The following is an 85,942-nucleotide window of genomic DNA, read 5'->3' as shown; positions in this document are numbered from 1 at the left end:
GTGGGCCGTTGTTATTTGCAGTGCCGGTGTGGATCAGCGGCTGGCAGCGCGGGCGCTCAGCTCGGCTTTCTCGCTATCACTCAGGAAGGCCAAGGTCAGGCCATTCTGCTGGGCGGTGCGGATTTCGCTCGTGGTCATGCCCGTGGCCGGGGCGGCCACTTCATATTCGTGGGGCAGGTCGATGCCTTCCACCGCCGGATCGTCGGTGTTGAGGCAGGCCAGCACACCGGCGGCCAGGAACTGGCGGATCGGGTGTTCGGTCAGGCTCGCCACTGTGGTGGTCTGGAGGTTGGAGGTGAGGCAGGATTCGATGCCGATGCGGTGCTCGGCCAGATAGGCCATCAGGGCCGGATCCTGAATCGCTTTGACGCCGTGACCGATACGTTCGGCGCCCAGCTCGCGAATGGCCTGCCACATGCTCTCGGGGCCAGCGGCTTCACCGGCGTGTACGGTGACGCGCATGCCTGCATCGCGCACCTTGCGGAAGTGGTCGGTAAAGAGGGTGCCCGGGAAGCCCAGTTCGTCACCGGCCAGATCGATGGCGACCAGCTTGTTGCGGTGGGCCAGACAGGCGGCCAGCTCCTGATTGCACTGCTCGGTGCCGAAGGTGCGGCTCATGATGCCGATCAGGTTGGTCTTGATGCCGAAGTCGCGGCTGCCAGCGGCCACGCCGTCGATGATGGCCTCCACCACGCCCTGCGGGTGCAGCTTGTGGGCCATCGCCATGTAGGCCGGGCTGAAACGCAGTTCGGCATAGTCGATACCGGCGCGCAGCAGATCTTCGACGTTCTCGTAGGCGACCCGGCGGCAGGCGTCATAGTCGGCCAGCACGGCTACCCCCCAGTCCAGTTTCTTCAGGAAGGCGACCAGGCTCGGCTCGTTCTCTACGATCTGTACATGGGGGCGCAGCGCTTCCAGCTCGAAGGCGGGCAGCCGGATATTGTGTTGGCGACCCAGCTCGAGGATGGTTTGCGGGCGGATGTTGCCGTCCAGATGGCGGTGCAGGTCGGTCAGGGGGAGAGATCTGTCAATCATGGTGGCGCCTTCTTCGAGTCGGGTTGGAAAGCCTGCCATTCTAGGCAGGGCTTTCAAAAAAGATACCCCGTTTATAGTTAAGCGGGGGCTCTGGCAGGCGGTGATTTGTCAGGGCGTGATGGGAATCGTTTTTCCCGGGAACTCAGCAGAGATCGAGTTCCTTCAGCTTGCGGGTCAGGGTGTTGCGACCCCAGCCAAGCAGACGGGCCGCCTCCTGCTTGTGGCCGTGGGTGTGCTCCAGAGCCGTCTCCAGCATGATTCGCTCGAACTGGGGCAGGGCGTCGGCCAGGATATCGATCTCTCCCAACGCCAGCTTGGCGGCAACCCACTCCTGCAACTGCTGCTGCCAGCAGCCGGGCAGGGCCGGCTGGCCGGGTTCGGCATTGTGGGTGATGGGGGTGAGCAGTTCGGCAGGCAGGTCTCCGACCAGCACCTCCTGTCCGGATGCCATCACAGTGAGCCAGCGGCAGGCATTCTCCAGCTGGCGCACGTTGCCCGGCCAGGGCAGTCGGCTGATATAGGCCTGGGTGTCGGGGTGCAGGCTCTTGGCCTCCACATTCAGCTCCTTGGCGGCGCGTAGCAGGAAGTGGCGGGCCAGCTGGGGGATATCCTCACGACGCTCCTTGAGAGCGGGAATGTGGATGCGGATGACGTTGAGGCGGTGGAACAGATCCTCGCGAAACTCGCCATCGGCGACCCGTTTCTCCAGATTCTGGTGGGTGGCGGCGATGATCCGCACATCCACCTGCACCGGCTGGTGGCCACCGACCCGATAGAACTGACCATCGGCCAGCACCCGCAGCAGCCGAGTCTGCACGTCGAGCGGCATGTCGCCGATCTCGTCGAGAAACAGGGTGCCGCCGTCGGCCTGTTCGAAACGGCCGTGACGGATGTTGTTGGCGCCGGTGAAGGCCCCCTTCTCATGACCGAACAGCTCCGACTCGATGAGGTCTTTCGGGATGGCTGCCATGTTGAGGGCGATGAAGTTTTTGTGGGCGCGCGGGCTGTGTTTGTGCAGCGCGTGGGCGACCAGCTCCTTGCCGGTACCACTCTGGCCGTTGATCAGCACCGAGATGCTGGAGCGCGACAGGCGACCGATGGCGCGGAACACCTCCTGCATCGCCGGTGCCTCACCGATGATCTCCGGAGTGGCGGTGGCCTCTTGCTGGCGAGACTTGCGCTTGGTGCGCTGCTCCTTGAGATGGTTCTCGGCGCGCCGTACCAGGGTCACCGCTTCGTCGATATCGAACGGCTTGGGCAGGTACTCGAAGGCGCCACGCTGGTAGGCGTTGACTGCGCTGTCGAGATCCGAATGGGCGGTCATGATGATGACGGGCAGATCGGCCTGACGGCGATGGATCTGTTCGAGCAGGCTCAGGCCATCGATGCCGGGCATCCGGATATCGGAGAGGATCACATCGGGCGAGCGCAGCTCCAGGGCGTGCAGCAGCGCTTCGCCATCGGCAAAGCTCTCGCAGTTAAAGCCTTCGCTGCCGAGCGTGCGTTCCAGCACCCAGCGGATAGAACTGTCGTCATCGACGATCCACACTTTGGCGGTCATGGGGTTCCCTTACTTGCGAAGCGGTAGAAAGATGGTGAATTCGGTGTGACCCGGCCAGCTAATACAGTCGATCTTCCCCTTGTGCTGGTCGATCAGGTTCTGGGCGATGGAGAGGCCGAGCCCGGTGCCCCCCTCCTTGCCGGTAATCATCGGGTAGAAGAGAGTGTCGCGGATGGCATCGGGAATGCCGGGGCCGTTGTCGATGATCTTGATTTCCGCCGCCAGCCGATAGCGCTGGCCATGGATGGTGATCTGGAACGCGGTGCGGGTCTTGATGCGGATAAGACCGGTCTGGTCGCCGAGCGCTTCGGCGGCGTTGCCCACTATGTTGAGAAACGCCTGCTGTAGCTGATCCGGCTCCATTTCGAATTCGGGAATGCTGGGGTCGTAATCCCGCTCGATGCGAACAGAAGGTGGCAGCTCCAGCTCCACCAGACGGCGCACTTGCTCCAGTACCGAATGGACGTTGTGCATCTGGTGGCGGCCGGGCCGCTGGGGGCCGAGCAGGCGATCGACCAGCACCCGGAGCCGGTCGGCCTGCTCGATGATGATGCCGGTGTATTCGCACAGGGCCGGATCCGGCAGCTCTTTTTGCAGCAGCTGGGCTGCGCCGCGCAGGCCGCCGAGGGGATTTTTGATCTCGTGGGCGAGGCCGCGCACCAGCTCCTTGGCCGCCAGCTGTTGGGCATGCTGCTGCTGCTCCTGGCTTATCTTTTTCTGCTGGTCGATCTTGCGCAGCTCCACCACCAGCAGACGCTTTTCGTGATCCGCCATGGGGGTGGCGCTCAGTTCGACCAGGCGGGGTTCTCCCTCTACCACCAGAGTCACTTCGCTGTCGGTAAACCCCTGCCCCGAAACGAGGCACTGCTTGAGCCGCTGCAAATCGAGGGAGATATGCTCCAGCAGATGGGGCAGTTCGATACCGATCAGCCGTCGTTCACTGAGGGAGAGCAGCTGTTCGGCCGCCGGGTTGACGAACTGGATGCAAAGCCGTTCATCCATCAGGATCACGGCGGTCAGCAAATTATCCAAGAGTGTTTTGGCGTTGTCCGAGCGGGTTGGCACAGGTTTCTCCCTAAAACGGTGCTAGACACCTGTCACGCACCGATATGGTGCATAGAGTTTACCCGCATCGGTGCGCTATATCACCCCTGGTCGGCCCTGGGGGTGGGTTTGGGAGCCGGCGTCACGCTCGCTCTATGCAGGTAAAAGGTGACTACGCTGGATTTAGCAAGGATCGTACCGTCTTTGGCGAGCAGTTCGAGCTGGGCCTCGTGAGCACCGCGATCGACGTTTTCGACGCGGATAGAGAGGCTGTTGCTGACGATGGGGGCAGCCTTGCCATCCAGGGTCAGGCGCACATCATACTGGGTCGGAGGTTTGGGGCTGATCGCGCCCTGAAAGACGATGTTACCGGTGTTGTCGCGTAAGGTGCTGCCCTGTTCCGGGGAGAGCAGCTCGATGACCAGCTTGGCCGCTTCTTTTTCCTTCTTGGCGTCGGCGCCGGTCAGGCTGTTGAAGTTATCCACCTGCACCGAGCGTGGCGCACTACTGCCAATCAGTGGAGCGATTCGCAGATCGAGCTCCTTGGCACTCTTGCCGGGTGGTGGTGCATCCGAGTAGTGGGTGATGCCATTGCCATCGACCCAGGAGTAGACCTTGGCCGCATCTGCTCCGAACGGGGTCAGCAACATGAGGGCGAGCACCCCTATGCCATGCTTGTTGTTCATCCATCTCTCCTTGACGGTATTTTGCTTAATCCTATCAGAGAAAAAACCCGCCAGATGGCGGGTTTTGTCACGATTAGGCAAGCTGACCGGATTTAAACGGACAGTCTGCTGCGACTTAGACGGAGTAGTACAGTTCGAACTCCAGCGGGTGCGGGGTCATGCGCACACGGTCAACATCCTGCTGTTTCAGTTCCAGATAGGAGTTGATGAAGTCGTCGCTGAACACGCCACCACGGGTCAGGAACTCGCGATCTGCATCCAGTGCGGACAGGGCTTCGTCCAGAGAACCGGCAACGGTCGGCACTTCTGCGGCTTCTTCCGGCGGCAGGTCATACAAGTTCTTGTCCATGGCATCGCCCGGATGGATCTTGTTGATGATACCGTCCAGACCGGCCATCAGCTGGGCTGCGAAGGCCAGGTACGGGTTGGCAGCAGGATCCGGGAAGCGCACTTCGATACGGCGGGCTTTCGGGCTCGGCACTACCGGAATGCGGATGGAGGCAGAGCGGTTGCGGGCAGAGTAGGCCAGCATGACCGGTGCTTCATAACCCGGAACCAGACGCTTGTAAGAGTTGGTGGTCGGGTTGGCGAAGGCGTTGATGGCCTTGGCGTGCTTGATGATACCGCCGATGTAGTGCAGTGCCATCTCGGACAGGCCGCCGTACAGGTCGCCGGCGAACAGGTTGACGCCGTTCTTGGCCAGAGACTGGTGGCAGTGCATGCCGGAGCCGTTGTCGCCGAACATGGGTTTCGGCATGAAGGTGACGGTCTTGTTGTAGGCGTGGGCCACGTTGTGGATCACGTACTTCAGTACCTGCACTTCGTCTGCCTTCAGCGTCAGCGTGTTGAAGCGGGTGGCGATCTCGTTTTGACCGGCAGTGGCCACTTCGTGGTGGTGAGCTTCAACGACCTGGCCCATCTCTTCCAGCACCAGACACATGGCGGCGCGGATATCCTGGGAGGAGTCGACCGGTGCAACCGGGAAGTAACCGCCTTTCACAAACGGACGGTGACCCTTGTTGCCATGCTCATAGGCAGTGCCGGAGTTCCATGCGGCTTCTTCAGATTCGATTTTGACGAAGCTGTGGCCCATGGTGTTGGAGAAGGTGATGTTGTCGAACATGAAGAATTCCGGCTCCGGCCCGAACAGCACGGTGTCAGCGATGCCGCTGGACTTCAGGAAATCTTCTGCGCGCTTGGCGATGGAGCGCGGATCGCGGTCGTAGCCCTGCATGGTGGCAGGCTCCAGCACGTCACACACGATGTTCAGGGTGGTCTCTTCGGTGAACGGGTCCAGCTTGGCGGAGGCTGCGTCCGGCATCAGTACCATGTCGGATTCGTTGATGCCTTTCCAGCCGCCGATGGAGGAACCATCGAACATCTTGCCGTCTTCGAAGAAATCTTCATCAACCTGGTGAGCAGGGATGGATACATGCTGCTCTTTACCCTTGGTGTCGGTAAAGCGCAGATCAACAAACTTGACTTCGTGTTCCTGGATCAGGGCCAAAACGTTCTGGGCTGACATGCTAAGTAACCTCCGGTGTTAAAACTCTCTGGGTGAATGCGTCGTCGTATTCACATAAGCCAGTATCGTGCCAAGTTTGTGACAGCTTGATTTCAGGGCAATCTCGCTGAAGAGGCTCCCCAAAATCAGGCGATCTCGACTCGCGTTGCATCAATTTAGTGCGATGGTGGATCGTTTTGGTGCGCTGTAATGGTGCGCGAAATACGGTCACCGCCCATCTAAGCAGGGTTTGTCAGAGAGGTCTATGATCCAGATCCGTTGTTATGCGCGAATGTACTGCAATTCTGCTAGGCAGATCACAAAGGCAAGAGTACAATTAGCGCCCAATTTTACCCGGTGATTGAGGCGAGAATGTTAGAGAATTTACGCAATATTGCGATTATTGCGCACGTTGACCACGGCAAAACGACTCTGGTTGATAAGCTGCTGCAGCAGTCCGGCACCCTGGACCGCTCCACGGAAGGCCAGGAACGGATCATGGACTCCAATGATCTGGAACGGGAACGTGGCATCACCATTCTCGCCAAGAACACTGCGATCCGCTGGAATGACTACCGCATCAACATCGTTGATACTCCGGGTCACGCCGACTTCGGTGGTGAAGTTGAGCGCGTACTGTCCATGGTTGACTCCGTGCTGTTGCTGGTTGACGCCGTAGATGGCCCGATGCCGCAAACCCGTTTCGTGACCCAGAAAGCCTTCGCTCAGGGTCTGAAGCCGATTGTGGTCATCAACAAGGTCGACCGTCCGGGCGCTCGTCCTGACTGGGTAATGGATCAGGTGTTTGACCTGTTCGACAACCTGGGCGCGACCGACGAACAGCTGGATTTCAAAGTTGTTTACGCCTCTGCACTGAACGGTTGGGCCACCATGGATCAGGACGTCGAGTCCGAGAACATGGAGCCGCTGTTCCAGGCTATCGTTGACAACGTTGAAGCACCCAAGGCCGATGCCGACGGTGGTTTCCAGATGCAGATCTCCCAGCTGGACTACAACTCCTACGTAGGTGTTATCGGTATCGGCCGTATCACCCGTGGTCGCGTCAAGACCAACCAGCAGGTCACCATCGTCGGTGCCAACGGCAAGAACCGTACCGGCAAAGTCGGTCAGGTGCTGGGTTATCTTGGCCTGTCCCGTACTGAAGTTACCGACGCGCAAGCGGGTGACATCATTGCCATCACCGGTCTGGGCGAGCTGAAAATCTCCGACACCATCTGTGACAACAATGCTGTTGAAGCCCTGCCGCCGCTCTCCGTTGACGAGCCGACCGTGAACATGACCTTCCAGGTCAACACCTCACCGTTCGCCGGTAAAGAGGGCAAGTTCGTGACCTCCCGCAACATTCTGGAGCGTCTGAACCAGGAGCTGGTCCACAACGTGGCCCTGCGTGTGGAAGAGACTGAAGATCCGGACAAGTTCCGCGTATCCGGTCGTGGTGAACTGCACCTCTCCATCCTGATCGAAAACATGCGTCGTGAAGGCTACGAACTGGCGGTATCCCGTCCGGAAGTCATTCTGCGTACCGTGGATGGCGAACTGCAAGAACCGTTTGAAACCGTTACTGTCGACGTTGAAGAAGTGCATCAGGGTTCCGTGATGGAGCAACTCGGCCTGCGTAAGGGCGAGATGACCAACATGACGCCGGATGGCAAGGGTCGTGTCCGTCTTGACTTCATGATCCCGAGCCGTGGCCTGATCGGTTTCCAGACCGAGTTCCTGACCATGACTTCAGGTACCGGTCTGCTGTACCACACCTTTGACCACTACGGTCCGCACAAGGGTGGCAGCATCGGTGAGCGTCAGAACGGCGTGCTGATCTCCAACGCAACCGGTAAGGCGCTGACCTTCGCCCTGTTCGGTCTGCAAGACCGTGGTCGTCTGTTTATCGGTCACGCGACCGAAGTTTACGAAGGCCAGGTGATCGGTATCCACTCCCGTTCCAACGACCTGACCGTTAACTGCCTGAAGGGCAAGCAGCTGACCAACATGCGCGCCTCCGGTACCGACGAAGCTCAAGTGCTGACTCCGCCGATCCGCATGACTCTGGAACAGGCTCTCGAATTCATCGACAACGATGAGCTGGTCGAGATCACTCCCAAGGCCATCCGCATTCGTAAGAAGCTGCTGACCGAGATGGATCGCAAGCGCGCCGGCCGTGGTTAATGCCATGTGCTGATCCGTGTGGTTGCCCACCCGGGTTGCTGACGGAACATTGATAATCGGGCCCAAACCTCTGGTTTGGGCCCGTTTTTTATGTCAGTGATTCACTCTGATCATCCTGATGGGGTTGTTCAGGCCATCCGACAATGGGAATGAATGGGCTGATGCACGCTGCGGCTTTTTGCTGGCGTGCAGTGAAGAGTTACTGGCGCCAGAAGGAGGGGAAGAAGATCACCGCGACCGTCAGGATCTCGAGACGGCCGAGCAGCATGCCGAACGACATCAACCACTTGGCCGAATCGGGCAGGCTGGCGAAGTTGGTGCTGGGACCGACAACAGGTCCCATCCCCGGGCCCACGTTGGCGACGGCCGTGATGGAACTGGAGATGGCCGTCAGGGGGTCAAGCCCGATGGCGCCCAGCAGCGCGGCGATCACCAGAATGATGGCAAAGTAGGCCAGCACGAAGGAGATCATGGAGCGGATGATGGCGTCATTGACGGTACGGCCGTTGTATTTTTGTGGAAACACGGCGGAGGGATGCATCAGCTGGCGCATCTGCTTCTTGAACAGGGCGAAGGCAACTTGAATACGGAATATCTTCAGCCCCCCCGCCGTTGAGCCGGAACAGGCCCCCAGCGCCAGCAGCACCATGAAGAGAATGGTGGTGAGCGGCCCCCAGGTGCCGAAATCGCCGAGACCGTAACCCGTGGTGGTGAGCACCGAGATAATATTGAAGCAGCTGATGCGCAGGGCGTCCCAGAACTCGAATACGTCCCGTTGCCACAGGTAGAAGGTCATGATGAGGGTGATCCAGACCACCAGCCAGAAGAAGCCTCGCACCTGGGCATCCTTGAACAGGCTGTAGTCCCTGTGATTGAGGCTCTGTACATAGAGCAGGAAGGGCAGGCCGCCGAGAAACATGAAGACGGTTCCGATCCAGTGGGCTGAGTGGGAGAAGTGGGACATGGACTGGTCGGAGGTGGAGTAGCCGCCGGTGCTGAGGGTGGTCATGGCGTGGTTGATCGCCTCGAACATGGTCATGCCGCTGGCCCAGTAGGCCATGAAGCAGAGCATGGAGAGCACCAGATAGACCACGACGATATTGTTGGCCACCGTCTTGGCACGTGGAGCGCTTTTGTCGGACCAATCCGAGCTCTCGGTCTGGAACAGCTTCATGCCACCGACGTTGAGGTAGGGCAGTACCGCCACCGCCATCACGATAAAGCCGACCCCGCCCAGCCACTGCAGGATGGAGCGCCACAGCAGGATGCTGTGGGCCATGTTGTCGAGCCCGGAGAGTACGGTGGAGCCCGTGGTGGTCACCCCCGACATGGTCTCGAAATAGGCGTCGGTGAAGGCGATGTGGTTGATGAAGACGAATGGCAGGGCGCCGAAGACGCAGGCCACCACCCACACCGAGGTGGTGAGCAAAAACATCTCCCGCACCCCCAGATGAAATTCCGCCTTGCGGCCGTAGTGAAGGCAGAGCAGGGCGGCGCCGTGGGTGATCAGCACCGACTTGAGGAACTCGACAAAGCCCTCTGACCCGGTGAGCAGTGCCAGCAAGGTGGGCAGCCACATGAAGATCGCCAGCTTGGAGAGCACCAGCCCGAGGGTGAAGATAATGGGACGCAGCTTGATCATGTTCGATAACCTGGTCGTTGATTAACAAAAGACCCGGACCATCCCCTTGGGGGAGCTGAGCCGGGTCTGGTTTGACAGCCTGTGCGCATGAAGACGTTACAGAAAGAAGGGGCTTGGCTGGAACAGCCGCTCCACTTCCGGGATGTACTTCTTGTCCACCAGGAACATGACCACGTGGTCATCCTGCTGGATCCTGGTGCGATCGTGGGCGATTAGCACCTCATCCCCGCGCACCACGGCACCTATGGTGGTGCCCGGTGGCAGCCTGAGTTCGCCCACCGTCTTGCCGACCACCTTGGAGGTGTTCTCGTCGCCGTGGGCAATCGCCTCGATCGCCTCGGCCGCGCCGCGGCGCAGACTGTAGACGTTGGCGATATCGGCCCGGCGCACGTGGGTCAGCAGGGCCGAGATGGTGGCCTGCTGCGGCGAGATGGCGATATCGATGGATCCCCCCTGTACCAGATCGACGTAGGCACCGCGCTGGATCAGCACCATGGTCTTCTTGGCGCCCATCTTCTTGGCGAGCAGGGCCGACATGATGTTGGCCTCGTCCTCGTTGGTCACGGCGATGAATACATCGATCTGATCGATATGCTCTTCGGCCAGCAGCTCCTGATCTGCCGCATCGCCGCAGAAGACGATGGTGTTCTCCAGCAGCTCGGAGAGCTGCTCCGCCCGCTTCTGGTTGCGTTCGATCAGCTTGACGCTGTAACGCTTCTCCAGCTGACGGGCGAGACCGGCGCCGATGTTGCCGCCACCGACGATCATGATGCGGCGATATGGGCTCTCGAGCCGTTGCAGCTCCGACATCACGGCGCGGATATGGCCCGCAGCGGCGACGAAGAAGACCTCGTCATCCGCTTCGATGATGGTGGTGCCTTGCGGACGGATCGGGCGGCCCTGACGGAAGATGGCCGCTACCCGGGTCTCGATGTTGGGCATGTGCTCGCGCAGGGTGGAGAGCGCATTGCCCACCAGTGGGCCACCGTAGTAGGCCTTGACCGCCACCAGACCGACACGACCGCCAGCAAAATCAACCACTTGCAGGGCGCCCGGATATTCGATCAGGCGACGCACATAGTTGGTCACCAGCTGCTCCGGCGCGATCAGGTGATCCACCGGCACCGATTCCGGCAGGAACAGGCGATCCCGCTCGGTCAGATAGGCAGGCGAACGGATCCGCGCCACCTTGTTCGGGGTGTTGAACAGGGAGTAGGCCACCTGACAGGCAATCATGTTGGTCTCGTCACTGTTGGTGACGGCGACCAGCATGTCGGCATCCTGAGCCCCCGCTTCGCGCAGTACCCTGGGGTGGGCGCCGTGACCGTTGACAACCCGCAGGTCGAACTTGTCCTGTAGCTCGCGCAGGCGTTCGCTGTCGGTATCGACGATGGTGATGTCGTTGTTCTCCCCGGCCAGGTTCTCGGCCAGGGTGCCGCCGACCTGGCCGGCTCCCAAAATGATGATTTTCATAGGGAACGTCTACTCACGTTGAGGCTGTAAAGGGAAGTGCCAGAATGGAGCTGGCGGATCTCCCGAATGAGGTTTGTCATACCCGGCTCAGAGCTTGACCAGTTTGGCGTAGTAGAAGCCATCCATCTCGGCTTCACCCGGCAGGAACTGGCGACCCGGGCACTCCGGGGTGTCCTGTTCGTGCAATGGCACCAATTTGGCATCTTTGGTCGCGGCAAGGAAGGCGCGGATCTGTTCGCGGTTCTCTTCCGGCAGGACGGAGCAGGTGGCGTAGAGCAGGGTGCCGCCGCTCTTCAGCTTGCCCCAGAGGGCATTGAGAATGCGGCGTTGCAACTCGGCCAGCTCGCGAATGTCCTGGTCCCGGCGCAGCCACTTGATGTCGGGATGGCGGCGGATGACGCCGGTGGCTGAGCAGGGGGCATCCAGCAGGATGCGATCGAACTGACCCTCCGGCCACCACTGTTCCGGTGCTGCGGCATCGCCGTGGATCACCTTGGCGGTCAGGCCGATGCGATCCAGGTTCTCCTGCACCCGCTTGAGGCGGTTCTCGTCAGCATCGACGGCGACCACGCCAGCGAGCTTGGGTTGACGCTCCAGCAGGTGGGCGGTCTTGCCACCGGGGGCCGCGCAGGCGTCCAGCACCCATTCGCCCGGTTGCGGGTCGAGCAGGGCCGCAGCTTGTTGCGCGGCGCCGTCCTGTACCGAGCAGTCACCGGCTGCGAAGCCGGGCAGCTTGGTGACGTCGCAGGGGCGCTCCAGCAGGATGCAATCCTCGCCCTCTTCACCGGCCACGGCATTGATACCGACTTCGGCCATGCGCGCCAGCATCTGCTCGCGGCTCTGACGCTGGCTGTTGTTGCGGATCCACATGGGAGGGCGCTGGTTGTTCGCCTCCATGATGAATTCCCACTCATCGTGATAGGCCTGACGCAGGCGCTTGGTGAGCCACTCGGGATGACCGAGGCGAATGCTGGGGACGCGGTCGATACGCAGCAGGATCACTTCGGCACTGCGCTGGAAGTTGCGCAGCACGCCGTTAATGAGGCCACGCAGGGAGGTGCCCTTGAGTAGTTTGACGGCATTGACGGTCTCGGCCACCGCGGCGTGAGCCGGAATGCGGGTGTAGATGAGCTGATAGAGACCGACCAGGATGAGGTAGTGGAAGATGCGGCTCTTGTTCTTGAGCGGCTTGTCCATCATCTCGCCGACTGCCGCATCGAGGCGTGGCAGCCAGCGCAGGGTGCCGTAGCAGAGTTCTTGCAGGAGCGCGCGATCGCGAGGCGCAACTTTCTCCTGGGCAGCAGGCAGAACAGCGGAGAGGGATTGACCCTGATCCAGCACCTGTTGAATAACGAGAGCGGCCTGTGCACGTGTTTTCATAGAGTTACCTTAGATGCGCAAGTCGGGGCCTGGGCCCCGCTTGTGTCAATTCAATCCAGTTCAATTCAATTGCGTGCCGGGTTCAAACCAGTCGCGGCGAGAGTTGAGCAGATCCGAAACGGACATCGCCTTCTTGCCGGGCGGTTGCAGGGTCAGCAGGCGCAGTACCCCTTTGCCGGTAGCGATATCGACCCCCTGCTTGCCGGCCTTGAGCAGGGTGCCGGCGGGTTGGCCGTGGTCACTGTCGATAACGGCGGCCTGCCATACCTTGACAGTCTGGTCAGCCACTTCAAACCAGCTGATTGGCCAGGGGTTGAACGAGCGGATACAGCGTTCGATGGCAACAGCTTCCATCGACCAGTCGATGCGGGCCTCTTCCTTGGAGAGCTTTTCGGCGTAGTTTGCCTGCGCATCATCTTGCGCTTCGGCAGCGGTTTCACCGGCGGCCATGGCATTGATGGTGTCGACCAGTGCCAGCGGGCCCAGCTTGGCCAGCTTGTCATAGAGGCTGGCGGAGGTCTCATTGGCGGCGATGGGGCAGGTCACTTTGCGGATCATGGCGCCGGTATCCAGCCCCACATCCATCTGCATGATGGTGACGCCAGTTTCGCTATCGCCCGCCCAGATGGCGCGCTGGATCGGTGCGGCACCGCGCCAGCGTGGCAGCAGGGAGCCATGGACGTTGATGCAGCCCAGACGCGGGGTATCGAGCACCACCTTGGGCAGGATCAGGCCATAGGCCACGACGACCATCAGGTCGGCGCCAAGGGCGGCCAGTTCGGCTTGCGCCTCTTCCTTGCGCAGGGTGGCGGGTTGGTAAACCGGCAGGTTGTGGGCCATTGCCAGCTCTTTGACCGGGCTGGCAGTGAGCTTCTGGCCACGGCCTGCGGGCTTGTCGGTCTGGGTATAAACGGCAACGACCTCATGGTCGGAAGACAACAACGCCGCCAGGTGACGGGCGGCGAAGTCGGGGGTGCCGGCAAAAATCAGTTTCAGCTTATTCAATGGGGCAGATCCTCAGAGGACTTTGCGATCTTCACGGGCCATCTTTTCCAGCTTCTGGCGAATGCGCTGGCGCTTGAGCGGGGACAGGTAATCCACAAACAACTTGCCCATCAGGTGATCCATCTCGTGCTGGATACAGATGGCGAGCAGGTCGTCCGCTTCCAGTTCAAGCGGTTTGCCGTGGCGATCCAGGGCGCGGATCTTGATCTGCTCGGCGCGCGGTACCAGAGCGCGGCTGCCAGGCACGGAGAGGCAACCCTCTTCAATGCCGGTGCTGCCACACTGGGAGATCACTTCCGGATTGATCAATACCAGAGGATCTTCACGGTTTTCAGAGACATCGATCACTATGATGCGTTGATGAATATCCACCTGCGTTGCGGCCAGGCCAATGCCCTCCTCCGCGTACATGGTTTCGAACATATCATCTACAATTTGTTGTAACTCGGGTGTAAAGGTCTCGACAGGGGCTGCGATAGTACGTAGACGCTCATCGGGAAAACGCAATACATCTAGAATGGCCATAGTTTTTTCTTTAGTTTCGTATAAATGCAGTCAATATTGGCGTAATTCTAGTCATTTACGCCGACAAAAAACAGCAACACTTTGCGTACAGAAGTAACAGGGAGTGTTATGTATCTGAAGCAAACCATCCTCACCGGCCTGCTGATCACCATGAGCCAAGCCGCTCTGGCCGATCAGCTGAGGTTGAAAGCGGGTTATCCCGAAAGCTATGTCGTGCAAAAAGGCGATACACTGTGGGATATCTCCGGCAAATATCTCTCTGAACCCTGGCTGTGGCCACGGCTCTGGAACATCAATCCACAGATTGCCAATCCGCACTGGATCTACCCGGGTGACGTACTGCATCTGAGCTGGGTCAATGGTGAGCCCCAACTCGGCAAAGCGATGCAGGGGGGCAAGCAGGTCATCCGCCTCAGCCCGAAAACCCGCTATGAGAGCAAGGCAAATCCTATCCCCACTCTGCCTTTCAGCGAGATTGGTCCCTTTTTGCAGACCGACCATATTCTGGCCGACAATCAGCAGCAGAAAATGCTGCCCTATCTGTTGGGTTCCGACGAGAAGCACATTGGTATGCTGGAGGGGGACACCCTCTATGTCCAGGGGGCTCTGACACCGGGCGCGATGTATGGCATCTACCATCCCGGGGTGGTCTACAAGGATCGCGAGACCGGTGAGCTCTTGGGTCAGGAGGCCATCTTTGTCGGCGTGGTGCGTGCAGTAGCGCTGCTGGAGGGTGATCGGACCGAAGTGATCCTCACTCACAACCAACGTGAAGTGTTGCAGGGTGACAAGGTCATGGCGTTGCCCCCTCAGGAGAGCATGCCCGCGGTGTTCATGCCCAAGGCAGCTCCGGCGATTACACCGGGTTACATCATCGACTTGCCGAGCAAAGCCAGGGGAGGGGGCAAGTTTGATGTGGTCTTGATCAACAAAGGCGCTCGGGATCAACTCTCCGCGGGCGATGTGCTCGATGTCCGGCGTCCGGGGGCTGCGCTGGTCACCAAGAATGGCGATGTGCAGTACAAGGAGTTATCATCGGTCTACAGCAGGGTGTTTTACAGCAGCAACCAAAAGGCGCCACTCCCTTCCGAAGCGATTGCCAGAGTGATGTTGTTCAAGGTGTATGACAAGCTGAGTTATGGCCTCATCATGCAGAGCAAGGACATGGTGAGCTCGGGTTATCAGGTCACGCACTTCTGACGTGAACTATCCTGACGCGCGTCTGGCGCTCTGGCTAACCCTTGATGCGGTCACCGGTATCGGTCCGGTGACCGCTGCACGTCTGTTGGAGCTGGCCGGTGGAAGTATTGAGGCCCTGTTCCAGAGCGATGAAGCGCAACTGCATGGTATGGGGTTGTCGTCAGAGCAGATCAGGCAACTGCGCTGGCCCTCGCCGGTGGTTGAGCAGAGCCTGGCTTGGGCCGCTTTGCCTGACAATCTCCTTATTCCGCAAGATCACCCGATTTATCCACCCTTGTTGCGGGAGATTCCCGCGGCACCCCTGTTGCTCTACTGTCGTGGCGATCTTGCTGCGCTGTCGCTACCCCAGCTGGCAATGGTGGGTACACGCCATCCTACCTATGCAGGCAAAGATAATGCGTCCCGCCTCTGTAGCGAGTTGGTTGGATGCGGGTTAGCCATCACCTCGGGCCTTGCGCTTGGTATCGATGGTGTCTGCCATCAGCAGGCGCTGGCTGCTGGAGGCTTTACTCTCGCCGTGCTGGGCTCGGGTCTTGACAACCTCTACCCCAAACGCCATCAGGGACTGGCAGGTCAGATTCTGGAGAAAGGGGGTTTGCTTATCTCCGAGCTGGCGCCGGATAAAGGGCCGCTGGCTGAACATTTCCCCCGTCGCAACCGTATTATCAGTGGACTCTCGCTGGGCACTCTGGTGGTGGAGGCGACCGAGCAGAGCGGTTCGCTGATCACTGCTCGCTATGCGCTTGAACAGGGGCGCGAAGTGTTTGCAGTGCCCGGCGCCCCGCAAAACGCCCAAGCGATAGGGTGCAACAGATTAATTCAGCAGGGGGCCAAACTTGTGCTGAGTGCGGCCGATATAGTGGTAGAGCTGCCAGAGTGGGTCGCCAGACGATATCCATCGGCCACCCCCTCTGAGCAACCGTATAATAGCGAATTGCCTTATGCCGATTTGTTGGATAACGTAGATTATGAGACCACGAGCGTGGATACCGTTGCCGAGCGGGCCCAGCTTCCTGTCGAAGTGGTATTGGGCAGGTTGGTAGAGCTTGAGCTGGTCGGTGCTGTGATGGCGGTAGCCGGTGGATACGTCAGAGCGAGGAGGGCGAATCATGTTTGATGTATTGATGTACCTTTTCGAGACCTACATCCACAGCGATGCAGATGTGATGGTCGAGCAGGATGAGCTCACCGATGAGTTGAGCCGGGCCGGTTTCGATAAAGAAGAGATCGACAAGGCGCTCGACTGGTTGGAACGGCTGGCCAATCTGCACGATAGCGAGCGGGAGGTCTATGTCACCGCCAGTGCGCAAGGCTCGATGCGTATCTATGCCCCGCAAGAGCTGGCACGCCTGGGCACCGAGTGCCGCGGCTTCCTGCTCTTTCTGGAACAGGCCCAGGTGCTGAATGCCGAAACCCGCGAGATCTGTATCGAGCGCTTGCTCGAGCTGGACAAGCCGGATATCGAGCTGGATGACCTGAAGTGGGTCGTCATGATGGTGCTGTTCAACGTACCGGGCAGTGAAAATGCCTACCAGCAGATGGAAGAGCTGGTGTTTGATGAGTCAGACGGCGTCATTCACTGACAGTCCGGTGCCGCGCTGGTAGAATTCAGGCCATCTGGATTTCAAGGCGCGGCCCATGTCAAAAATCGATCATCATCTCTTTTCAGCCCACGAACATGCCTTCGAGCGCGAACCGTGCCCGCAGTGCGGGGCCGAGCTGGTGATCCGCCAGGGCAAACATGGCCCCTTTCTCGGCTGTTCTGCCTATCCTGCCTGTGTTTACATCCGTTCTCTGACGCCATCCGGCCGCGACATCGAAAAGGTGCTCGAAGGCTCTGCCTGTCCCGATTGCGGAGAGCCGCTGGCGATCAAGAAGGGGCGTTACGGTCTGTTTGTCGGTTGTACCCAGTATCCGGCCTGCCAGCATATCGAATCTCTGCAGGAGAGCGACAATACCCAGATCCTCTGCCCCGAGTGCGGCAAGGGTCATCTGGTGAGCCGTACCTCCCGCTACGGCAAGCAGTTTTACTCCTGTGATGGCTATCCCCACTGCAAATATGTGGTGAACGACAAACCGATCGCCATGCCTTGTCCCGCGTGTGGCTGGGGCATCATGGTTGAGAAAAAAGTGAGGGGAACTCTGCGTTGGGCCTGTCCGCAAAAGAAATGCGGCCACCAAAGTGAGCAGGTATAATCCCGCCGCTGTAACCGGATTGAAACGTTTTCGGTGAACTTCAACCCCCCCCACTTGGAGTAAGGAAATTCCCACCATGAATAAACCCTTTGTTGCCGTATTGATGGGCTCTGATTCTGATTTCCCCGTGATGCAAACCACCCTTGAGGTGCTCAAGTCATTTGATATCGCAGTGGAAGTCAAAGTCACCTCCGCGCACCGCACGCCGGCTGCGACCCATCAGTATGTGACCGATGCCGAGGCCCGTGGCTGCAAGGTCTTTATCTGTGCTGCCGGTCTGGCGGCGCATCTGGCGGGTGCCGTAGCCGGCATCACGACTCGTCCCGTGATCGGGGTGCCCATCGATGGTGGCCCGCTCAAGGGGCTGGATGCACTGCTCTCCACCGTGCAGATGCCCGGTGGTGTACCGGTAGCGACCGTGGCGATCGGCAAAGCCGGTGCCAAGAACGCAGGTTATCTGGCAGCCCAGATGCTGGCAGTAGCCGATGATGAACTGGCGGCCAAGGTTCGGGCCGAACGCCAGAAGAATGCCGAAGAGGTGATGGCCAAGGATGCCGCCCTGCAGGCTCAACTCAAGTAAGTGAACGGGTGGTGCTCCAGATGTGTCGTATTTTTCCTGTGCAACAGCAAAACGTCACTTTGCCATGGTCGCCGCCATACGGATTCAACTTGCTACTAAGTGACGAGGCGGCAGCCAGGCTGCCGCATTTTTCCTATGCCAAATGAATTTGAACAGGCAGTTGCCGCCCTCCAACAGGAAGGGGTGATTGCTTATGCGACCGAGGCCGTGTTTGGTCTGGGTTGTGATCCCGACTCCGAAGTGGCGGTGCAGCGACTGCTGGCCATCAAACAGCGTCCGGTAGAGAAGGGGTTGATCCTGATTGCTGCCGATTTGGCGCAATTGCAGGATTACATCGATCTGAGCCAACTTAGCGGTGAGCAGCTGGCTCGGGTTGAAGCCAGCTGGCCTGGCCCTTTTACCTGGATCATGCCTGCCCGTGCGACGACGCCGGCCTGGCTGACCGGGCAGTTCGAGACCCTGGCGGTGCGGGTGACGGCCCATCCTCAGGTGCAGGCGCTGTGCCGTGCCTTTGGCAAGCCGCTGGTCTCTACCAGCGCCAACCTGACCGGTGAGGAGCCTGCCCGTCGGGTGGCCGATATCGGTGAGCGGCTGGCAAGCAAGCTGGCCTATATCCTGCCCGGTGAAGTGGGTGGTCAAGCCAACCCCTCCGAGATCAAGGACGCCCGAACCGGCGCCATTATTCGCCCCTCCTGATTCGCCCCTCCTGAGCAGGCGGATACGTCATGATTTGCCATCAATCCGCTGAGCAGTGAGCTCACCGGATTGATTTAACTATAAAAATGGACAGGGCGTTCACGATCCTGCCTGACTGGAGACAAGATGAGCAAACCGGATGTGGCCCAGGTCAAGGCCTTCCTGTTGCAGTTGCAGGACGAGATCTGCCGTGGTCTGGAGCAGGCCGACGGCAGTGGGCACTTTGTGGAAGATGCCTGGAGCCGTGAAGGTGGTGGTGGTGGTCGCACCCGCGTGCTGCGCCACGGCGTGGTGATCGAGCAGGGGGGCGTCAACTTCTCCCATGTCTATGGCGATGCTATGCCTGCCTCTGCTACAGCCCATCGGCCAGAGTTGGCCGGTCGCAAGTTCGAGGCGATGGGCGTGTCGCTGGTGATCCATCCGCACAACCCCTATGTGCCGACCAGCCATGCCAACGTCCGTTTCTTCATCGCCGAGAAAGAGGGTGAAGAGCCCATTTGGTGGTTTGGCGGTGGCTTCGATTTGACGCCCTTCTACCCGTTTGCCGAGGATGTGCAGCACTGGCATCAGGTCTCCCGTGATCTCTGCCTGCCATTTGGTGATGAGATCTACCCCGAGTTAAAATCCTGGTGCGATCGCTATTTCTTCCTCAAGCACCGCAATGAGACGCGAGGGGTGGGCGGTCTCTTCTTCGACGATCTGAATCGCTGGCCTTTTGCCGACAGCTTTGCCTTTATGCAGGCGGTAGGTCGGGGTTATCTCGATGCCTACCTGCCGATCATCGAACGACGCAAGGCACAGCCCTATGGCGAGCGGGAGCGGGAGTTCCAGCTCTATCGTCGCGGTCGTTATGTGGAGTTCAATCTGGTGTATGACCGGGGCACCCTGTTCGGGTTGCAGACTGGTGGACGTACCGAGTCGATCCTGATGTCGATGCCACCGCTGGCGCGTTGGGAGTATGACTGGCAGCCGGAGGCGGGCACACCTGAGGCCTTGCTCTACACCGACTATCTCACGCCGCGAGAGTGGTTGTGACCCGAGGGGCCATGATGGCCCCTTTTTGCTGGCCGATATTCGGCTTGTTCCCGAGTGCGAAAACCCGTTAAATCGGAATATTGCCCTCTGATGGAACTCTTTGATGGATCGTTATCTGGTTTTTGGCCACCCGGTGCGCCACAGCAAGTCCCCCTTCATTCACACCCTGTTTGCCAGACAAACCCAGCAAGAGCTGGAGTATGGGCTGGCTGAACCCGCCGTCGACGAGTTTAGCCAAGTCCTGCGGGCCTTCTTTGCCCAAGGGGGCAAGGGCTGCAATGTTACTGTCCCCTTCAAAGAGCAGGCATTCACTCTGGTCGATCGCTTGAGCCCGAGGGCCAAGCGGGCGGGCGCGGTCAATACCATCAAGCTGACCGATGATGGCGTACTGCTGGGCGACAATACTGATGGTGCCGGGCTGGTTGCTGACCTCAAGTCTCATGGCGTGACGCTGGCCGACAGCCGGATCCTGCTGCTGGGTGCCGGAGGTGCTGCTCGTGGTGCGCTGGCACCGCTGCTGGCCGAGCAGCCGGGCACGCTGGTCATCGCGAATCGGACGCACGGAAAAGCGGAGCAGCTGGCCGCTGAATTCCACGATCTGGGAGCGGTTACAGCTCAGACCTATGAGCAATTGGCCGGACCGTTCGATCTCATCATCAACTCCACTTCTGCCAGCCTGCAGGGGGAGTTGCCACCACTGGCTCCCGCCCTGGTCCATCCTGATATCGCCATCTATGACATGATGTATGGTGCATCCGATACCGCCTTTATCAGTTGGGCCAAACAGCATGGGGCCCGTCAGACCATGGATGGACTGGGCATGCTGGTGGAGCAGGCTGCCGAAGCATTCACCGTGTGGCGTGGAATTCGTCCCGGGACTAAACAGGTATTGAGAGAGTTGAAGCGTAACTTGGGGGTGATATGAACCAGGGTATTCTGTTTCCCGATCTGATGGAGTGGCAAACGGACGAACAGCGTGTGCGTTTTCCTGCCCAACAGATGGGCGCGCTGATCGATTGTTACATCAGTCAGCGGCGACTGGAAAAAATGACCGGTCTGGCACTGACGAGAGAGGATGACATAGTCCGGGCCTTCGAAAGCATGCGTTTTGACATTGAAGATATAGCTGAAAAACTCATTGAAGAACAATCATTTGCCGAAGATGGCGCCATCTATCTCTAATTTTTCAAAGTTTTTTTGTTTTGTAGCGGAACTACTTTGGAATGGCGCTGACTAACTAGATAGTTGAGGAAGTGCTAGCTAGTCACCTTTATAACTCCCCGGTATTCGTACTGGGGATTTTTTTATCTGCATGAAAATAAAAGATTTTTTCTTAATCCGTAAGTTGTGAAACTAAATTACATAAATTACTTTCACTTTCTGCTGCTTTGCTGTACAGTTGTCTGCGTAGGGTACAGAGGTAAGATGTTCTATCTTTCAGACCTTTTATTTCACGTAATTGAATGTGGCTGAATAGCTGCCCCGATGAGGTTCTCGTCGGGGTGTTTTTTTATGCGCATCATTTAGAGTAAATGCTTTAAATTGGCGATGCATTTGATAGAATGAGGCTGCTTCTTGAGGAATACCTGTCGTCTGGTACTCAAGATTCAGCTTCTTCCCAATTTTTTGAACTTATTATTTCAGGCTGGATGGCATCACTGTCGTCCGGCCTCATTTTTATCCCTTTCGGTTAGATCTTGTAATTAAATTTCATTTTTGTCTCTTTTTGTAATTCTGGTTCGTTTTGAAAGAACGAATTTGAAAACGCTATCAACGCCGCCTTAAGTTAATTCTTTGTGTGAATTAACTGCCTATCTATATGAACTGTAAGCAGTATTGGATATAGCAGGGGAGGCAAATGCAGGGTGTTTGTCGTGAGGCAGGTGAAAGCGGCAATCTGAAACCCTTTCAATCAGCGGAGGAGTGCTCCGCCAATTGCAAGGAGAGCGAGGAGTAGATTACTCCTCGGCAGGTTGCTGTTGGTCAGCGTCCAGCAGGTCGGTATCGTCACCACTGACGTACCATTCGGTCAGGGTTTGCGCCAGCTTCTCCACACCGATATTGGTGAGGGAGGAGAATGCTTCAACCTGGATCTGGGAGCCGAGGTTGGCAACGGCCTGGCGCACCTTGATCACCTGGTTGTTGCGCGGACCCGGGCTCAGTTTGTCGGCCTTGGTCAGCAACAACATGACGGGCAACTGACGGTGCGAGCTCCACTCCAGCATGTTCATGTCGGTTTCTTTGAGCGGGTGGCGGATGTCCATCAGGATCACCAGACCTTTCAATGACTCACGGCGCTGCAGATACTCTGCCAGTGACTTTTGCCACTTGAGCTTCATTTCGAGCGGAACTTGCGCATAACCATAACCCGGCAAGTCGACCAGACGCTTGCCCGGCTCCAGCTCAAACAGGTTGATCAGCTGGGTACGGCCGGGTGTCTTACTGGTGCGCGCCAGGTTCTTGTGTTTGGTTAAGGTGTTCAATGCAGATGACTTACCGGCGTTGGAACGGCCGGCAAACGCGATCTCGACACCCCCATCATTTGGCAGGTGACGGATGTCGGGTGCGCTGGTCACAAAATGCACCTTATTGAAATTCAGAGTTTGTGTATCCAACGTAAATTCCCCATGGAGATAGAGGGTTATAGAGTTACTTTTTTGTAAAATGGTGTAAAATAGCGTCGCTTAAACACGTTTATTTTAACATGCCTTCAGCGGCATGGGATCTGGAAGCCTAATAACGAAAAGTTGGAACGCCATGAAGAACCTAGTCATTACTCTTGCTCTGATGGTTGGCGTAACGGGGATGGCACAAGCCAAGGGCGATGCCGCTGCGGGACAAACCAAGGCTGCCGTTTGTGCGGCTTGTCATGGACCGGACGGAAACAGCCTGGTTGATATGTACCCCAAAATTGCTGGTCAGCACGCATCATATATCAAAAAGCAGTTAGTTGAACTGAAGGCTGCCGCTTCTGGTCAAATTGGCCGGGTTGCGCCAGTGATGGGGCCGATGGCGTTACCTTTGTCGGAACAGGACATGGATGACCTGGCGGCTTATTTCTCCAGCCTGAAGGTTACCCCTATCGCTGTCCCTGACGACGTGGTCGAAGCGGGCAAGGCACTCTATATGGGTGGTGATGTGAGTCGCGGTCTGGCAGCCTGTACGGCTTGTCATGGTCCCCGTGGCTCGGGTATCGAACAGGCCAAGTATCCCAACCTGTCTGGCCAGCACCCTGCCTATATCAAGGCTCAGCTCACCGCATTCCGTGCCGGGACGCGTGACAACGATCCGAATGGCATGATGCGGGACGTTGCCAAGAAACTGACTGATCAGGATATCGAAGCCCTCTCCAAATATGTGGCGGGTCTGCACTGATATAGTCGATACGGTCGATTTGAGTTGAAACGGGGAGCCTGGGCTCCCCGTTGTTTTTATGGCTTTCAGATAATTCTCGGTTTAATCCCCCCGTTCTGTAAGAGATCTCCCATTCTCAAGGCAGGCCAAGGCTCATAAAATTGCATGCAATAATAAATAATCATTACTTATCAATTAATTATGTGAATATTGATATTTTTCGGCCGGTTGATAATGTTTTGAGTGGATTGAGCCGCTTTATAGAGTTGATACAGTAGACTCAATGGATTCACCCGCAGGATTGGGTTGCGGTTTCACCACAGGACGTTGTGAGCAGAGGATGGCTGGCGTGGCGGGATGCCATGGGCTCGGATGAGCTGGCAAAGGATTGAAGGATCAGGATGGTGACCATCTCCGGAGCGGGATGGGGTTGCGGGATGCAGACTCCCCGGCACGATGGCAGGATGCGGTCGAGACGGGTCAAACAGGCACGCGCACATTCAGGAACGACCAATATAAGGTCAGGATGACCACACCACGATATGATGCGGCGACACGCTGTCACTGAGCGGACGAAACAGATTGTTTTGACATTCAGGATAGTGCTCCCGTGATCATATCAAGGCAGCTTCGGCTGCCTTTTTTCTTTTGGGTCATTAACCCGATTAGCCATTCTGTGTCAAAATACCAGCAACATGCCCAGAGGATACCGATCCTGCGGTGTTCAGTGGCCTGATTGGGCCGGATTGGTACGGGATCCTGCTCTTGTTCCAGCCTTACTGTTCCTCGCATCGTATCCCACCGGGTGAGATCATCCCGGGTACGGGTCAAACCAGTTATTTTCGGAGTTAGCCATTCATGTCTGCTAAACAACCCACTCGCAAGCCTACTGGCAAGCGCAAAGAATCTGATGTCAGTGCTCAGGAAGGCCGTGAGCGTAAACGGGCTGCCAAGCGCAAGGGCCTGAAGGCTGGTTCTCGTCAGCAAGTTGAACAGTCGAAGAACAAATCTGGCAACAGCCAGTCCAAAGATCCGCGTATCGGTTCCCGCAAGCAGGTAGTACTGGTGGTAGATGACAAACAGAAGAAGCCGGCAGCACCCAAGGCGGTGAAAGAGAAGAAGCTGGTGATGACGCCCGAGCAGGAGCTGGCTTCCATCGAAAACGATGACCGCTTGAATGATCTGCTGGATCGTCTGGATGCCGGTGAAACCCTGGAAGCGACCGAGCAGGCCTGGGTTGATCAGCGCGTCGACCGTTATCAGGAGCTGATGGATGAGCTGGGCATCATCGACAACGATGATGATGAAGATGATGAGCTGCCGTTTGATGATGGCGATGACGCCGAGTTCGACGAGCAAAAACCGGCCTCCGAAGAGGAGTTGTGGGATCGTTTCAACCAGGTCGATTTCAAACCGGAACCAAAGCCTGAGCCGAAGAAAAAGTGATGAGTGGATGGATGCTGGCCACCCTGTTGGGCGGCCTGATTTTGTCAGGGCTGGCCATCTATGCGGGTATGCTGCTGGCGAGACTCAAAAGACAGCACTCAATGCAGTTACAGGCGATTGCGGCCCGCAATGAGCGAATTCTGGATAGTGTGCGGGTCATTGCCCATGCGGTGCAGGAGGGGCAGTGTGATTACTCCGAAGGCGCCATTCGGCTGACCAATCTGCTTGATGCGTTGCAGATCAAGGGGGGGCGAGCGTTCGTTGCCGAGTTCCCGGGTCTGTACGGGCTGTATGAGAAGGTGAAAGATATGCCGACTCATGAGGCCAGACGTGCCCTCAAGCGCAATGAAGTGATGAAGATGGATCTCGAACGCAGCGGCTACGAGGCCGAGCTGGAGGCTCAGATCCTCAAGGATGTGGCCCAGCTGAAGGATTTCCGGCTAGGCTGACGAGCCGTCGATAACAACAAGAGAGGAAGCGAGCGTGCAAGCAGAACAGATAGTGTGGGATCAGGCCCTGATCGAAAAATATAACTACAGCGGCCCAAGATACACCTCTTATCCCACCGCGCTGGAGTTTAACGAGAGCTTCGGCTATCAGGATTTTGTCCGTGCAGCCGGCCAGTACCCTGAGCGCAATCTGTCGCTCTACGTGCACATCCCTTTCTGTCACAAGCTCTGTTATTACTGCGGCTGCAACAAGGTCATTACCCGCCATCAGCACAAGGCTGACGAGTATCTCGACTACCTCGAGCAGGAGATCAAGGCACAGGCTCCGCTCTTCAAGCATCGTCTGGTCACCCAGCTGCACTGGGGGGGCGGTACACCGACCTATCTGGGTGAGGCGCAGACACGTCGTCTGATGGCCATGCTGCGTGAACACTTCCGGTTCGCCGAGGAAGGGGAGTTCAGTATCGAGGTCGATCCACGCGAGATCGCCATCACCATGCTGGATGTATTGCGAGACGTCGGCTTCAACCGTATCAGCCTCGGGGTGCAGGATTTCAACAAGGATGTACAGGTCGCGGTCAACCGCGAGCAGGACAACGACTTTATTAAGGCCATGCTGGAGCGGGCCCGTGAACTTGGCTTCCGCTCGACCAACCTCGACCTGATCTATGGCCTGCCACATCAGGATCGTGCTAGCTTCCACCATACGCTGGAAGAGGTGATCAAGACGGATCCCGCCCGCCTCTCTATCTTTAACTATGCCCATCTGCCGAGTCGCTTCGCTGCCCAGCGCAAGCTGAAAGAGGTCGACATGCCCGCTCCGCAGGAGAAGCTGGCCATGCTGCAGGATACCATCGCCTTCCTCACCGGTCAGGGTTACCAGTTCATCGGCATGGACCATTTTGCCAAACCCGATGACGAGCTGGCGGTGGCGCAGCGCGAGGGCAAGCTGCACCGCAACTTCCAGGGCTATACCACCCAGGGAGATTGCGATCTGCTGGGACTGGGGGTCTCCTCCATCAGCATGATCGGTGATGCCTACTCCCAGAATCAGAAAGAGCTCAAGGCGTATTACGCTCAGGTTGGCGAGCTGGGTCATGCCCAGTGGAAAGGCTGCTCGCTCAATCAGGATGACCTGATCCGCCGCGAGGTGATCAAGCGGCTTATCTGTGATTTCCGTCTGAACTTTGCCGTTGTCGAACAGGCGCACGGGCTCAATTTCAGAGAATATTTTGCCGACGATCTCAAGCTGCTGCAGACCTTCATCAACGATGGATTGGTGCGTATGACGGAGGATGGTCTGGAGGTCTCCTCCACGGGGCAGCTGCTGATCCGCAATATCTGCATGTGTTTCGACGTGTACTTGCGCAACAAGGCGCGCCAGCAGCAGTTCTCTCGCGTGATATAAGCTTGTTTGCCGATCAGAAAACAGAGAAGGGCGCCATCGTGGCGCCCTTTTCATATCTATTTTTGCTTAAGCAGAGGGTCGGGAAGATTATGGCAAGAAGGCCGTGGGCTGAGGCAAGCAATGGGGCGGTGAAAAGCAGATAAAAAGATGGGGGCGACTTGCGTCGCCCCCGGTAGTCGTATCGCTCAGATCCTTGAACGAAGTTGCTCCCTGCAATCCCTGACTGTTTACCTCTTCCTTTAGGTTTCCCCTTCCCAATCCTTTGGGGTGTCCTTTAGCCATCTTGGCCTGACGAGTCATCCTGTCTCGTCGCACTTTCTCCATCCTGGGAGGTGTCCTTTACCACATCCTGTGGTGAGTCCATTTGCCCAACCCTGGCAGCCAATCTTCCTGACCGACTTCATTGCGTCCGTGCATGAGTAACTATAAGGATTTTCTAACCGGCTACAACGTCAGATTGGAAAACGTTTTTGTCATTAGCCATTTCGAAAGTAGTGCGTTTCGATTTATTAATTTATAAACAGCTAGTTAAGTTGATCTTCTTCATATTTTAAGATCTTATCTTCCGATTATCTCGGGGATCTTTTCGGCTGTTGGCTTACATATGTAATGGCAGATCTCTTACACGGCGTTTTGGTTGCTTCAGAAACAGATTTTGCAGTCTGATGATGGTCATTCGGGGTGAGTAGGCGAGGCACATAAAGAGTAGCTGAATGGAGAGATTATGAGCGCTGGTTGAGTCGCTCATAGATGGTCTGGCGCTCTTCAGGAGTCAACGAAGAGAAGTAGTGGGTAAAGAGGCGCAGCAACAGGGACTTGTTCATGCCGTCTTGCTGGGTCAGATTACCCAGCTCATCGATGGCCACCGTGCTCATGGAGAAGGTGGCCTTTTTGTAGCTGGGCTTCAGGTGCTCGCCACTCTCGATAAAGGCCAGCGCCGACAAGGCTTCATCACGATGCAAGCCCAGTTCAAGGCTGACCACCTTGGGTTTGCCCTTGGCATAGAACTCCGCATCTTCGATAAATTCGTCGACGGTGAACTTTTTCTGGTGATGCAGCTGGTGCTTTTTCTTCAGATCGGCCAGACCCATCTCACACCCCCACTTGCAGGAACTCTTTGGCGATGGTCCGGATCTCTTCGGCGGATTTGCCATCCGGCTCGATCTCCATCACCGACAGTCCCTTCTCTTCGCTGTCGTCATAGACGTTGCGGCCATAGGTGATGGCGTTCAGGACGTCGACACCGAACGAGGAGCAAACCTCTTTCGCCTCCAGAATGCGTTTTACCTGATTGGGCAGGGCGGGACACTGGGTCAGCACTACTGCTGCATTGAGCGTCGGATTGACCATCTTGCAGGTGGTGATGAGATCTTCCATGTGGGGCAGGGTCTTGAGGTCGCGGCGTTTCGGGCGCAAGGGGATCAGGGCGTGGGTGGCGACAGCCATGGTGGAGCGCAGAGCCCGGTTGTCTTGCCCGCCGCAATCGACGATGACGTAGTCGTAGCGGTTTTTCAGGCTGAGCAGGTCGTTGCGAATATTGCCATAGAGCTGAACGCAGTTGATTTGTGGCAGCTCCGGGTTGTCATTGCGTTCCTGAATCCAGTCAGAGGTGGTGCGCTGCGGGTCGCAGTCGACCAGCAATACCTCCCCCTGAAATTGGGATCTGAGGTAGACCGCCAGGTTTTGTGCCAGGCAGCTCTTGCCACTCCCCCCCTTCTCTCCACCGACCAACAAGATCATGACGTTCCCCTATCCATGAGAAAACCGCTGGTTTCAGTATAGGAGGGGCTTGGCTCATCACAAGGCGAGAGGAGTGATGCTCCTCTCGTTGTTTCGACTAGTAATGAACGCGGCCGCCATACCAGCGGCAGACATAGTCGGGCACCAGCATCTGGGGGGCCTTGTCGACATGGCAGACCACCATGGGCATGGCAGGGGGTCCTTCAGCCTGACTGAGGGTGGGGAGCGCAGAGAGCAACAAAGTCGCGAGCAACAGCATGGGTTTCATCTTCATAACAACTCCTTGGTAGTGCCATTCATGTGTGATCTGGATCACTTTCTGAGTTAAGCCGAGGTTGGCGCCAGCGCAAGGTGAGACGAATAAATTCAATTAATGAAAAAAGTATCAAAAGGCGTTGTGGTGACAGACGAGGATGGTTGCCCACCTCGATGCGGACTTTGTGCATATTAAGTTGAACCACAGAAAGAGGTGATGGCTTATGAGGCTTGGTCTGATGGGGTTGGCATCAATGCCATGATCTGGAACAAGAAAAGATTTATGCAGTGAATGTGGTCGATGTGAGTATTTATTTCTCCCGCGTTCCTCTCGTTACGCCGATGTATTCAATACATAGGGAGTAATATTCAAATTTTATTTGGAATAATTTTTATTATTATGATTTTTAAAGGTTTTTGTTATTTGAGATTAATCATCCCAGTGAACTGGTATGAATAAAAAATGAATCAAACTGAAATATAGCGGGGTGTTTGTGCATGGCTATTCAGTGTGTTCTGTGTGGTAAATGCGCAATTTGCTACCGGGGTCATAGATTGAACGGTGAATATATTCAGTTCTGAGTGAATGTGATCAATGTCTAAGTTTGCATTGGTTCGCAGGTCTAACCTCGGCATCGAAAGGCAAGGGCAGGATAGAACACAAGCTGAGTACCCTACATAAAGAATATCCCGCCTTAGCCACGAGCATGAATAGAAGGAATCTATTCAATCACTCGCAGGGACCACTGCTAGACGGAATATAATCATGAGCAAATTTTATGTAGGTTCTGAAGTTGGCCAATTGCGCCGTGTCATGTTGCACCGCCCCAACCTCAGTCTGAAGCGTCTGACCCCTTCTAACTGCCAGGATCTGCTGTTCGATGATGTCCTGTCTGTTGAACGTGCCGGTCAGGAGCACGACAAATTCGCTCAGGTACTGCGCGATCAGAATGTCGAAGTTTTCCTGCTGACCAATCTGCTGGCCGAAACCTTGGATGTGCCGGAAGCCAAAACCTGGCTGCTGCAACATCAGGTCTCCGATTATCGCCTCGGTTCTTCCCTTGCCAACGACGTGCGCTGCTTCCTGGCTGACATGCCGCACCGCGAACTGGCCCGCATTCTCTCCGGTGGCCTGACCTACTCAGAGATGCCTTACAGCAGCGTCAACATGGTAGTGGGTATGCACGCTCCGACTGACTTCATCATAGAGCCGCTGCCCAACCACCTCTTCACCCGTGACACCTCCTGCTGGGTCTATGGTGGCGTTTCCATCAACCCCATGGCCAAGGCCGCCCGTCGCCGCGAGACCAACCATGTGAAGGCCATCTACCGCTGGCACCCGCAGTTTGCCGGTCAGGACTTCATCAAGTACTTCGGTGACGAGGATCGTGACTACGACAACTCCACCATCGAAGGGGGTGACGTCTTGGTCATCGGCCGTGGCGCCGTGCTCATCGGCATGTCTGAGCGCACCACGCCGCAAGGGGTTGAGCACCTGGCACGCAGCCTGTTCAAACACGGTCAGGCCAAGCAGGTCATCGCCATGCAACTGCCGAAACACCGCAGCTGCATGCACCTGGATACCGTCATGACCCACATGGACATAGATACCTTCTCCGTCTATCCGGAAGTGATCCGCAAGGACGTGAACTGCTGGAGCCTGACTCCGGGCGGTGCCACCGGCATGAATATCAAGGAAGAGGGTTACTTTGTTTCCGCCATTGAAAAAGCGCTGGGCGTGGATCAGCTCAAGCTCATCACCACTGGCGGTGACACCTTCGAAGCCGAACGCGAACAGTGGAACGATGCCAACAACGTGCTGACGGTGCGTCCTGGCGTGGTGGTGGGTTATGAGCGCAACACCTACACCAACGAGAAATATGACAAGGCCGGCATCACAGTGCTCTCCATTCCGGGTGAAGAACTGGGTCGTGGCCGCGGCGGCGCCCGCTGCATGAGCTGCCCGATGGAACGTGACGGCATCTAACAAGACGGCGTGGCGCCGGCAGAGGCTGGCGCCACAGATACCAAGACTCGAGATCAACACTCATGAAAAAACCAACTGTCGTCGTCGCCCTGGGTGGCAATGCCCTGCTCCGTCGTGGCGAGCCCCTTGAAGCGGATATCCAGCGCAAGAACATCGCCACCGCCGCCAAGACCATCGCCCTGATAGCTCAGGAGTACAACGTGGTACTGGTGCACGGCAACGGCCCGCAAGTCGGTCTGCTGGCCCTGCAAAACAGCGCCTATACCAAGGTGTCTCCCTATCCCCTGGATGTGCTGGGTGCCGAGTCCCAGGGCATGATCGGCTACATGCTGATCCAGGAGCTCAAAAACCTGATGCCGAGCCGCAACGTGACCGCGCTGCTGACTCAGGTGCAGGTTGACCCCAAGGATCCGGCCTTTGCCAATCCGACCAAATTTATCGGCCCCGTTTATGAAGAAGCGGAAGCTCGCACCCTGGCGACCGAGAAGCACTGGGTGGTGAAGGCTGACGGCAAGTTCTTCCGCCGCGTGGTGCCGTCCCCGCTGCCCCAGCGCATCGTCGAAGGCGACGCCATCGAAACCCTGATCGCCCAGGGCCACCTCATCATCTGTACCGGTGGTGGCGGTATCCCGGTGACCTGGGATGGCCAGAGCCTGACCGGTATCGAAGCCGTCATCGACAAGGACATGTCTGCCGCCTATTTGGCCAAGCAGATCAAGGCCGACGCCCTGCTGATCCTGACCGATGCCGATGCCGTCTACCTGGATTGGGGCAAGCCGACCCAGCATCCGCTGCGGATCACTAGTCCGGACGAGCTGGCCGGGGTCAAGTTCGATGCAGGCTCCATGGGACCGAAAGTCGAAGCCTCTTGTGAATTTGTCAAAGCGACCGGCGGCATGGTTGGCATCGGCTCGCTGGAAGATGGCCTCGCCATCCTCAAGGGAGAAGCCGGCACCAATATCGTCGCCACTCGCACTGAACATGCCTAGTTACTGAATCTGTACTGAGAATGCGTAGTCAACACTACTGCCCGAACTGGTCTGAAACATATATAGAGAGAACTCATCATGGCTTTTAATCTGCGTAACCGTAACTTCCTGAAACTGCTGGACTTCACCCCGCGCGAAATCCAATACATGATCGATCTGGCCATCGACCTGAAGAAAGCCAAATACGGTGGCTACGAGCGCAAGCATCTGGTCGGCAAGAACATCGCCCTTATTTTCGAGAAGACCTCCACCCGTACCCGTTGTGCGTTTGAAGTGGCGGCCTTCGACCAGGGCGCGCAAGTCTCCTACCTTGGCCCAAGCGGTTCCCAAATCGGTCACAAGGAGTCCATGAAGGACACCGCCCGTGTACTGGGCCGCATGTATGACGGTATCGAATACCGCGGCTACGGTCAGGAGATCGTGGAAGAGCTGGGTGCCCATGCTGGCGTACCGGTCTGGAACGGCCTGACCAATGAATTCCACCCGACCCAGATCCTGGCCGACTTCATGACCATGCTGGAGCACGGCAAGGGCAAACGTCTGGATCAAATCAAGTTCGCCTACCTGGGTGATGCCCGCAACAACATGGGTAACTCCCTGATGGTCGGCGCCGCCAAAATGGGCATGGACATCCGTCTGGTCGCGCCGAAAGCCTTCTGGCCGGAAGAGGAGCTGGTTGCCAAGTGCCGCCTGATCGCCGAAGAGACCGGCGCACGCATCACCCTGACCGAAGAGGTGAAAGAGGGTGTGCTGGGTGCCGACTTCCTCTACACCGACGTCTGGGTATCCATGGGTGAAGCGAAAGAAGCCTGGGATCAGCGGGTGAAACTGATGACCCCGTATCAGGTCAATATGGATGTCATCAACGCCACCAAGAACCCGGATGTGAAGTTCATGCACTGCCTGCCGGCGTTCCACAACGACGAGACCACCATGGGCAAGGAAGTGGCTGACAAATATGGCATGAAGGGTCTGGAAGTGACCGAGGACGTGTTCGAATCCGAGCACAGCATCGTGTTCGACGAGGCCGAAAACCGGATGCACACCATCAAGGCAGTGATGGTTGCTACGCTGGGCGACTAAGGTCGCAGTAGTGGTGCCGGGGGGCAACCCCCGGTTTTTCGACCATGTGACAGCGGCATAATACCTCTAACCCTACAACCCGCAGCCTGCATGGATACCACACCCACAGAAGGAAGCTGGACCATGACCAAATTCAAGTTCCCGTCAGCCTACACGATACTGTTCGTGCTGATCGCCCTGGTGGCCGCCCTGAGCTGGATAGTGCCGGCCGGCAAATATGAGATGACCATGAACGAAGCCCTCGGCAAAGAAGTGCCGGTGGCGGGTACCTACCAACTGGTGGAGGGAAATCCCCAGGGGATCGTTGACGTGCTGCTGGCACCTATCGATGGCCTCTACAACCACGAAACCTATGAGGCAGGCGCTATCGACGTCTCCCTCTTTATCCTGGTCATCGGTGGTTTTCTTGGCATTGTGACCAAGACAGGCGCCATCGATGCCGGTATTGAACGTGTGACCGACCGCCTGCGCGGCCGGGAAGAGTGGATGATCCCGATCCTGATGGCGCTGTTCGCCGCAGGCGGCACCATCTACGGGATGGCCGAAGAGTCGCTGCCCTTCTACACCCTGCTGGTGCCGGTGATGATGGCCGCCCGTTTTGACCCGGTGGTGGCGGCGGCAACCGTGTTGCTGGGCGCCGGTATCGGTACTCTCGGTTCCACCATCAACCCGTTTGCGACCGTGATTGCCGCCAACGCGGCCGGCATCTCCTTCACCGACGGTATCTGGCTGCGCGTGGCCATGCTGATCGCCGGCTGGCTGATCTGTGTTGCCTACGTGATGCGTTACGCCAAGATGGTACGCAACGATCCAAGCAAGTCCCTGGTGGCTGACAAGTGGGAAGAGAACCGTGCCCACTTCCTTGGTAACAAGAGCGACCAGATGCTGGAGTTCACCCTGACCCGTAAAATCGTGCTGGGTATCTTCGTCGCCGCCTTTGCCGTGATGATCTACGGGGTGGCCGTGCTGGGCTGGTGGATGGCGCAGATCTCCGGCGTGTTCCTGGCTGCCGCTATCATCGTGGGCCTCATCTCCCGCATGAGTGAGGAGGAGCTGACCTCCAACTTTATCGACGGTGCCCGCGACCTGCTGGGTGTGGCGCTGATCATCGGTATCGCCCGCGGTATCGTGGTGGTGATGGACAACGGCATGATCACCCACACCATCCTGAACAGCGCAGAAGGGATCGTGACCGGCCTCTCGACCGTGGTGTTCATCAACGTGATGTTCCTGCTGGAAGTGGTGCTCTCCTTCTTGGTGCCCTCCTCTTCCGGTCTGGCCGTGCTGACCATGCCGATCATGGCGCCGCTGGCCGACTTCGCCAACGTGGGTCGCGATCTGGTGGTGACTGCTTACCAGTCTGCCTCTGGTCTGGTGAACCTGGTGACCCCGACCTCCGCCGTGGTCATGGGTGGTCTGGCTATCGCCAAGGTGCCTTATGTGCGCTGGCTGAAGTGGGTGGCTCCGCTGCTCGGTATCCTGACCGTGCTGATCGTGGTCTGCCTGAGCCTGGGCGCAGTGCTCTCATGACACCGATGACATGCAATATGAAACGGGAGCCTGCGGGCTCCCGTTTTTATGGGCGCAAGAAGTGATGGGCACAAAATAGCAGGCAACAAAAAGGCGACCCGCGGGTCGCCTCAGTGCATTTGGGGGCGAGGGCTTAGCGGGCCTGCGCCAGCGTGCGCACCACGGCGGCATGGGCCTGACGGGTGCGGCTGATATGGCGCGGCGCGACCAGCACCACGTCATTGCCCGCGACAGCGCCCATGATCTCGGGATTGACGTTGCGATCCAGCAGGCGGGCCACCACGGTGGCGGCCCCCGGAGTGGTGTGGATCAGCACCATCTGCTGGTTGTACACCACTTCGCGCACCATGTCGTGGATCGAGCGGGTGCTGCCGGCGGGTTCCAGCTGCTCATCGACCAGGGTGTAGACCTTCTTGCCGTTGGCATTCTGCGCCTTGGCAACGCCGAGGCGGCGCAGCAGGCGGGAGATGGTGGACTGGCTGATGTCGGCAAAGCCGCGCTCCGACAGCTCGCGGCGGATCTCTTCCTGGGTGCTGTAGCAGTGCTGACCGATGATCTGGCGACAGGCATCCAGCTGGGCCAGATCGGGCTCTTGGGCAACGGGACGACTGAGGGTTTTGACCACGGCGAATTCCTTTGATGATGACCGGAGGTAAACGCGCGATATCTGCCATAGCAGTCAGTTATCAGGCAAAAACACTGATAATCCATCTATATGCAGGGAATGAGCGGGCATTACCATCATGCGATGGCAAATTATAGCTGACTGGAAATTCGGTGATGTGACAGGGTTCAAAAATGGGCCCAGCGGGGCCCAATCAGATATCAGTAACGCTCGCTGACGATGTCCTGAGTGAAGGACTTCTCGCAATATTTGCACTTCATCCGCACCACGCCTTTCACTTCGCGCACCCGGAAGTAGCTGTCCACCGGCTCGTTGTGAGAGATGCAGTTGGAGTTGGGGCAGTGGAACACCCCGGCGATGAACTCTGGCAGCGCCAGCTGGTGCTTCTTCACCACATTGAAGTCTTCGATGATGTTGACGGTCGCTTTCGGGGCGAACAGCGCCAGCTGGTTGGCTTGTTGCTCGGTCAGGCGGGTGTTCTCAATCTTGATGAGATCCTTCTTGCCCAGCGCGCCGGATTTCAGGTTGAAGCCGACGGTGATCCGCTCCTGGGTTTCGACCAGCTGAAACAGCTTGAGGATCTTGATGCCCTGGCCAGCGGGGATGTGATCGATGACGGAGCCGTGACGGATGGCTTCGACTTGCAGTTGGTTCTTGTCAGACATGATATTCCCCTAAGCTCAGACAGTTTCGTTCAGTACCAGTGCCAGCAGCGCCTGGCGTGCATAGACTCCGTTCTCCGCCTGCTGGAAGTAACAAGCGTGGGGGGTCTTGTCGACCGCCACATCGATCTCGTCGACGCGGGGCAGGGGATGCAGGATCTTCATGGTGGGCTTGGCCCCTTCCAGCGTGGCCACTTCCAGCACGAACTTGGCGGCCATGTGCTTGTATTCGGTCTCGTCGAAGCGCTCTTTCTGGACCCGGGTCATGTAGAGGATATCCAGCTCCGGCATCACCTCTTCCATGGTCTGGTGGACGCTGAACTGGATGCCCTTCTCTTCCAGCTCTTCGCAGATGTAGTCCGGCATCGCCAGCGCTTCCGGGGAGATGAAGAAGAAGCGGCAGTTGAACAGGCTGAGGGCCTGGGCCAGCGAGTGCACGGTGCGGCCGTACTTGAGGTCACCGACGAAGGCGATGTTGAGGTTATCCAGGCGACCCTGGGTCTCATGGATGGTGAACAGGTCGAGCAGGGTCTGGCTCGGATGCTGGTTGGAACCGTCACCGCCATTGATGACTGGTACGCGGGAGAACTCGGAGGCCAACCGGGCCGCTCCTTCCTGCGGATGGCGCATTACCACCGCATCCGAGTAGGAGCCGATGATCTTGATGGAGTCAGCCAAGGTCTCGCCCTTCTTGGCGCTGGTGTTGCCCCCGTCGGCGAAACCGATGATGTTGCCGCCAAGGCGCTGTACCGCGGTCTCGAACGAGAGGCGGGTGCGGGTGGAGGCTTCGAAGAAGCAGCTGGCAACCAGCTTGTTTTGCAACAGGCGGGTGTCCGGTTCGGCCTTCAACCGTTGTGCGGTTGAGACTACCAGTTCCATTTCTGACCGGGTCAGGTCCGAAATGGAGATGACATGTTTCTTATAGAGTGGATTGGTCATCGTCTGCATTCCCTTTGACATCATTGGAGGTTTTTCGGGCACAAAAAAAAGCCCCTGAAACAGGGGCTCTTTTTAAAAATAACTGGGGATCGTTGGGACGGGAACCAGAAACAACGGGGCCGCTCTGGTGCGCTCCACCCGTCTGCAAGGCTGTTTTCTGAATCAAAAACTGCATCGTTTCGTCCCGACCTTTTTCAAAACCGGACAGATTATATGGCCGCTTTTTTAATTGTCAAAAATTTATTTTCGATGCCAATTTCAGCATAAAAACGTTTAAGTAGCGAGAACAGGGCGGCAAATCCACACCCTGTGCGTCGCTTGCAGCGGTTCCCCATCGTGTGCCATGGCGCGCAGATAACCGAGCCTGTGGTGCCCTTCTAGCAGGCAGTAGGGTTGCGGCAGCGGTTGCCCGTTCGGGTAGCTGGCTCCCTCCTCCGGTGCCAGTACGATGATCGGCTCTGGCCAGGAGCCTTCACTCAACATCTTCTCGCCGAGCCAGGAGCGGCGCACGTAGCGATTGCTGCGCAGCATCTCGCCCCAGCGCTCGATCACCTCCATATGGCGGGAGTCTATCTGCGCCATCACCTGTGCGGTGGGCCAGGTTTCGCACAGAAACTGGTGACGGGCGAGATCGATAAAGCTCCAGTTGGACTCAAAACCGCGCCAATGGCGATAAATCCACTGGGAGAGCACATTTTCAGGAATAAAGGGCACCAGCGGCGCGACCCGTTCAAGGTAGGCGGGCAGGGACTCTGTCTTGCGTTCATCCCTGAAATTGAGGGGTGCGAGTTGTTGGATCAATCGGTAATTGAGCATAATCAGCCTCCCGGTACCTGATTTTACCCTACCCCCATTTATGTCCCATTCCTACCCCGGCAGGGCTGCAAATACAGCAAGTTATCCTGCTTCGCTGCACAAATAACCGTTACTTGCTCGGGATTTGTGCAATTGCATCGAAAGCGTAAAAAAAGCCTTTACCTTTGATTTCCACTTTGTATACTACGCCTCGTTTGTTGCAGGGGCGTAGTTCCAATTGGTAGAACAGCGGTCTCCAAAACCGATGGTTGCGGGTTCGAGTCCTGCCGCCCCTGCCATTTTTAGAAAGGCCAGCTCATTGAGCTGGCCTTTCGCATTTCTGGCGTTTGCCAATTTATCCATCTCTCCTTTCTCTTCTCCTTCTTGCCGTTAGCACCCCAGTGACTGTGGCCACATTGATTTCGACGTCTGCCGCAAGAGCGTTCAGTGTGCAGCAACCCGCTGTTTCAGGACGGCGACCAGCCGCTGGTGGCGGGCGGGGAGCGGCCATTCGGCGCGGTAGATCAGCCAGAGGGTGTCGATCACCTCAATGCTGTTCTGGAGCACCCGGATCTTATCCTGTTGGGCAAAGGCAGTGACGGCGAAGCGGGGCAGCACGGTAAAACCGAGGCCGCGGGCGACCGGCTCAAGGATCAGGCCGATCTGGTTGGTAAAGCCGCGTAGCGGGATCTGTTCGAAGCGTTGACCGGGGTAGCGCCGTCCCAGCAGGCGCTGGGCCATGCTGCGACCATCCGGGTGGTCGATAAAGCCGAGCTGACAGAGGTGTTGCCAGCTTTGCTCCTCGCCATCGTTGGGCACCACCAGACAGAGCGGCTCGCGGGCGAACGGCTCGGCGGCGATGCTGGGGTGCTCCGGCGGTAGATCCACCAGTCCCAGATCGCTGCGCCCTGCCAGTACCGCCTGCACTATGTCGGAGGTGGGGGCAAAGCGGTGCTGGATGGTGAGCCCGGGGTGCTCCTGTTGTTGGTCGAGCAGCAGGGGATAGAGCAGCAGACCAATGCTGCCGGGGGTGGACAGGGTGATGGTACCGCTATGGGGATCGTCATCCGAGAGGCGGGCCCGCAGCTGTTCTGCGGCCTGTGCCTGTTGGCGGGCGAAGTCGAGCAGCACCAGCCCGCGCGGGGTGAGCTCCAGTTGGCGGGGCCTGCGCAGCAGCAGGGGGCCAAATTCGGCTTCAAGGCGCGAGATATGCTGACTGACTGCGGCCTGGGTGAGATCCAGCCGCTCGGCGGCGCGGGTAAAACTGCCGGTTTCATACACCACCACCAGAGTGTGGAGCCAGAGCGGATTAACCATAAATTTAATTTATGCCTTCCATTAGTTTGACCTTATTTTTCATTATGTCGCCCCTTCCTATCATGTCACCTGTTTCCCACACACAATTTCAAGGTGACCTATGACCTATCCACGCAACTTCTCCCATATCGGCATCACTGTGACTGACCTCGACAAAGCGGTCGAGTTTTATACCAAGGTGATGGGCTGGTATCTCATCATGCCGGCAACCACCATTACCGAGGATGACTCCGCCATCGGGGTGATGTGCAACGATGTGTTCGGCCCGGGCTGGGGTTCTTTCCGCATCGCCCACCTCTCCACCGGCGACAAGATTGGCATCGAGTTGTTCGAGTTTCCCAACAGTGAGCTGCGCGAGAACAACTTCGAATTCTGGAAGAGCGGGGTGTTCCACTTCAGTGTGCAGGATCCGGATGTCGAGGGGTTGGCGGCGCGCATCGTCGCGGCGGGCGGCAAGCAACGGATGCCGGTGCGCGAGTACTACCCGGGTGAGAAGCCCTACCGCATGGTTTACATGGAAGATCCGTTCGGCAATATCATCGAGATCTACAGCCACAGCTATGAGCTGACCTACTCCGCCGGTGCATATCAGGGATAAGTGACAGGCCGAGCTGGTGCCTCATCTGAAGCAGGCCTACACCTCCGGTGGTTTCGGTCTCACCTTTTTGGCTCCGCACAGGGGGTCATGATCCGGCAGGATCCCTCTCTCAATACCGGCAACTATGACCCGCGCGAGCGACCCTGGTATCAGGATGCGGTGAAAGCGGGTCAACTGATCGTCACCGCCCCCTATGTCAGCGTCACCATGCAGAAGCTGGTGGGGCTGACCCTGGTGCTGCTGGTGTTCAGTGCCCTGCTCACCGCCACCTTCAAATACCTGTTCGCTGATCTGGGTCGGGTGGCGCACGCCCTGCACGACATCGCCCACGGTGAGGGGGATCTCACCGTTCACATCAACACGCACAGCAAGGATGAAGTGGGCCAGCTGGCCCAGAGCTTGAACCAGTTTGTGGCGCGGCTGCATGGCATCGTCAGTCGGTTGCGGGATGTGACCGTCGAGTTGGCTGCCCAATCCCGTACTCAGGCGTCCGGTGCGCAGGCCCGCAGTCAGCGGGTACGCCAGCAGCAGGACGAGATCGTGATGGTGGCGACCGCGGTGACCGAGATGGCTTCCGCCACCCAGGAGATCGCCGGTCAATCCCAGGTCGGTCAGAGTCAGCGCAGCATCACTGGCTTGGCAGACGAAGTGGCCGATGCCAGTCAGGTGATCAACGAGCTCGACAGCCATGCCCAGAAGATCAGCGACATTCTGGCCACCATCAGCGGCATCGCCGAACAGACCAACCTGCTGGCGCTCAACGACTCCACCGACGAGATCCAGCAGATGATCGAGACTCTGCAGCAGAAAGGGCAGCCCGCGGGCTGCCCTTTGTTATTTCACGACTGGCTTAAGGAATCTGTTTGACCCAGATAAGCTGGTCGGTGGCAAAGCCCAGCGACTTCGCTTTGGCGACCAGCGCATCCACCTTCTCCTTGGGCGGGTTGGGTGAGCGGGAGAGGATCCAGAGGTAGTCGTAGTTGTAGCTGGTCACCAGCGAGAGCTGGTAATCGGGGTCGAGGTCGATGACGTTGTAGCCGCCGTAGAAGGGGCCGAAGAAACTCACCTTGAGCCGCGCCTCGTCCGGGTTGCCGACGAAGTAGGCCTTGCCCTCGGCTTCGCGCCAGCTGCCATCGCTCTGCTTGCCGCGGTTGAGCACCTTGACGCCGCCATCGTCGCGCAGGCTGTAGGTGGCGCTCACCTGCTCCAGCCCCCGTTCGAAGCTGTGGTCGAAGCGGGCGATTTCGTACCAGGTGCCAAGATAACGATCGAGCTGGAAGCCGGTGACGGGGCGGATGCCATCGGCAATCCCGGTACAGGCCGTCAGCAGCAAAGCGGTGAACAGGCAAAGCAGTGAACGCATAAGTAATCCCTCTCTTGTTATCCCTCGATGATGCGCAGCTGGCCATCCCGGAAGCGGGAGGCCTGATCCGTCGGCGTGCTGCCGAAGAAGCGCTTGTACTCCCGGCTGAACTGGGAGTTGCTCTCGTAACCGACTCTGGCCGCCGCGGTACCCGCCTTGATGCCATCGTGCAGCATCATCATTCGCGCCTTGTGCAGGCGAAACGACTTGATGTACTGCAGGGGCGAGGTGGCAGTGACCGCCTTGAAGTGGTGGTGAAAGGCGGAGACGCTCATGTTCACCTCCCGCGCCAGCTCCTCCATGGTGAGGTTGTCGGCATAACGGGACTCTATCATACGCAGCACCCGGGCGATCTGGCCCACATGGTTGTGGCGATTGGCGAGCGCCTGCAGCGCCGGGCCGCCCCCCTCGGTGAGGGCGTGGAACAGCATCTCGCGCACCGTCTGCGGCCCTAGCACCCTGGCGTGCAGCGGGTTGTCCATCAGCTCGATCAGCCGCTCGGCGGCGCAGAACATCGCCTCCGACAGGGGCACCGAGTGGATGCCGATCTTCTGCGGGGCGGGGGCGGGCAGGGCATCGCCCAGCTCCAGTAGCAGCTCTTGCAGGGTGACCATGTTGATCTCGATGGTAAAACCGATCAGCGGCTGCTCGGAGGAGGCGAAGCACTCGCACTCGCAGGGCAGCGGCAAGGTCATCAGCAGGTAGTGGTTGGGGTCGTAGCGAAACACCTGATCCGCCAGATAACCCACCTTGTGCCCCTGCAGGATCACGATTATCCGCGGTTGATAGAGCACCGGGGTACGGCCGTGGTACTCGGTGGTATAGATGAAATTCACCTGCTCCACCGGGGAGGGTGTGATGCCGGGTGCGGTGACGTGGCGGGTCACTCTGGCGGCGAGGTCGCTGTAACGGTGTTGCATGGGCGCGCTTTGATTCGACTGTTCCGGTTTTTGCTGCTTTGTAGAAATAGGCAAGGATTAAGCAGGATGTTGCCTTGATGGTAGGGGGGTTATGGAGAAAAATGCAAGCACGATTTCGCGGCCTGGCCGCCCTGACTAGCAGAAGAAGGCAATGTCGATGAACAACTTTACCCTCCATACCCCGACCAAAATCCTGTTCGGCCAGGGGCAGATCGCCCAGTTGCGCGAGCAGCTCCCGAGCGATGCCCGCGTCATGATCACCTATGGCGGCGGCAGCGTGGTACGCAGCGGCCTGCTGGCGCAGATCCGCAGCGAACTGGCCGGCTTCACCCTGTTTGAATTTGGCGGTATCGAGCCCAACCCGACCTACGAGACCCTGATGGGCGCCGTGGAGCTGGCCCGTGCCGAGCGGGTCGACTTCCTGCTCGCCGTTGGCGGTGGCTCAGTGCTCGATGGCACCAAGTTTATCGCCGCTGCCGCGCACTACGATCTGGCCAAAGATCCCTGGCACATTCTCGAGACCGCCGGCAGCGAAGTGCGCTCAGCCATCCCCCTCGGCACTGTGCTGACTCTGCCGGCGACCGGTTCAGAAATGAACATGGGGGCCGTCATCACCCGTCGTAGCAGTGGCGACAAGGTGCACTTCTTCTCGCCGTTCGTGATGCCGCGCTTCGCCGTGCTGGATCCGGTGCTCACCTACACCCTGCCGGCGCGTCAGGTGGCGAACGGGGTGGTGGATGCCTTCATCCACATTCTGGAGCAATACCTCACCTATCCGGTCAACGCCAAGGTGCAGGATCGCTTCGCCGAAGGGCTGCTGCTGACCCTGATCGAAGAGGGCCCCAAGGCGCTGGCCGAGCCGCACAACTATGAGGTGCGCGCCAACATCATGTGGAGCGCCACCATGGCGCTGAACGGTCTGATCGGTGCCGGGGTGCCGCAGGATTGGGCCACCCACATGCTGGGTCACGAGCTGACCGCCCTGCACGGGCTCGACCACGCCCAGACCCTGGCGGCCGTGCTGCCAGCCCTGTTGCAGGCCAAGCGCAAACAGAAGCACGCCAAGCTGCTGCAATACGCAGAGCGGGTGTGGGGGCTGAACAGCGGCAGCGAAGCGGATCGCATCGACGACGCCATTGCCGCGACCCGCGACTTCTTCGAGCGGATGGGGGTCAAGACCCGGTTGCGCGACTACGGCCTCAAGGATCTGGGTATCGATACCCTGATCGGCAAGCTGGGGGAGCACGGCATGACCCGTCTGGGCGAGCACGGCGACATCGACCTGGTGCAGAGTCAGCATATTTATCAAGCGGCCTGGTAAGGACAGTCAATCGGCTCCACACCGGTGAAATGATTAAATTGTCGGGGCTGTCTCCCGCCATTTGGCGGCTGAGCGGCCCTGTTTTCGTTGGGTAAATGTTACTTTTCGGGGTTTCGCTGCGAGAAGTGAGACGAAAGCGGATTTCGTAAGAACAAAAAACGCTAAGATAGAGGGCCGGTAAAACATTTTTTTTGACTGGTTGGATCACTTTTTTCAGTCGTTTTTACTGGTATAAGCCTCTAATTTGGTTTGTTTTTTTTTACCGCAGCCCAAGATGGGCTGAATTCTGTACGCGCGATGCCGGGACTGCGGTTGTAATAAAACTCCAAAATTTGATACTAATCACCTTCGCGCCTGAAAAGCGGGGGCCTGACCATGACAGGAGGTTGAGGTAAAGCCTACTGATTTTCATAACAAAGAGCCTTGGACCTGCACTTTGGTCATGTCTTGTTTCGCCAGAAGTGAGACACTGGGCAGCGATTGTTTATTAACCATCAGGGAATAGTCATGCAGATTGGAATACCGAGAGAGAGTCTCGCCGGTGAGACCCGGGTCGCAGCGACCCCGGCGACCGTCGAGCAGCTGAAAAAGCTCGGCTTCGAGGTCGCCATCGAATCCGGCGCAGGCCAGCTGGCCAGCTTCGATGATGCCGCCTTCGAGGCTGCCGGTGCCAGCGTGGTGCCGAGCGTCTGGCAAGCCGACCTTATCTTCAAGGTCAATGCGCCGTCCGATGCCGAGATCGCACAAATTAAAGATGGTGCCACTCTGGTGAGCTTCATCTGGCCTGCCCAGAACCCTGAGCTGGTCAAGAAGCTGTCCGAGCGCAACATCAATGTGATGGCGATGGACATGGTGCCACGGATCTCCCGTGCCCAGTCCCTCGATGCCCTCTCCTCCATGGCCAACATCGGTGGCTATCGCGCCGTGGTTGAAGCAGCGCACCAGTTCGGTCGCTTCTTCACCGGTCAAATCACCGCCGCCGGTAAAGTGCCGCCTGCCAAGGTGCTGGTGATCGGTGCCGGTGTCGCCGGTCTGGCCGCCATCGGTACGGCCGGCTCCCTCGGTGCCATTGTGCGTGCGTTCGATACCCGTCTGGAAGTGGCCGAGCAGATCGAATCCATGGGGGGGGAATTCCTCAAGCTGGACTTCGGCGGCGAAGATGGTGCCTCCTCTGACGGTTACGCCAAGGTGATGAGCGAAGAGTTCATCAAGGCCGAGATGGCGCTGTTCGCCCAGCAGGCCAAAGAGGTGGACATCATCATTACCACCGCCCTGATCCCGGGCAAGCCGGCTCCCAAGCTGATCACCAAAGAGATGGTCGACAGCATGAAGCCGGGCTCCGTCATCGTGGACATGGCTGCTCAGGCTGGCGGCAACTGCGAATACACAGTGCCGGGTGAACTGCATGTCACCGACAACGGCGTCAAGGTGATCGGTTACACCGATCTGCCGGGTCGTCTGCCTGCCCAATCCTCCCAGCTCTACGGTACCAACCTGGTCAACCTGATGAAGCTGATGTGCAAGGAGAAGGACGGCAAGGTTGCCATCAACTTCGAAGACGTGGTTCAGCGCAACATGACGGTGATCCAGGCCGGTGAAGTGACCTTCCCGCCGCCCGCCATCTCCGTCTCTGCTGCGCCACAGAAACCGGCCGCCGCCAAACCGGCCGCCAAGAAGGAAGAGGCCAAGCCCTCCAACAAGAAGTTCATCTGGGGTGCGCTGGGGATCGCCGCCTTCGGTTGGGTCGCTGCCGTGGCGCCTGCTGCGTTCCTCTCTCACTTCACCGTATTTATCCTGGCCTGCGTGGTCGGTTACTACGTGGTGTGGAACGTCTCGCACGCCCTGCACACGCCGCTGATGTCAGTCACCAATGCCATCTCCGGCATTATCGTGGTCGGCGCCCTGCTGCAGATCGGGCAAGGGTCGACTCTGGTCACCGTGCTCTCGTTTGTCGCCGTGCTGATTGCCAGTATCAACATCTTCGGCGGTTTCACCGTCACTCAGCGCATGCTGAAGATGTTCCGTAAGGATTAAGGGGGTTTAACGTGTCTCAAGGACTGGTAACAGCATCCTATATCGTTGCCGCCGTGCTCTTCATCCTCAGTCTCGCGGGACTGTCGAAGCAAGAAACGGCCAAGCATGGCAACCTGTTCGGTATCGCGGGTATGGCTATCGCCCTGCTCGCCACCGTATTCAACCCGGAGACCAGTGGTGTGCACTGGATCATCCTGGCCATGGTGATTGGCGGTGCCATCGGCGTGCGTCTGGCGCTCAAGGTCGAGATGACCGAGATGCCCGAGCTGGTCGCCGTGCTGCACAGCTTCGTGGGTATGGCAGCGGTGCTGGTGGGCTTCAACAGCTTCATTGATCTGCACCCCTCCGCCCCTGCTGAAGTGGTGGTCTCCGTTGGTTCCAACCTGGATGCCACGCTGGCAGCCGCCCGCGCGGCGTTCGAGCAGGCGGCCAGCGTCGCCCAGGTCGAGCACCTCACCGGCGCCATGCTGAACATCCACCTGGTGGAAGTATTCCTCGGCGTCTTTATCGGTGCCGTGACCTTCACCGGTTCCGTGGTGGCCTTCGGCAAACTGCGCGGTTTGATCTCTTCCAAGCCACTGATGCTGCCGCACCGCCACAAGTTGAACCTGCTGGCGGTGGTCGCTTCTCTGGCGCTGATGGTCTACTTCGTCAACGCGGGCGGCTCTACCTTCGCCCTGCTGGTGATGACCCTGATCGCCTTCGCCTTCGGCTGGCATCTGGTGGCCTCCATCGGTGGTGCCGACATGCCGGTGGTGGTCTCCATGCTCAACTCCTACTCCGGTTGGGCCGCGGCAGCGGCGGGCTTCATGCTCTCCAATGACCTGCTGATCGTGGTGGGTGCGCTGGTAGGTTCCTCCGGTGCGATCCTCTCTTACATCATGTGTAAAGCGATGAACCGCTCCTTCATTTCGGTGATCGCCGGTGGCTTCGGCTCCGACGGTGTGGCCTCCACGGCTGACCAGGAGATGGGCGAATACCGCGAGACCAGCGCCGAGGAAGTGGCTGACCTGCTGAAGAACTCCAGCTCCGTCATCATCACCCCGGGCTACGGCATGGCGGTGGCGCAGGCCCAGTATCCGGTCGCCGAGATCACCCAGAAGCTGCGTGACCGCGGCGTCAAGGTGCGCTTCGGTATCCACCCGGTTGCCGGTCGTCTGCCAGGCCACATGAACGTGCTGCTGGCGGAAGCGAAAGTGCCGTATGACATCGTACTGGAAATGGACGAGATCAACGACGACTTCGCCGATACCGACACCGTGCTGGTGATCGGTGCCAACGACACCGTCAACCCGGCTGCGATGGAAGATCCGGGCAGCCCGATCGCCGGTATGCCGGTGCTGGAAGTGTGGAAAGCGCAGAACGTCATCGGCTTTAAGCGCTCCATGAACACTGGCTACGCCGGTGTCCAGAACCCGCTGTTTTTCAAAGAGAATACCCAGATGCTGTTTGGCGATGCCAAGGCCAGCGTCGAGGCGATCCTCAAAGCACTGTAAGTGACTGTCAGAAAACAGACGTCAAGGAGGCTTCGGCCTCCTTTTTTATTGTTCCCTCCTTGTATATCCTCACTCCATGCGGATCATGAGGGATCTCTATGATGTGGTGTCAGGGTTGGCGAAAGATAGGGTGGTATGGCTGGTTGCTGGCCTCTCTTCTCGGCGGTGGCGTGGCCATGGCTCACGAAAAACCGACCCTGACCATATTGACCGAACTGTGGCCCCCTTATGTGATGCGCAGTGACAAGGGGGAGCTGGTAGGAGCGGATCTCGATCTGGCTCGCACCGTGCTGCAGCAACTCGGCTATCGCATCGAGGTGAAGGTGCTGCCATGGAAGCGGGTACTGCAACAGGCCCGGCTCGGGCAGGGGGATGCAGTACTCGATATCTTCTATATCGAGGATCGCCAAGAGTGGCTCCACTATCCCGAAGAGCCGCTCTCGTACAGCGGCGAAGTGCTCTTTTATCCGGCGGATCGCCCGGTGAAATTCGAGCAATTATCCGATCTCAAGGGGTTGCGGATCGGCATTCAGGCCGACTATGCCTATAGCCCCGATTTTCTGGCCGATGAAGGGGTGATCAGGCTCGCCATGACGGGCGATGGCAAGATGGTCAAGCAACTGCACATGATGATGGCTGGCCGACTGGATGGTGTCGTACTCAATGAGCAGGTCGGTCGTTATCTGCTGCTTACTCAGGGGTTGCAGGGTCAGGTGCTCAACGCTCGTCGCTTGCTGACCGACGATAACCGCAACTTTCTCGGATTTACCCACAAGCCTGGCCACGACCAGCTGGCTATCCGCTTCTCTGCCGCCCTGAAACAGTTCAAGCGGACCCCCGCCTACCAGCAGTTACTGGCCCGCTACCATCTCTAGGTGACTTCGCCGTCTGTGCGTTACATCACAATTTTTCGCGCTTTGTTAAAAGATGGGCATAATGGCGCTGAAAAGCGATGTTGCGCAACTTAATTTGACCCTATTGATATTAAAATCAAATTAAGTTGATTTGCATGGGGCTGTTATCAGATGGCCACCTCTCTCGCTCTCGCGACGTCTCGACGACGCGCTCCGGATTGATGTTGACCCCGTGTCCCCCTTTTTTGCCATGCCGTTGCCTGTTGTGATGGCAGGCATTGCGCCACCAGAATGAGAATGCACAGATGAAACCACAATGGACCGACTTTATTACCCTGCTCAAGCGTGAAGTGGTGCCGGCCCTGGGCTGCACCGAACCCATGTCGGTGGCCCTGGCGGCGGCCAACTGCCGCAAGTTGCTGGGGGAGACCCCGACCCGCATCAGCGTCTGGGTCAGCGGCAATCTGTTCAAGAACGGCATGGGGGTCGGGGTGCCGGGTACCGGCATGATTGGCCTGCCGGTGGCGGCTGCGGTCGGCATCACCGGCGGCAATCCCGATGCCGGGCTGGAGGTGCTCAAGGCTCTCACGCCAGCGCAGGTGGAAGCGGCCAAGCTGCTGCTGCCCGCTATCAAGGTGGATGTGAAGGATGTGCCGGACGTGCTCTATGCCGAGGTGCTGGCCGAAGTGGACGGCCACAGCGCCCGGGTGGTGATCTGTACCGACCACACCCGCATTATCCTGATGGAGAAGGATGGCGAGGTGCTGATGGCGCAGAACAGTGCCCCCGGCGTGCAGATCCAGCCAGCCAAATCTGCCAAGCCGGCCATGACCCTGCGGGAGATCGTCGATTTTGCATTGGCAGTGCCGCTGGCGGAGATCGACTTTATCCGCGAGGCCGCCACCATGAATCAGGCGCTGGCAGATGAGGGGCTGCAGGGTTACGGCCTGCAGATCGGCAAGATCCTCACCGAGCAGGTGGAGCGCAAGCTGCTCTCCGATGACCTGATGACGTTGGCGATGCGCCTCTCCTCCGCCGCTTCCGATGCGCGGATGGATGGCGCCATGTTGCCCGCCATGTCCAACTCCGGTTCCGGCAATCAGGGCATTGCCGCTACCATGCCGGTGGTGGCGGCCGCTCGCTTCCTCAAGATGAGCGATGAGCAGCTGACCCGGGCGCTGGTGATGAGTCATCTGGTGGCCATCTATATCAAAACCTATCAGAACAAGCTGTCGGCGCTCTGCGCCGCCAGCACTGCCGCCATGGGCGCCGGTGCCGCCATCACTTGGCTGCTGGGCGGTCAGTATCAGCAGATCAGCCACTGCATCAACAACATGATTGGCGACGTCTCCGGCATTATCTGCGACGGCGCTGGCAGCGCCTGCTCCATGAAGGTATCCACCTCCACCTCGGCGGCGGTGAAGTCCTCGCTGATGGCTATCAACAACCTGCATGTCCCCCAGAGCGAGGGGATCGTCTCCGATGATGTGGACGAGACTATCGCCAATCTGGGCCGCCTCTCCAAAGAGGGGATGCTGGATACCGACATCGAGATCATCAACATCATGCGAGCGAAACAGCAGAAGCAGTGAATCTGTGACAAGGGGGCGATAGACCCCCTTGTTCTTGTCACGGCGGCGCAGACCGTCTGACACGGTTGCCAGGGCAAGCATGGTGCTTGCTCTTGTTTCTCGGGCGCAAGCCCGCTTTTTGGGGAGTCATACCATGACACTTAGCGTTATCGGCAATCTGGCCATTGCTGCCATCTTGCTGTTCTTTCTCTATCGATTACAGGAAAAGCATGTCAGCTTTACCCGCCGGGTATTTGCCGGTCTGGGGCTCGGTATTCTGTTTGGCGCCGCGCTGCAACTGCTCTATGGCGCCGGTTCGTCCGTCATTGTCCAGACCGTCGACTATCTGGATATCGTGGGCAGCGGCTATGTGAAGCTGCTGCAGATGATCATCATCCCGCTGATCATGGTCTCCATCATCGGCGCCATCCTCAAGCTCAATGGCGGCACTGCGCTGGGCAAGATCAGCGCCATGACCATAGGCGTGCTGATCTTCACCACTGCCATCGCCGCCGGGGCGGGCATCCTGATGTCCAACCTGTTCGGCCTGACCGCTGAGGGGCTCACCTCCGGTGCCGCCGAGAGCGCCCGTAGTGCTGCGCTGCAGACCACACTCGGCAGCGTTGAGAGCATGTCGTTTGCCAAGATGATGCTGGAGTTCATTCCGGCCAACCCCTTCCTCGATATGACCGGGGCGCGCAAGACCTCCACCATCGCTGTGGTGATCTTCTCCATCTTCATCGGCCTCTCTGCCACCGGCATCGCCCGCAAGAAGCCGGAGATCTTCGCCAGCTTCAGCCACTTCGTGGCCGTGGCCCATGCCATCGTGATGCGGATGGTGACTCTGGTGCTGCGTTTGACCCCGTTCGGTGTGTTGGCGCTGATGACCAAGGTGGTTTCCGGTTCCAACTACGCAGATATTCTCAACCTGCTTAGCTTTGTGATGGCCTCTTACGGCGCTATTGCCATCATGTTTGGTGTGCACCTGCTGCTGGTGAGCCTGGTCGGCATCAACCCGCTGCGCTTCCTCAAGAAGATCACCCCGGTGCTGGCCTTTGCCTTCACCTCGCGCACCAGTGCGGGCTCCATCCCGATGAACGTGCAGACCCAAACCAAGTCGCTGGGTATTCCTGAGGGGATCGCCAACTTCGCCGCCTCTTTTGGCTCCACCATTGGCCAGAACGGCTGCGCCGGTATCTATCCGGCCATGCTGGCAGTGATGATCGCCCCGACCGTCGGGGTCAACCCGATGGATCCCGGCTTCATCATGACCCTGATCGCCATCATCACCGTCAGCTCCTTCGGGGTGGCTGGGATTGGCGGCGGCGCCACCTTTGCCGCGCTGATCGTGCTATCTGCACTCGACTTCCCGGTGGCGCTGGCCGGTCTGCTCATCTCCATCGAGCCGCTGATCGACATGGGCCGTACCGCACTGAATGTTTCCGGTTCCATCACCGCAGGGACGGTCACCAGCCGCCTGATGGGCGAAACCGACATGCAGGTGTTCAACAGCGATCACGAAGTGAGTCTGGATGGTGAAGAGTCCACCGTCTGATTTGCTGTCGGTTGATCTGCGCGTGGAAAGGGGTGACCCTTTCCCGTCATAGACCGCAGGGAGGGCATGCCCTCCCTGCGCCATTGAGAGGAAAAATAATGAGAATTCTGATCATCGGTGGCGAAGCCGCCGGTATGAGCGCGGCGGCCAAGGCGCGCCGTCTGGCCAAAGATGCCGAGATCGTGGTGTATGAGGCCTCCGAAGTGATCTCCTTCGGTGCCTGTGGCCTGCCTTATTTCGTCGGCAACGAGTTTCAGGAGCCCGGCTACATGGCCGAGTTCACCCCCGAGCAGTTCGCCGCCAAGGGGATTGAGGTCAAGATTGGTCACCGGGTGTTGAGTCTGGATGCTGCCGCGCAGACGCTGACAGTCGAGCATAACGGCGACACCTTCACCGATCGCTATGACCGGCTGATGATTGCCACCGGCGCCCGCGAAGTGATGCCACCTATCCCCGGTTTGCAGCAGCAAGGGGTATTCGGTCTGCGCCGGATGGCCGACGGATTGGCGTTGAAGGCGGCAGTACAAGACAAAAACAATCGCCGCGCCGTGGTGATCGGTTCCGGCTTTATCGGGCTGGAGGTGGTTGAGGCACTGGTCCATCAGGGCAAAGAGGTGCGTCTCATCGAGCTGGCGGATCGGGTCATCCCCGACGCGTTTGATGGCGAGATCACCCAGCACATCGAAACCGAACTGCGCGAGCAGGGGGTCTCTCTCCATCTGGGTGAGCGAGTTGAAGCGCTGCTGGGGGATGGCCGGGTGACTGGCGTGCGAACCAGCCAGGGCGAGTACGAGGCCGATATCGTGGTGGTCTGCACCGGGGTCAAGCCCAACACCGAATTTCTGGCCGATACCGGTATCGAGCGGCTCGGCAACGGCGCCATCAAGGTGGACCGTCAGGGACGCAGCTCGCTGGCCAATGTCTGGTCGGCCGGTGACTGTGCCAGCGTCTGGCACAGCGTGAAGCAGCAGCAGGTCTATGTGCCGCTCGCCACCATCGCTAACAAGCTGGGCCGGATGGTGGGTGAGAACCTGGCTGGGGCCGAGCAGGAGTTCCCGGGCACTCTCGGTTCTGCAGCGCTCAAGGTGTTGGGGTTGGAGGCGGGTCGTACTGGCCTCTCCGAGCAGGAAGCCAAGGCGATGGGCATCGACTATCGCACCGTGGTGATCAAGGACAAGTGCCACACCAACTACTGCCCGGGTCAGTCCGACATCCATGTCAAGCTGGTCTATGAAGCGGGCAGCAAGCGGCTGCTGGGAGGCCAGATCCTCGGTCGCAAAGGGGCGGTACATCGCATCGATGCGCTGGCGGTGGCCATCACCATGGGAGTGACCACTGAGCAGCTCGGCATGCTGGACTTTGCCTACGCGCCGCCCTTCTCCCGCACCTGGGACGCCCTGAACGTGGCGGGTAATGTCGCGAAGTAACAGCTGTGATGATGGCGCCGTCACGCTGATCCTGCCCTGCAGAGCCTCTGCGGATAACATCTGTGGATAAATTGCAGAGATAAAAAAACCGATGCCTTGGCATCGGTTTTTTGTTACCGGTTTATCCGTATCACTCAGCCACGGCCGAGGCGGTTCTCCGGGTAGTTCTTGGCCAGCACTTCACGGGCATGCTTGGCCAGCTGCGGCATCTTCAGGGCGTCGTAAGACTCGACCATGATCTCCAGTGCCTTCTCGGTTTCGGCTGTGTCGGGGTAGGTTTCGACAATCAGCTTGGCCCGGTTGGCGGCCGCGACCAGTGCATCACGCTTCACGTAATACTCGGCAACGGTCAGGTCATATCTGGCCAGACGATTCTTCAGGCCAATCATGCGGGCGCGGGCATCGGCGGCATAGACGCTGTTGGGGTAGTTCTGCAGCAGGGTCTTGAAATCCTGGAATGCCTGACGGGCATAAGCCGGGTCTTTGTCGTCCCGATCGATACCGAACAGGCTCTGGAAAAAGTTGTAATCCGCCGCCATGTTGGTCAGGCCGCGCATATAGAAGACATAATCGATATTTTTATGCGCCGGATTGAGGCGGATAAAACGGTCGATATTGGCGATCGCCTGAGCGGTATCATCCTGCTTGTAGTAGGCATAGATGAGGTCAAGCTGCACCTGGTTGGAGTAGGCACCGAACGGGTAGCGAGAGTCCAAAGCCTCCAATAATTCAGTGGCTTGTGCGTAATTGCCAACGTCCAGTTTGAGGCGTGCTTTCTGGTACAGGGTCTCCGGCGGTTCGTCGGGTACCTTGGGTTTGGTGCTGGAACAGCCTGTGATCAAGGTAGCGACCAAGGCGAGCGACATCAGCAGGTGAGACTTCTTTCCCATCAACAACATCCGGTCCATTTCCACGAAATTGGCAAAGTATCCGTTATGCTTGGCTAAAAGAAAAGCTAGAATACCCGGATTATTTCGAATTGATACCCCCCGCTCAAGAGACCATACATGAGCCAGCATATTGAACTGACAGGCGAATTCCAGGATCACCAATTCGGGCAGCGACTCGACCAGGCCCTGGCCGAATTGTTTCCAGACTACTCCCGCACCCGCATCAAGGAGTGGATTTTACAGGACAGAGTGACCCTGGACGGTCAGGTTGCCAACACCCCGCGCGAGAAGATTCTGGCCGGGCAGCAGGTGCATGTGAATGTCGAGCTGGAAGCCGATACCCGCTGGGATGCCCAAGATATCGAGCTCAACATCGTTTATGAAGATGAACACATTCTGGTGATCGACAAACCGGCCGGACTGGTGGTTCACCCGGGCGCAGGCACGCCGGATGGCACCATCCTCAATGCCCTGCTGCACCGCTACCCCGGCATTGCCGAGGTGCCCCGCGCCGGTATCGTGCACCGTCTGGATAAAGACACCACAGGTCTGATGGTGGTTGCCAAGACCGTGCCTGCCCAGACCCATCTGGTGGAAGCGCTGCAGGCGCGCCAGATCACCCGTGAGTACGAAGCGATCGCCATCGGTCACATGACCGCAGGTGGCACCGTTGATGCGCCCATCGGCCGTCACCCGACCCAGCGTACCCATATGGCCGTGGTGCCCAATGGTCGTCCTTCCGTGACCCACTTCCGGGTGCACGAGAAGTTCCGTGGCCACACTCGTCTGCGTCTGCGTCTGGAAACCGGTCGTACCCACCAGATCCGTGTCCACATGGCGCACATCAAGCACCCGCTGGTGGGTGATCCCGCTTATGGTGGCCGCCTGCGCCTGCTGCGCAACGCGACGCCGGAGCTGACCCAGATGCTGCGCGGCTTCAACCGTCAGGCGCTGCATGCCACCATGCTGCAACTGGCGCATCCCATCACGGGTGAAGTGATGCAGTGGCACTCCCCCACGCCGCAAGACATGGTGGAGCTGATGGAAGTGCTGCGGGCAGATACCCTCGCCAATCCGGATGACATTGTCTGGAATTAATGGGTGAATAAGGTGGCGCCGCGACGGCCTCTGCCGTCGTACCAGCCATGTTGCTTACGTTGAAACGGGGTTCCTTAACTGGCTGCAGATAAGGAGCCCCGTTTTTATATCGGTGAATTAAAGGAGTCACAGATGAAATGGATCGAACCCGACTGGCCAGCCCCGGCGCACGTCAGGGCGTTGTCGACCACCCGGGATGGCGGCGTCAGTGAAGGGGTCTTTGCCGGCCTCAATCTGGGTGCCCATGTGGGGGATGAACCGGCGCGAGTCGAGGCCAATCGGGCCCGGCTGCAGCAGGCAGCTGCCATCCCGGGGCCCCTTAACTGGCTCAATCAGGTGCACGGCACCGTGGTTCATCCGGTCAGCAGCCATTATCAGCAAGCACCGGATGCCGACGCGGCTTGCGCCCATGAGGTGGCTCAAGCCTGCATCGTGATGACCGCCGACTGTCTGCCGGTGCTGTTCTGCGATCGGGCCGGCACTGTAGTAGCCGCCGCTCACGCCGGCTGGCGCGGGCTGCAGGGAGGCGTGCTGGAGGCGAGCATCACGGCCATGGGCTGCGAGCCGGGGGAGATCCTGGCCTGGCTTGGCCCGGCCATCGGCCCCACTGCGTTTGAAGTGGGTGGCGAGGTGCGCGAGGCCTTTATGGCGGAGCAGGCCGCAGCAGAAGCGGCCTTCGCGCCTTCGTCCAACGACGGCAAATGGTTGGCAGATATCTACCAGCTGGCCCGACTGCGGCTAGCCCGTGCTGGCGTTACCGCCATCTATGGTGGCGAGCACTGCACCTTCAGCGATAGCGAGCAGTTTTACTCTTATCGCCGCGACGGCCAGACCGGCCGCATGGCCTCCCTCATCTGGTTGACCCGCTAAGCAATCACCCGCCAAGTAATACCCCGTCTCTTTCAAGACCAAATCCGTATGAGAGAGGCGGTGATCCTGCCCTCTCCCCGCTTTGCAGAAAAAATAACCAGTCACAGCCCTTGAAATAGTCCGTACGGGCCTCATCTTTCATCTCAGAAAGTTATGTTGTTTGCCGCGCAAGCGGCGTCTGCCTGTTTGAAGGGGGAGTGCAATGCGCCTCGATCGCCTGACCAGCAAATTCCAGATTGCTATTTCCGATGCCCAGTCGCTCGCGCTGGGTCGTGACCACCAATTTATCGAACCCGTTCACCTGATGACCGCCCTGGTCAACCAGGATGGTGGTTCCATTCGCCCGTTGCTCACCCTGACCGGGCTGGACATCAATGCCCTGCGTTCGCGTCTGGGCGAGGAGCTGGATCGTCTGCCGCGTGTCAGCGGCGTGGAAGGGGACGTGCAGCTCTCCAACGGCCTTGGCCGGCTGCTCAACGTCTGCGACAAGCTGGCCCAGCAGCGCAAGGATCAGTTCATCTCCTCCGAACTCTTTGTGCTGGCGGCCCTCGACGAGAAGGGGACGCTGGGCGAGCTGCTACGTGCCCAAGGGCTGACCAAGGAGAAACTCGAAGCGGCCATCGACAAGGTGCGTGGCGGTAAGAAGGTGGAGGATGCCAACGCCGAGGAGAATCGCCAGGCGCTGGAGAAGTACACCATCGATCTCACCGAGCGGGCCGAAATTGGCAAGCTTGACCCGGTGATCGGCCGTGATGACGAGATCCGCCGTACCATTCAGGTGCTGCAACGCCGCACCAAGAACAACCCCGTGCTGATCGGTGCCCCCGGTGTCGGCAAGACCGCCATCGTCGAGGGGCTGGCCCAGCGCATCATCAATGGCGAGGTGCCGGAAGGGCTCAAGAACAAGCGGGTGCTGTCGCTGGACATGGGGGCGCTGGTGGCCGGCGCCAAGTATCGCGGCGAGTTCGAGGAGCGGCTCAAGGCGGTGCTGAGCGACCTTGCCAAGGAGGAGGGCAACGTCATCCTCTTTATCGACGAGCTGCACACCATGGTCGGCGCCGGCAAGGGCGAAGGAGCCATGGATGCGGGCAACATGCTCAAGCCTGCGTTGGCCCGTGGCGACCTGCACTGCGTCGGCGCTACCACGCTGGATGAGTACCGTCAGTACATCGAGAAGGATGCGGCCCTTGAGCGCCGTTTCCAGAAGGTGCTGGTGGAAGAGCCGAGCGTGGAGGACACCATTGCCATCCTGCGCGGCCTGAAAGAGCGTTACGAGCTGCACCACCATGTGCAGATCACCGACCCCGCCATCGTGGCGGCGGCCCAGCTGTCCCACCGCTACATTGCGGATCGCCAGCTGCCGGACAAGGCCATCGACCTCATCGACGAGGCCGCGGCCAGCATCCGGCTGCAGATCGACTCCAAGCCGGAAGCGCTCGATCGCCTCGAGCGGCGCATCATCCAGCTGAAACTCGAGCAGCAGGCGTTGATGAAGGAGGACGACGACGCCAGTCGCAAACGGCTGGATCTGATCAATCAGGAGATTGGCGAAAAAGATCGGGAATACAACGAGCTGGACGAAGTGTGGAAGGCCGAGAAGGCCGCCCTCGCCGGTACCCAGCATATCAAGGCGGCGCTGGAGCAGGCTCGCCAGGATCTCGATGTGGCCCGCCGTGCCGGCGATCTGGGCCGCATGTCCGAGCTGCAATATGGCCGCATCCCCGAGCTGGAGAAGCAGCTGGATCTCGCCACCCAGGCAGAGATGCAGGAGACCAGTCTGCTGCGCAACCGGGTCACCGATGTGGAGATCGCCGATGTGCTGGCTCGCGCCACCGGCATTCCTGTTGCTCGCATGCTGGAAGGGGAGCGTGACAAGCTGCTGCGGATGGAAGAGCAGCTGCACAGCCGGGTGATTGGCCAGGAGGAGGCGGTCGAGGCGGTCTCCAATGCCATTCGCCGCTCCCGTGCCGGTCTCTCCGATCCGAACCGCCCCATCGGCTCCTTCCTGTTCCTCGGGCCTACTGGGGTGGGCAAGACCGAGCTGTGCAAGGCGCTGGCGGAGTTCCTGTTCGACACTCAGGACGCCATGGTGCGGATCGACATGTCGGAGTTCATGGAGAAACACAGCGTGGCCCGTCTGGTGGGGGCGCCTCCCGGATACGTGGGTTATGAAGAGGGCGGTTATCTGACCGAGGCGGTACGCCGTCGTCCCTACTCGGTGATCCTGCTCGACGAGGTGGAGAAGGCGCATCCCGATGTCTTCAACATCCTGTTGCAGGTGCTCGATGATGGCCGTCTGACCGATGGTCAGGGCCGTACTGTCGATTTCCGCAACACCGTGGTCATCATGACCTCCAACCTCGGGTCGGATCTCATTCAGGAGCACCACTCCGAGAAGGATTACGACGAGATGAAGGCCATGCTGATGGAGGTGCTGACCCGCAGCTTCCGGCCGGAGTTCATCAACCGGATCGACGAGACCGTGGTGTTCCACCCGCTCGGCGAGGATCACATCAAGTCCATCGCCCGCATCCAGCTCAAGAGCCTGATGGGCCGACTAGAGGCTCAGGGCTACGAGGTGGAGGTGAGCGAAGCGCTGCTCGACAAGCTGGTGCATGCCGGGTTCGACCCCGTCTACGGGGCGCGACCCCTCAAACGGGCGATCCAGCAGAAGGTGGAGAACCCGCTGGCGCAGGCCCTGCTCTCCGGCCGCATCGTGCCGGGCAAAAAACTGGTGCTGGGAGCTGACAGCAACGGCCTGACCATGACCCAGTAACCAGCCTCGCATCGATGTTTGCAACGCCAGCCTTCGGGTTGGCGTTGTCATATCTGTCGGCGGGGATTCAGAAGCAAAAAAAACGGCAATCCGAAGATTGCCGGGAGGAATGTAGTGACGCGACCTGGCGTGGGTTGAGCGGGTCGCAGGGGCAAGCCCCAGTTTCGCCGTGGGCCATCAGGGATGGCCACACGGCTTACAGCATGTCCGGACTGCGCTCGTTCAGTCCGCACCGCCACACACCTTCACGGCTGACCCGCGTGCCACAGCTTGCGGGCCAGACCTATAAAATCAACACGTTTACAGCATGCCCTGTACGGTAGCCTTGATCTCTGATGGTCAGATGCCGACCGGTGCCTGTTTGTCGATATGCTCCTTTACGAGAAAACCGACTTACAGCATGCCCGGGATGGCGGCTTTCATCTCGGCTGGCCAGACGCCGACCTGTACCTGACCGATATGCTCTTTTTGCAGCAACAGCATGGCCAGACGAGATTGGCCGATGCCACCGCCGATGGTCTGCGGCATCCGTGCGGCCAGCAGATCCTGATGCCAGTCGTACTGCAGGCGATCCTCGTCGCCGGTGATGGCGAGCTGACGACGCAGCGCCTCGACATCGACCCGGATCCCCATGGAGGAGATCTCGAAGCTGTCTTGCAGCACCGGGTTCCACACCAGAATGTCACCGTTCAGACCCGCCAGACCCAGCTCGCTGTGGCTGCTCCAGTCGTCATAGTCCGGGGCGCGCACATCGTGGCGCTCACCGTGGGAGAGCGCACCGCCGATACCGATCAGGAACACGGCGCCCAGCTCTTTGGCGATGGCACGCTCGCGCCCCTTGGCATCGAGGTCCGGGTAACGGGCCAGCAGCTCTTCGCTGTGCAGGAACTGGATCTCGGCCGGCAGGAAGGGGGTCAGCTCGTGCTCGGCACAGACCGCGCGCTCGGTAGCCTTGATGGCGGCCCAGATGCCGCGCACGGTTTCCTGCAGATAGGCGAGATCGCGGCGCTCGCTCGGCATCACCTTCTCCCAGTCCCATTGATCCACGTAGACCGAGTGGATAGGGGTGAGCTTGTCTTCATCCGGACGCAGCGCCTTCATGTGGGTGTAGATCCCTTCACCCGGGCCGAACCCGAAGCGACCGAGAGTCTGGCGCTTCCATTTGGCCAGTGAATGGACCACTTCGTAGCTGTGCTCCGGCAGGGTTTTTACTTTGACCTGCACTGCATTCTCGTGGCCAGAGAGGTTGTCCTGAGTGCCATCACCGACCCGGCTCAGAATGGGGGCTTGCACCTCCATCAGACCCAGTTGTTGGGCGAGTTGGCGGGAGAACATCTCTTTGACGAAGCTGATCTGCTGTTGGCTGCGAATGTAGTGCTGTTTCATGCTGAATTCCTGTTTCAAACCCCGTTGGATGTGGTAATTCTTCAACAGAATGCCAACTAAATTCAATATTCGATAATAGAAATAGGCTTTGCGTATTTTTTTCTTCAAAATAAGCCGTTTTTTAATGAGGTATCGTCAACGGGAGTGCAAAAAAATGCCGGAAAATTACCGGATCGATAATCTCGATCAGGCCATCCTCACCGCTCTGATGGAGAATGCGCGGATCCCTTACGCCGAACTTGCGAAACAACTGGCGGTCAGCCCGGGCACCATCCATGTGCGGGTGGAGAAGATGAAACAGGCGGGGATCATCGAGGGGACACGGGTGCAGGTTAACCCCAAGAAGCTGGGTTACGACGTCTGCTGCTTTATCGGGATCAATCTGAAGAGTGCTAAGGATTACCCCTCGGCATTGGCCAAGCTGCAGGCGCTGGACGAGGTGGTGGAGGCCTACTACACCACCGGCCACTACAGCATCTTCATGAAGGTGATGACCCGCTCCATCGACGAGCTGCAGATTGTACTGATCAACAAGATCCAGACCATCGACGAGATCCAGTCCACTGAAACCCTGATTTCGCTGCAGAATCCGATCCTGCGGGATGTGAAACCCTGACCCCTTGATCAGGGTTCGATATAGGGGATGGCGTACTTGTCGTAGAGGGCCTTGAGGCTGCCGTTTCGCTTCATGCGCAGCAGTTCGGCATCGTAGGCCGCCATCAGGGCGGGGGTCTGTGCATCCGCCCGTGCGCGGGCCCAGGTGTTGAAGTAGGGGCTGCTCTTGAGCGGTTTGGGCAGGTAATCGACCTTGCCCGTCAGCCCCTCTTCCTTGATCTGGGTGAAGGCGGTGACCAGCGGCATGGGCACGGTATCGATCCGTCCGGCCAGCAGTTTGCGCAGTTGCAGCTGGTTCATGGTGATCTCCTGAAACTGATAGGACGGGTCGGCCATGGCCGCTGCCAGTTCAGGGGTATAGGAGAAATCCTTGGTCACGCCGATGCGCCAAGGTTTGAGATCGGCCAGCGTTTCGTAACGGATCTTCAGCAGGTCCGCCTTGCGCACGAAGAAGTGCCAGCTGTGGCGTAGATGGGCCTGTTGGGGATAGATGAGATAACTCTCTCGTTCCGCCTTGTAGGAGTCGGTCATCACCAGATTGCAGGCGTCGGTTTCGCCATTGTGGGTGAGGCGCGCTCCCGAATCGGTCAGATCGAACCGAATGGGGGTTGTCAGCTTGTCGAAGATGGCGGTGACGATCTCGATATCGAGTCCGCGGGGTCTCTGATCGGCATCGATAAACTTGAGCAGGGGCTCCATGGTTGTGCCGCAGATCACCAGATCTCTGGCCGGCAATCCGAGCGGAAATAGCAATCAAAACAGGTGGGTTACACGCAAACTACCTCTCCTGAGCCCGTTTGAAGATATTCCAAGACCTGATTCCAGTATATTGGATGGCACCTGATCCGTTAGAAGCGACAGTTTATGGCAAACCCTGAAATCGAGAGCCCGCTGGACGGGATCGACAAGTTAACCGTCTCGCTCTACCGCCTTGGCTTGAGTGCGGCCGCCCTGCTGCTGCTTTGCCGCGGTGTGGCGCTGCTGAGCGGGATGGTGCTGATCCCGTTGGCACAATGGTTGATGTCTCTGGCAGTGGCAAGCGCAATCTGCGGCTTCTCGCTGCATATCTACGACAAGCGGATTCGCCTGATTCTGCAGGGATTTGGGTGGGGCGCGCTGGCTCTGGCTGCGGTGGGAGCACCGGATGCGCTGGTGCTGGGGGCGGCCTTGGCGACCCTCTCCGGGCTGGCGTTCAAGGAGCAGTTTTGCTTCTCGATTCCCGGGATCAAGCTGGTGCCCGTGCTGCTGCCGGCGTTGTGGCTGCTGGAGTGGTTGCGGGTGGAGTGGGCCGCCGCACTGGTGGCGCTGGTCTGCGGGGCCCTGTTGACCTTGCTGGCGCTGGCCAAGTGGCGGATGCCCCTGCACTTCGATATCGGTGACAAGGGGCGTTACCAGATCTAGGTCTGCTGGCACACCTTCATCTGCTGGTTGAGGGCTTGCATCACCTGACGGCGGCTGATGATGCCGATCACCTTGCCCTGTTGCAGCACCGGGTAGATCTTGGGTTTGGCGTCGGCCATCTGGCGGGCCAGCTCCAGAATACTGTCATCCGGCCCGACCGAGAGGGGCGAGCGGTTCATCAGATCCTCCACCCGGGTGCGGGTGTCGCAGTGATAGCTGCCGGTGAGTAGGCTGGGGATGCAATCCTGCTCCGAGAGAAAGCCGATCAGCCGTTTCTGCTCATCCAGCACCGGCAGGCCGCCAAGGCCGGATTGATGCAGGCGGTCCAGCGCCTCGGCCAGGCTGAGTCCAGCAGTGAGGGAGTGGGTCAGGCGACCCATGTGGTGGTGCACTTTCAGCATGGTGGTGACTCCGCAAGAGAGGAATGCCGTCACTATGACGCGGGCGGGTTGCCCGCGACCAATGGCTTGTGTCGCAGGGATTGATAGGCGCAAGCCATCGGCGGTGATCCGCTGACCGGCGGGCTTCGTTCATGCAATACCACGAAATGGAAAGGAGAGCGTATGCGTGCATTGGTAACGGGCTGCGGCCGTCGACTCGGATTTTATCTCTGTGAACAGCTGGTGGCTGCAGGCTGGCAGGTGACGGGCAGTTATCGCAGCGAGCGGCCGGAGCTGGCCACGTTGGCGGCACTGGGGGTCGAGCTGGTGCAGGCCGATTTTGGCCGGGAAGAGGACGTTGGCAAGCTGATCGATGTGCTGGCTGCCCATCAGGATCTGGCGCTGGTGATCCACAACGCCTCGGCCTTTGAGCAGCAAGAGGCCGATCCGGCGGCACAGCTGGCCCAGTTCGAGCAGTTCTACCGGGTGCACATGGCGGCCCCCTTCCAGCTAAACCGGGCGCTGGCCCTCCGGCTGGCCAGCAACCCCAACGCCAGCATCATTCACATCACCGATATCTATATCCATGCACCGGCTCCCCGTTTCGCCAGCTATGTGGCCACCAAGGCGGGAGCCCATTCGCTGGCCATGAGTTTTGCCCGCGAGCTGGCGCCCACTGTGCGGGTCAACACCATAGAGCCGGGCCCCATCCTGTTTCTCGACGAGCATGACGAGGCGTGGCGCCAGCAGGTGTTGGCGAAAACACCGCTGGCGCGGGAAGGGGGGCTTGAGCCTATCTGGCAGGCGGTGCAGCTACTGATGGGGAACAGTTATATGACGGGGGCCAGCATCAAGGTAGATGGCGGGCGTGCTCTGGCCACACTCTGAGGACGTGCCGAGTACCAGCGGTCCCAGCCCGACCTGCCGGGTCAGCACTCCCTTGTCGGGTTTGTGTTTACCCGACGGGCCGGGGAGCGTCACCTGTAACGCCACCTTGGGGTCATGCACTTCACCATGGCCGTAGAGCTCGCTCAGCAGCTCGGAAAGATAGGAATCGACCTCTGCCGTGGCAAAGCCACCGCTCCTGTTGCTGGCCAGAATATCGATGTCGAGCGGCCGGTCGTGCACCTTGCAGAGCGGGTCGCTCCTATCCCGGCCGTGCGCCACTTCAAGGGCGACAAAGCGCTGCTTAAGACGGGCGACATCGAGCGGGCTCTCCACCACCAGCAGGCAGTTGAGAAAGTCGTTGCTGGAGTCCATACCCACTGGCTTGGTGCGGATCACCGAGCTGAGCTGCAGGTGGCCGACGTGCGCAAGCAGTTCGGCCAGTGCGCGGCTGACATGGATATGAGGGTCAATATTGGAACCAATGCTACACAGATAGAACATGCTCACCTTCCCGGGGTTGGGCTCATCTGAAATGTATACGCAGCTCACGGTTATCGGATTAACTATGACGTAACATTATCTTATCTATTGTGATCCGGCACTGATTGGCAGAAAGGAGGTTTGCATGAGTGTGGAGCTGAAATGGGCGCTGTTGACCGCTTCGGGAGCGCTGGCGATGATCCTGATTATCTGTCTGGCATCCGTCGGATTGGCGTGAAAATCCCTGTTCCAGATAAGCTGAACCGGCCTGTTGGCCGGTTTTGTTTTTTGGGGCGGTGCAGCTATGCTGGCGCACCGGTGAGAATGCAAGAGAAGAGATGATGACCAAGGTTCGCCCACGCTCCCTGCTGCAGGTGGTATTGATGGGATTTGTGCTGGTATTGATGCCGCTGGGCGGCATGATCTGGCACAACAGCAAAGCCCTTGCTCACCTCAGCCAGCTCACCAGCGACGAGATGGAACGAGCGGTCAAGGATACCCGCCGCGCCACCCTGCTGACGGCGCAGGTTATCGATATCGAGCGCACCTTGCGCCGTTTCGCGGTGCTGGGGGATCGCCGCAGTCTGACCAGCTATCAGCAGCAACTTGACGGGTATCGGGTGTTGCTGGCAGACCATCGCAACTCCATCTCCGACGGCCAGCTTTACAGCGCGCTGGATCAGGGGCTGGCTTGGCTCGACAGCCTGCAGGATGTTGCCTTGGCCCAGGCGGCGGTAGCGGGGGACAAGCTTGAGCTGTTTAACGATGCCAACAAGCAGCTCGAGATGGTCACCCGCAGCCGGGTTGACGAGCACATGGATCGGGTGCGGCTCACCATCGCCGGACTGACCAGGGAGCTCTGGTGGGTGAGCGGTGCCGTGGCAGCCCTCAGCCTGCTGATGGTCTTTATCTTCACCTACCTTATTATCCACCCGGTACGACAGATTGAGTCGCGCATCTTGAGCCTGGGTGCCGGGGTCGAACCCGATCCCAAGCCGGTTGACGGCCCTGCCGAGCTGGTATTGCTGGGAGAACGGCTTCTTTGGCTTTACGACAAGCTCAAGGAGCTGGAGCAGCAAAAGTATCAGTTTCTGCGTCATGTTTCCCACGAGCTCAAGACCCCGCTGGCGGTGCTGCGGGAGGGATCGGATCTGCTCTGCGAACAGCTGGTCGGGCCGTTGACGCCGGATCAGCTGGAGATTTGCCAGATGCTCGACGAGAACAGTCGGCGTCTGCAGACCCTGATCGAGCGGCTGCTCGACTTCAACCGGCTCAGTCAGCAGGAGGCCTTCGAACGGGAACCTGTTCTCCTGCTGCCCATGCTGTCAGAACTCGCCATCGAGTACCGGCTGGCATTGGAGTCCAAGCAGATCCGTGTACACTTGCCGACCGGACCGGTTACCCTGTGGGCGGAGCCCTACCGGTTGAGGCTGATCCTCGACAACCTCTTCTCCAACGCCGTCAGTTACGGCGCCAGCGGGAGCAATATCTGGATCAGGGCAGGGCAGAATGAACAGATAAGCTGGCTGGAAGTGGCCAACGAGGGGCCCGAGATCCCCGCGGCCGATCAGCAACGCATTTTTGAACCCTTCGAACAGGGCAGCGCAGTGCGACAAGGTGTATTGAAAGGCTCTGGTATGGGCCTCTCTATCGCGCGGGAGTCTGCCCATAGTCTCGGAGGTGAGTTGATTCTGGTAAACGATGAACAGGCTGATGTCTGCTTCAGGTTGACGTTGAAAAGAGAGCTATGAAGATACAGCGCGTATTTCCAGTCCTGATGATGGGGTTGCTCGCGGGTTGCTCCTTGCTGCCACAACAGGCACAGCGGGACTCCTCCAATATCGCTTTTGCCAAGCGGATGGAGTTTGCTAACAAGGAGATGCAGGTGCGTCTGCAATACTCCGACTGGCTGCTGGCCAGTCACCCCCAGCAACGGGTGCAGGAGCGTCAGCGTCTGAAAGGGGTCTCCGATCTGGAGAGCCGGGTCAGTCTGGCGATGGTGGATTCCCACCCGGCCGAGGCGGTAGCCACTCGTCGCGCCGGTCTGGCGCGCCTGAAGCAGATGCTGCCCGAGCTGGGCCTCGATGCCCAGGCCTTTTTGCGTAGCTGGATCGCCCTCGGCGAGCAGCTGCTGGCTCGCGACAGCCGGCGCGATGTTCAGAGTCAGGAGATCCAGCGGCTGCGTCGCCAGATCGAACAGTTGACCGCCATCGACGACCAGCTCAACCAGCGCAAGCTGAACGAACATCGTGAGGTCATACCATGAGCCGGATCCTGTTGGTGGATGATGACGTCAGTCTGCTCAAGCTGATGAGCATGCGGCTGCGCAGTCAGGGTTATGAAGTGGATACCGCCGACAGTGCGGAAGTGGCCCTCGACCGGCTGCGCCAGCAGCGAGCCGATCTGGTGCTGAGCGATCTGCGGATGGGGGGCATGGATGGTTTGGCCCTGTTCGAGCGGATCCAGACCCAGTGGCTGGGGTTGCCGGTGATCATCATGACCGCCCACGGCACTATCCCGGACGCTATTCAGGCGACCCGCTCCGGCGTCTTCAGCTTCCTGACCAAGCCCATCAACAAGGATGAGCTGTTCGCCACCATCGAACATGCGTTGAGCCTGACCCGGCCGAAACAGCAGCAGGAGTGGCAGTCGCTGATCCTGACCCGTAATCCCCAGCTGGAACAGCTGCTCATTCAGGCTCACAGCATCGCCACCATGGAGGTGCCGGTGCTGATCATGGGGCCGTCAGGCTCCGGCAAGGGGGCGATGGCGCAGGCGCTGCATCAGGCCAGTCAGCGGCGAGACAAGCCGCTTCATACCAGCAACTGTGCCGCCATTCCGTGGGCGTCACTCGACTTGCAGCTGTTTGGTGAAGATGGCCAGTCCGGGCTGTTCGAGCAGGCCAAGGGGGCGACCCTGTTTCTCGACGAGATTGGCAGCCTCTCCGAATCCCTGCAGGCCAAGCTGCTGCAGGTGATGGAGGAGTATGGTCAGGGCACGCCGGAGGTAAGGGTGCTCAGCTCCAGCCATCAGGATCTGGTCAAGGCGATGGAGGAGGGGCGCTTTCGGGAAGATCTCTTCTACCGTCTCAACGTCGCCAACATCACCTTGCCGTCTCTCAGTGCCCGCAGCGAGGATATTCCCCTGCTGGCCCGTCAGGCGCTAGACGATTACCGTAGCCGCCACAGTGACTGTGCCGCCATGGGCTTCTCGCCGGAGGCGCTGGCCATGCTGGCCGCAGCAGCCTGGCCCGGCAACGTGCGCCAGCTCTGCAACGTGGTGGAGCAGCTCGCCAGCCTCTGTTGCAGCCCGGTGATCGGGGTCTCCATGGTGGAGTCCGCCCTGAGCGGCGGTGGCGGCGGCATCCCCTCGTTCAACGAGGCGCGGGCCGAATTCGAGAAGGAGTATCTGATCCGCTTGCTGCGCACCACCGAGGGCAACGTGACCCTGGCGGCCAACATGGCGGGCAGAAACCGTACCGATTTCTACAAGTTATTGAATCGGCACGGTATCGAAGCTGCAAACTTCAAATCGAAGGGATAAATCAGGCGGGATCAACTACCGCCGGAGCGGCATCGGCTTTTTGGGTTTTATGGGAGAGCCAGAGGCCGCTCGCCTTCATCAGGTAACCGAACAAGGCGCCGATGATGAGGGAGGGCAGGATCAGCCGCCACTCGCCAGCCGCCCCGAAGGTGGCACAGCAACCGGCAAAGGTGCCGGGAATGTAGCCAAGCCACTGCTGCTTGGCCTGCACGCACATCAGGGTTGCGACCACCCCCGTCATCACGTAACCCGCCACGCCCGCCCCCCACAGGCTGTCGCCATGGATCAGCAGCAGTGCCCACAGCATGCCGCTGGTGTTGCAGAAGATGGTCTGCAGCAGCGCCTTGTAGCCACCGCTTGACGCGAAATAGCTGGTGCAGCCGAGAAAGCCGACCCAGGAGATAAGGCCGAACGCGACGGCAATCCAGCCCCAGACGGCGGAGAGAATTCCAGTGGTGATGGCGATGGCGATCAGTGGGCTCATGGGGCGACTCTTCAGTTGGCTTCGCAAAATGGGCAGCCTACCCCCGGCAATCGGGGCGGCAAGCGGGGGCCGAATTGTGTGTGATCCTCATCACCCTTTTCAACTCAGGAATACGCTTGCGCTCGCGAAAAAAATTCATTGGTGACCGACCTGACAGTCGGCCATAGTTAGAGGCCCTGTCCTGCTCATGGAGTGAGTCTGATGGCGCCAAATGTGATCGTTCCCCTGCTGGTGTTCGTAGTCCTGTTTCTGGTCGGCACCATGGCCAAGGCACTGCCCCTGCACCACATGATGTAAATTTGTGTGAAATAAAAATCTGCCGGGGCGGGTCTTATCCATACTGCCTCACTCAGCCCCGGGAGTTTTTCATGTTGATCAAGCGTCGTACCGCCCACCCCCTCACCGAACAGGATGTCACCCCGGAAGCCGTCTATCAGGACCGCCGCCTTATTCTCAAAGGGCTGGGTCTGGGCGCGGCCACCCTGGCGTTTCCCACTCAGGCCGGTGTACTCGATCTGCTGCGCGGTAAAGAGGATGCTCCCCAATTAGCCACCAGGCCGCTCAACAGCAAGCCTGCGGAGCGCCCGGCCAATCTGGTGCTGACACCGGAAGAGAAGGCAACCAGTTACAACAACTTCTATGAGCTCGGCACCGACAAGTCCGACCCGGCTCGCAACGGCCATTACCTCAAGCCCGAACCCTGGACCCTCAAGGTGGAGGGGGAGGTGGCCAAGCCCTTTACCCTCGATGTGTGGGACCTCATCAACAAGAGCGAGCTGGAGGAGCGGATCTACCGACTGCGCTGTGTCGAAGCCTGGTCCATGGTGCTGCCCTGGAACGGCATCTCGTTGGCGGAGATTATCCGCCGTGCCGAGCCCACCAGTCGCGCCAAGTTTGTTGCCTTCGAAACCCTGTTTGATCCGAGACAGCTGCCGGGGCAGGCCTCCAGTTTGGGGGGCGGCATCGAGTATCCCTACGTCGAAGGGCTGCGTATCGACGAGGCGATGCACCCTCTCTCTTTCCTTGCGATGGGGCTCTACGGCAAGACCCTGCCCGCCCAGAATGGCGCGCCGATCCGGTTGGTGGTGCCGTGGAAGTATGGCTTCAAGAGCATCAAGAGCATCGTCTCGATCCGGCTGGTGGAGGAGATGCCGCCCACCACCTGGAACCTGCTGGCTCCCAACGAATATGGCTTCTACGCCAACGTCAATCCGCAGGTGGATCACCCGCGCTGGAGTCAGGCCAGCGAGCGCTTTATCGGCGAGGGCGGCGTGTTTGGCGCCAAGCGTCAGCCGACCCTGATGTTCAACGGCTATGGTGACGAAGTCGCCTCGCTCTATCAGGGGATGGATCTGCGCCAATGGTACTGAGATTGAAACCGGTCCATATCAGCGGTTTGCGGGCGCTGGTGCATCTGGGCTCCCTCGGCTTCCTGCTCTGGCTGGTTTTTGCCATTCCGGCGGGTCTGCTGGGGGGCGATCCGGTGCCCGAGCTTATCCACTACCTCGGCAAGGGGGCGCTCAACCTGCTGCTGCTCACCCTGCTGGTGTCGCCGCTGGCCAAGCGCTGGCGGCAGGGGCCGCTCATCAAGCTGCGCCGCCCCCTCGGGCTCTGGTGTTTTGTCTGGGCGTTGCTCCACTTCATGGCGTGGCTGGGGCTGGATCTGCAGTTTGACTGGGGCCTGATTGGCGGCGAGCTGGTCAAGCGCAGCTATATCGTGGTGGGGATGGTGGCCCTGCTGCTGCTGGCCGCCCTCAGCATCACCTCGCTGCCCGCATTGCAGCGCAGCATGGGCGCTGCATGGCAGAAGCTGCACAACTGGGTCTATGCCATCGCCCTGCTGGTGCCGGTGCACTACTGGTGGTCGCTCAAGAGCGGTTGGGGCGAGCCCCTCATCTACCTGCTGCTGGCCTGTGCCCTGCTCTGGCCGAGACGGGAGAAGCTGCTGCGCCCCATGCGGGGACGCTGGAATGCAAAAGAGGCCTAATCGGCCTCTTGTTGTTTGATCTCGCCAGTGTAGGCATCGACGATGAGATGCACCTTCTGATCCTGGCGATTGAGGGTTTTGACCTCGAATTTGTCCCCTTCCAGCTCCACTTCCCGAATGTCGTGATACCCTTGCGCCAGCAGGAGTTTGACCAGCCCGGCCATGTCGAGACGGCTCTGGGCAGCCCAACTTGTGGCACTCAACAGGCAAAGGATCAGCAGGAAACTGCGCGGGATCATATTCATTCCGGATTCATGGCTGGCAGACTATAAACGCCATTATGTTAGGTTTTTGGAGATGAATCATCCATGAATAGAGCGCTCCCTCTGCTCGGGTTATTGCTGCCGGTGCTGGTACAGGCGGTCACGCCTGATGAAGCCCAACTGCAGCAAGCTGTCCATGAGGGACGGGTTCGGCCCTTCCATGAAATGATGGAGGTGGCGGCCAGATTGCCGGTGCGGGTGTTGCGGGTGGATCTGGGGGAAGAGGATGGTATCTGGCTCTATGAACTGCGAGTCATCGATCGGGAGAACAGCGTGATCAAGGTGGCCTATCGGGCCGACAACCTTGAGCTGGTGTGGGCCAAGGGCCACCATCTGGAGCGGCTGTTCGACCCGCCCAGGCCCCCGGTCGAAGATGATGAATAACCTCTTTTGGGAAGCCTGTTGATGCGAATTCTGATTGTTGAAGACGAAAAAATCCTGGCGGGCCAGTTGGCTGAACAGCTGCGCCTCTCCGGCTTTGTTACCGATCTCTGCCACGATGGCAACGAAGCCGGTTTTCTCGGCGAGACCGAACCCTATGACGCCATCATTCTCGATCTGGGCCTGCCGGGGCGCGATGGCCTGAGCGTGCTGAAAGAGTGGCGCAGCAAGGGGATCGATACCCCGGTGCTGGTCCTGACCGCCCGTGGTCAGCTGCACGAGAAGATCGAAGGGCTCAACGCCGGTGCCGATGACTACCTCACCAAGCCGTTCCAGGTGGCCGAGCTGGTGGCGCGGGTCCATGCGCTGGTGCGCCGGGCGGCAGGCAACGCCAGCTCCATTCTGGAGATTGGCGGAGTACGGCTCGACATGGCGGCGTCGCAGGTGTGGTACGAAGGGACCCCCATCAAGCTGACCGCCCACGAGTTTCGGGTGCTGGGTTACCTGATGCAGCATCGGGGCAAGGTGGTATCACGCAGCGAGCTGATCGACCACATCTATGCTCAGGATTTCGATCGTGACTCCAACACCGTCGAGGTGTTTATCGGGCGGATCCGCAAAAAGACCAACCCGGAGTTGATTGAGACGGTGCGCGGTCTGGGATACCGGATCAACGAATGAGGCTGGTCAGAACCCTGCGGGGGCGGCTGGTCGCCATCGCGCTGGTGTGGTGCGGCCTGTTTCTGTTCGCCACCGGCTTCAGCCTGCAGACCATGATGCGCAATTACTGGCAGGAGGCGGAAGCTGACGGCCTGCGCCTGCAGCTCTATGATCTGCTCTCCCGGCTGGAGGTGGCCAAAACCGGTCTGCCGGTGGTGGTCGAGCCGATGTCTGACCCCCGTTTCGGCCAGCCTTACTCCGGCTACTACTGGCAGCTGGAACTGGGGGGAAATGTCGTGGGGCGCTCCCGCTCCCTGTGGGATACCAACCTGAAGAGCGACGGGCTCAAGTCGGCGTTTGGCGATCCCGACCTCTTCGTCGGGAAGGGGCCCAACAAGGAGCCGCTGCTGATTATGACCCGCACCGTCCTGCTGCCCGGTTCGGATCGGGTCTTCACCCTGGTGATGGCCAAGGACAGCAGCGCCCTGACCCAGACCCTCAACAAGACCCGGATCAGCCTGTTCCTCGGCCTCGGCTTTGCCGCCGCCGGTCTGGTGCTCGGCTTCATGTTCCAGATCGTCTACGGTTTGCGGCCGCTGCACCTGCTGCGCCGCGAACTGGGGCGGGTTCATGAGGGCCATCAGGAGGGGTTCCGGCTGCGCTATCCGCTGGAGATCCAGCCGCTGGTGGAGGATATCAACCGGCTGCTACACCACTACGGCGAGCTGCTGCAGCGGGCCCGCTCCCACACCGGCAATCTGGCCCACGCCCTCAAGACGCCGCTCAGCATCATGCGCAATCAGGTGGCCCAGTTGCCGCCGGAGGATCAGGCCGCCATCGGCGAGCAGCTCGACCAGATCCAGCGCCATATCGACTATCACCTCGGCAAGGCTCGGGTGACCGGCGCCGCCAAGATCCTCGGGGTCTCGACGCCGGTGCGGGCGCGGGTGGAGTACATCTGTCGCGCCTTCTCCCGCCTCTATCCGGGCAAGACGGTGGATCTGCAAGTGCCCGCCAATCTGGCGGTCGGGGTGGAGGAGCAGGACTTCGACGAGATGGTGGGCAACCTGCTGGAGAACGCCTTCAAGTGGTCTGCCAGCGAGCTGCGTATCTCCAGCGCCGAGCTGGGGGGCTGGATCACCTTGCGTATCGAGGATGACGGCCCCGGCATGAGCGAGGATCAGATCGCCAAGGCGGTGCTGCGCGGGGTGCGGCTCGACGAGAAGGTGCCGGGCTCGGGCCTGGGGCTCAACATCGTCTCCGATCTGGCGGAAGCCTATCGGGGCAGTTTCATCATGGGCCGCGCCGAACTGGGCGGTCTGGCCGCCTCCCTCTCGTTGCCCAAGGTGGCAAGAGTCGAGAGCTAGGCATAACATATGGCATTTGTTTTAGCCTGAGGAAGAGAAGCATGACCGACGATCCGTGGGCACTGTGTCACCTTGACGATTCGTTTGATGCCTCTGTGCTGGGGGTCAAGGGCGCCCAGATCCAGTGGTTTGAAGACAGGGATGGCCTGATCGCGTTCCTTCTGGAAGATTTTGTCGACCTGCTGGCCGATGTGGGCGAGCTGGAGGAAGATCAGACCGAGCAGGCGCGCGAGCGCTTCACCCTGCTGGTGGAGCAGAGCTTCGACGATCGTACCCTGATGGATGCCATCAACGATCTCGCCTCCGGCCTGCGTCGCATCGCCTGGCTGGGGCCGCTCTCCGAGCTGGCCGAGATCAGCGATGAGTTCGCCTCCGGCCTGCGCCGCTACTTCTGGAGCCAGTACGACGGGGATGAAGATGACCCGGATGCCTGGGTGCCGGAAGAGCTGTGGCCGCAGTTGGTGGAGTGCGCGCAGGAGTACATGGAAGAAGGGGAGTTCTAAACCCATCCCGACCATGCCTGCTCTTTGGTAGACAGATGGCAGACAGATAAACAAACGGCGCCTTGATGGCGCCGTTTTTATTGGGTGGCAATCGGCTTAGCCGTTGGCCGGTACCGAGTGGGCCGTGTTGGCCAGCATCGGGCCAGTGTACTTCTCGATCTGCAGCTGGGCCATGTGGCCGCAGTTGCCTTGCGCCAGACTGGACGAGCCTTCGTCGAAGGTGAGGCAGTTGACGTTGCCGTTCTTGCAGATGCTGCCCGCTTCGCCCGGCTTGGCCGGGTCGTACCAGGCCCCTTCGCAGATCCGCACCACCCCTTGGCGCACATCTTCGGAGAGCAGGGCGCCCACCAGGATCTGACCGCGCTCGTTGAAGGCGCGAACCAGATCCCCCTGAGCGATGCCACGGGCCTTGGCATCCAGCGGATGGATCATGATCGCCTCGCGGTCGGCGATGGCGAACTTGTCCCGCAGCGGGGTGTTGTCGAGCTGGGAGTGCAGCCGCTGGGTCGGGTGGGAGGTGTTGAGCGACAGCGGATAGCGCGCCGCCACCTCGCTCTTCACCCACTCCTTGGGCTCATACCACTTGGGATGACCGGCGCAGTCGGCGTAACCCATCCCCGCCACAGTGTTGGAGAAGATCTCGATCTTGCCGGACGGGGTGCCGAGCGGGTTGAGCAGCGGATTCTCGCGAAAATCGGCGTGACGGCCCCACTGGCGGTTGGCCTCGGGGATCGGGAAGCGGATGTAGTTGTTGGACTCCCAGAACATGTTGAACGGCGGCAGCGCCACACGGGCGCCACGGGCCTGTGCCGCCATGCCGTCGTACATCTGCTTGAGCCACAGCATCTCGTCTTTGCCTTCGGTGTACTGCTCCTGCACACCCAGCTTGGCGGCGATGGCGCTGAAGATATCGAAGTCGTTGCGGGCTTCAAACTGGGGTGGCACGCACTGGTGCATCGGGAACACATAGCGCTGGGAGTAGTCGCCCCCCATCTCCAGATCGTTGCGCTCGTAGCTGGTGGTGACCGGCAGCACGATGTCGGCGTGCTTGGCGGTGGCGGTCCAGTAGGGCTCGTGAACGATCACGGTCTGCGGCTTGCGCCACGCCTGCAGCAGGTTGTTGGTGTCCTGATGGTGGTGGAAGGGGTTGCCGCCCGCCACGTAGACCAGCTTGATGTCCGGATAGGTCACCTTGCGGCCGTTGAAGTCGATGGCCTTGCCCGGGTTGGCGAGGCAGTCGGCGATGCGGGCCACCGGGATCGGAGCCGGGCTGTTCTTCGGCGCGTTGCCGGCGGAGATACCCGCCAGAATGCCGCCCTTGGCGGTGGGGCTGCCACCGGAGGAGTAGTGGTAGCTGAAGCCGTAGCCGCCGCCCGGCAGGCCGATCTGGCCCAGCATGGAGGCCAGAGTGACCAGCATCCAGTTCGGCTGTTCGCCATGCTGCTGACGCTGCATGCCCCAACCGGCCATGATCATGGTGCGCTTGGCGGCCATGTCGAGAGCCAGCTGGCGGATCACCTTGGCATCGACGCCGCAGACGGTGCTCGCCCACTCGGCGCTCTTCGGTTGGCCGTCATCCTTGCCGAGCAGGTAGTTCAGGAACTTGTCGAAGCCGACGGTATAGCGATCGAGGAAAGCCTGATCGTGCTTCTTCTCGCTGTAGAGGGTGTGAGCCACACCCAGCATCATGGCCACGTCGGTGTAGGCGTTCGGCGCAATCCACTCGGCACCGACCAGCTTGGCGGTCTCGTTGTAGATGGGATCGATGCTGATGACGCGGGTGCCCTTCTCTTTCAGCGCCATAAAGCCAGCCTGCCCTTCGTGGTCCGGCATGTTCCAGCTGTTCTTCAGGGTGACCTGGGCGTTGACCCCCCACAGCACGACCAGTTCGGCGTTCTCCACCACGTTGGGCCAGGCGGTCTGCTGCTCGTACACCTCGATGGAGCCCATCACGTGGGACATGATCACCTGAGCCGCGCCGGTGGAGTAGTCACCGGCATAACCGGTGAAGCCGCCGGAGAGGTTCATCAGGCGGTGCAGCAGGGTACGGCTGTTGTGGAACATGCCGACGCTCTTCCAGCCATAGGAACCGGCGTGGATTGCCTGCGGACCGAAGTCACTCTGCACGCGCTGGATTTCACCGGCCACCAGTTCGATCGCCTTGTCCCAGCTCACTCGCACCCACTGGTCGGCGCCGCGCAGCTCGGGCTTGGCGCCCGGGCCATGCTCCAGCCAGCTCTTGCGTACCATGGGGTATTTGATGCGGTTCTTGGCGTGCACCTGGAACGGCGCCATGTCGATGAGATCGTTTGGCGCCGGATCATCGGCTACCGGCTGGACGCGCACCATGCGGCCATCTTCGACTATCGCCTCGAACGCACCCCAGTGGGCGCCGGTCAGAATGCCCTTCTGGGCGGGCACCAGGGTCGGGAACTGACTCAATGCGGTGCTGATGGCTTGTGCCAGCGCACTCTTGGGAAAAATACCGCCGAGCAGGGGCAGGGCTGCGCAGGCGCCGAGCCCCTTGAGCAGGTTGCGGCGGGACAGATTGGTCTTCTTGTCATTGAAAAAAGTCATAACGGTTTTCCTCTGTGCCAGCCTTAGTGGGCCGCGCTCATGTCACTGGCGTGTTTCTGGACATACTGGGTCAACATACGAGCCTGTTCCGGGGTCAGGGAGGTACGAGATTCCATCCCCTTGATGACGCCGATCCACTGGTTGGCATTGAAGTGATCCAGCGCGGTGAGGCCGTGGCAGCCGGTACAGTTGTTGGACATCAGGGTGGAGGCGTATTGCCACAGCTTGCCCTGATCGCCGATGAGCTGGCTCTGGTCGACCCAGGCGGTCAGCTTGACCTGATGCCAGGTGAGGTTGGTGGCGCTGTCGGTTTCGCTCTGGCCGGTGACCAGCGCTTTCTTGGCGGCATCGCCGACCAGTACGCTAAGGATCCGTTTGCCCGGTGCGGCGTAGAATACTTCGCTCACACCATCCTGTTGCCAGCCTTCGATCTGCACCTTGGCGCGGCCGTTTTCGTTGGCAAGCACTTCCACCCTGGTGGAGGGCATCAGGGTGCCTTCGTCGGTCTTTGCGGCGGCATCGAGGAACAGCGGGGTGGTGGCGATGGCGTAGCGGGTGGTGACGTTGGCCGGAGTCTGGGCCGCAGCCTGCGCCAGCTCGCTGGCACCGGCGGCAGCCAGGCCGCTCATGTCTGGCATGATGTGGGCGACACCGCGGTGGCAGTCGATACAGGTTTGCCCTTCCTTGATGGCGACCGGGTGCTCGGCGCGGGCATTGGGGCGCTGGGCCAGAATGTCCATCGCCTCGTAGCTGTGGCAGCTGCGGCAGGTGGCGGAGTCGTTGGCTTTCAGCTCGTCCCAGACGGACTGGGCCATCCGCAGCTTGTGGGCTTCATACTTTTCCGGGGTATCCAGGGTGCCGATCGCCTCGTGATAGATATCCTTCACGGCGCGGATCTTGGTCCACAGGTAGGAGGTGGGGTCGCCCGGGATGTGGCAGTCGGCGCACTCGGCGCGGATCCCCTTGGTGTTCTGGAAGTGGACACTGCCCTGATACTCGGCGAGCGGAGTCTGCATGGAGTGGCAGGAGACGCAGAATTCGGTGGAGCTGGTCTTGTGCAGCACGGTCACGGTGACACCCAGTGCCGCGACACCCAGCAGGGCCCCGAGCAGCAGGAGCCAGAACCAGGTTTTTCTTATCAGTTTTCCAATCATGGCGGCGTTTTCCTACGGTCAATAATTACCTACATAGTACTAGTCCAATAGTAGTAGTAATGACAGGGATAAGGAGTTGACCTCAATCATGGTTTATATTTGTTATTGTTGTCATATTTTGTCTTTTGTTTTGTTGTTGGCGCAACCTATCGAAGTTAATTCAGTTTTCTCTGTTTTATCTATTTGCGCACTTTCCGCGACAGCTGTTAGCCCCCTCGCAAAACCTCGCAGGGTTTGTTGATATAGTGAGCAGAAAGCCCCAATGGAGTGGCGCCGATGAGCCCTTTCTCACTGCTGTGTGTTGCTGCCGATGTCCAGTTGCTTGCCGGGTTCGAACAGGAGCTGGCCCCGCTACTCGGCCATTTTGCGCTGGTGGTGGTGGTGGGGCAGGAGGCGGCGGAGCTGGCCCTCGACGAGCTGGTACGCAAGGGGCATCAGCCTGCCGTGGTGGTATGTGACAGCGATCTGGGGGATGGTCGCGGGGTCGATTTTCTGATCCGCCTGGGCAGCCGCTACGAGGCGTGCCGCAAGATCCTGCTGGGCAGCCAGCCGGAGATGAAATCGATCATCGAGGCGGTCAACTTGGGTCGACTCGACTATTATCTGCAGCGCCCCTGGCGTAATGGCGGCTTGCGTCGGGCGGTGATCGAGCAGGCGAGCCACTTTGTATTGCAGCAACCCGAGGCAGATCTGCTGAGCTATGCTGCGGTGCTCGATGATCAAAAGCTGTTGCGGGCCCATGTCGATCGCCAGTTGGCTGCGTATCGTCAAAACTTCATGGACTACACCCGTTGCAGCGACGAGGAGCTCTCCCGGGTGGTGATCGAGGGTCTCTACCAGTTTTTCGAGGGCAATGACGAGGAGCGGGTCTGCCGCCACTACAGTCCTGGCCATGTGCTGACCCGCGAGGGGGAGCCCAACAGCTTCCTCTGGTTTATCGCCAAGGGGGAGGTGGTGCTGCGCAAGCGCGATGCCCATGGGGTTGATCAGGAGGTGGTGCACTACCGCAGCGGAGCTCTGGTGGGGGGCATGTCCTTCGTGACCGGTGAACCCGCTTTCACCACCGGCGTGACCCTGACCGGCGCCGAGGTGATCAAACTCGACAAGTTACAATTCTCCCGGGTGATGCAGGCGCGCAGCGAACTGCTCCCCTCCTTTACCAACCTGCTGCTGCGTCATTTCAACCGCCGCCTGCAAAACAGCATCCGTACCGAGATGCGGCTGCAGCAGACCCTCGACTCCCTCGAAGCGGCCCATGCCCAGCTGATGGAGAGTGAAAAGATGGCGATGCTGGGCCAGCTGGTGGCCGGTGTTGCCCACGAGCTCAACAACCCGATAGCGGCCATCATTCGCGGCAGCGAGACGCTGTGCACCGCCATTCCCGCGCTGATCAATCTTGAGTTGCCATCCGCCATCAAGGGACTGGGCAACCAGACCCTCTGTCAGGCTCTGATCGCCCAGCCGGTCTCGACCAGCGAGATCCGTGACAAGACCCGTCAGGCCGAGCGGCGTTTTGGCGAGCGTCAGCAGGCCCGGCTGGCGGTGCTGATGAGTCTGGATGACGAGTGGAACTGGCAACGCTGGTTTGCCGGTCGTAGCCCGTCTGAACGGAAGGCACTCTTGACACAACTGGAGTTGTTCCAGCAGACCGGCAGCTTCTTGCGCAATATCGAGGTGTGCGCCCATCGCATCGGAGATTTGGTCAAGAGCCTCAAACAGTATGCCAAACAGGACAGGGACGAACCCTCGCTGGTTGATCTACACGAGGGGTTGGAAGATACCCTGATGATTTTCGAGAACCGCCTCAAACACCATGATCTGTACAAAGAGTACCAACCGTTGCCACTGGTGCGTTGTCATCCCGCCGCCCTGCAGCAGGTATGGACCAACCTCATTGCCAATAGTCTGGATGCCATGAGTACGCCGGGGCGGCTCACCATTCGCACCGCCCAGCTTGAGCCTGGTTGGGTGATGGTGGAGGTGGAGGATAGCGGTTGCGGCATCGAGCCCGAACTGTGGCAGCGGATCTTCGATCTCAACTTCACCACCAAGCGGGAAGGTCATTTCGGCCTCGGGATTGGCCTCAGCGTCTCCCTGCAGATCGTGCAGCAGCACCACGGCCGGATCGAGGTGGCCTCCGAACCGGGCCGCTACACCCGGATGCGGGTCTGTTTGCCGCTGGATGGCATGGGGCTGGCCGGTTACGGGGGCGAGCCGCACCACAACAAGAAGCATGCGGCCTGAGCCGTCGCCAGTATTAATCACGCGGTGTGCCAAACCATGTCGCCAAGGAGGAGCAATGAAGAAAAAGTATCTGATCCTGTGTGTGGATGACGAGCGGGAGGTGCTGGAGGCGGTGATCCACGATCTGGCTCAGTTTCGTTCCCACTTCGAGCTGGAGGCTGCCGAGAGCGTCGATGAGGCGCGAGAGGTGGTACAGGAGTGGGAAGCAGAAGGCGGGCGGTTGGCCCTGATCCTCTGTGACCACATCATGCCGGGAACCCTGGGAGTCGACTTTCTGATCGAACTTAACCGGCGTGCCACCACCCGTGCCAGCCGCAAGCTGCTGCTGACCGGACAGGCTGGGCTGGAGGCCACCGTCGAGGCGGTCAATCGTGGCGGCCTGCACTACTACCTCGCCAAACCGTGGAAGCTGGAGACCCTGCAGGAGGCGGTGCGCGAACAGCTGACCGACTACCTGCTGGCGGTAGATAGTGAAAGCGCCTTCCACTATGCGCCGCTGCTCAATCAGGCGCGGCTGTTCGCCGCCATCCACGATCACCCGTTCGACGAATAGGGGCAGTTGGGCTTTCGCGGCGGCAGTTGTATACTGTCTGTATATACAGTATTGCAGGTAGCCACCGATGCGACTCTTTATCGCCGAGAAGCCCACGCTGGGCCGCGCCATTGCCGATGCTCTGCCCAAGCCCCACAAGAAGGGCGACGGTTTTATCGAAACAGCCCGGGGGGATGTGGTCACCTGGTGCATCGGCCATCTGCTGGAGCAGGCCGAGCCCGATGCTTATGACGCCGCCTTCAAGCAGTGGCGGATGGAGCATCTCCCCATCATCCCCGCCCAGTGGCAGCTGGTGGCCAAGCCCAAGACCAAAACCCAGCTCACCGTCATCAAGCGGCTGATCAAGCAGGCGGACTGCGTGGTCAACGCCGGTGACCCGGACCGGGAAGGGCAGTTGCTGGTGGATGAGGTGATCGACTTTCTCGGCTACCCGAAAACCAAGCCGGTGCAGCGTTGTCTCATCAGCGATCTCAACCCGCCTGCGGTGCGCCGGGCCCTCGAGAAGCTCAGGGACAACAAGGAGTTCGTGCCGCTGGCGGTCTCGGCGCTGGCTCGCAGTCGGGCCGACTGGCTCTACGGCATCAACATGACCCGCGCCTATACCCTGCTCGGGCGTAAGGCCGGTTGCAGCGAGCTGCTCTCGGTCGGTCGGGTGCAGACCCCGCTGCTCGGGCTGGTGGTGCGGCGGGATCTGGAGATCGAGGCATTTGTCCCCAAACCATTCTACGAGGTGCTGGCCCACCTGCTGACTGACGGCAACGAGCGCTTCACCGCCAAGTGGCTGCCGTCCGAAGCCTGCCTGCCGTGGCAGGACGAGGAGGGGCGGGTGCTCAACCGGGCGCTGGCCGACAAGGTGGTGAGCCGGATCAACGGCCAACCTGCACGAGTCGAATCGGTGGAAGAGCAGGCCCGCAAGCAGGCGGCGCCGCTGCCCTATAACCTCTCCAGCCTGCAGATCGATGCCGCCAAGCGGTTCGGCATGGATGCCAAGCGGGTGCTCGACATCTGCCAGAGCCTCTACGAGCGCCACAAGCTCATCACCTATCCGCGCTCCGACAGCCGTTATCTGCCGACCGACCACTTCAAGCGGGCCGAGCAAGTGCGTGGCGCCATCGCCGCTACAGCGCCTGCGCTGGCCAAGGCGGTGAGCGAGGCGGACGGCAAGATCCGCAGCAAGGCGTGGAACGACAGCAAGGTGGATGCCCACCACGCCATCATCCCTACCGAGAAGCATGGCAACCCCGCAGCGCTGGGAGCCGATGAGGCGAAGCTTTACGGTCTGATTGCCCGCCAGTACCTGCTGCAGTTCTATCCGCCGTTTGAATACAACGACAGCAGGGTGCTGTTGCGCATCGCCGGTGGTCTGTTTCAGGCCAAGGCGCGACGAATCCTCAAGGCGGGCTGGAAGGCACTGCTCGGGGTGGAGGAGGATGACGACGAAGAGAAGGCGGGCACTCTACCCGCGCTGAAGGAGGGCGCACAACTGCTCTGCGAGCGGGGCGAGCTGCAGGAGAAGATGACCCAGCCGCCCAAGTCGTTCACCGATGCCACCCTGCTGGCCGCCATGACCGGCATCGCCCGCTATGTGCAGGATCCCGAGATCCGCAAGACCCTGCGCGATACCGACGGTCTCGGCACCGAGGCGACCCGGGCGGGAATTATCGACCTGCTGTTCAGGCGCAGTTTTCTGGTGCGTCAGGGTAAGAGCATCAAGGCGACCCCGACCGGGCGGGCGCTGGTGCAGGCGCTACCCGCGACGGCCACCACGCCGGATATGACGGCGCTGTGGGAGCAGATCCTCGGTCAGATCGCCGAGCGCCACGGCAGCTACCAGCAGTTTATGGGGCCACTCACCGAGCAGCTCAACGGCCTGATCGAGGGGGCGCGGCAGGACTCTGGCGCCAGCTTCAGCGCCCTGCCCAAGGAGGCGCCGGGGGCCAGCAAGCGGCGCTTTACCAGGCGCAAGAGTCCGGCGGCCAGCAGTGCTGGTGGAGCCCCGCGCAAGAGTACGGGCAAGCGCACCGCCAAAAGCAAAGCGGCCTGACCGTATCAGGGGCATGGCTGGCTGATGAGCAGACGCCGTCAGCTGAAAAAGAGAGAGAGGCCATGTGCCCCTCTCTCTTTTTTATCGCTGTAATGGCCTGGCGCCACTTAGCCTGTATAGACGTTCTCTTCCGGATAACGGATGCGGGTCTCGACCGGGCGGGCCAGCATAAAGGCCAGGGTCAGCGGGCCAAGACGGCCGCAGATCATCACCAGCACCAGAATAAGCTTGCCAGGCTCACTCAGAGAGGCGGTGATGCCGGTAGAGAGGCCTACGGTGGCAAATGCCGAGATGGTCTCGAACATGATTTTGTCGAACGGCAGATCCTCGGTCACCATCAGCAGGAACATCGCCAGCATCAGCACCATGGTGCTGACGATGATGATGGCCAGCGAGCGGGTCACGATCTGGGGCGACAGGGTACGGCCAAACGCGGTGACATGGGGCCGTTTGGTCAGAAACGCCTTGGTCGCCAGCAGCACGACTGCGAAGGTGGTCACCTTGATACCACCACCGGTTGAGGTAGCGCCGGCACCGATAAACATCAGCATCATCAGGAACAGCAGGGCTGCCGGGGTCATCAGCCCGATATCGATGGTATTGAAACCGGCGGTACGGGCACTGGCAGACTGGAAGAAGGCTGCCAGCAGTTGGCCACCGAACCCGGCGTTGCCGAGGGTGCCCGGGTTGTTGCGCTCCAGCAGCCAGAACATCAACGTACCGATCAGCAGCAATGCCGGGGTCATCAGCAGCATCAGCTTGCTGTGCAGCTTCAGCTTGCGCCAACGGCGGTTGCGTACCAGATCGACGATGACGGTAAAGCCGATCCCCCCCAGGATCAGCAGACCGGCGATGGTCAGGCTAATGATGGGGTCGTCTCTATAGTCGATGAGGTTGTTGGCAAAGAGCGAAAACCCGGCGTTGTTGAAGGCCGATACCGCGTGGAAGAAGCTGACATAGAGGCCGTGCACCCACCCCATCTCGGGCACCCAGCGGATCGCCATGATACCGGTGCCGATCAGCTGAGCAATAAAGGCGAACAGTACGATCCGTTTGACCAGCTGAATGATGTTGACCGAGCCCTCCTGCCCCAGAGCCTCCTTGGCCAGCACCTGTTGGCGCAGACCGACCCGCTTGCTGAAAAGGGCGATCAGCAGCAAGGTCATGGTCATCTGGCCCAGTCCGCCGATCTCCATCAGCATCAGCAGGAAAATCTGCCCCTGCAGGGTAAAGGCTGTGCCGGTGTCCACCACGCCAAGACCGGTCACGCTGATTGCCGAGGTGGCGGTAAACAAGGCGTTGATGAAGCTCACCTCGCCATTGTGGCTTGAGGGTTGCGCCAGAAAGAGGGTGCCAACCAGCAGAATGATCAGAAAGCTGCCGAGGATCAGCCGGGCTTCGCTCCAGCGAGAGTCCTGCTCCCGATGGAGGGTGAAGGCGTAGCTGCTGCGCCAGTTAATCATAGGGTTTCGAGCCAGTGGTCGATGGCGTGTTTGTTGCCTGCAAGGATCAGGATGTCACCCAGTTGCAGTGCCATCTTGCCGGTCAGTACGTTGTGCAGCACCTCACCCCGCTTGATGGCGAGCAGCTGGAAGTCGTTTTGTTGCAGCAGATGGAGATCACCAAGCGCTTTGCCATTTTGCGGCAGGCCGATGACAAACTCGGTCAGCACCATGTCGTGGCCCAGCTCCAGATAGTCGAACAACCGGTTGTCGAGCATGCTCTGGGCGACCCGGCGCCCCATATCCCATTCCGGATTGATCACCTTGTCGGCGCCCACTTTCTGCAGGATCTTGGCATGGAACTTGTCGCGCGCCTTGACCCACACCTTCTTCACCCCGGCTTCTTTAAGTATCAGCGTGGTGAGAATACTGGTCTCCAGGTTATCGCCGATGGCGACGAAGACGATATCGAAATTGGCCAGCCCCAGCTCGGCAACGGTGGACTCATCGGTGGCATCGGCGACGATGACGTGGTTGCAGAGGGTGGCGATTTGGCGGGTTTTGCTCTCATCGATGTCAATCGCCAGTACTTCGGCATCCTGTCTCTGCAGCTCTTCGCACAGCGCGCTGCCAAATAACCCCAGGCCGATCACGGCAAACTGGTTGTTCATGAGATTTTCCTCAACGGTTGAAGTCGCCTACTGTAAACCACTGTTATTACCCCGAAAAGGGCTCGGATTTTTCGTCACGGGGTAACTTGAGGTAGACTGCGCCCTTGCACCAAGCCGGAATAGACAGATGAAACTGAATGCCAACGCCTCCTTGTTGAAGCTCAATACCCTTGCCCTCGATGCGCACTGCCTCTGGCTGGCCGAGGTGGAGCAGCTTGCCGATCTGGTGGCCCTGCGCAGCGATCCGCAGTTGGCGACCATGCCACGGCTCACCCTTGGCGGTGGCAGCAATCTACTCTTCACCACTGATTTCCACGGGCTGGTGGTGCTCAACCGGCTCAAGGGGATTGCCGCAGAAGATGGAGGGGATCACTGGCTGATCCATGTAGCGGCCGGTGAGAACTGGCACGAGCTGGTCTGTCATACCATGAAGCAGGGGTGGTTCGGGCTGGAGAATCTGGCCCTGATCCCCGGCACGGTTGGCGCTGCTCCGGTACAAAATATTGGAGCCTACGGCGTCGAGCTGGCGGACTTCTGCGCCTATGTCGAGGCATTCAACTGGCAGAGTGGCGAGATTGAGCGGATCGCGGCGGCAGAGTGCCGCTTCGGTTATCGCGACAGTATCTTCAAGCACGAGTATCAGGATTCCCACCTGATCACTGCCATCGGGCTCAAACTGCCCAAGGCGTGGCAGCCTGCGCTGGGCTATGGCCCGCTGGCGGCGCTCAGTGATGCACCTTCGGCGCAGGCCATCTTCGATACCGTCTGTGCCACCCGCATGGCCAAGCTGCCGGATCCTGCGGTGCTCGGTAATGCCGGCAGCTTCTTCAAGAATCCGGTGGTGCCCGCCGCACTGGCGGAGAGTCTCACGTTGCGCTACCCACAGATGCCCTGCTATCCGGTCGGGGAAGGGCAGGCCAAGCTGGCGGCTGGCTGGCTCATCGACCAGTGCGGCCTGAAAGGTTTCGCCATCGGCCGCGCTGCTGTTCATGAGGAGCAGGCGCTGGTTCTGGTCAATCAGGGGGGCACCAGTGCCATGGAGCTGATCGCACTGGCAGCCCATGTGCGCGACAGTGTGGAGCAAAAGTTCGGCGTGGTGCTGGAGCACGAGGTGCGCTTTATGGGACCACAGGGTGAAACTTGGCTCGACGAGGTACTCTCATGACCCTGACTCCCATCAGACAGACTCTGATCACCCTGCTTAGCGACGGCCAGTTCCACTCCGGCGAACAGCTCGGCGAGCAGCTCGGCATCAGCCGTGCGGCCGTGAGCAAGCACATGGCGGCGCTCAAGGAACTGGGGCTAGATCTGTTCAGTCTGACCGGCAAGGGGTACCGGCTGGCGGTACCTATGGCGCTCTATGATCAGGCCACCTTGCAGGCACTGGCACCCATGGCGCCGGTGCACTGTTTTCCGGTCATCGGGTCGACCAACCAGTTTCTGCTGGATCGGATCACTGAGCTGCGCTCGGGGGAGAGCTGTCTGGCCGAGTGCCAGACCGCCGGGCGCGGTCGTCGTGGCAAGCCCTGGATCTCGCCGTTCGGTTGCCAGCTGATCCTCAGCATGTACTGGCGACTCGAACAAGGCATGGCGGCGGCCATGGGACTGAGTCTGGCGGTCGGTGTGGCGGTAGTCGAAGCGCTGGAGTCTCTTGGCTATCAAGGCGTTGAGCTCAAGTGGCCAAACGACCTCTACTATCAGGGCCGCAAACTGGCAGGGATACTGGTTGAGATGAGCGGCAGTGCCGGGGCCAGCTGCCATCTGGTGATCGGTGTAGGGCTGAATCTGGCCATGCCTGCCCGCGAAGGGGAGAAAATCGATCAGGCCTGGGCCGAGCTGCGTCACATCAATCCGGAACTGGTGGATCGCAACCAGTTGGCTGCCCGGGTGATGACACACCTGCAAACCGCCATGCAGACCTTCGAACAGAGCGGATTGGGTAGCTTCGTCGACGCGTGGAACCGGCTCGACCATTTTGCCGGTCGCCCTGTCCGCCTGCTGATGGGGGATCAGGAGATCCGCGGCATCGCCCGTGGTATCGACGATCGCGGCGCTCTGCGGCTGGAGACAGGTGAAGGGATCAGATTCTATCTGGGGGGCGAGCTCTCCCTGCGTCGGGGCGACTGATGGCCAGCAAGGCCGCTGATGATGCCAGAGAAAAGAGGGGGCCCACGGGCCCCCTCTTCGTTATCCGGCAACGACAGTCATCATTTACGCAGCTTGATCTGCTCAATGGCGTGCTCATGGCCTTTGGTCATGATCAGGTTGGCGCGCTCACGAGTTGTCAGGATATTTTCCTGTAAATTCAGATAGTTGATCTCTTGCCAGATGTTGCTGGCGATCCGGGTCGCCTCACTCTCGGTTAGTTTGGCGTAGTTATGGAAGTAAGAGTCGGGATCCGAGAAGGCACCGCTTCTGAATTTGAGGAAGCGCTCGATATACCAGGTGCGCAGCAGTTCGGCATCGGCATCCACATAGATGGAGAAGTCGACGAAGTCCGACACGAAGACCCTATGGGGATCCTGCGGGTAATCCATGCCGCTTTGCAGCACATTGAGCCCTTCCAGGATCAGGATGTCCGGCTGCTCCACCACCTTTTTCTCATCGGGGATGATGTCGTAGATAAGGTGGGAGTAGACCGGCGCTTCGACCTTTTCGTGACCGGCGCGGATATTGGCGACAAATTCCACCAGATGGCGGATATCGTAGGACTCAGGGAACCCCTTTCGACGCATCAGGCCGCGCTCTTCCAGTACCTTGTTGGGATAAAGGAAGCCGTCAGTGGTGACCAGCTCCACCCGCGGGTGCTCCGGCCAGCGCTCCAGCAGTGCTTGCAGAATACGGGCTGTGGTGCTTTTGCCGCCCGCCACGCTGCCGGCAATGCTGATGATGTAGGTGCCCTTGCCGCGGGACTGGCCGAGGAACTGCTCCAGCACCCGGCTGCGACGCTGCTTGGCTTTGACGTAGAGATTGAGCAGGCGGGAGAGAGGCAGATAGATCTCTTCCACTTCCCGCAATGACACCTTCTCGTTGATCCCGCGCAGGGTCTGCAGATCGTGTTCGGTCAGGGTCAGGGGGACCGAATCGCGCAATAACGCCCATTGTTCGCGGGTGAATTGCAGATAGGGGTTATGCTCTGTCGTCATGGTGTCATCACTGTTTCTTGGGCACGGCGACCATACACCAAGGGTGGGGGGGCGACAAGGGACGCAGCAGGATTGGCTGATTTCCAGCCGCTTTTTTGCAAACTTCCCAGCAATAAAGCGTATTTTGCTCGGTTCAGTGGTTGCATCCCCCAAATCCTTACAATAAAATGCGCGACGCTTGGATGTCTGTCGCCTATTTGCCGTGCAAAAGCGATAAAAACAGTGGGTGCAAGCAGAATTACCGCTGTGACAATCTGGCATCCGGAGGGGTTCCCGAGTGGCCAAAGGGATCAGACTGTAAATCTGACGGCTCTGCCTTCGAAGGTTCGAATCCTTCTCCCTCCACCATATTTCTCTGCGGTTTGAGTTCTTTGGGTTAGAGAAATGCGGGCATCGTATAATGGCTATTACCTCAGCCTTCCAAGCTGATGATGCGGGTTCGATTCCCGCTGCCCGCTCCAAGATGCTGATATGGCTCAGGCGTTAGCAGAGCCGCACCCCAAGGTGCGTTCGGCAAGCGAACCCGCCATCAGTACCTCTCTCTTTCCCACCAGATTCAAATCCATCATATAAACTGTTCTGTGGTTAGCTTGCCACCGCGTACTCAGCGTTAGTTTAGAGGGACGATCATGTCTAAAGAAAAATTTGAGCGTAATAAACCGCACGTTAACGTGG

Annotated in this window: 82 protein-coding genes, 3 tRNA genes and 1 pseudogene; 52 read left to right on the top strand and 34 right to left on the bottom strand. The window is 59.4% G+C overall.

Annotated elements, in window-relative coordinates:
- Window positions 1-33: 33 nt before the first annotated feature.
- The 5 genes from add to glnA all read right to left on the bottom strand — a co-directional run bounded on the left by add (window position 34) and on the right by glnA (window position 5,851).
- Window positions 34-1,035 carry an adenosine deaminase gene (gene add / locus BN1125_RS10885; RefSeq protein ID WP_042012317.1) on the bottom strand — a complete coding sequence of 334 codons (1,002 nt, stop codon included), beginning with the start codon at window positions 1,033-1,035 and terminating at the stop codon, window positions 34-36.
- A gap of 142 nt (window positions 1,036-1,177) precedes the next feature.
- Window positions 1,178-2,596 (bottom strand): nitrogen regulation protein NR(I), encoded by a 1,419-nt coding sequence (glnG, locus tag BN1125_RS10880; protein WP_042012316.1) that lies wholly within the window; start codon window positions 2,594-2,596, stop codon window positions 1,178-1,180.
- 9 nt (window positions 2,597-2,605) lie between these two features.
- Window positions 2,606-3,661 carry a nitrogen regulation protein NR(II) gene (gene glnL / locus BN1125_RS10875; RefSeq protein ID WP_042012315.1) on the bottom strand — a complete coding sequence of 352 codons (1,056 nt, stop codon included), beginning with the start codon at window positions 3,659-3,661 and terminating at the stop codon, window positions 2,606-2,608.
- 80 nt (window positions 3,662-3,741) lie between these two features.
- Complete coding sequence (locus BN1125_RS10870; RefSeq protein WP_042012314.1) at window positions 3,742-4,326, bottom strand: DUF4124 domain-containing protein; 585 nt, start codon at window positions 4,324-4,326, stop codon at window positions 3,742-3,744.
- A 115-nt stretch (window positions 4,327-4,441) separates the two neighbouring features.
- A complete protein-coding gene (glnA, locus tag BN1125_RS10865; protein WP_033135368.1) occupies window positions 4,442-5,851 on the bottom strand; it encodes a glutamate--ammonia ligase in 1,410 nt (469 codons plus the stop codon).
- Window positions 5,852-6,202: 351 nt separating this feature from the next.
- On the opposite strand from glnA, the gene typA reads away from it, so the two are divergent.
- Window positions 6,203-8,014, top strand: a complete 1,812-nt coding sequence (gene typA, locus BN1125_RS10860) for a translational GTPase TypA (RefSeq protein WP_042012313.1) — start codon at window positions 6,203-6,205, stop codon at window positions 8,012-8,014.
- Window positions 8,015-8,213: 199 nt separating this feature from the next.
- Here the strand turns inward: typA and BN1125_RS10855 are convergent, their stop codons facing one another.
- From BN1125_RS10855 to def, 5 genes are all read right to left on the bottom strand, one after another.
- Window positions 8,214-9,656, bottom strand: coding sequence for a TrkH family potassium uptake protein (locus tag BN1125_RS10855; RefSeq protein ID WP_042012312.1), 1,443 nt, complete (start codon window positions 9,654-9,656; stop codon window positions 8,214-8,216).
- A 96-nt stretch (window positions 9,657-9,752) separates the two neighbouring features.
- Complete coding sequence (gene trkA, locus BN1125_RS10850) at window positions 9,753-11,129, bottom strand: Trk system potassium transporter TrkA (protein ID WP_042012311.1); 1,377 nt, start codon at window positions 11,127-11,129, stop codon at window positions 9,753-9,755.
- Between the two features lie 87 nt (window positions 11,130-11,216).
- On the bottom strand, window positions 11,217-12,509 hold the full coding sequence (gene rsmB, locus BN1125_RS10845; RefSeq protein ID WP_042012310.1) for a 16S rRNA (cytosine(967)-C(5))-methyltransferase RsmB: 1,293 nt from the start codon (window positions 12,507-12,509) through the stop codon (window positions 11,217-11,219).
- Window positions 12,510-12,569: 60 nt separating this feature from the next.
- A complete protein-coding gene (gene fmt, locus BN1125_RS10840) occupies window positions 12,570-13,514 on the bottom strand; it encodes a methionyl-tRNA formyltransferase (RefSeq protein ID WP_042012309.1) in 945 nt (314 codons plus the stop codon).
- A 12-nt stretch (window positions 13,515-13,526) separates the two neighbouring features.
- Window positions 13,527-14,039, bottom strand: coding sequence for a peptide deformylase (gene def / locus BN1125_RS10835; RefSeq protein WP_042012308.1), 513 nt, complete (start codon window positions 14,037-14,039; stop codon window positions 13,527-13,529).
- Between the two features lie 108 nt (window positions 14,040-14,147).
- On the opposite strand from def, the gene BN1125_RS10830 reads away from it, so the two are divergent.
- From BN1125_RS10830 to spfP, 10 genes are all read left to right on the top strand, one after another.
- A complete protein-coding gene (locus BN1125_RS10830; protein ID WP_042012307.1) occupies window positions 14,148-15,239 on the top strand; it encodes a LysM peptidoglycan-binding domain-containing protein in 1,092 nt (363 codons plus the stop codon).
- A 1-nt stretch (window position 15,240) separates the two neighbouring features.
- On the top strand, window positions 15,241-16,356 hold the full coding sequence (gene dprA / locus BN1125_RS10825; RefSeq protein WP_042012306.1) for a DNA-processing protein DprA: 1,116 nt from the start codon (window positions 15,241-15,243) through the stop codon (window positions 16,354-16,356).
- Window positions 16,349-16,822, top strand: coding sequence for a DUF494 family protein (locus tag BN1125_RS10820; protein WP_033136505.1), 474 nt, complete (start codon window positions 16,349-16,351; stop codon window positions 16,820-16,822). Before dprA ends, BN1125_RS10820 begins: the two co-directional genes overlap by 8 nt.
- A 55-nt stretch (window positions 16,823-16,877) precedes the next feature.
- Complete coding sequence (locus BN1125_RS10815; protein WP_042012305.1) at window positions 16,878-17,435, top strand: DNA topoisomerase family protein; 558 nt, start codon at window positions 16,878-16,880, stop codon at window positions 17,433-17,435.
- A gap of 76 nt (window positions 17,436-17,511) precedes the next feature.
- Window positions 17,512-18,015 carry a 5-(carboxyamino)imidazole ribonucleotide mutase gene (purE, locus tag BN1125_RS10810; RefSeq protein WP_005339704.1) on the top strand — a complete coding sequence of 168 codons (504 nt, stop codon included), beginning with the start codon at window positions 17,512-17,514 and terminating at the stop codon, window positions 18,013-18,015.
- 135 nt (window positions 18,016-18,150) lie between these two features.
- Window positions 18,151-18,711, top strand: coding sequence for an L-threonylcarbamoyladenylate synthase type 1 TsaC (tsaC, locus tag BN1125_RS10805; RefSeq protein ID WP_019445779.1), 561 nt, complete (start codon window positions 18,151-18,153; stop codon window positions 18,709-18,711).
- Window positions 18,712-18,837: 126 nt separating this feature from the next.
- The gene (gene hemF / locus BN1125_RS10800) at window positions 18,838-19,746 is read left to right on the top strand and encodes an oxygen-dependent coproporphyrinogen oxidase (RefSeq protein ID WP_042012304.1); all 909 of its coding nucleotides are present in this window, start codon (window positions 18,838-18,840) and stop codon (window positions 19,744-19,746) included.
- A gap of 103 nt (window positions 19,747-19,849) precedes the next feature.
- Window positions 19,850-20,671, top strand: a complete 822-nt coding sequence (gene aroE, locus BN1125_RS10795; protein ID WP_042012303.1) for a shikimate dehydrogenase — start codon at window positions 19,850-19,852, stop codon at window positions 20,669-20,671.
- Window positions 20,668-20,928, top strand: a complete 261-nt coding sequence (locus BN1125_RS10790) for a DUF1488 family protein (protein ID WP_042012302.1) — start codon at window positions 20,668-20,670, stop codon at window positions 20,926-20,928. Before aroE ends, BN1125_RS10790 begins: the two co-directional genes overlap by 4 nt.
- A gap of 243 nt (window positions 20,929-21,171) precedes the next feature.
- Window positions 21,172-21,219 (top strand): small protein SpfP, encoded by a 48-nt coding sequence (gene spfP / locus BN1125_RS19900; RefSeq protein WP_462101308.1) that lies wholly within the window; start codon window positions 21,172-21,174, stop codon window positions 21,217-21,219.
- 485 nt (window positions 21,220-21,704) lie between these two features.
- On the opposite strand, the gene yihA is transcribed toward spfP, so the two are convergent.
- Entirely contained in the window at window positions 21,705-22,361 is a 657-nt protein-coding gene (gene yihA, locus BN1125_RS10785; RefSeq protein ID WP_042012301.1) for a ribosome biogenesis GTP-binding protein YihA/YsxC, read from the bottom strand.
- 142 nt (window positions 22,362-22,503) lie between these two features.
- Here yihA and BN1125_RS10780 point away from each other — a divergent pair, with 142 nt between their 5' ends.
- From BN1125_RS10780 to hemN, 4 genes are all read left to right on the top strand, one after another.
- Window positions 22,504-23,121: a c-type cytochrome gene (locus tag BN1125_RS10780; protein WP_042012300.1), complete on the top strand. Its 618-nt coding sequence runs from the start codon at window positions 22,504-22,506 to the stop codon at window positions 23,119-23,121.
- Between the two features lie 837 nt (window positions 23,122-23,958).
- Window positions 23,959-24,546 carry a Der GTPase-activating protein YihI gene (gene yihI / locus BN1125_RS10775; protein ID WP_042012299.1) on the top strand — a complete coding sequence of 196 codons (588 nt, stop codon included), beginning with the start codon at window positions 23,959-23,961 and terminating at the stop codon, window positions 24,544-24,546.
- A gap of 11 nt (window positions 24,547-24,557) precedes the next feature.
- A complete protein-coding gene (locus tag BN1125_RS10770; RefSeq protein WP_042012298.1) occupies window positions 24,558-24,995 on the top strand; it encodes a DUF2489 domain-containing protein in 438 nt (145 codons plus the stop codon).
- A 34-nt stretch (window positions 24,996-25,029) separates the two neighbouring features.
- Window positions 25,030-26,403 carry an oxygen-independent coproporphyrinogen III oxidase gene (gene hemN / locus BN1125_RS10765; RefSeq protein ID WP_042012297.1) on the top strand — a complete coding sequence of 458 codons (1,374 nt, stop codon included), beginning with the start codon at window positions 25,030-25,032 and terminating at the stop codon, window positions 26,401-26,403.
- Window positions 26,404-27,125: 722 nt separating this feature from the next.
- Here hemN and BN1125_RS10760 read toward each other — a convergent pair.
- The 3 genes from BN1125_RS10760 to BN1125_RS19250 form a co-directional block, all read right to left on the bottom strand.
- Window positions 27,126-27,494, bottom strand: coding sequence for a hypothetical protein (locus BN1125_RS10760; protein ID WP_005339715.1), 369 nt, complete (start codon window positions 27,492-27,494; stop codon window positions 27,126-27,128).
- Between the two features lies 1 nt (window position 27,495).
- Window positions 27,496-28,143 (bottom strand): AAA family ATPase, encoded by a 648-nt coding sequence (locus BN1125_RS10755; protein WP_042012296.1) that lies wholly within the window; start codon window positions 28,141-28,143, stop codon window positions 27,496-27,498.
- A gap of 97 nt (window positions 28,144-28,240) precedes the next feature.
- Window positions 28,241-28,417, bottom strand: a complete 177-nt coding sequence (locus tag BN1125_RS19250) for a hypothetical protein (RefSeq protein WP_167562314.1) — start codon at window positions 28,415-28,417, stop codon at window positions 28,241-28,243.
- A gap of 747 nt (window positions 28,418-29,164) precedes the next feature.
- Here BN1125_RS19250 and arcA point away from each other — a divergent pair.
- The 4 genes from arcA (at window position 29,165) to BN1125_RS10735 (ending at window position 33,987) form a co-directional block, all read left to right on the top strand.
- Window positions 29,165-30,385, top strand: coding sequence for an arginine deiminase (gene arcA / locus BN1125_RS10750; RefSeq protein ID WP_042012295.1), 1,221 nt, complete (start codon window positions 29,165-29,167; stop codon window positions 30,383-30,385).
- Between the two features lie 62 nt (window positions 30,386-30,447).
- Window positions 30,448-31,374, top strand: coding sequence for a carbamate kinase (arcC, locus tag BN1125_RS10745; RefSeq protein ID WP_042012294.1), 927 nt, complete (start codon window positions 30,448-30,450; stop codon window positions 31,372-31,374).
- Between the two features lie 78 nt (window positions 31,375-31,452).
- Complete coding sequence (gene argF / locus BN1125_RS10740) at window positions 31,453-32,457, top strand: ornithine carbamoyltransferase (protein WP_042012293.1); 1,005 nt, start codon at window positions 31,453-31,455, stop codon at window positions 32,455-32,457.
- A gap of 123 nt (window positions 32,458-32,580) precedes the next feature.
- Entirely contained in the window at window positions 32,581-33,987 is a 1,407-nt protein-coding gene (locus BN1125_RS10735; RefSeq protein ID WP_042012292.1) for a YfcC family protein, read from the top strand.
- A gap of 133 nt (window positions 33,988-34,120) precedes the next feature.
- Here the strand turns inward: BN1125_RS10735 and BN1125_RS10730 are convergent, their stop codons facing one another.
- From BN1125_RS10730 to BN1125_RS10715, 4 genes are all read right to left on the bottom strand, one after another.
- The gene (locus BN1125_RS10730; RefSeq protein WP_042012291.1) at window positions 34,121-34,612 is read right to left on the bottom strand and encodes an arginine repressor; all 492 of its coding nucleotides are present in this window, start codon (window positions 34,610-34,612) and stop codon (window positions 34,121-34,123) included.
- A gap of 200 nt (window positions 34,613-34,812) precedes the next feature.
- Window positions 34,813-35,277 (bottom strand): aspartate carbamoyltransferase regulatory subunit, encoded by a 465-nt coding sequence (pyrI, locus tag BN1125_RS10725; RefSeq protein WP_042012290.1) that lies wholly within the window; start codon window positions 35,275-35,277, stop codon window positions 34,813-34,815.
- Window positions 35,278-35,292: 15 nt separating this feature from the next.
- Entirely contained in the window at window positions 35,293-36,213 is a 921-nt protein-coding gene (gene pyrB / locus BN1125_RS10720; protein ID WP_042012388.1) for an aspartate carbamoyltransferase, read from the bottom strand.
- A 273-nt stretch (window positions 36,214-36,486) separates the two neighbouring features.
- Entirely contained in the window at window positions 36,487-37,029 is a 543-nt protein-coding gene (locus tag BN1125_RS10715) for a hypothetical protein (RefSeq protein WP_042012289.1), read from the bottom strand.
- Between the two features lie 201 nt (window positions 37,030-37,230).
- On the opposite strand from BN1125_RS10715, the gene BN1125_RS10710 reads away from it, so the two are divergent.
- Window positions 37,231-37,307: transfer RNA gene (locus BN1125_RS10710), tRNA-Trp, on the top strand.
- A 145-nt stretch (window positions 37,308-37,452) separates the two neighbouring features.
- Here BN1125_RS10710 and BN1125_RS10705 read toward each other — a convergent pair.
- The gene (locus BN1125_RS10705) at window positions 37,453-38,325 is read right to left on the bottom strand and encodes a LysR family transcriptional regulator (protein WP_042012288.1); all 873 of its coding nucleotides are present in this window, start codon (window positions 38,323-38,325) and stop codon (window positions 37,453-37,455) included.
- 100 nt (window positions 38,326-38,425) lie between these two features.
- Between BN1125_RS10705 and BN1125_RS10700 the strand changes: the two genes are divergently transcribed.
- Both BN1125_RS10700 and BN1125_RS10695 read left to right on the top strand, forming a co-directional pair.
- On the top strand, window positions 38,426-38,923 hold the full coding sequence (locus tag BN1125_RS10700) for a lactoylglutathione lyase family protein (RefSeq protein WP_042012287.1): 498 nt from the start codon (window positions 38,426-38,428) through the stop codon (window positions 38,921-38,923).
- A 4-nt stretch (window positions 38,924-38,927) separates the two neighbouring features.
- Window positions 38,928-39,730, top strand: a pseudogene (locus tag BN1125_RS10695) (methyl-accepting chemotaxis protein); the annotation flags it as partial.
- A 43-nt stretch (window positions 39,731-39,773) separates the two neighbouring features.
- Here the strand turns inward: BN1125_RS10695 and BN1125_RS10690 are convergent.
- Together BN1125_RS10690 and BN1125_RS10685 are read right to left on the bottom strand one after the other, a co-directional pair.
- Complete coding sequence (locus BN1125_RS10690) at window positions 39,774-40,286, bottom strand: lipocalin family protein (RefSeq protein WP_042012286.1); 513 nt, start codon at window positions 40,284-40,286, stop codon at window positions 39,774-39,776.
- Window positions 40,287-40,303: 17 nt separating this feature from the next.
- Complete coding sequence (locus tag BN1125_RS10685) at window positions 40,304-41,206, bottom strand: AraC family transcriptional regulator (protein WP_042012285.1); 903 nt, start codon at window positions 41,204-41,206, stop codon at window positions 40,304-40,306.
- Between the two features lie 157 nt (window positions 41,207-41,363).
- Here BN1125_RS10685 and yqhD point away from each other — a divergent pair, with 157 nt between their 5' ends.
- The 7 genes from yqhD (at window position 41,364) to BN1125_RS10650 (ending at window position 51,464) form a co-directional block, all read left to right on the top strand.
- Window positions 41,364-42,527: an alcohol dehydrogenase gene (gene yqhD / locus BN1125_RS10680; RefSeq protein ID WP_042012284.1), complete on the top strand. Its 1,164-nt coding sequence runs from the start codon at window positions 41,364-41,366 to the stop codon at window positions 42,525-42,527.
- Between the two features lie 507 nt (window positions 42,528-43,034).
- Window positions 43,035-44,561 carry a Re/Si-specific NAD(P)(+) transhydrogenase subunit alpha gene (locus BN1125_RS10675; protein WP_042012283.1) on the top strand — a complete coding sequence of 509 codons (1,527 nt, stop codon included), beginning with the start codon at window positions 43,035-43,037 and terminating at the stop codon, window positions 44,559-44,561.
- Between the two features lie 11 nt (window positions 44,562-44,572).
- Entirely contained in the window at window positions 44,573-46,057 is a 1,485-nt protein-coding gene (gene pntB / locus BN1125_RS10670) for a Re/Si-specific NAD(P)(+) transhydrogenase subunit beta (protein WP_042012282.1), read from the top strand.
- A gap of 98 nt (window positions 46,058-46,155) precedes the next feature.
- Window positions 46,156-46,932 (top strand): substrate-binding periplasmic protein, encoded by a 777-nt coding sequence (locus tag BN1125_RS10665; protein ID WP_042012281.1) that lies wholly within the window; start codon window positions 46,156-46,158, stop codon window positions 46,930-46,932.
- Window positions 46,933-47,216: 284 nt separating this feature from the next.
- Complete coding sequence (locus BN1125_RS10660; protein WP_042012280.1) at window positions 47,217-48,503, top strand: L-cysteine desulfidase family protein; 1,287 nt, start codon at window positions 47,217-47,219, stop codon at window positions 48,501-48,503.
- A gap of 133 nt (window positions 48,504-48,636) precedes the next feature.
- Window positions 48,637-50,037, top strand: coding sequence for an L-cystine transporter (locus BN1125_RS10655; RefSeq protein WP_042012279.1), 1,401 nt, complete (start codon window positions 48,637-48,639; stop codon window positions 50,035-50,037).
- Window positions 50,038-50,135: 98 nt separating this feature from the next.
- Window positions 50,136-51,464 (top strand): CoA-disulfide reductase, encoded by a 1,329-nt coding sequence (locus BN1125_RS10650; protein ID WP_042012278.1) that lies wholly within the window; start codon window positions 50,136-50,138, stop codon window positions 51,462-51,464.
- A gap of 134 nt (window positions 51,465-51,598) precedes the next feature.
- Here the strand turns inward: BN1125_RS10650 and BN1125_RS10645 are convergent, their stop codons facing one another.
- On the bottom strand, window positions 51,599-52,354 hold the full coding sequence (locus tag BN1125_RS10645) for an outer membrane protein assembly factor BamD (protein ID WP_042012277.1): 756 nt from the start codon (window positions 52,352-52,354) through the stop codon (window positions 51,599-51,601).
- A gap of 117 nt (window positions 52,355-52,471) precedes the next feature.
- Here BN1125_RS10645 and rluD point away from each other — a divergent pair, with 117 nt between their 5' ends.
- From rluD to clpB, 3 genes are all read left to right on the top strand, one after another.
- On the top strand, window positions 52,472-53,452 hold the full coding sequence (gene rluD, locus BN1125_RS10640; RefSeq protein ID WP_042012276.1) for a 23S rRNA pseudouridine(1911/1915/1917) synthase RluD: 981 nt from the start codon (window positions 52,472-52,474) through the stop codon (window positions 53,450-53,452).
- Window positions 53,453-53,584: 132 nt separating this feature from the next.
- The gene (pgeF, locus tag BN1125_RS10635; protein ID WP_042012275.1) at window positions 53,585-54,322 is read left to right on the top strand and encodes a peptidoglycan editing factor PgeF; all 738 of its coding nucleotides are present in this window, start codon (window positions 53,585-53,587) and stop codon (window positions 54,320-54,322) included.
- A 202-nt stretch (window positions 54,323-54,524) separates the two neighbouring features.
- Window positions 54,525-57,098 (top strand): ATP-dependent chaperone ClpB, encoded by a 2,574-nt coding sequence (gene clpB, locus BN1125_RS10630; RefSeq protein WP_042012274.1) that lies wholly within the window; start codon window positions 54,525-54,527, stop codon window positions 57,096-57,098.
- 393 nt (window positions 57,099-57,491) lie between these two features.
- On the opposite strand, the gene asnA is transcribed toward clpB, so the two are convergent.
- Window positions 57,492-58,484, bottom strand: coding sequence for an aspartate--ammonia ligase (gene asnA / locus BN1125_RS10625; protein ID WP_042012273.1), 993 nt, complete (start codon window positions 58,482-58,484; stop codon window positions 57,492-57,494).
- A gap of 154 nt (window positions 58,485-58,638) precedes the next feature.
- Here asnA and asnC point away from each other — a divergent pair, with 154 nt between their 5' ends.
- Window positions 58,639-59,100, top strand: a complete 462-nt coding sequence (gene asnC / locus BN1125_RS10620) for a transcriptional regulator AsnC (RefSeq protein WP_005339783.1) — start codon at window positions 58,639-58,641, stop codon at window positions 59,098-59,100.
- A gap of 8 nt (window positions 59,101-59,108) precedes the next feature.
- Here the strand turns inward: asnC and BN1125_RS10615 are convergent, their stop codons facing one another.
- Window positions 59,109-59,852: a substrate-binding periplasmic protein gene (locus tag BN1125_RS10615; protein ID WP_042012272.1), complete on the bottom strand. Its 744-nt coding sequence runs from the start codon at window positions 59,850-59,852 to the stop codon at window positions 59,109-59,111.
- 111 nt (window positions 59,853-59,963) lie between these two features.
- Between BN1125_RS10615 and BN1125_RS10610 the strand changes: the two genes are divergently transcribed.
- Window positions 59,964-60,500 (top strand): DUF2301 domain-containing membrane protein, encoded by a 537-nt coding sequence (locus BN1125_RS10610; protein WP_042012271.1) that lies wholly within the window; start codon window positions 59,964-59,966, stop codon window positions 60,498-60,500.
- Here BN1125_RS10610 and BN1125_RS10605 read toward each other — a convergent pair.
- A complete protein-coding gene (locus tag BN1125_RS10605; protein WP_042012270.1) occupies window positions 60,497-60,901 on the bottom strand; it encodes a CBS domain-containing protein in 405 nt (134 codons plus the stop codon). The genes BN1125_RS10610 and BN1125_RS10605 overlap by 4 nt on opposite strands.
- Before the next feature lie 162 nt (window positions 60,902-61,063).
- Between BN1125_RS10605 and BN1125_RS10600 the strand changes: the two genes are divergently transcribed.
- On the top strand, window positions 61,064-61,768 hold the full coding sequence (locus BN1125_RS10600; RefSeq protein ID WP_042012269.1) for an SDR family oxidoreductase: 705 nt from the start codon (window positions 61,064-61,066) through the stop codon (window positions 61,766-61,768).
- Here BN1125_RS10600 and BN1125_RS10595 read toward each other — a convergent pair.
- Complete coding sequence (locus BN1125_RS10595; RefSeq protein WP_042012268.1) at window positions 61,694-62,269, bottom strand: 2-amino-4-hydroxy-6-hydroxymethyldihydropteridine diphosphokinase; 576 nt, start codon at window positions 62,267-62,269, stop codon at window positions 61,694-61,696. The two genes, BN1125_RS10600 and BN1125_RS10595, sit on opposite strands and share 75 nt — an antisense overlap.
- A 124-nt stretch (window positions 62,270-62,393) precedes the next feature.
- On the opposite strand from BN1125_RS10595, the gene cydH reads away from it, so the two are divergent.
- The 4 genes from cydH (at window position 62,394) to BN1125_RS10580 (ending at window position 65,791) form a co-directional block, all read left to right on the top strand.
- A complete protein-coding gene (cydH, locus tag BN1125_RS19065; RefSeq protein WP_101318427.1) occupies window positions 62,394-62,486 on the top strand; it encodes a cytochrome bd-I oxidase subunit CydH in 93 nt (30 codons plus the stop codon).
- A 103-nt stretch (window positions 62,487-62,589) separates the two neighbouring features.
- Window positions 62,590-63,999 (top strand): sensor histidine kinase, encoded by a 1,410-nt coding sequence (locus BN1125_RS10590; RefSeq protein ID WP_042012386.1) that lies wholly within the window; start codon window positions 62,590-62,592, stop codon window positions 63,997-63,999.
- A complete protein-coding gene (locus tag BN1125_RS10585; protein WP_042012267.1) occupies window positions 63,996-64,514 on the top strand; it encodes a PX domain-containing protein in 519 nt (172 codons plus the stop codon). The genes BN1125_RS10590 and BN1125_RS10585 overlap by 4 nt, the downstream gene beginning before the upstream one ends.
- Window positions 64,511-65,791: a sigma 54-interacting transcriptional regulator gene (locus BN1125_RS10580; RefSeq protein ID WP_042012266.1), complete on the top strand. Its 1,281-nt coding sequence runs from the start codon at window positions 64,511-64,513 to the stop codon at window positions 65,789-65,791. The genes BN1125_RS10585 and BN1125_RS10580 overlap by 4 nt, the downstream gene beginning before the upstream one ends.
- 1 nt (window position 65,792) lies before the next feature.
- Here BN1125_RS10580 and BN1125_RS10575 read toward each other — a convergent pair whose 3' ends face one another.
- A complete protein-coding gene (locus BN1125_RS10575; RefSeq protein WP_005339809.1) occupies window positions 65,793-66,275 on the bottom strand; it encodes a DUF1097 domain-containing protein in 483 nt (160 codons plus the stop codon).
- Between the two features lie 368 nt (window positions 66,276-66,643).
- Between BN1125_RS10575 and msrP the strand changes: the two genes are divergently transcribed.
- The gene (msrP, locus tag BN1125_RS10570) at window positions 66,644-67,645 is read left to right on the top strand and encodes a protein-methionine-sulfoxide reductase catalytic subunit MsrP (RefSeq protein ID WP_042012265.1); all 1,002 of its coding nucleotides are present in this window, start codon (window positions 66,644-66,646) and stop codon (window positions 67,643-67,645) included.
- A complete protein-coding gene (gene msrQ, locus BN1125_RS10565; protein WP_042012264.1) occupies window positions 67,636-68,262 on the top strand; it encodes a protein-methionine-sulfoxide reductase heme-binding subunit MsrQ in 627 nt (208 codons plus the stop codon). The genes msrP and msrQ overlap by 10 nt, the downstream gene beginning before the upstream one ends.
- Here msrQ and BN1125_RS10560 read toward each other — a convergent pair.
- Entirely contained in the window at window positions 68,259-68,507 is a 249-nt protein-coding gene (locus tag BN1125_RS10560) for a PepSY domain-containing protein (protein WP_013724184.1), read from the bottom strand. The genes msrQ and BN1125_RS10560 overlap by 4 nt on opposite strands.
- A 63-nt stretch (window positions 68,508-68,570) precedes the next feature.
- On the opposite strand from BN1125_RS10560, the gene BN1125_RS10555 reads away from it, so the two are divergent.
- The 4 genes from BN1125_RS10555 to BN1125_RS10540 are packed head-to-tail and all read left to right on the top strand — an operon-like array spanning window position 68,571 to window position 71,436.
- Complete coding sequence (locus BN1125_RS10555) at window positions 68,571-68,909, top strand: PepSY domain-containing protein (RefSeq protein ID WP_042012263.1); 339 nt, start codon at window positions 68,571-68,573, stop codon at window positions 68,907-68,909.
- Window positions 68,910-68,930: 21 nt separating this feature from the next.
- Window positions 68,931-69,587, top strand: coding sequence for an AHA_4052 family stress response regulator transcription factor (locus BN1125_RS10550; RefSeq protein ID WP_042012262.1), 657 nt, complete (start codon window positions 68,931-68,933; stop codon window positions 69,585-69,587).
- Window positions 69,584-70,933, top strand: coding sequence for a sensor histidine kinase (locus BN1125_RS10545; RefSeq protein ID WP_042012261.1), 1,350 nt, complete (start codon window positions 69,584-69,586; stop codon window positions 70,931-70,933). Before BN1125_RS10550 ends, BN1125_RS10545 begins: the two co-directional genes overlap by 4 nt.
- Window positions 70,934-70,974: 41 nt before the next feature.
- Window positions 70,975-71,436 (top strand): hypothetical protein, encoded by a 462-nt coding sequence (locus tag BN1125_RS10540; RefSeq protein ID WP_033114845.1) that lies wholly within the window; start codon window positions 70,975-70,977, stop codon window positions 71,434-71,436.
- Window positions 71,437-71,532: 96 nt separating this feature from the next.
- Here BN1125_RS10540 and torA read toward each other — a convergent pair whose 3' ends face one another.
- Both torA and BN1125_RS10530 read right to left on the bottom strand, forming a co-directional pair.
- Complete coding sequence (gene torA / locus BN1125_RS10535) at window positions 71,533-74,013, bottom strand: trimethylamine-N-oxide reductase TorA (RefSeq protein WP_042012260.1); 2,481 nt, start codon at window positions 74,011-74,013, stop codon at window positions 71,533-71,535.
- A 23-nt stretch (window positions 74,014-74,036) separates the two neighbouring features.
- The gene (locus BN1125_RS10530; protein ID WP_042012259.1) at window positions 74,037-75,167 is read right to left on the bottom strand and encodes a NapC/NirT family cytochrome c; all 1,131 of its coding nucleotides are present in this window, start codon (window positions 75,165-75,167) and stop codon (window positions 74,037-74,039) included.
- A 276-nt stretch (window positions 75,168-75,443) separates the two neighbouring features.
- Here BN1125_RS10530 and BN1125_RS10525 point away from each other — a divergent pair, with 276 nt between their 5' ends.
- From BN1125_RS10525 to BN1125_RS10515, 3 genes are all read left to right on the top strand, one after another.
- On the top strand, window positions 75,444-77,411 hold the full coding sequence (locus BN1125_RS10525; protein WP_042012258.1) for an ATP-binding protein: 1,968 nt from the start codon (window positions 75,444-75,446) through the stop codon (window positions 77,409-77,411).
- A 55-nt stretch (window positions 77,412-77,466) separates the two neighbouring features.
- A complete protein-coding gene (locus BN1125_RS10520) occupies window positions 77,467-77,964 on the top strand; it encodes a response regulator (RefSeq protein ID WP_042012257.1) in 498 nt (165 codons plus the stop codon).
- Window positions 77,965-78,031: 67 nt separating this feature from the next.
- Window positions 78,032-80,008, top strand: coding sequence for a DNA topoisomerase III (locus BN1125_RS10515; RefSeq protein ID WP_042012256.1), 1,977 nt, complete (start codon window positions 78,032-78,034; stop codon window positions 80,006-80,008).
- A gap of 107 nt (window positions 80,009-80,115) precedes the next feature.
- On the opposite strand, the gene BN1125_RS10510 is transcribed toward BN1125_RS10515, so the two are convergent.
- Both BN1125_RS10510 and BN1125_RS10505 read right to left on the bottom strand, forming a co-directional pair.
- On the bottom strand, window positions 80,116-81,471 hold the full coding sequence (locus tag BN1125_RS10510; RefSeq protein ID WP_042012255.1) for a TrkH family potassium uptake protein: 1,356 nt from the start codon (window positions 81,469-81,471) through the stop codon (window positions 80,116-80,118).
- Window positions 81,468-82,121 carry a potassium channel family protein gene (locus BN1125_RS10505; RefSeq protein ID WP_042012254.1) on the bottom strand — a complete coding sequence of 218 codons (654 nt, stop codon included), beginning with the start codon at window positions 82,119-82,121 and terminating at the stop codon, window positions 81,468-81,470. Before BN1125_RS10505 ends, BN1125_RS10510 begins: the two co-directional genes overlap by 4 nt.
- Before the next feature lie 127 nt (window positions 82,122-82,248).
- Here BN1125_RS10505 and murB point away from each other — a divergent pair, with 127 nt between their 5' ends.
- Together murB and birA are read left to right on the top strand one after the other, a co-directional pair.
- Entirely contained in the window at window positions 82,249-83,286 is a 1,038-nt protein-coding gene (gene murB, locus BN1125_RS10500) for a UDP-N-acetylmuramate dehydrogenase (RefSeq protein WP_042012252.1), read from the top strand.
- Entirely contained in the window at window positions 83,283-84,248 is a 966-nt protein-coding gene (birA, locus tag BN1125_RS10495; protein ID WP_042012251.1) for a bifunctional biotin--[acetyl-CoA-carboxylase] ligase/biotin operon repressor BirA, read from the top strand. Before murB ends, birA begins: the two co-directional genes overlap by 4 nt.
- Window positions 84,249-84,328: 80 nt before the next feature.
- On the opposite strand, the gene coaA is transcribed toward birA, so the two are convergent.
- Entirely contained in the window at window positions 84,329-85,267 is a 939-nt protein-coding gene (gene coaA, locus BN1125_RS10490) for a type I pantothenate kinase (protein ID WP_042012250.1), read from the bottom strand.
- Between the two features lie 263 nt (window positions 85,268-85,530).
- On the opposite strand from coaA, the gene BN1125_RS10485 reads away from it, so the two are divergent.
- Window positions 85,531-85,615, top strand: a tRNA-Tyr gene (locus BN1125_RS10485).
- A gap of 38 nt (window positions 85,616-85,653) precedes the next feature.
- A tRNA-Gly gene (locus BN1125_RS10480) sits at window positions 85,654-85,728 on the top strand.
- Between the two features lie 15 nt (window positions 85,729-85,743).
- Here BN1125_RS10480 and BN1125_RS19365 read toward each other — a convergent pair.
- A partial coding sequence (locus BN1125_RS19365) for a hypothetical protein (RefSeq protein WP_042012249.1) occupies window positions 85,744-85,942 on the bottom strand: 199 nt, incomplete at its 5' end.

Origin of the sequence: Aeromonas fluvialis, from assembly GCF_000819885.1 — a bacterium.
Taxonomy (GTDB): domain Bacteria; phylum Pseudomonadota; class Gammaproteobacteria; order Enterobacterales; family Aeromonadaceae; genus Aeromonas; species Aeromonas fluvialis.
Note: the sequence above shows the minus strand (reverse complement) of the source record. Positions and strands in the feature narration are given on the sequence as shown.

Coding starts and splice junctions, on each gene's coding strand:
- add (WP_042012317.1), bottom strand. CDS start 1,035: ATGATTGACAGATCTCTCCCCCTGACCGACCTGCACCGCCATCTGGAC.
- glnG (WP_042012316.1), bottom strand. CDS start 2,596: ATGACCGCCAAAGTGTGGATCGTCGATGACGACAGTTCTATCCGCTGG.
- BN1125_RS10870 (WP_042012314.1), bottom strand. CDS start 4,326: ATGAACAACAAGCATGGCATAGGGGTGCTCGCCCTCATGTTGCTGACC.
- glnA (WP_033135368.1), bottom strand. CDS start 5,851: ATGTCAGCCCAGAACGTTTTGGCCCTGATCCAGGAACACGAAGTCAAG.
- typA (WP_042012313.1), top strand. CDS start 6,203: ATGTTAGAGAATTTACGCAATATTGCGATTATTGCGCACGTTGACCAC.
- BN1125_RS10855 (WP_042012312.1), bottom strand. CDS start 9,656: ATGATCAAGCTGCGTCCCATTATCTTCACCCTCGGGCTGGTGCTCTCC.
- trkA (WP_042012311.1), bottom strand. CDS start 11,129: ATGAAAATCATCATTTTGGGAGCCGGCCAGGTCGGCGGCACCCTGGCC.
- rsmB (WP_042012310.1), bottom strand. CDS start 12,509: ATGAAAACACGTGCACAGGCCGCTCTCGTTATTCAACAGGTGCTGGAT.
- def (WP_042012308.1), bottom strand. CDS start 14,039: ATGGCCATTCTAGATGTATTGCGTTTTCCCGATGAGCGTCTACGTACT.
- BN1125_RS10830 (WP_042012307.1), top strand. CDS start 14,148: ATGTATCTGAAGCAAACCATCCTCACCGGCCTGCTGATCACCATGAGC.
- BN1125_RS10820 (WP_033136505.1), top strand. CDS start 16,349: ATGTTTGATGTATTGATGTACCTTTTCGAGACCTACATCCACAGCGAT.
- BN1125_RS10815 (WP_042012305.1), top strand. CDS start 16,878: ATGTCAAAAATCGATCATCATCTCTTTTCAGCCCACGAACATGCCTTC.
- purE (WP_005339704.1), top strand. CDS start 17,512: ATGAATAAACCCTTTGTTGCCGTATTGATGGGCTCTGATTCTGATTTC.
- tsaC (WP_019445779.1), top strand. CDS start 18,151: ATGCCAAATGAATTTGAACAGGCAGTTGCCGCCCTCCAACAGGAAGGG.
- hemF (WP_042012304.1), top strand. CDS start 18,838: ATGAGCAAACCGGATGTGGCCCAGGTCAAGGCCTTCCTGTTGCAGTTG.
- aroE (WP_042012303.1), top strand. CDS start 19,850: ATGGATCGTTATCTGGTTTTTGGCCACCCGGTGCGCCACAGCAAGTCC.
- BN1125_RS10790 (WP_042012302.1), top strand. CDS start 20,668: ATGAACCAGGGTATTCTGTTTCCCGATCTGATGGAGTGGCAAACGGAC.
- BN1125_RS10780 (WP_042012300.1), top strand. CDS start 22,504: ATGAAGAACCTAGTCATTACTCTTGCTCTGATGGTTGGCGTAACGGGG.
- yihI (WP_042012299.1), top strand. CDS start 23,959: ATGTCTGCTAAACAACCCACTCGCAAGCCTACTGGCAAGCGCAAAGAA.
- BN1125_RS10770 (WP_042012298.1), top strand. CDS start 24,558: ATGCTGGCCACCCTGTTGGGCGGCCTGATTTTGTCAGGGCTGGCCATC.
- BN1125_RS10760 (WP_005339715.1), bottom strand. CDS start 27,494: ATGGGTCTGGCCGATCTGAAGAAAAAGCACCAGCTGCATCACCAGAAA.
- BN1125_RS10755 (WP_042012296.1), bottom strand. CDS start 28,143: ATGATCTTGTTGGTCGGTGGAGAGAAGGGGGGGAGTGGCAAGAGCTGC.
- BN1125_RS19250 (WP_167562314.1), bottom strand. CDS start 28,417: ATGAAGATGAAACCCATGCTGTTGCTCGCGACTTTGTTGCTCTCTGCG.
- arcA (WP_042012295.1), top strand. CDS start 29,165: ATGAGCAAATTTTATGTAGGTTCTGAAGTTGGCCAATTGCGCCGTGTC.
- arcC (WP_042012294.1), top strand. CDS start 30,448: ATGAAAAAACCAACTGTCGTCGTCGCCCTGGGTGGCAATGCCCTGCTC.
- argF (WP_042012293.1), top strand. CDS start 31,453: ATGGCTTTTAATCTGCGTAACCGTAACTTCCTGAAACTGCTGGACTTC.
- BN1125_RS10735 (WP_042012292.1), top strand. CDS start 32,581: ATGACCAAATTCAAGTTCCCGTCAGCCTACACGATACTGTTCGTGCTG.
- pyrI (WP_042012290.1), bottom strand. CDS start 35,277: ATGTCTGACAAGAACCAACTGCAAGTCGAAGCCATCCGTCACGGCTCC.
- pyrB (WP_042012388.1), bottom strand. CDS start 36,213: ATGACCAATCCACTCTATAAGAAACATGTCATCTCCATTTCGGACCTG.
- BN1125_RS10715 (WP_042012289.1), bottom strand. CDS start 37,029: ATGCTCAATTACCGATTGATCCAACAACTCGCACCCCTCAATTTCAGG.
- BN1125_RS10705 (WP_042012288.1), bottom strand. CDS start 38,325: ATGGTTAATCCGCTCTGGCTCCACACTCTGGTGGTGGTGTATGAAACC.
- BN1125_RS10700 (WP_042012287.1), top strand. CDS start 38,426: ATGACCTATCCACGCAACTTCTCCCATATCGGCATCACTGTGACTGAC.
- BN1125_RS10690 (WP_042012286.1), bottom strand. CDS start 40,286: ATGCGTTCACTGCTTTGCCTGTTCACCGCTTTGCTGCTGACGGCCTGT.
- BN1125_RS10685 (WP_042012285.1), bottom strand. CDS start 41,206: ATGCAACACCGTTACAGCGACCTCGCCGCCAGAGTGACCCGCCACGTC.
- yqhD (WP_042012284.1), top strand. CDS start 41,364: ATGAACAACTTTACCCTCCATACCCCGACCAAAATCCTGTTCGGCCAG.
- BN1125_RS10675 (WP_042012283.1), top strand. CDS start 43,035: ATGCAGATTGGAATACCGAGAGAGAGTCTCGCCGGTGAGACCCGGGTC.
- BN1125_RS10665 (WP_042012281.1), top strand. CDS start 46,156: ATGATGTGGTGTCAGGGTTGGCGAAAGATAGGGTGGTATGGCTGGTTG.
- BN1125_RS10660 (WP_042012280.1), top strand. CDS start 47,217: ATGAAACCACAATGGACCGACTTTATTACCCTGCTCAAGCGTGAAGTG.
- BN1125_RS10655 (WP_042012279.1), top strand. CDS start 48,637: ATGACACTTAGCGTTATCGGCAATCTGGCCATTGCTGCCATCTTGCTG.
- BN1125_RS10650 (WP_042012278.1), top strand. CDS start 50,136: ATGAGAATTCTGATCATCGGTGGCGAAGCCGCCGGTATGAGCGCGGCG.
- BN1125_RS10645 (WP_042012277.1), bottom strand. CDS start 52,354: ATGGGAAAGAAGTCTCACCTGCTGATGTCGCTCGCCTTGGTCGCTACC.
- rluD (WP_042012276.1), top strand. CDS start 52,472: ATGAGCCAGCATATTGAACTGACAGGCGAATTCCAGGATCACCAATTC.
- pgeF (WP_042012275.1), top strand. CDS start 53,585: ATGAAATGGATCGAACCCGACTGGCCAGCCCCGGCGCACGTCAGGGCG.
- clpB (WP_042012274.1), top strand. CDS start 54,525: ATGCGCCTCGATCGCCTGACCAGCAAATTCCAGATTGCTATTTCCGAT.
- asnA (WP_042012273.1), bottom strand. CDS start 58,484: ATGAAACAGCACTACATTCGCAGCCAACAGCAGATCAGCTTCGTCAAA.
- asnC (WP_005339783.1), top strand. CDS start 58,639: ATGCCGGAAAATTACCGGATCGATAATCTCGATCAGGCCATCCTCACC.
- BN1125_RS10610 (WP_042012271.1), top strand. CDS start 59,964: ATGGCAAACCCTGAAATCGAGAGCCCGCTGGACGGGATCGACAAGTTA.
- BN1125_RS10605 (WP_042012270.1), bottom strand. CDS start 60,901: ATGCTGAAAGTGCACCACCACATGGGTCGCCTGACCCACTCCCTCACT.
- BN1125_RS10600 (WP_042012269.1), top strand. CDS start 61,064: ATGCGTGCATTGGTAACGGGCTGCGGCCGTCGACTCGGATTTTATCTC.
- BN1125_RS10595 (WP_042012268.1), bottom strand. CDS start 62,269: ATGTTCTATCTGTGTAGCATTGGTTCCAATATTGACCCTCATATCCAT.
- cydH (WP_101318427.1), top strand. CDS start 62,394: ATGAGTGTGGAGCTGAAATGGGCGCTGTTGACCGCTTCGGGAGCGCTG.
- BN1125_RS10590 (WP_042012386.1), top strand. CDS start 62,590: ATGACCAAGGTTCGCCCACGCTCCCTGCTGCAGGTGGTATTGATGGGA.
- BN1125_RS10585 (WP_042012267.1), top strand. CDS start 63,996: ATGAAGATACAGCGCGTATTTCCAGTCCTGATGATGGGGTTGCTCGCG.
- BN1125_RS10580 (WP_042012266.1), top strand. CDS start 64,511: ATGAGCCGGATCCTGTTGGTGGATGATGACGTCAGTCTGCTCAAGCTG.
- BN1125_RS10575 (WP_005339809.1), bottom strand. CDS start 66,275: ATGAGCCCACTGATCGCCATCGCCATCACCACTGGAATTCTCTCCGCC.
- msrP (WP_042012265.1), top strand. CDS start 66,644: ATGTTGATCAAGCGTCGTACCGCCCACCCCCTCACCGAACAGGATGTC.
- msrQ (WP_042012264.1), top strand. CDS start 67,636: ATGGTACTGAGATTGAAACCGGTCCATATCAGCGGTTTGCGGGCGCTG.
- BN1125_RS10560 (WP_013724184.1), bottom strand. CDS start 68,507: ATGAATATGATCCCGCGCAGTTTCCTGCTGATCCTTTGCCTGTTGAGT.
- BN1125_RS10555 (WP_042012263.1), top strand. CDS start 68,571: ATGAATAGAGCGCTCCCTCTGCTCGGGTTATTGCTGCCGGTGCTGGTA.
- BN1125_RS10550 (WP_042012262.1), top strand. CDS start 68,931: ATGCGAATTCTGATTGTTGAAGACGAAAAAATCCTGGCGGGCCAGTTG.
- BN1125_RS10545 (WP_042012261.1), top strand. CDS start 69,584: ATGAGGCTGGTCAGAACCCTGCGGGGGCGGCTGGTCGCCATCGCGCTG.
- BN1125_RS10540 (WP_033114845.1), top strand. CDS start 70,975: ATGACCGACGATCCGTGGGCACTGTGTCACCTTGACGATTCGTTTGAT.
- torA (WP_042012260.1), bottom strand. CDS start 74,013: ATGACTTTTTTCAATGACAAGAAGACCAATCTGTCCCGCCGCAACCTG.
- BN1125_RS10530 (WP_042012259.1), bottom strand. CDS start 75,167: ATGATTGGAAAACTGATAAGAAAAACCTGGTTCTGGCTCCTGCTGCTC.
- BN1125_RS10525 (WP_042012258.1), top strand. CDS start 75,444: ATGAGCCCTTTCTCACTGCTGTGTGTTGCTGCCGATGTCCAGTTGCTT.
- BN1125_RS10520 (WP_042012257.1), top strand. CDS start 77,467: ATGAAGAAAAAGTATCTGATCCTGTGTGTGGATGACGAGCGGGAGGTG.
- BN1125_RS10515 (WP_042012256.1), top strand. CDS start 78,032: ATGCGACTCTTTATCGCCGAGAAGCCCACGCTGGGCCGCGCCATTGCC.
- BN1125_RS10510 (WP_042012255.1), bottom strand. CDS start 81,471: ATGATTAACTGGCGCAGCAGCTACGCCTTCACCCTCCATCGGGAGCAG.
- BN1125_RS10505 (WP_042012254.1), bottom strand. CDS start 82,121: ATGAACAACCAGTTTGCCGTGATCGGCCTGGGGTTATTTGGCAGCGCG.
- murB (WP_042012252.1), top strand. CDS start 82,249: ATGAAACTGAATGCCAACGCCTCCTTGTTGAAGCTCAATACCCTTGCC.
- birA (WP_042012251.1), top strand. CDS start 83,283: ATGACCCTGACTCCCATCAGACAGACTCTGATCACCCTGCTTAGCGAC.
- coaA (WP_042012250.1), bottom strand. CDS start 85,267: ATGACGACAGAGCATAACCCCTATCTGCAATTCACCCGCGAACAATGG.